Origin of the sequence: Pseudomonas sp. EL_65y_Pfl2_R96, from assembly GCF_963970905.1 — a bacterium.
Taxonomy (GTDB): domain Bacteria; phylum Pseudomonadota; class Gammaproteobacteria; order Pseudomonadales; family Pseudomonadaceae; genus Aquipseudomonas.
This window is the reverse complement of sequence record NZ_CAXAQH010000016.1, coordinates 1-114,569: the sequence shown is the minus strand read 5'-3', so window position 1 is coordinate 114,569 and position 114,569 is coordinate 1. Positions and strand designations below refer to the sequence as shown.

Sequence of the window (114,569 nt, the reverse complement as noted above, 5' to 3'; positions counted from 1 at the left end):
GGGTGCGAGGCGCTGATCACCGACTTTCACCAGCAGGACAACGGCCTGCTGGGCATTCGGGTGAAGGGCGGGCGGCGCTTTCACGTTGTGCGCGCCGAGGTGCAGCGCGACCAGTTGATCGTCGCCGAAGTCGAGTGGCTCAAGGATGAGCCTGAGCAACCGCTACTGGACGAAGACGCCGATCTGGTTGCGCTGCTCAAGGCCTTGGCGGAACACCCGATGGTCGAAGCGCTGAGCATGGGCACCGAAGCGACGGGGCAACAGTCGCTGGCCAATCAGTTGGCGTACCTGTTGCCGTTTTCCGAGATGGACAAGATCAACCTGCTGCAACTCGATGATCCGCAGCAACGGCTGGATGCGATTCAGGCGTTGCTCGATGAGTTGCAGGGTGAGTTGTTCGCCTGACATCCGTCAAAAGATCGCAGCTGCTACAGGTGCGATCTTTTGATCTTTCAGTACGCATACCGCAACAAAGCATGCGGCAAATGCCTCAACACAAAGAATCCGAACAGCGCCACCAACGACGGCAACACCAGCCACCAGACCTTGGGTGGCATGGCGTTGAGTGGCGCCTGGCGCTGACTCAGCCACAGGCTGGCCGCACAGATACACGCCGCCAGCATTGCACCGGCCAACACATCGGTCGGCCAGTGCGCGCCCAGATATACCCGCGACAAGGCAATCGCCAGTGCCGGCAAGCAGCCCACCAATAACCAGGTCAGGCGCATTCGCGGCGGTTGTCCGCGGCCAGCCAGCACCGCGAGCGTCAGAAACAGCGCGAAGGAGCCCGAGGCATGGCCGCTGGGCATGCTGTAGCTGGTCAGTGGATCACTCAGCACTTCCGGGCGCATGCGGGCGAAAAAGTGCTTGGTCGCGGTGTTGCCCAGCGCGGTGAACAGCAGGGTGCCACCCGCGAAGATCGCGTGCCGCCATTGCCGCGTCAGCAACAGCAAGGCTGTCAGCAGGGCGCTGATCATAAACATGTTGCGGAATTCGCCGATCAGCGTGAACACCACAGCCACTTCATCGAGCATCGGGCTGCGGTGTTCCTGCACCAGAGTCATCAACCCTTGGTCGAGGGCGGTCAGGTGCGGATAGCCGATGAACAGCCCGGCCAGAATCACCAGGCTCAGGCTGGCAATCAGCACCGTGGCCTTGCGATGGCGGCGCAGGCTGCTGTTGATGCTCAGCCCCACCATCACCGCAATACTGCCCGCGACGACCCCGGCCTCGGGCCAGAAACCTTCCGGCAACGGCAAACGAATGGCCGCGCCCGTGGCCCAGCCGGGCAGCAGATAGGCAACGCTCCAGCCTGCGGCGGCCAGCAGGCTGACGACGGCGAATCGTGGGAACGGCATGTCGAACATCCCGGCGACCATGGGCAGCATGGGCCGCAACGGGCCGATAAAGCGGCCGACCAACAGGCTGGCGATGCCATAGCGCTGAAAATACGCCTCGGCCCCGGCGATCCATTCCGGATGATGGCGCAACCCCGGCAGGCGCCGGATGTTCTGGTGGAAATGTCGTCCCAAAAAGTAGGAAACGATGTCGCCCAGCACACCACCGAGGAAACCCAGCAGCAGTGTTTCACCCAATGACAATGCGCCGCTGCCGGCCAGCACCGTCACGGCAAACAGCAACACCGTGCCGGGTACGATCAGCCCGGCAATCGCCAGGCATTCCATACAAGCCACTATGAACACTGCCGCGGCCAGCCACTGCGGATTGACCGTTAACCAACCGGTCACGCTATCGAGCCATGGGCCCATAAAAACAACTCCATCTGATTCAATTGGCCCTTGGTGGGCGAACATAATTTAAACAATGTCAAAAGTCCTGTGGGAGCGGGCTTGCCCGCGATGGTGCCTGGACAGTCAACATTGATGTCGACCGGTATGGCCCTATCGCGGGCAAGCCCGCTCCCACAAGGGATCTCCTTTGCATCAAGATTCAGCCGGTATCAGGACAACAAAAAATAATCGCGACCTTCGATTTGCCCCCGGCGCAACGGGTTGCGTGTGCAATACGGCGCATAAGCCGCGTCGACGAAACGGTACATCAGGTGTTCGTCGCGCCCATGGGGAATGCCCAGTCGTGTGGTCTGGATGATGTGGCCGGGCGCCGGCCCCCGGTCTTCCACCAGCAACACTTCATGATCGAAGCGCTTGGCGTCCCAGACCGGCACCTTCAGTCCCAGCGCCTTGCACAGTAGGGTCTGCCCGGCACACAGCTTTTGCGAGGGGCGAGGGCGGCCCTGAGCGTCGGGGTTGTTCAGCAGCATCTGCGCCAGGCTTGCCGGCCCGCTCAGTTCATCGACCCACGGATAGGCGGACTTGATCAGCACCGCATTGCCAGGGCCTTTGGCGCTGAAGTTCAGGGAATCGCCGCCACGGGCGTAATACATATAGATGTGGCCACCATCCAGAAACAAAGCCTTACGCTTTTCTGTGTAGCCGAGGGAGGCGTGACTGCCTTTTTCTTCGCAGTAATAGGCTTCGGTCTCGATGATCCGGGCACCGAGCCACAGGTCGCCGACCCGGTGACGGATGATCTTGCCCAGTAAATCCCGGGCCAGCGTTTGGGCGTCGCGGTCGAAAAACGCATCCGGTAGCGCTTTGGGTGGGCGCGTATCGGACGCACGAACAGTCAGGTTGGTCATGATGAACAGCGTTTGTCAGGGCTGATTGAGTCGTGATGATAACAATATGCAGCTTAATCAAGCTTAATCACGGCTGAACGTCGGCAAATTGCCTTCCATTTCGACCATCCGCCCGTCACCGCTGTTAGTCCCGAGACGCGACAGCTATAATCTGCCGCTTTCCTCTTTACCAAGACCACAGTAGACCATGACTGAGTCCGTTCTTGACTACATGACCCGTTTGGGTCGCGCCGCCCGCGAAGCTTCCCGTGTGATCGGCCGTGCCAGCACCGCGCAGAAAAACCGCGCATTGCAGGCGGCTGCCAGTGCGCTGGACGCTGCGCGCGCCGAGCTGAGCGCAGCCAATGAGCTGGATTTGACCGCCGGTCGCGCCAATGGTCTTGAGCCGGCTCTGCTGGAACGGCTGGCGCTGACCCCGGCGCGCATCGACGGCATGATCGTCGGTTTGCGTCAGGTCGCGGCACTGCCGGACCCGGTCGGCGCGATCCGTGACATGAGTTATCGGCCGTCGGGCATTCAGGTCGGCAAGATGCGCGTGCCGTTGGGCGTGATCGGAATCATCTACGAGTCGCGGCCGAACGTGACCATCGATGCCGCCAGCCTGTGCCTGAAGTCCGGCAATGCGACCATCCTGCGTGGCGGTTCCGAGGCGATTCATTCCAACCGTGCCATCGCCGCCTGCATTCAGCGTGGCCTGGCCGAGGCAGGTCTGCCGGCCGCCGTGGTGCAAGTGGTTGAAACCACCGACCGTGCCGCCGTCGGCGCGCTGATCACCATGCCGGAATACGTCGACGTCATCGTGCCTCGTGGCGGCCGTGGCCTGATCGAGCGGGTCAGCCGCGACGCCCGCGTGCCCGTCATCAAGCACCTGGACGGCATTTGCCACGTCTACGTCAGTGCCCACGCTGATCTGCCGAAAGCCCGGCGCATCGCGTTCAACGCCAAGACTTATCGTTATGGCATCTGCGGCGCGATGGAAACGCTGCTGGTGGATCAAGCCGTTGCCAAAGATTTCCTGCCCTCGATGGCGGCACAGTTCCGCGAGAAAGGCGTCGAACTGCGCGGTTGCGAGCGCACCCGGGCAATCATCGAGGCCGTTGCGGCCACCGAGGAAGACTGGACCACCGAATACCTGGCGCCGATTCTCTCGATCCGCGTGGTCGACGGGCTGGATCAGGCCATCGAGCACATTAACAAGTACGGCTCCCATCACACCGACTCGATCGTCAGCGAAAACCTGGCCGACAGCCGGCGTTTCGTGGCTGAAGTCGATTCGTCTTCGGTGATGATCAACACCCCGACGTGCTTCGCCGATGGTTTTGAATACGGATTGGGTGCCGAGATTGGCATTTCTACTGATAAGCTGCATGCCCGCGGCCCGGTGGGCCTCGAAGGGCTGACCTGCGAGAAGTACATCGTGGTCGGTGACGGTCAGTTGCGCGGCCAGGAGTCGGTCTGACTTGGGCGACCTCGACCCGTCAGCCCACGTGACCGCCAGCGAGCCCCGGCCTCGACGCATTGGCGTACTGGGCGGGACCTTCGACCCGGTGCACATCGGCCATCTGCGCGGTGCGCTGGAAGTCGCCGAATCGCTGGCGCTCGATGAGTTGCGTCTGACACCCAGTGCCAGGCCGCCTCATCGCGGCACGCCGCAGGTGTCGGCGAAGGACCGTCTGGCGATGGTCAAGTGCGCGGTGGCCGGTGTGCCACCGTTGGTGGTGGACGCCCGCGAATTGCAGCGGGACAAACCGTCCTACACCATCGATACCCTGGAACTGATGCGCGCCGAACTTGCCGCTTCAGACCAGGTTTTTCTACTTTTGGGCTGGGACGCATTTTGCGGCCTGCCCACTTGGCACCGCTGGGAAGAGTTGCTCCAGCATTGCCACATCCTGGTGCTGCAACGCCCGGATGCCGACAGCGAACCGCCGGATGCCTTGCGCAACCTGCTGGCGGCGCGCTCGGTGAGCGACCCGCTGGCCCTCAAAGGGTCGAGCGGACAGATTGCATTCGTCTGGCAGACACCGCTCGCGGTATCCGCCACCCAGATCCGTCAACTGCTGGCCAGCGGTAAGTCGGTACGTTTCCTGGTGCCCGACGCGGTCCTGGCCTACATCGATGCGCACGGACTTTACCGTGCGTCGAACTGAAAAAGGGCGCGCTTCAAGGCACGTGAATGCGTGTATCGAAGCGCCCGAACATACGAGCAAAACGAGTTTTATATGACTGACAAAGACGTAAACAAAGTAAAGCGCAAGGGCACGTTCAAGAGCGCTCCGCTGCCGGTCGCGGCTGACACCGGCCCGGAGCTGCGTGGCGAAGAGCTGGTCAAGGTTGCCGTAGCAGCCCTGGAAGACGTCAAGGCCCAGGACATTCTGGTGATCGACGTTCGTGAAAAGCAGAGCATCACTGACTTCATGATCATCGCTACCGGTACTTCCAACCGCCAGATCGGCGCGATGCTGGATAAGGTCCGCGAGGCGGTCAAGGCTCTGGGCGTCAAGCCGTTGGGTGAAGAAGGCAAGGGTGACAGCGACTGGGTGTTGCTGGATATGGACGATGTCATCGTACACATGATGACGGCCAGCGCTCGTCAGTTCTATGACCTGGAGCGGTTGTGGCAGGGTGCCGAGCAGAGCCGTGCCGGCAGCGCCGCGCACCACAGCCCGGAAAACACCCATGAGCATTTCATCAAGCTCAACAAAGACCAGCAATAAGGGGCCGCTGTGCGACTGCGACTGATCGCCGTCGGTTCACGCATGCCCAAGTGGGTGGAAGAAGGCTGGCATGAATATGCCAAGCGTCTTCCGTCCGAGCTGGCGCTGGAACTGGTGGAAATTCCGCTCAATACCCGCGGCAAGAACGCCGACGTGGCGCGCTTTATCCGTCAGGAAGGCGAAGCCATGCTGGCCAAGGTCGGGCCTAACGAGCGTATTGTCACCCTCGAAGTCCACGGCAAGCCCTGGAGCACCGAGCAACTGGCGGTCGAACTCGATCGCTGGCGGCTGGACTCGCGCACGGTGAACTTCATGGTCGGCGGCCCCGAAGGGCTGGCACCGGAAGTCTGTGCGCGGGCGGATCAACGCTGGTCGTTGTCGCCATTGACGTTGCCGCACCCGTTGGTGCGGATTCTGATCGGCGAACAGCTGTACCGTGCCTGGACAGTGCTGTCCGGCCACCCTTACCACAAGTAGTTCTGCCCTCATGCCCCAGCCGATCCGCATCAAGGACCACGAAAAAGACGCCCGTCTGGTGCGTGGCCGCGTCGTGTTCGGGGCCATTACGGTGGTGGTACTGATTGGCGTGCTGATCGCGCGGCTGTATTTCCTTCAGGTGATCCAGTACGAGTACCACTCGACCCTGTCGGAAAACAACCGCGTTCACGTGCAGCCGATTCCCCCGACTCGCGGGCTGATCTTCGACCGCAATGGCGTGGTGGTGGCCGACAACCGGCCCAGCTTCAGCCTGAGCATGACCCGCGAGCGCTCCGGCGACTGGCAGCAAGTGCTCGACGCGATCGTCGAAGTGCTGGAGCTGACACCCGAGGACCGGGTGATCTTCGAGAAGCGCATGCGTCAGGGGCGCCGACCGTTCGAACCGGTGCCGATCCTGTTCGAGCTGACCGAAGAGCAGATCGCCCGCATCGCGGTGAACCAGTTCCGTCTGCCCGGTGTGGAAGTGGTTGCGCAACTGGTGCGTCATTACCCGCAGGGTGCGCACTTTGCGCACTCGGTGGGTTACATGGGGCGGATCAACGAGAAAGAGCTCAAGTCGCTCGATCCGGTGAGTTACAGCGGCACCCATCAAATTGGTAAAACCGGCATCGAGCGGTTCTACGAGCCCGAGCTGCACGGTCAGGTGGGTTACGAAGAAGTCGAGACCAACGCCCGTGGCCGCGTGCTGCGGGTACTCAAACGTACCGAACCGATTTCCGGCAAGGACATCGTCCTGAGCCTGGACATCAAATTGCAGGAAGCCGCCGAAGCTGCGCTCGGTGGTCGCCGTGGCGCGGTGGTAGCGCTGGACCCGAAAACCGGCGAAGTGCTGGCGATGGTCAGTCAGCCGAGTTTCGACCCAAACCTGTTCGTCACCGGCATCAGTTTCAAGGCGTACTCCGAGCTTCGCGATTCCATCGACCGGCCACTGTTCAACCGGGTGCTGCGCGGTCTGTATCCGCCGGGTTCGACCATTAAACCGGCGGTGGCGATTGCCGGTCTTGATTCGGGTGTGGTCACCGCATCGACCCGGGTCTTCGATCCCGGCTACTACATGCTGCCCAATTACGATCACAAATATCGCAACTGGAACCGCACCGGCGACGGCTATGTGGATCTGGACACGGCGATCATGCGATCCAACGACACCTACTTCTATGACCTGGCCCATAAGCTGGGGATCGATCGACTGTCGAGCTACCTGGGCAAGTTCGGCATCGGTCAGAAAGTCTCCCTGGACATGTTCGAAGAATCGCCGGGGCTGATGCCGTCCCGTGAATGGAAGCGCGCGACCCGTCGTCAGGCCTGGTTCCCGGGCGAGACGCTGATTCTGGGGATTGGCCAGGGCTACATGCAGTCGACCCCGTTGCAACTGGCCCAGGCCACGGCGCTGGTGGCCAACAAAGGTGTCTGGAACCGTCCGCACCTGGCCAAGACTGTCGAAGGCGAGCGGCCGAAGGATGAAAATCCGATGCCGGACATCATCCTGCGCGACCCGTCCGACTGGACCAAGGTCAACCACGGCATGCAGCAGGTCATGCACGGCGCTCGCGGTACGGCGCGCAAGGCATCGATAGGCGCGCAATACCGGATTGCCGGCAAAAGTGGTACGGCTCAGGTGGTCGCGATCAAGCAGGGCGAGAAGTACGACCGCTCCAAGGTTCAGGAGCGTCACCGCGACCACGCCTTGTTCGTCGGCTTCGCGCCGGCCGACAACCCGCAAATCGTGGTGTCGGTGATGGTCGAGAACGGCGAGTCCGGTTCCGGCGTCGCCGCGCCTGTGGTGCGTCAAGTCATGGACGCCTGGCTCCTGGACCAGGACGGCCGGCTGAAAGCCGAATACGCCAGCCCTATCAGTGCGGAGGCTACGGCCCGTGAAGAGTAATTTCGATCGCATCCTCTCCAGCGAGGATGTGATGCGTCGCCGTGCGACGCTGTTGCAACGCCTGCACATCGACGGGCCGTTGCTGATCCTGCTGCTGACCCTCGCCGCCGGCAGCCTGTTCGTGCTGTATTCGGCCAGCGGCAAGAGTTGGGACCTGTTGGCCAAGCAAGCCACTTCGTTCGGCATCGGCCTGGTATCGATGATCGTCATCGCCCAGTTCGAGCCGCGCTTCATGGCCCGCTGGGTGCCGGTCGGTTATGTGGTCGGTGTGCTCTTGCTGGTAGTGGTGGACGTGATGGGCCACAACGCCATGGGGGCCACGCGCTGGATCAACATTCCCGGGGTGATCCGCTTTCAGCCCTCGGAATTCATGAAAATCCTGATGCCGGCGACCATCGCCTGGTACTTGTCCAAACGCACCTTGCCGCCGCAGCTCAAGCATGTGGGCGTCAGTCTGTTTCTGATCGGCTTGCCGTTCATATTGATCGTGCGTCAGCCCGACCTCGGCACTTCACTGCTGATCCTCGCCGGTGGCGCGTTCGTTCTGTTCATGGGCGGCCTGCGCTGGCGCTGGATCCTCAGCGTAATTGCCGCCGCGGTGCCGGTGGCCGTGGCGATGTGGTTCTTCATCATGCACGATTACCAGAAGCAGCGAATCCTGACCTTCCTCGACCCCGAAAGCGATCCGCTGGGCACGGGCTGGAACATCATTCAGTCGAAGGCCGCCATCGGTTCCGGCGGCGTGTTCGGCAAAGGCTGGTTGCTCGGTACCCAGTCGCACCTGGACTTCCTGCCGGAAAGCCACACCGACTTCATCATTGCGGTGATGGGCGAAGAATTCGGCCTGGTGGGCATCTGCGCACTGTTGCTGATTTACCTGCTGTTGATCGGTCGCGGCCTGGTGATCACCGCCCAGGCTCAGACATTGTTCGGCAAGTTGCTTGCGGGCAGTCTGACCATGACGTTTTTTGTTTACGTTTTCGTCAACATCGGTATGGTCAGTGGCCTGTTGCCGGTCGTGGGGGTGCCGTTGCCGTTCATTAGCTACGGAGGAACTTCGCTGGTGACGCTGCTGTCAGCGTTTGGGGTTTTGATGTCGATCCATACCCATCGTAAGTGGATCGCACAGGTTTGAATAAGGTGATGATTTCAATGCAAGTAATGCGTGGCTGGGCGACTCGATACGCACCGTGGGTCGGCCTGGTAGGCATCCTTGGTTCCGCGCAGGAAGCGTTGGCCGGCGATTACGAAGGCTCACCCCAGGTGGCCGAGTTCGTCGGTGAAATGACCCGCGACTACGGCTTTGCCGGTGAACAGCTGATGGGCGTGTTCCGCGAAGCCGAGCGCAAGCAGTCGATTCTGGACGCGATTTCCAAACCCGCCGAACGCGTCAAACAGTGGAAAGAATACCGTCCAATGTTCATCACCGACGCGCGCATCGCCCGTGGTGTGGACTTCTGGCGTCAGCACGAAGCGGTGCTGGCCCGTGCCGAGCAGGAGTACGGTGTGCCGGCGCAGGTGATTGTCTCGATTATCGGCGTCGAGACCTTTTTCGGCCGCAATACCGGTAATTATCGGGTGATCGACGCCTTGTCGACCTTGGGTTTCGACTATCCTCCCCGTGCCGAATTCTTCCGCAAGGAATTGCGTGAATTCCTGCTGCTGGCCCGTGAAGAGCAGGTCGATCCGTTGACCCTCAAAGGCTCCTACGCCGGAGCCATGGGCTTGCCGCAGTTCATGCCGAGCAGTTTTCGCGCCTATGCGGTGGATTTCGACGGTGACGGCCACATCAATATCTGGAACAACCCGGATGATGCGATCGGCAGCGTCGCCAGTTATTTCAAGCGTCACGGCTGGGTCGCCGGCGAACCTGTGGTCAGTCGCGCCGATGTGCGCGGCGATCAGGTGGACGACGGGCTGACTGCAGGCATCGAGCCGACGAAAACCGTCGGGGAGTTGCGGGCGCTGGGCTGGTCGAGTCATGATGCGCTGCGCGATGATATGCCGGTCACGGCTTTCCGCCTGGAAGGCGACAATGGCCCCGAATACTGGATGGGCCTGACGAATTTTTACGCGATCACGCGTTATAACCGCAGCGTGATGTACGCCATGGCCGTACATCAACTGTCTGAACAGCTGGTCCAAGCACGGGGCGTCAAGTAATGCGGGCATTGCCTATGAATAAACCCCTGAAGCTCATGGCATTCGCCGCGTTGGCGGTGCTGGTCGCCAGTTGTTCGACCAGCCGCTCGCCGACCCAGAAGTCTTCCAGCGCCGTTCGTTCGGCGCCAGGCCTGGATATCAACCGGGCCCACAAGGATGGTGCACCCTGGTGGGACGTCGACGTATCGCGCATCCCGGATGCCACGCCGACCCTGCACTCCGGTCCTTATAAAGCCAATCCGTACACCGTGCTGGGCAAGACCTACTTCCCGCTGCAAGACTCCAAAACCTACGTCGCCTCGGGCACGGCGTCCTGGTATGGCACCAAGTTCCATGGTCAGAACACCGCCAATGGCGAGGTTTATGACCTGTACGGCATGAGTGCCGCTCACAAGACATTGCCACTGCCAAGTTATGTTCGGGTGACTAACCTGGACAACAACAAAAGCGTGATCCTGCGGGTCAACGACCGTGGTCCGTTCTACTCGGACCGAATCATCGACTTGTCCTATGCCGCCGCCAAAAAGCTCGGTTACGCCGAAACCGGTACGGCGCGGGTCAAGGTCGAAGGTATCGACCCGCAGCAGTGGTGGGCACAAAAGGGCCGTCCGGCGCCTTTGATGCTCAACGAGCCGCAAGTCGCACAGAATAGCGCTCCGGTGATTACGGCTTCGGCCGGCACCGTCGAGCAATGGACACCACCGCCGCAGCAACACGCCGCGGCCGTTGTGCCCGCGCAGATCGATGCAAAAAAAAACGCTTCTGTACCAGCCTCTGGCCAGTATCTGCAGGTGGGCGCGTTCGCCAACCCGGACGCTGCAGAACTCCTGAGATCGAAGCTCAGCGGGATGGTGAGCGCTCCGGTGTTCATCAGTTCGATCGTGCGCAATCAACAGACACTGCATCGGGTGCGCCTGGGGCCGATCGGTTCGCCGGGTGAAATCCAGCAAGTGCAGAACAGCGTGCGGCTGGCCAATCTCGGTTCGCCGAGCCTGGTCAGCGCCGAGTAACACGTAGTACCTGATTGACGGTTCGCTTGCGATTTTGGGGGGGGACCGGGTTGTTGGCTCGTGAAGAACAAAAGCCCGGCTAGGGTTACAGAGTGAGCAACTGAACACGTGACGGCTTTTAAAAAGTTGTCTGATTAGTTTTGCCCTAGGGCAGTTTCCATTAGCGATTTCGAGAGACGGATGAACATCACCACCTTTGCCAAACGCCTGTGCCTGCTAGTCCCGCTGCTCCTCTCGCCTGCCGCTTTTGCGGCCGAGATGATGCCGTCGCCACCGCAACTGGCCGCCAAAGCCTACGTACTCATGGACGCCAGCAGCGGCAACGTGCTGGTAGAGAACAACGGTGACCAGCGTCTGCCGCCGGCCAGCCTGACCAAGCTGATGACCGCGTACATCGCGACCCTGGAAATCCGTCGTGGCCAGATCGGTGAAAACGATCCGGTGACCGTCAGCGAAAACGCCTGGCGTACCGGCGGTTCGCGGATGTTCATCAAAGTCGGCTCGCAAGTCACCGTCAGCGACCTGCTGCACGGCATCATCATTCAGTCTGGCAACGACGCCAGTGTTGCGCTCTCCGAGCACATCGCCGGCAGCGAAGACGCGTTCGCCGACCTGATGAACAAGACCGTCGCCGATCTGGGCATGAGCAACACCCACTTCATGAACCCGACCGGTCTGCCGAACCCGGAGCACTACTCGTCGGCTCACGACATGGCCGTGCTGGCTCGCGCGATCATCCACGAAGACCCGGCTCACTACGCGATCTACTCGCAGAAAGAGTTCTTCTGGAACGGCATCAAGCAGCCTAACCGTAACCTGCTGCTGTGGCGCGACAAGACTGTCGACGGCCTGAAAACCGGCCACACCGATGAAGCCGGCTACTGCATGGTGTCTTCGGCTGTACGTGATGGCATGCGCCTGATCGCCGTGGTATTCGGCACCAACAGCGAAGTGGCCCGTGCTGCTGAAACCCAGAAGCTGCTGACCTACGGTTTCCGCTTCTTCGAAACCCAGACCTTCTATCAGAAAGGCGCCGAGCTGGCTCAGGCACCTGTCTGGAAAGGCACCACCAATCAAGTCAAGGCCGGCCTGGCTGAAGACCTGACCATGACCCTGCCAAAAGGCCAGCTGAAAAAGCTCGCTGCCAGCATGTCCATGAACCCGCAACTGGTTGCACCCATCGCCAAGGGCGACGTGATCGGTAAAGTCGAAGTGAAACTGGACGACAAAGTGGTGCACAGCGCCGACCTGATCGCTCTGGACGCGGTCGACGAGGGTGGTATCTTCCGCCGCATGTGGGATAGCATCCGTCTATTCTTCTACGGCTTGTTCAACTGATATTGTCGACCTGCGTGCCTCCCTCCCTGATACAGGGGCGGGGGGGTATGCCCGTCGCCACGGCTTACGAGGCCGTTACGCCATGACAGACTCCGAAGTAAAGGCGCCAAAGATCGAATTCCCCTGCGCGGATTACCCGATCAAGGTAATCGGCGACACCGGCGTGGGTTTCAAGGACAAGATCATCGCGATCCTTGAGAAACACGCGACCGTTGACCACAACACTTTTGCCGAACGGCAGAGTACCAACGGCAAGTACACCACCATCCAGTTGCACATCATCGCCACCGGCCAGGAACAGCTGTACGACATCAACAGCGAGTTGCGGGCTACCGGTTTCGTGCACATGGTGCTGTGATGTCTGGCACGCTGGGCTTTCGCGAGCTCGGCCAGATGGCTTACGAGCCGGTCTGGCATGCCATGCAACGCTTCACCAACGAACGCGGCAGCGATGCCGCGGACGAGATCTGGCTGGTGGAACACCCGCCGGTGTTCACCCAGGGCCAGGCCGGCAAGGCTGAGCATCTGTTGCTTCCGGGGGATATTCCGGTGGTGAAGGTCGACCGCGGTGGTCAGGTGACTTACCACGGTCCGGGTCAGTTGGTGGCCTACCTGTTGCTGGATGTCCGCAAACTGGGGTTCGGCGTGCGTGATCTGGTCAGCCGCATGGAGCAATGCCTGATCGAGCTGCTGGCCAGCTACGGCGTGACCGCGGTGGCCAAGCCGGATGCACCGGGTGTTTATGTCGATGGCGCGAAAATCGCGTCCTTGGGTCTGCGGATCCGCCACGGTTGCTCCTTTCATGGCCTGGCCCTGAACGTGGATATGAATCTGGAACCGTTTCGACGGATTAATCCCTGCGGCTACGCCGGGCTGGCGATGACCCAGCTGCGCGATCACGCAGGATCGATTGAATTTGCCGAGGTAAGTGCCCGGCTGCGCGCGCAGCTCGTCAAACACCTCGACTATGCTGAGCAGACGACCCTAACGGGCGGAATCGACTGATATGACTACTGATGCAGTGCAAACCATGATCCCGACGCTCGATGTTACCGAGCGTCCGGCCCCGCGTGCCAAGGTTGAAGCCGGCGTCAAGCTGCGCGGCGCCGAGAAGGTTGCACGTATTCCGGTAAAGATCATTCCGACCACCGAACTGCCGAAGAAACCCGACTGGATTCGCGTGCGCATCCCGGTTTCCCCGGAGGTCGACCGCATCAAGGCACTGCTGCGCAAACACAAGCTGCACAGCGTGTGCGAAGAAGCGTCCTGCCCGAACCTCGGCGAGTGCTTCTCCGGCGGCACCGCGACCTTCATGATCATGGGGGACATCTGCACCCGCCGCTGCCCGTTCTGCGACGTCGGCCACGGACGTCCGAAGCCACTGGACGTCAACGAGCCGGAAAGCCTGGCCATCGCCATCGCCGACCTCAAACTGAAATACGTGGTAATCACCTCGGTAGACCGTGACGACCTGCGTGACGGTGGTGCCCAGCACTTTGCCGACTGCATCCGCGAAATCCGCAAACTGTCGCCGAACGTTCAGCTCGAGACCTTGGTCCCGGACTACCGTGGCCGCATGGACGTCGCGCTGGAAATCACCGCCGCCGAGCCGCCGGATGTGTTCAACCACAACCTGGAAACCGTGCCACGCCTGTACAAGGCTGCGCGTCCGGGGTCGGATTACCAGTGGTCGCTGACGTTGCTGCAACGCTTCAAGCAGATGATGCCGCACATTCCGACCAAGTCCGGTTTGATGCTGGGCCTGGGCGAAACCGATGAAGAAGTCATCGAAGTCATGAAGCGCATGCGCGAACACGACATCGACATGCTGACCCTGGGCCAGTACCTGCAACCGTCCCGCAGCCACTTGCCGGTCCAGCGTTTCGTGCACCCGGACACCTTCGCCTGGTTTGCCGAGGAAGGTTACAAGATGGGCTTCAAGAACGTCGCTTCCGGCCCGTTGGTACGTTCCTCGTACCACGCCGACGAGCAGGCGAAGCTGGTCAAGGCCGAGTTGATGTCGTCCTGATCCTGCTGTGAGAGCAAAAAAAGGCCCGCAAGGCTTCTAGGCCTTGCGGGCCTTTTTTTAGCAGTGCCTACGGCTATTACAGTCTTTTCCTGCAAACCGTGGTGCGATTGCCCCTCTTCTGTTTATCCCCGTTCCTGACTACTGTGTGCTGAAGCGTTCACACAGGGAGAATCATGGATGACTGCTCGACCGACCCACACCCTTTGTCCTCACATCCCGGTTCCGGCCTTGCCGCCTGCAGGGCTGATCGGCGTGATCGCGCCCGCCGGCCCCGCAGCACTGGACACCAATAAAGCCATTGCCTGGATGCGTGCTCGCGGCTATTCGCTGCGGGTGTTTCCCGGGGTTTACGAGCAAGAAGGCTATCTGGCCGGCAGCGACGATGTGCGGCTCAATGACTTACACGCAGCCTTCGCCGATAGCGAGGTCGACGCGATCATCTGTCTGCGCGGCGGTTACGGTACGCCGCGTTTGCTCGATCGCATCGATTTCGAATTATTGCGCAACAACGCCAAGCCGTTCATCGGCTACAGCGACATCACAGCGCTGCACTTGGCCATCAGCCGTTATGCAGGCTTCGTGACCTTCCACGGTCCGATGCTCAATGCCGATCTGCTGGGTGACAAGCAGACCCCCACCGAGTCCTCGTTTTTCAACATGCTGCGCGGTCAGGTAAAGGCAGACAGCGTACTGGCGCATCCAGTGGCCTACCCGTTGACCACCCTCGAACCAGGCATCGCTCATGGACGTTTGCTGGGGGGCAATCTGTCAATGATCGCCGCGACCATGGGCACGCCTTACGAGATCGATGCCGAGGGCGCCATCCTGTTTATCGAGGACATCAACGAGCCGCTGTATCGCATTGACCGGCTGCTGACTCATCTGCGTCTGGCTGGCACGTTGCACAAGCTGCGTGGGGTTCTGGTGGGGGATGTGGCAGGGGTTGATGCGATTGCGCTGGAGAGGTTGCTCAAGCAGACCTTTGCTCCGTTGCGCATACCCGTGCTGGCCGGATGGCGCAGCGGGCATTGTGATCCGAATTTGACACTGCCGATGGGCGCGCTGGTCAGGCTGGATGCGGGGGACAAGGCGTTGGTGTTGGAGCAGGATGTGGTGATCAAGGTTTAGGAATTCATCACCTGACACTCAGTCTTCGCGAGCAAGCCCGCTCCCACAGGATCAAGGTGTACGCAAATGTCGCATTCACCTTTGAACTTGTGGGAGCGGGCTTGCCCGCGATGCTTTTAGCGGTTACGCAAACCTTCCAGCAACTTGTGCGTCGGATACCCATCCGCCGGCCATCCAAACGACTGCTGCGCGCTGCGGATCGCCTTGCGGGTATTGGCACCGATAATCCCGTCGGCGGTGCCGGCATCGTAGTTCCGGGCGCTCAGCAGGTTTTGCAGCTCGATTCGCTCGGTACGGCTCAGCGGCAAGTCATCTTTTGGCCATAGACCGTTAATCAGGCCACCGCCATTGAAGCGCTCGGACAACAGGCTCACGCCCAAGGCGTAGGACGAAGAGTTGTTGTACTTCAGGATTGCGCGGAAGTTATCGAGGATCAGGAACGCCGGGCCGCGATAGCCTGCCGGCAGCAGCAGGGCGGCCGACAGGTGTTCGGAACCTGCCGGAACCTGGCCGCCATCGGGCAGGGTGACCCCCAACTGCTGCCACTCGGCAACGCTCTTGCGAATCGTGCCATCGGCCAGGGCGTAATTGAAGCCACTCGCCAGTTGCACTTCAAAGCCCCATGGCTGGCCTTTCTGCCAGCCGGAGCTTTGCAGGTAGTGCGCGGTCGAGGCCAGTGCATCGGCGGGGCTGTTCCAGATATCGCGACGGCCATCGCCATCGAAGTCCACGGCGTGGGTGTTGTAGGTGGTCGGGATGAACTGGGTCTGGCCCATGGCACCGGCCCAGGAACCGAGCATTTTCTCAGGTTCGATATCGCCCTGTTGCAGGATTTGCAGGGCAGCAATCAGCTGCGCATGAGCAAAGCCCGGCCGTCGACCTTCATAAGCCAGGGTCGCCAGGGAGTTGATCACCGACTTGTTACCCTGGAACTGACCGAAGTTACTCTCCATGCCCCACACTGCGACCAATGCCTGGCGGTCGACGCCATAACGCTGTTCGATGCTTTGCAGGATGTCGGCATATTGGCTGACCAGTGCCTGACCTTTGCGCACCCGCAGCGGTGACAGGGCGCCATCGAGGTATTCCCACACCGGGCGAGTAAATTCCGGTTGGCTGCGGTCGGCACGGATCACGCTGGCGTCCACGCTGACATTGGCAAAGGCGCGGTCGAACAGGTCGGCGCGAATGCCGGCGGCGAGGGCGTCTTTGCGAAAGCCCGCCTGCCATTCGGCAAAGGTCTGGGTGGGCTGGATGTCGAGATTCTCACCGGTCGGAACCACCGGAGGAATGACCGCAGGGGCCGTGGCAACGGTGCGGGTCTGAAGCGGCTGGGCGTCGGCGGCGGTAGGTTTTTCCGCACAGGCGACAAGCAGAACGAGGCTGGAGGCAGCTATCAGTTGGCGAAGGTGCCAACGACGGGAAAGACGAAGGGGCATGCACAGGTCCAGAGGATACGAATCAGGTGCAGACCTTAACATGTTGAGCGATGGCTTGCCTTTCAGGCCGCCAGAAAGTAAGAAGCCTCCCAGCTATTAGACTGGAAGGCTTCGCGGCGGTAGCTGCCTTTGCCCTTGCCGGCTCGTTCCTGACGGCTGCGGAACAGTGGCTGGGCGATGATGGATTTGGCCTTGTTGGGGCCATGCTTGGATGGCTTTTTGCTCATGATGATTTCTCGCAAGTGAGTGGGTTTTGCGGGGGGAATAATCTGCCGAAGTTGGGGGGCTGTCTATAGGGCAGTTGGATGTGTGTTGTGTAGGAAAAAAGATCGCAGCCTTCGGCAGCTCCTACAGGAGAACGCGATTCTCTGTAGGAGCTGCCGAAGGCTGCGATCTTTTGATTTTTCTTTTGATCTTATTCGGCAGGCAATGTCAGCCGCTGCCCGGCCATCAACAACGTCAACCGGCTCAAACTCATCCACGGCGAACCCGCCGCCTGGCCTTTGATCTGTGCGTCGATGCGCTGCGCTTCGAGCAGCAACTGCGCCCAGCGTTGCGCCGAGTAGCGTTGCAGCGCCTTGCTCATCAGCGGTTTGCGCTTGTCCCAGACGGGCGGTCGGGCCTGGCTGAAGGCTTTATCCAGCGGCACCCCCTGGCTGTATTGCAGCGACAGATTGGCCAGCAGTCGCAGCTCCCGGGCCAGGGCCCAGAGAATCACCGGCGGTTCGACGCCTTCACCGCGCAACCCTTCGAGCATGCGCAGGGCGTGGGCAGCCTCGCCATTGAGAATCGCATCGGTCAGGCCAAAGACATCGAAACGCGCACTGTCGGCCACCGCCGCTTGCACGGTTTCGACTGTAATCTGGCCACCTTCGGCCATCAGCTTGAGCTTTTCGATTTCCTGGGCGGCGGCCAGCAGGTTGCCCTCAACCCGTGCGGCGATCAGTTCGACAGCGTCCTGGCTGGCGGAAAGCCCGGCCTGGGACAGTCGTTGACGGATCCAGCTGGGCAACTGGTTGGTGTCCACTGGCCAGATCTGTACGAACTGGGTCTGCGGACCCTCGACCAGCGCCTTGCCCCACTTGGTCTTCTGCGCGCTACCGTCAAGCTTGGGCAGGCTGATCAGCAGTACCGTGTCTTCGGCCGGGCGCGAGCAGTATTCGATGAGTGCGGCGGCACCTTTGTCACCGGGTTTGCCGGAGGGCAGACGCAGTTCCAGAAGACGTTTTTCAGCGAACAGCGACATGCTGGCGCCAGCCTGCAGCAGCGTACCCCAGTCGAAACTGGCGTCGGCGGCGAAGACCTGGCGTTCATCGAAACCTTGTTGGCGGGCAGCGGCGCGAATGGCGTCGGCGGCTTCCTGGCACAGCAGTGGGTCATCGCCACTGATGATGTAGACCGGCGCGAGGGCGCCTTGCAGGTGTTTGCCGAGTTGGGCGGGGGCGAGTTTCATAAGAAGAGGCGAACGGGGCGCCTGAGCGCCCCGTAAGGCTTACTGCCGTGGCAGTTCGACAGGCGACTGACGCGGAGTCTCCGCTTCAGCCTTCTGCGCCGCTTCCAGCGCGGCGGCTTCAGCCTTGGCCCTGGCGTCGGCGGTCTGTTGCAGCTGTTCCAACTGAGTCGGGGTCAGCTGTTGCAGACGCAGCATCATTTGTTGGACCAGTTCACGACGAATCTCGCGGCGGGCATCGTTGGCTTCCTGGTCGGAACCTACCAGGTTGTTGCCGTCGTGGATGAACACCTTCTGCACTTCAAGCTTGTCGCTCAGCAGTGGCAGGTTACCCTGACCACGGATGTCGTAATTGAGCACGGTGGTCACCTGGTACTCGCCAGTACGGCCGGCACCGGCATAGCTGAGGATGCGCTGGCTTTCCTGCTCATCAGTCAGCACCAGTTTGTAAGATGCGCCGGTGTAGACCCTGACGCCGCTGCTTTCCAGCACCTGACGCAATTGCGTCACGGTTTCGCCGTAGGCATTACGGGCGCTCAGGTCGAGTTCCTTGATCGCCAGTTCGGTGGTGCCGGTGCCACGCAGCTGGAAACCGCAGGCGCTCAGCAGGACCGCAAGGCCCATCACCAGCAAATTGCGTTTGATCATCTTGTTGCTCCCCTTGAAACCATGTGGGCCGGTCAAGCGGCCCGAAAGGTTTTACTCGGCGCCAGGCTCGCCTGGCGCCCGATCCAATTTAGCTGGCGACGATATTGACCAGTTTCCCGGGCACTACGATCACTTTGCGAATAGTCAGGCCGTCGACGAAGCGCAGCACGTTCTCGTTGGCCCGAGCGGCGGCTTCGACTTCTTCGCGGCTGGCGCTGGCCGGCATTTCGATGTGGCCGCGCAGCTTGCCATTCACTTGAATGACCAGTTGCAGGCTGTCCTGTACCAGGGCGCTTTCGTCCAGTACAGGCCAACCGGCATCGATCACCGGGTCGGCGTGACCCAGGCGATGCCACAGCTCATGGCTGATGTGCGGGGTGATCGGGGCCAGCAGCAGAGTCACGGTTTCCAGGCCTTCGTGAATCAGCGCGCGATCCTGCTCGGTGCCTTGTGGGGCTTTTTCCAGCACGTTCATCAGCGTCATCACTTGAGCGATGGCGGTGTTGAATTTGTGGTTCTGGCCGACGTCGTGGCTGGCCTGCTTGATGGCCTGGTGGATCGAACGGCGAATGGCTTTCTGCTCGTCGTTCAGGCTGGCGACGTCCAGTTTGCCCGGCAGGCCCTGAGTGACGTGCGCTTGAGCCTGGCGCCAGACGCGCTTGAGGAAGCGGTGCGAACCTTCTACTCCTGAGTCGGACCATTCCGCGCTCATGTCAGGTGGCGAGGCGAACATCATGAACAGGCGGCAGGTGTCTGCGCCGAACTGGTCAATCATCGACTGTGGGTCAACGCCGTTGTTCTTTGACTTGGCCATCTTCTCGGTGCCACCGATTTCCACCGGCAGGCCATCTGCGATCAGCTTGGCGCTAATGACCTTGGCCTTGCTGTCGCGTTCGAGTTCGACGTCCGCCGGGTTGAACCAGGTGTAGGCGCCGTTGGCTTCGCGACGATAGTAAGTCTCGGCGATCACCATGCCTTGGGTCAGCAGGTTCTTGAACGGCTCGTTGGAACTGACCAGGCCTTCGTCGCGCATCAACTTGTGGAAGAAGCGCGCGTAGAGCAGGTGAAGAATGGCGTGTTCGATACCACCGATGTATTGATCCACCGGCAGCCAATGGTCGGCAGCCGCTTTTTCCACCAGGCCACCTTCATAGTGCGGCGAGGCGTAGCGGGCGTAGTACCACGAGGACTCGACGAAGGTGTCCATGGTGTCGGTTTCACGCTTGGCCGGTGCGCCGCATTTCGGGCACGAGCACTCGTAGAACTCGGGCATGCGCGCCAATGGCGAACCAGCGCCATCGGGTACGACGTCTTCCGGCAATACGACAGGCAACTGATCTTCCGGGACCGGCACATCACCGCAAGTACTGCAGTGGATGATCGGGATCGGGCAGCCCCAGTAGCGTTGACGGCTGATGCCCCAGTCGCGCAGACGGAACTGGGTGCGCGAGGCGCCGAGGCTTTTCTTGATCAGCGCCACTTCGATGGCGTCGAAGGCGCCTGCGAAGTCGAGGCCGTCGAATTCGCCGGAGTTGATCAGCGTGCCGTGCTCGCCGTATGCATCCTGCCAAGGGGCCGGGTTGGTGTCACCTGCACTTGTGCGCACCACGGATTTGATCGGCAGGTTGTACTTGGTGGAGAACTCGAAATCACGTTCATCGTGTGCCGGAACAGCCATGACCGCGCCATCGCCGTAATGCATCAGCACGTAGTTGGCGACCCACACCGGGAGCTTCTCACCCGTCAGCGGGTGCTCGACGAACAGCGAGGTCGGCAGACCTTTTTTCTCTTGAGTGGCGACGTCGGCTTCGGCGACGCTGCCGCCCTTGCATTCAGCGATGAACGCTTGCAGCTCGGGGTTGTTTTGCGCGGCCAGGGTCGCCAAGTGGTGTTCGGCGGCCACTGCAACATAGGTTGCGCCCATCAGGGTGTCCGGACGGGTGGTGAAGACTTTCAGCGCACCGGTTTCGCCGATGGAGGCGACGTCGTACGGGAACTGTACTTCCATGCCACGGGATTTGCCGATCCAGTTGCGCTGCATGGTCTTGACCTGTTCAGGCCAGCCCGTCAGTTCGTCGAGGCTTTCCAGCAGTTCATCCGCATAAGCGGTGATCTTGAAGTAGTACATCGGGATTTCGCGCTTCTCGATCAGCGCGCCGGAACGCCAGCCGCGACCGTCGATCACTTGCTCGTTGGCCAGAACGGTCTGGTCGACCGGGTCCCAGTTCACGGTGCCGCTTTTTTTGTAAATCACGCCTTTTTCGAACAGGCGAGTGAACAGCCATTGTTCCCAGCGGTAGTAATCGGGCTTGCAGGTGGTCACTTCGCGGGACCAGTCCACCGCCAGGCCCAGGCTGCGCAGCTGGCTTTTCATGTAGGCGATGTTTTCGTAGGTCCACTTGGCGGGCGCTACGTTGTTCTTCATCGCGGCGTTTTCCGCCGGCATGCCGAAGGCGTCCCAACCCATGGGTTGCAGGACGTTCTTGCCTTGCATGCGCTGGTAGCGGGAGATCACGTCGCCGATGGTGTAGTTGCGCACGTGCCCCATGTGTAGCTTGCCGCTGGGGTAAGGGAACATCGACAGGCAGTAGAAAGTCTCCTTGCCTGGCTGTTCACTGACTTCAAAGGACTTTTGCTCGTCCCAGAATGACTGGGCGGCGGCTTCGATTTCACGGGGCTGATATTGTTCGTGCATGGCTACTTTTGAACTGAATAGGGGTGGCCTAATCCTCTTCAATGCGACGCTGGACGGTGACAACGCCAAATCGGCGTTTCGGTGCCCAGGCGAGCTGGAAGTGGAGTTACAGGAAGCGCCGTAGCATACATGACCGCACTCTATCGAGGGAAACCCTGATTACACGCAAGGGCGAGGCCAATACCCGCCCCGAGGGCCGTTGGTCGCGGCGCTCAGCCGGTTTTTTCAGCGAAGCTAAGCTCTAAAAGGGGAGTGAGTCTTATCTTCAATGAGGTGATGGATGGTTGAGTCACAGCAAAAAGCTACAAAACCGGAGTTGTACGAAAGGCTGATAGACCGTCTCGCAATGGCCTTGGATGCGGCCAAAACCGCCGGACGGCTTCGTGATGAGCGTCCCCTGGAGCTGGAATTGCGTGGTTTGACCCCCGAAGAGTTTGACCTGGTCAAGGCCTATCTGGACCGCAGTGAACGTGAAACGCACGGATGCTTGTCAGTAGCAGTGAAGCAACTCGAGGCACCACGTTCGGCCAAGATCATCTGGCTCAAGGATAAGGCATCCGGCGGAGGCGCGGTAAAGGTCCGGTCTCTGCAATTCAAGTAAGGGCACTTGAAGCCATGGAATATGGTTTTTTGAAGCAAAGTCCTTCTGCATTTGTTGTCGCATTGCGTCAACCCACCTAGGCTTCGGGCATCTATGGAGATGCCCGATGCCTTTTCGCTATTTCGTTAAACAACTTCTATTGCCGCCCGGCATTCTTTTGCTGTTACTGGTGCTCGCCTGGTGGTGGCGCCGCTCAAGGCCGAGGCTGGCGGGAGTGTGCTTTGTCCTGGGCGTGGGCGGCTTCTGGTTGATGAGCCTGCCAGTGATAGTGGAGTGGAGCGCCAGGGCCCTGGAACGCGAGCCGGCGCTGGCGCGCGAGGAGTGGGCAAGCCTGGGCCAGCGCGTTGACGCGATTGTGGTGCTGGGTTCGGGCCGCGAACGTGGCGATCTGGCCTGGGGCGTCGACCAGCCGACCGGCGTAGGCCTGGGGCGTGAACGCTATGCCGCGCGCCTGGCCAAGGCGTCCGGCTTGCCGATTCTGACCAGCGGCGGTCTGCATTACGGTACCCCGCCGACTGAAGCGCAGCTGATGGCGGACTCGTTGCTCGATGATTTTGGCGTGACGGTGCGCTGGCAGGAAGGGCGCAGCCGCACGACCTGGGAAAATGCACAGTTCAGCGCCCAGGTATTGTTGCCGCAGGGGATCAAGCGGGTGGTGGTCGTGACTCAGGCGTGGCACATGCCGCGGGCGGTCTGGAGCTTTGAGCAGGCCGGATTTGAGGTGGTGCCGGCGCCGGTGGGGTTCTTGGGCGTGGACAATGCCCGGCCACTGGGGGGGTGGATGCCGGAATTCAAATCGATCTGGCAATCGGGGCAGTTGATGAATGAGGCGGTGGGGCAGATCGGGTATTCGATGTTTTATCGAGGCGATGTTGAGGCTGATTGATGTTGTGCCTGTGATGCCGTCTTCGCGAGCAAGCCCGCTCCCGCACTGGATTTTCTGTATACACAGATCAAATGCGGGCTTGCTCGCGAAGCTTTTAAACGGTCTTCGCCATCCGGCTAGCGATCAGCGCCCAGCCAAATAACAACACGCAAATAATGATCAACGGCCACGAACGCCATTCCAGGTACGGTGTCAGGTTGTGCATCGGTACTACTTCGCCGTACAGGATGCCTTGTTCGAACTGAGGGATCTGCGCAGTGATCTGGCCAAACGGGTTGATCAGGCCAGTCACGCCGTTGTTGGTCGCGCGGATCATCCAGCGACCGGCCTCAAGTGCGCGCATCTGTGCCATCTGCAAATGTTGCAGCGGGCCGATCGAGGTGCCGAACCAGGTGTCGTTGCTGATGGTCAGCAGCAAATCGCTGCGGGCGGCGAGGCCGGCGGCGAATTCCGGGTAGACCACTTCGTAGCAGATGAACGGCGCAATCTGATAACCCTTGGCTTGCAGCAGTGCCTGATCGGTCGGCCCACGGGCAAAGTCGGACATTGGCAGGTCGAAGAAGGCGATCAGGCCGCGCAAGATGTCCTGCAGCGGAACGTACTCGCCGAACGGCACCAGTTTCTGTTTCAGATAAGTGCCATCGCCTTCACCGACAACGGTAATGCCGTTGAATAAGCGCTTCTCGTGACGGACTTCCTGGCGAATCGGCACGCCGGTAATCAGCGCGGACTTACGCTCGGCCGCGAAGCTTCCCATCATGTTCAGGTAGCCCTCGACGGACTCCTTGAGCACCGGGACCGCCGTTTCCGGCCAGATCAGCAGGTCGACGGGTTTGGAGCTGAAACTCAAGTCGCGGTACAGCGCCAACTGCGCGTTAAGTTGCGACGGCTCCCATTTCATGCCTTGTTCGATGTTGCCCTGAATCGCCGCGACGCTCAGCGGTGCGCCCGCCGGGTTGGTCCAGGCATGCTCCTTGAGCGCCATGCCGGCCACCCATGGACCCGCCAGCAGCAACACACCGACAGCGATGAAGCCTTTACGGCCAGTGCGGACCAGTCGCGCAGCGTTGTAGATCAGCGCGGCCGTCAGGGCCAGAGTGAAGGAGATCAGCCACATCCCGCCGACCGGCGCGAGCCCGGCCAGTGGGCCGTCGAGCTGACTGTAGCCGGAATAGAGCCACGGGAAACCGGTGAGGAACCAGCCGCGAAAGGCTTCCTGGCCCACCCACAACGCCGCAAACGCCAAGGCATCGGCCAGGGGGGCTTCGTTACGACGTAGCCAGCGCGCCCAAAGCCAGGCGGGCAGGGCGAAGAACCAGGCAATCGCCGCCGTGAAGATCAGCATCAGGAAACCGGCCAGCAGCACTGAAGCGCCACCGAAGTGGTGAATGCTGTAGTAGATCCAGCTAGTGCCTGCGGCAAACAGGCCAAAACCGAAACACCAGCCTCGACCCAGGGCCTGGCGGGGGCTCAGTTCACGCAAGCCGGCGTAAAAGAAGCCGACCGCCAGCAATGCCAGCGGCCAGATATCGAAGGGCGCCAGGGCCAGGGTGGTGAGTGCACCGGCCGCCACGGCCAGCAGGTTACCGGGCCAGCCGGGGCGGGTCATACGACGCATTTCAATCCTTAGAAAAATTACCGGGCAATAGGTGTCAGGCGCAGCAAGTGAATCCGACGGCTGTCGGCGTTCAGGATGCGGAAGCGATAGGCGCCGATTTCAGTGATTTCGTTGCGTTTTGGCAAGTGCCCGAACGCGCTCATCACCAGACCGCCGACGGTGTCGAATTCGTCGTCGGAGAATTCGCTGTCGAAGAACTCGTTGAAGTTCTCGATCGGCGTCAGGGCCTTGATCAGGAAGTCCCCGCTGGGCAGCGGCTTGATGTAGCTGTCTTCTTCGACGTCATGCTCGTCTTCGATGTCGCCGACGATTTGTTCCAGAACGTCTTCGATGGTCACAAGGCCAGCCACACCGCCGTATTCGTCAATGACGATGGCCATGTGGTTGTGGTTGGCGCGAAACTCGCGCAGCAGCACATTCAGGCGCTTGGACTCGGGCACGAAGGTGGCCGGGCGCAGCAGGTCCTTGATGTTGAAGCTGTCGCCGTTCTCCTTGAGGATCAACGGCAGCAAGTCCTTGGCCAGCAGCACGCCCATCACGTCATCGTGGCTTTCGCCGATCACCGGGTAGCGGGAGTGGGCCGAGTCGACCACGGCCGGCAGAAACTCGCGAGGTGTCTGGGTCGCCTTGATGCTGATCATCTGCGAGCGCGGGACCATGATGTCCCGTACTTGCAGGTCTGCAACCTGGATGGCGCCTTCGACGATGGCCAGCGCTTCGCTGTCCAGCAACTTGTTTTGGTGTGCATCGCGCAGCAGCTCCAGCAGCTCCTGCCGGTTCTTCGGCTCGTGGGCAAAAGCCTGGGTGAGCTTACCCAGCCATGACTTCTGCCCGTTGCTCGATCGATCTTCGCTCATAGCGATTACTCTGAATCCTTTGTTGTAACGATAGGGGATGTGTCTGTTTCGTCGTCCGCATAAGGATCCGGATGACCCAGTTCTGCAAGCAACGTTCGTTCCAGTGCTTCCATTTCTTCGGCTTCGTCGTCATCTATATGGTCGTAACCAAGCAGATGCAAGCAGCCGTGAATGACCAGATGCGCCCAGTGGGCCTTTAATTCCTTGCCTTGTTCCGCCGCTTCGCGCTCGACTACTGCTACGCAGATCACCAGATCGCCCAGCAGTGGAATGTCGAGAAACTCGTCGGGCACATCGGCCGGGAACGACAAAACATTGGTGGCGTAGTCTTTTTGCCGCCAGGTGAAGTTCAGTTCGCGGGCTTCCTCTGCGTCGACCAGACGGATGGTCATTTCGGAGTCGGCAGTACGCTGGCGCAGGGCCAGTTCGCACCATTGACGGAATTCGGCTTCGCTTGGGGCAGACGCTTCGGTAGCCAGTTGCAGATCAAGCTCAAGCATCGGGGCGAGTGTCCTTGGGAGAGAGCTTCGCCGGTTCGTCGGCTGTGCGATTTTCGAAGCGCTCGTAGGCTTCGACGATTCGCTGCACCAACGGATGGCGCACCACGTCCTTGGGCATGAAATGGGTGAAGCTGATACCCGGCACGTCTTTCAGTACTTCGATCACATGGTGCAGCCCGGACTTGGTGCCTTTCGGCAGGTCCACCTGGGTGATGTCACCGGTAATGACCGCGGTGGAGCCGAAGCCGATCCGGGTCAGGAACATCTTCATCTGTTCGACGGTGGTGTTCTGGCTTTCGTCGAGGATGATGAAGCTGTTGTTCAGCGTACGGCCGCGCATATAGGCCAGCGGCGCGACTTCGATCACCTGACGCTCGATCAGCTTGGCGACGTATTCGAAGCCGAGCATTTCGTAGAGTGCGTCGTAGAGCGGGCGCAGGTACGGGTCGATTTTTTGCGACAGGTCGCCGGGCAGGAAGCCGAGCTTTTCGCCCGCTTCAACCGCCGGACGGACCAGCAGGATGCGACGAATCTGCTCGCGCTCCAGCGCGTCTACCGCGCAGGCAACGGCCAGATAGGTCTTGCCGGTACCGGCCGGGCCGATGCCGAAATTGATGTCGTTACCGAGGATTTCCTTCACGTAGCGCAGCTGATTCAAGCCGCGAGGGCGAATCATGCCTTTCTTGGTGCGCAAGGCGACGGACGGTTCGGCGGGGGAGTGGTCGTCCAGTTGCTCGACGGCCGATTCCTGCAGGAACAGGTGAACCATGTCCGGCGACAGCTCGGTACCCTTGGTTTCCCGGTACAGGCGGCGCAGGAGGTTTTCCGCGGAGGTGGTGTGTTTGGGTTCGCCGATCAGTTCGAACTGGTTTCCGCGGTTGCGGATCTCGATGGTCAGGCGCTGTTCGATCAAGCGCAGATGCTCGTCGAATTGCCCGCACAGATTGGCGAAGCGACGAGCTTCAAAGGGCTCGAGGATGAAGCGATGTGGTTCTATGGGTGCGTTCAAGGTCGTATTTAGCCGCCCTGGGGCAATTATGATGAAATCAAGGATAACGCCAGTCGCCTGGGTGCGAAAGCTCTTAAACAGACCAATCACTAACGGTCACTTCATGTCTGTGGCGAGGGAGCTTGCTCCCGTTGGAGTGCGAAGCACTCCCTTCCCGGTCTCTGCAGTTTACAGGGTGCATCGAGTCGCTTGGTTTACGACTGCTTCGCAGCCGAGCGGGAGCAAGCTCCCTCGCCACACAAACCCGCTCCCTGAGGGGGGAATGCGCTGTTATTGGATCAGCGAGCCCCGCAGCGAGTGCGGTTGTGCGGCGTCGATGTGTACGTCAGCGAACTGGCCGATCAGGGTCGGATTGTCGCAGCGGAAGTTGACGATACGGTTATTCTCGGTCCGGCCTTGCAGTTCGCCGGGGTCTTTTTTCGAATAATCGGTGACCAGGATCCGCTGAGTGGAGCCGACCATTTGTCGGCTGATCTCGAACCCTTGCTGGTTCAGGCGATGTTGCAGGGCGTTCAGGCGTTCTTTTTTCAGCTCTTCCGGCGTTTCGTCGGCCAGGTCGGCGGCCGGAGTGCCCGGGCGTTGGCTATAAACGAACGAGTAGGAGAAGTCGAAGCCGACGTCTTCGATCAGCTTCATCGTCTGTTCGAAGTCTTTCTCGGTCTCGCCCGGGAAGCCGACGATGAAGTCCGAGCTGATGCAGATCCCCGGCACGGCGGCCCGCAGCTTGCGCAGTTTGGATTTGTACTCCAGCGCAGTGTGGTTACGCTTCATTGCCGCGAGGATCCGGTCCGAACCCGATTGCACCGGCAAGTGCAGGTGTTTCACCAGTTCCGGCACGTCGGCGTGAGCCTGGATCAGGCTGTCGGAGAACTCCAGTGGGTGCGAGGTGGTGTAGCGAATCCGGTCGATACCATCGACAGCGGCCACCACCCGGATCAATTCCGCCAGGTCGGCCAGGCGTCCATCGTGAGTGGTGCCGCGATAACCGTTGACGTTCTGCCCCAGCAAGGTCACTTCGCGCACGCCGTTTTCGGCCAGGTGAATGATCTCGGCAATCACGTCATCGAACGGGCGGCTGACTTCTTCACCGCGGGTATAAGGCACCACGCAGAAGGTGCAGTACTTGCTGCAGCCTTCCATGACCGACACATAAGCGCTCGGCCCGTCGATACGTGGCTCGGGCAGGTGGTCGAATTTTTCGATTTCCGGGAACGAGACGTCGACTTGCGGCAGTTTGGTGGCGCGCGCAGCGTCGATCATTTCCGGCAGGCGGTGCAGGGTTTGCGGGCCGAACACCACGTCTACGTACGGAGCGCGATCACGGATGGCCGCGCCTTCCTGGCTGGCCACGCAACCGCCGACAGCGATCACCATGTCCGGGTTGGCCAGTTTCAGCTCACGCCAGCGACCGAGTTGGGAATACACCCGGTCCTGGGCGCGTTCGCGGATCGAGCAAGTGTTGAGCAGAATCACGTCGGCGTCTTCAGCGCGGGCAGTGACTTCCAGGGCCTGATGTTCGCCCAGCAGATCGACCATGCGCGAGCTGTCGTACTCGTTCATCTGGCAACCGTGGGTTTCGATGTAAAGCTTCTTGGCCATGGACCCCAGTCTCACGTGATTCAAAGAACCGCGCATTATAGGGAACATGCACCAAGGTTCCTACCGTTGCGCGTCCGGTGGCTATGCTATAGTTCGCGCCCTCATTTTTATCCCCGATGTGTTACCCGCCCACCATGACCAAACGTGAAGCTCCAATCTACAAGGTGATTTTCCTCAATCAGGGCCAGGTGTACGAAATGTACGCCAAGCAGATCTACCAAAGTGATCTGTGGGGCTTCCTGGAAGTGGAAGAGTTCGTCTTTGGCGAGCGCACACAAGTGGTCGTCGATCCGAGCGAAGAGAAGCTCAAGGCTCAGTTCGAAGGCGTTGTGCGCAGTTTCGTGCCGATGCATTCGATCGTGCGTATCGACGAGGTCGAACGCCTCGGCACACCGAAAATCAGCGAAGCCCGCGGCGCGGTCGGCAATGTCATGCCGTTTCCGATGCCGATGCCTGAGAAGTAAGCCACGGATTGAGTGGCTAGTGGGGCTTGTTGTGGCGAGGGAGCTTGCTCCCGTTGGGCTGCGAAGCGGCCCTGAAATCAGCCTCCGCTACCTTCTGGACAGACCGCGTGTGCCGACTTTACGACTGCTACGCAGCCGAGCGGGAGCAGGCTCCCTCGCCACAGGGGGCCGTGTCAATTCAGGGAAGTGGCGAAAACGGCGTACGCCCATCGGCGCTCTGCAATTCCATCAGGTATTTACGGAAAATTTGCCCCAGCACCTGGGTAGCGACTTCCAGATCTTCGCGGGACATTTTTTCGGCGACTTCGTCGGCGGTGTCCAGCGCGTCTTCGGCACCATTGACCGCGGCCATTTTCAGCACGATATAGGCCTGAACGTTATTGGCCGGTACGCCTTCGCCGTGGAAGAACATGGTGCCGAGTTTGAATTGCGCCTGGGCATGGCCTTGCAGCGAGGCTTTTTCGAAGTAGCTCAGGGCTTGATTGAGGTCGCGCGGCGCGTGTTTGCCGTTGTAGTAGAACTCACCCAACTCGTATTGCGCTTGCGCATCCCCTTCATCCGACGCTTTCTGGCAGGCGGCGAGCGCTTGCGCCAGGTCTTGCGGCTGAGTATTGAGGGTGCAGCGACCCATCGCCGGGATCAACAACGAGTTGCCGCCTGCTTGTGCGAGCGCGAGCAGGGGCTGAAGGAGCAACAGGCAGCCCAGTGCAAGGGTGCGGCCGGTGCGGTTCATGGGAATCGACTTACCTCTGAGGGGCGCGCGGACCCGTCGAGGGATCCAATAAGCGCGCATTATGAAATAAGCGAGGCCAACCTTACAAAGTCTTTACTCGTTTTTCTGCTGCGCGGGGACTATATCGCCTACTTTGCGGGGGATTATGGGTAGACGAGTAGGAAAAAGGGCGGGAATGTAGGTGAAAGCTGACGCTGGCAATGGCCAACGTCAGCGTCGCAGCTTTATTTCAGGGCGGCGAATGCACGCTCGGCAGCGTCCAGCGTCAGTTTCAACTCGGTTTCGCCGTGGGCGATCGAGGTGAAGCCGGCTTCGAAGGCACTCGGCGCCAGGTACACACCACCTTCAAGCATCAGGTGGAAGAAGCGCCCGAACAGGTTCGCATTGCTGGCCATGACGTCATCGAAGGTCACGATATCGTCGGCGCCGGTGAAGTACAGTCCGAACATGCCGCCGGCCTGAGTGGTCACGAACGGAATGCCGGCGGCGTCGGCGCGCTGTTGCAGGCCATCGAGCAGACGGCTGGTGTAGTCGCTCAACTCAGCGTGGAAACCAGGGCGACTGATCAGGCGCAGAGTGGTCAGGCCAGCCGCCATCGCCAGCGGGTTGCCCGACAACGTGCCAGCCTGGTAGACCGGCCCCAGTGGCGCGATCTGCTCCATGATTTTGCGTTTGCCGCCGAAGCAGCCAACCGGCATGCCGCCACCGATGATCTTGCCGAAGGTGCTCAGGTCCGGCGTTACGCCGTAAAGAGCTTGGGCACCACCGAGGGCGACACGGAAACCGGTCATCACTTCGTCGAAAATCAGCACCACGCCGTGCTTGTCGCACAGGGTCCGCAGACCTTCGAGGAAACCCGGTGCCGGCGGTACGCAGTTCATGTTGCCGGCCACTGGCTCGACGATGATGCAGGCCACGTCCTGGCCAACTTCGGCGAGCAGGGTTTCTACCGCGTCGATGTCGTTGAACGGCAGGGTCAGGGTGTGTTTGGCGAACGCTGCCGGTACGCCGGCCGAGCTCGGTACGCCCTGGGTCAGGGCGCCGGAGCCGGCCTTGACCAGCAGGCTGTCGGAGTGACCGTGGTAGCAGCCTTCGAACTTGATGATGCTGTCGCGACCGGTGAAACCACGGGCCAGGCGGATGGCGCTCATGGTCGCTTCAGTGCCGGAGCTGACCATGCGCACCATTTCCATCGACGGCACGATCGAGCAGACCAGATCGGCCATTTCGGTTTCCATCGCGGTCGGGGCGCCGTAGGACAGGCCGTGTTCCAGCTGTTTGCGCACTGCATCCAGTACGTCCGGGTGGCTGTGGCCGAGAATCATCGGGCCCCAGGAACCGACGTAATCCACATAACGCTTGTCGTCTTCGTCGGTGACGTAGGCGCCTTCGGCGTGCTTGAAGAACAACGGTGTGCCGCCAACGCTCTTGAACGCGCGAACCGGCGAGTTCACGCCCCCGGGGATGTGTTTCTGGGCATTGGCAAACAGGGTTTCGGAACGAGACATGATTTGGCTCTCAAAATCAGACTTTAAGTAATTCATTGAATGCGCGGGCACGGCGTGTCACTTCAGCCGTGCTCTCTGCGCCAAACAGGCCATGCACCACCGCCAGCAGATCGACTCCGTGGGCCACCAGCGGGGCGGCGTTGTCCAGGGTGATGCCGCCGATCGCGCAGATCGGCAGGTGCAGTTGGCTGCGGGCCTGGTCGAGCAGTTCGAGGCTGCACGCCGGTGCGCCGGGCTTGGTGTTGGAATTGAAGAAGCGGCCGAAGGCGACGTAACTGGCGCCTTCTTTGGCGGCAAGTTCGGCGAGTTCGAGTTGCGCGTGGCAGGTCGAGCCGATGATTGCGTGACGCCCCAGCAGTGCCCGAACCGGCATCAGTGGGCCATCGGTCTGGCCCAGGTGCACGCCTACGCCCAATCGTGCGGCCAGTTCGGCGTCGTCGTTGATGATCAGCTGGGTCTTGTAGCGTTCGCACAGATCGCGCAGCGCTTCGGCCTCACGCAGGCGGCGGGCTTCATCGCTGCTTTTGTCGCGGTATTGCAGCAGGGTGACGCCGCCTTCCAGCGCCGCCTCCACGTATTCGAGCAATTTACCGGCCAGTAACTGGCTGTCGGTAATGGCGTACAGGCCACGTAGTTTCATCGGACAGCCCTCATGGCGTTACGAACAGAAATCCAGCGGCAGGCGGCGCGGCACGAACTGTCCTTTGCCCAGCTGTTCCGCATCCCGCAGAGTGCGCCAAGTGTAGTCAAGCGCGGTCTGTACGGCACTGGCGAGCTGTTCACCCTGGGCCAGGCGACCGGCGAGGGCGCTGGCCAGCGTGCAACCGGAGCCGTGATAGCTGCCGGGCAGACGCTGGCAGGTAAAGGTGTCGCGGCGACCGTCGCGGCTGTACAGGCGATTGTGGATTTCGTGTTCATCGCCATGGCCGCCGGTGATCAGCAGGTGTTTGACGAATGGCAGGAGTTTTTCTGCGCACTCGTCCGCGGTGCCTTCGGGCAGTTCGGCGAGGATGCGGGCTTCGGGAAGGTTGGGGGTGGCAATGATCGACAGCGGCAGCAGGCGTTCGCGCATGGCGTAGCCGACTTCGTCCTTGCCCAGTCGTCCGCCACCACCGGCGCGCAGCACCGGGTCGCAGACCACCGGCAGATGCGGGTGCGCCGAGAGCAGTTCGACCACGGTGTCGACCATTTCCAGGGAACCGAGCATGCCCAGTTTGACGGCAGCGACTTCGGAGTCGTTGAGCACGGCGTTGGCCTGGGCCAGCACCCACTCGCGATCGAGGACGCGGAAGTCGGTGACGTTGACGGTGTCTTGCACCGTCAGGGCGGTGACGGCCGGAGCCGCATGGCAACCCTGAGCGAGCAGGGCTTCGATATCTGCCTGCAAGCCGGCGCCACCACTTGGGTCGTGGCCGGAGAGACAGAGGACAACGGGGCGAGAGCTGTAGATATTCATGGTGCGCGAGCTTACCACCAAACATGTTTTTCGGGTGTTGTGACAGCCATCGCGGCCGATACAGTGTGGCGAGGGGGCTTGCTCCCGTTCGGCTGCGAAGCAGTCGTCAGGTGTAGCCGACAGCATATTTTGGGGCCGCTACGCAGCCCAACGGGAGCAAGCTCCCTCGCCACAGGTGTTCACCACCCGCCGGGGCATTCTCACAACCTGACAAAGCCAACAGCTCTAACTCAATATGCAGAGCTGGAACGCTTGTTCTAGAGCCTTTTCAGGAAAAATTTCAATGGTGTTCAATGGCCATCAACGGCTATGCTAGAGTGGATCCAAACCAATAACAGGTAATACCGGTTTTATGTCTACTCAAAAGGAATGGGGGGCTTCCTGACAGAACCGGACAGGCCACGCTGGGGCTTAAATGCGCTATTTGCTGATGTTGCTGTTGTGCTTGCCCCTCCTGGCGAGCGCCGTCGAATTCGACGAGTTCACCCAGAGCCTTCCCCTGGGCCGAACGATGCAGGTTTATGAAGACGCGGGCGGTCACGCGACCATCGCCGATGTCCGTGCACAAGCCGCGGCCGGGCTCTTCAAACCCCACGATAAAGCCACCCTCAACGCCGGTTATTCGCGTTCGGCGTTCTGGCTGAAAATCGACCTGCAGTACCGCCCGACCAACCCGTCGGTACAACGGACCTGGTTACTGGAACTGGCCTATCCGCCCCTCGATCACCTTGATCTCTATTTGCCCGATGCTGGTGGTGACTATCAATTGGTCCGGCAGACCGGCGATGCGTTGCCGTTCGCCACTCGCCAGATCCGTCAGAACAACTACCTGTTCGATTTGAACTTTGCGCCTGAGCAGGCGCAAACCGTGTACCTGCGCCTGCAAAGTGAAGGCTCGATTCAGGCGCCCGTCACCTTGTGGTCGAGCACCGCTTACCTTGAAGAGCAGCCTGTCCGGCTCTATGTGCTGGGGCTGATTTACGGCGTGTTGCTGGGGATGCTGGTCTACAACCTGTTCATCTTCCTCAGCGTGCGTGACACCAGCTACCTCTACTACATCGTCTATATCGCCTCGTTCGGCTTGTATCAACTGTCGGTGAACGGCGCGGCCGTGGAGTATTTCTGGCCGAATAATCCGTGGTGGGCCAACGCCGCGACGCCGTTCTTCATCGGCTGTTCAGGCTTGTTCGGCAGCCAGTTCGCCCGCAGCTTCTTGCAGACGGCCACTCATAGTCGCTGGCTCGACCGTTTGTTGTTGGCGTTGATTGCGTTCAGTGCGGTAGTGGTCGGGTTGTCATTGATGACCAGTTACGCCCTGGCCCTGCGTCTGGCGACGATATTGGCGCTGGTTTTTACCGTGATCATTTTCGCCGCCGGGATCTTCGCCTGGTGGCGAGGCTTGAGGGTGGCGCGGTACTTCATCATTGCCTGGTCGACGTTCCTGCTCGGTGGCGTCGTCAACACGATGATGGTGTTGGGGTATTTGCCCAACGTGTTCCTGACCATGTACGCCAGCCAGATCGGCTCGGCGGTCGAAGTGGCGCTGCTGTCCCTGGCCCTGGCCGATCGCATCAACGCCATGCGCGAGCAACAGGCACAGACGTTGTTCGATGCCGGCCAAAAACTCGAAGTGCTGAACCAGCAACTGGCTCACAGTAACAAGCTCAAGGACGAATTCCTCGCCACCCTGACCCACGAATTGCGCACCCCCATGAACGGTGTGATCGGTTCGCTGGAGCTCATGCAGACGGTCGAGATGAACCCTGAACTGGAGCAGTATCAACAAACGGCCGCAGGTTCGGCGCGGGACATGATGCGCATGGTCAACGGCATCCTCACCCTGACCGAATTGCAGGCCGGCAAGCTCAAGGTCTATCCGGACACATTCAGTTTGCGCAGTGTGGTCGAGGTCTTGCGCCTGCAGTTCGATGGCAATGCGTCCAGCAAGTCGCTGGACTTCAAGGTCGAGGTAACGCCCGGACTGCCGGATCGCTTGCACGGCGACAGCGGCAAGTTGGTGCAATGCCTGGAGTGCCTGCTGGATAACGCGATCAAATTCACCCGGGTCGGCGGACTGGCGTTGCGCGTGACGGGTAAACCGGTGGAGCCCGGTCGACTGGCGTTGTCCTTTGCGGTGATCGACACCGGCATTGGCTTTACCGATTTGGGGGAGGCAACCCTGTACCAGCGCTTCTTCCAGCTCGACGGTTCGATGACCCGTGAATACGGTGGTCTGGGCGTTGGCCTGGCGATTTGTCGGCAACTGGTCGAATTGCTCGACGGGCGCTTGAGCCATCGCTCGGAACCGGGCCGCGGCAGTCGCTTCCAACTGGATGTCGAGTTTGAGCTGCCCGTGGTGGAACCTGCGCCCTCGATCATGCGGCAAGCTGCCCGCCTGCGTCAGCCTCAGGACTGCACGGTGTTGCTGGTCGATGACAACAGCATCAATCAATTGGTGATGCGCGGCATGTTGCTGAAACTTGGGTTCCAGGTGCGCACCGCCGACAGCAGCGTCGCCGCGCTCGATCACTTGCAGCGTGAAGCCGTTGACGCGGTACTGCTCGATTGTCAGTTGCCGCCACTGGACGGCGTCTCCATCTGTAGTCGGATCCGCGCCTTGCCGGGTTGCGCCGAATTACCCGTGTTCAAGATTGCCCTGAGTGCGGACCGAGCGCACTGCCCGAGTGACACCTTGGTCGACTACCTGAACAAACCGGTGAAATTCGAAGACTTGCAGGCGGCGCTTTATCGACGGGTGCTCTGTCCGGGACAAGGCGAAAGCGCCGACAGTTAGGCAGATATACCACTTTGTTCAGCCTCGGGGCGGTGCTTAACTGAAAGTCCCTTGGCTGGCCAAAGGAGCCCCGTCATGAACCTGCATCAGTTCGCCGAAACCCACGAAGTCACCAACCAGCCACCGTCGCTGGACGGCACCAACCTTTATCGCATCGACCTGCCTTTGCAGGAGTGGTCGCGGCGGTTCGATGCCGGTTGGGCCGAGTCGCGGATCGACGCTTACGGCGCATTGGCCGGCGGGCCGCTGATGGAAGCGGGGTTTGCGGCCAATCAGAACAAACCGGTGCTCGTCAGCCATGACCGTTATGGCCATCGCATCGACCTGGTGGAGTTTCACCCGGCTTATCACGAGTTGATGCGCACGGCCGTGGAGCATGGCCTCACAGGCTTGCCCTGGACCGACCCGCAACCGGGCGCCCACGTTGCCCGTGCGTCCATGACGTATTTGCACAGTCAGGCTGAAGCCGGTAGCGGTTGCCCGTTGACCATGACTTTCGCCAGCGTCCCGGCGATGCGTCTGCAACCGGATCTGGCCAAACAATGGCTGCCGAAAATCCTCGCCACCGAATACGACCCACGCAATGTCGGCATGGCCCACAAGGCTGGTGTGACCATTGGCATGGCCATGACCGAGAAACAGGGCGGCACCGATGTGCGGGCCAACACCACCAAGGCTTATCCGGTGGGCGCCAGTGGTCCCGGTCAGGCGTATGAACTGGTGGGCCACAAGTGGTTCTGTTCGGCGCCGATGTGCGACGCCTTCCTGACCCTGGCCCAGACGGACAAAGGGCTGACCTGTTTCCTGCTGCCGCGTCATCGCCCGGACGACACGCGCAATCAGTTCTACATACAGCGGCTGAAGAACAAACTCGGCAACTGGTCCAACGCCTCCAGCGAGGTGGAGTTCCGTGGCGCCCTGGCCTGGATGGTCGGTGAAGAGGGGCGGGGTGTTCCGACCATCATCGAAATGGTTGCCATGACCCGCTTCGATTGCATGGTCGGCTCCAGTGCGCTGATGCGCCAGGCCCTGACCCAGGCCAGCCATCACTGCGCCCACCGCAAGGTCGGTGGCAAGTTGCTCAGCGAACAACCCTTGATGCAAAACGTGCTGGCCGACCTGGCCCTGGAAAGCGAAGCTGCCTTGGCGCTGAGCCTGCGCATGGGCCGGGCGCTGGATCATCTGGATGACGACCACGAAGCGAAATTCGCCCGACTGGTGACGGCGGTGGGCAAGTACTGGATCTGCAAGCGCGCGCCCGCGATGATCAACGAAGCGGCCGAATGCATGGGCGGCGCCGGTTATGTCGAAGAAAGCATCCTGCCGCGACTGTACCGTGAGGCACCGGTCAACTCGACGTGGGAAGGTTCCGGCAACGTGCAATGCCTCGACGTGTTGCGCGCGCTGTCGAAAGAGCCGGGTGTGCTCGATGTGCTGTTCCACGAGTTGGGCGATGGCCATGGTGACAAGCGCCTGGCGGCGCACATCAGCCACTTGCAGGCGGCGTTCAAGGACACCGACGACATTCAATACCGTGCCCGCCAGCTCACCGAAGACATCGCCTTGGGACTTCAGGCCAGGCTATTGCTGGAGGCCGGTAACGCGGCGGTCAGTGATGCCTTCATCGCCAGCCGCCTCGGTTCGGCCGGTCGGGTATATGGAACGTTGCCACGCGGGCTGGATGTGGACGCGATTGTGGCTCGCTCGACCCCGCAAGGTTTCTGACAACAATTTGATCAACAGCACTGAAACCTGTGGGAGTGGCGGTGCGGCGATCCGACTTGCCCGCGATGGCGGTTTAACATTCAACATGGATGCTGTCTGACACACCGCTATCGCGGGCAAGCCCGCTTCCACAGGGTCTGTCTGCGCATCACATCTTGATGTACAACCAACACGCCACTGTTCCCGTGAAGCGACGATGCAGGCAAGATGAGGGTCTGCAAGTCAGAACACAGGAAGCTGATCGTGACCGAAGCGTTTATTGTCGTTCAAACCGCCGAGCAAGCCGTGGATCGGCTTGCTGTCTTGCACGAGCGTGCAACCACCGCGCTGAATCAGGCGCTCAAGCGTTATCTCAAGGATCGCGTCGAGCCGGACGCTGAACAGCGTGCCCTGTTTCGTTATCCCGAGTTGCGTCTGACCTACCTTTGCCAGGGCGAAGTCCCACAGACCACCCGCGCCTATGCCAAGGTTCAATTGCCGGGGACCTACAGTGTCACCGTCACTCATCCGGCAGCCTTCCGCAAATACCTGCTGGAACAACTTGTCCCGTTGATGCACGACTTCACCGTGACCGTGGAAGTCGGCGTCAGCCAGCAGAACATTCCTTATCCGTACGTGGTCGAGCAGGGCGATGAGCTGGCCGGCTCCGGCGTCACCGCTGCGGTGTTGGCGCGAGTGTTCCCGAGTACCGATTTGTCGGCCGCCACCGATGGCATTGCCGATGGCTTGTACGATTGGGAAAGCACCGATCCGCTGCCATTGGCCCTGTTCGACGCCGCGCGGGTGGACTTCTCCCTGCGCCGACTGGTGCATTACACCGGCAGCGACTGGCGCCATGTGCAGCCGTGGATTCTGCTGACCAACTACCACCGCTACGTCGACCAGTTCATCGTTCATGGCCTGGAGCAACTGCGCAACGACCCGCGCTTTGTGCGCATGGTGTTACCGGGCAACGTGATCATCGAAAAGAGCATGGACCACGGCGAAGCCTCGGCGATTGCCGCGGGCGTGGTCTGGCATCGTTACCAGATGCCGGCCTATCACCTGATCGCCAGCGATGGTCATGGCGTGACCCTGGTGAACATCGGTGTCGGCCCGTCCAACGCCAAGAACATCACCGACCACTTGGCGGTGCTGCGTCCGCATTGCTGGTTGATGATCGGCCACTGCGGCGGCTTGCGTCAGTCGCAGACCATTGGCGATTACGTGCTGGCCCACGCTTACATGCGCCGCGACGGGATTCTTGACCGGGTCGTGCCGCCGAACATTCCGATTCCAGCCCTGGCCGAAGTGCAGATGGCGTTGCAACAAGCGGCGGCCAATATCACCGGTGAGAAGGGGGACGAGCTGAAGAAGCGCCTGCGCACCGGCACCGTGTTGACCTACGATGACCGTAACTGGGAACTGCGCTGGGCGCAGGAGCGTCCGCTGATCAACCTGTCCCGCGCCGTGGCGGTGGACATGGAAAGCGGCACCATCGCCGCGCAAGGATATCGTTTGCGGGTGCCTTACGGCACGTTGCTGTGTGTGTCGGACAAACCGTTGCACAGCGAAATCAAACTGCCGGGTTCGGCCAACGCTTTCTATGAACGCGCGGTCAGCCAGCACTTGAAGATCGGCATCGAAGCGGTGGACCTGTTGCGCACTGAGCTCAACTCGCTGCACTCGCGCAAACTGCGCAGCTTCGACGAACCGCCGTTCCGCTAACGGTTTGTCGTGGTCATTTGGCGGTCAGGGCACTAGCATTAGCAGCCCTGACCGTTAGATGTTCTTCTCGCCATGTCTCGTCCTCCACGTCCCGTTTCTCGCCGCCCCGGCGTGAAGCCTGCGCTATCCTCTTCAGCCCCGCGCCGTGTCGCCAAAGCGCCACCGGCCGAGTCGAAACTGATCCTGTTCAACAAGCCTTTCGATGTGCTGACGCAATTCAGCGACGGCGAGGGGCGGGCGACGCTCAAGGATTTCATCGAGATTCCGGGGATTTACCCGGCAGGACGGCTGGACCGTGACAGCGAAGGCTTGCTGCTGCTGACCAACGACGGCCAGCTTCAGGCGCGGATTGCCGACCCGAAACACAAACTGGCCAAGACTTACTGGGTGCAAGTGGAAGGCGAACCGAGCGCCGAGCAGTTGCAGCGCTTGCGCGATGGCGTCGAGCTGAACGATGGCATGACATTGCCGGCCGAAGCGCGACAACTGGATGAGCCTGAACTGTGGCCGCGCAACCCGCCGGTGCGCTTTCGCAAAAGTGTGCCGACGAGTTGGCTGGAACTGGTGATTCGCGAAGGCCGCAACCGTCAGGTGCGGCGCATGACCGCGGCGGTCGGCTTGCCGACGTTGCGCCTGGTGCGGGTCAGAATCGGTGACTGGTCGATCGAAGGGCTCGATCAGGGCCAGTGGAAGGAAGTGCCGGCGCGTTTATAGAGTGCCGGATTCGATCAGGCCGATGACCACGCTTTTGATCACGAATGCGGCCACGCCCAGCCCCAGTACAAAGAACAGAATGAACGAGCCGAAGCGCCCGGCCTTGGATTTTTTTGCCAGATCCCAGACGATGAAACCCATGAAAATGATCAGGATGCTGACCAGGCCAGTCATCATCCACTCTTCGAAAACTGCAGGATCCATCGAACATCTCCAGCGCGGGCGGAGCTAAAAAGGGCGGAGCGAGTATACGCCAAGGGAGATTGGCGGGGCATTGACGTGCGTCGGTGTGCCGCAGTCATTCGTCGCCTGTGCCGACGCCATCGCGGGCAAGCCCGCTCCCACAAGGTTTTGTGTCGAACGCAATACTGTGACTGACGCAAAACCTGTGGGAGCGGGCTTGCCCGCGAAGGCGTCTTCAGCTGCGCAAATGAGTCAGCGGCAACTCGGTGCTGTTGAGCACCTGATTCAACACGAAACTCGAGCGCACACTGGTCACCCCTTCAATCCGGGTCAGATGCCCCAGTAGCAGTTTCTGATAGTGATCCATGTCCGGCACCACCACCTTGAGCTGATAATCGGCATCCATCCCCGTCACCAGGCTGCATTCCAGCACTTGCGGCAAGGTGCGAATGGCGGCTTCGAAGTTCTCGAAGCGTTCGGGTGTATGGCGGTCCATGCCGATCAGTACATAGGCGGTCAGGCTCAGGCCGAGCATCTTGCGATCCAGCAAGGCGACCTGGCGGGAGATGTAGCCGTCGTCTTCCAGTTGCTTGACCCGCCGCGAGCAAGGCGAAGGCGACAGGCCGATGCGTTCGGCCAGCTCCTGATTGGAGATACGCGCGTCGCGCTGTAATTCCGCCAGAATGCTCAGGTCGTATCGGTCGAGTTTGCTCATCAATCAGGCCTTTGTCATAACTATTGCGGAGGATTATCTATCCTGAGTTAAAAATTGCGCAAGTGATGTTTATTTGAGCAATCTTCGCAATCCTCTGCCACTGCGCCGGGCCTATTCTTATCACCAGAATCACTGCTCGGACAAACAGTCCAGTGCGGCTCGCCCAATCAGGCCAGCTGCGGTCGCCACCCCCACCGGGGTTGTGTCGGCCCCCGAGCTACACACTGTCCACAAGACGGCGTGAGGTGAGCCGACGTCATAAGCGTCGAGCACGGACGAAGTTTTCAAAGGGAGGCCGACGGGTCTCCCTTTTTTCTTGCCCGCAATTTCCTTCAGCCCTCAATAAATAAGTTGCGCGACTGATAACCTGTAGCAGAACCGGCCTGCGCTTTCCCAGTCTTACGTACAGGCCCTAACCCGCAGTGAGGAAAAGCATGAAATCGCGCATCTGGCGTTTGGCCGGTGTTGGTTTGCTGTGTGTGAGTGTCACTGCGCAATCGCTGGCCGATGAGCCGCAAAACCGTGGCCCCGATGGCGGGCAGCGTGGGCCGGATCATCAAGGGAATGACCAGGGCCATCGCGGTAACAATCAGCCCCGACCGCAGAACACCGAAATCATTCGTGGCGACAACAGCCGCCAGTTCGAACTCCATGACCAGAATCAAGGCGGTCAGCGGCAGAACCCTACACTGCACGACTCCAGCGTTCAGGAGCGAGCGCCACAACACCCGAGTAACAATCTGCCGATCCAGGGGCGGCCCGATACCGTGCGCCAGACCCAGGAACCCCGGCGTGGCTACTATCAGGACGAACCGCGGCGTAACAATTACAACCAGCAATGGCAGACCGGGGGGCGGGACGCGCGTCACGATGACCGTCGCTGGCCCGGTCGCCCGGATGGGCACGGCAATGGCTGGGGCCCCGGCCCGCAGTATCGTCCGGGGTACGTGATCGACCGCTTCCCGGAGGACCGTCACTTCCGTGTGCCGTATCGTGGCCAGGATTATTTCTATTCCGGTGGTTACTGGTATCGCCCGCAAGGCCCGCGTTATGTGGTGGTTCAGCCGCCTCGCGGGATTCGTGTCAGCTATTTGCCCGATTACGCCCGTGAAGTGTGGATCGGCGGGGCGCTATTGTTCCTGGCGGCCGGCGCGTATTACGCCTACCAGGAGAGCACTCAGGATTACGTCGTGGTCGAACCGCCCGTACAGCCGCAACCGGTGAGCAGTGGCTATGACGTGGTGGCGTATCCGGCCAACGGCCAGTCGCCGGAGGAGGTCAGTCGGGACGGTTATGAGTGCTATCGCTGGGCCGTGGAGCAGAGCGGTTTCGATCCGCGCGCTATCACCTATCAACCGGCCCCGTCGGTGGTGCAAGCCTACCGACAGGCCCAAGGCAATTGCCTGAGCAGTCGCGGTTATCAGGTGAGTTACTGAGCCCTGGCGGCGTTCACCACTTCCTGCGGGTCGGCGTGCACCAGCACTTCGGCTCGCGGGTAGGCGGCGTGAATCGCATCGGCGGCTTGATCGCTGATGCCGTGGGCGACTGACAGGGTCAAATCCCCCGGTAATTCCAGATGCAACTGCACGAACCACTGGTTGCCGGAGATCCGTGTGCGCAAGTCATGGGCGCCCAGAACGCCTGGTACGCTGCAGGCCAGTTCGAGCATGTGCTGGCTGACATCCATCGGCAGCTCTTCATCCATCAGCACCGCAAAACTTTCCTGGGCGATATGAATCGCGCTCCAGAGGATGTAGGCGGCGATTCCCAGGCCGAACCAAGGGTCGACTTGATACCAGCCAAACCCGGCCAGCACCAGCGCCACCAAAATGCTGCCGTTGAGCAGCAGGTCCGAGCGGTAATGCAAGGAGTCGGCACTCACGGCGTTGGAACCGGTTGCCTTGATCACCCGATGCTGCAACTTCAGCAGGGCCAGGGTCAGGGCGAGTGAGAACATAATCACCCCGATGCTGAGCCACGCCGCGCCTATCGGTTCCGGATGTTTCAACCGTTCGATCGCCTGCAAGGCAATCAGCACCGCACTGCCGCCAATGAACAGCGCTTGAGCCATGCCAGCCAATGATTCGGCCTTGCCGTGCCCATAACGATGATCGTTGTCGGCCGGGCGCAAGGCGTAATGCACGGCCAGCAGATTGAGCAACGAGCTGACGCCGTCGAGTGCCGAGTCGGTCAGCCCGGCGAGCATGCTCACCGAGCCGCTCAACCACCAGGCGATAGCTTTGGCGACGATCAACGTGCACGCCACCGCCACCGAGGCGCGCGTCGCCAGCCGCAGCAGGCGGGCGTGTTCGGTACTGGTGGTCATAGGTGCGGCTTTTCCTTTAAATGTTCCTTCACAGGCACGAATTATGCGGCCGGTTGCAGGCCGAACATGGCCAGTTGCTGGGCGCTGCCCTTGTGCTGGATCAGGCGCGGATCGTCCAGCGGGAAGCTGCGGCCCAGTTCACTTTCCAGAATAGTCTGCAACTTGTGGTTATCGACCTTGCCGTCGGTGCCGATGGCTTCCTTGAGTTTTTCCGGAGCCACCTGAGCGGTCCGGCCGGGCTCGAAGTAAATGGCCCCCGTGGCGAAGTCCACCGCAAAGGCGATCAGGCCGGGGATGATATAGAACAGCAGGCCCACGGCATCCAGCGCAGCGATCGCCGGGTCGATCTTGCCGTCGATCTGGCCGCGACGATCCGGGTAGAAAATCGAGCCGCAGGCGGAGATTTGGGTCAGTAAGGTCGCGACCAGTACACCGCCGATCAAGCGAAAGGGAGCACGCATTTGAAATCTCCTGAGTTATCTGGAAACGAAGCATCGTCGATATGAATTAGGACCGCGACGAAGCTCGTTATACTCGCGCCTCTGTTTGGGAGCCAGCATGATTTCTTTGCCAATTGATGAAGTTTTACCCGCCCTGCGTGAAGCCCTCGCTACACGCCACGAAGCCGTGCTCGAAGCACCGCCCGGCGCCGGTAAAACCACCCGTGTGCCCTTGGCCTTGCTCGACGAGCCGTGGCTGGCCGGGCAGACCATTCTGATGCTCGAACCGCGCCGCTTGGCCGCGCGGGCGGCGGCGGAGCGGTTGGCCAGTGAATTGGGCGAGAAGGTCGGCGAAACCGTTGGCTACCGCATTCGTCTGGACAGCAAAGTCGGCCCCAATACCCGCATCGAAGTGGTCACCGAAGGCATTCTCACCCGGCGCTTGCAGGATGACCCGGCGCTGGAAGGGGTGGGCTTGCTGATCTTTGACGAGTTCCACGAACGCAGCCTCGACGCCGATTTGGCATTGGCCCTGAGCCTGAATGGCCGAGAGCTGTTTCGTGATGATCAACCGCTGAAAATCCTCTTGATGTCGGCGACCCTGGAAGGCGAACGCCTGGCCGGGTTGCTGGACGATGCACCGATCCTGCGCAGCGAAGGTCGGATGTACCCGGTGGCGATGCGCTGGGGGCGGCCGTTTCAGCCCGGTGAATTCATCGAGCCGAGGGTTGTGCAGACCATCCTCGACGCGCTGAACGATGAAACCGGCAGCCTGTTGGTGTTCCTGCCGGGGCAGGCGGAGATCCGTCGGGTACATCAACAATTGGTCGATGCTTTGGGTGAGGGCACGCCGGTGTTGCTGTGCCCGTTGCACGGCGAACTGGACCTGGCGGCGCAGCGTGCGGCGATTGATCCGGCGCCTGCGGGCAAGCGCAAAGTGGTGCTGGCCACCAACATCGCCGAAACCAGCCTGACCATCGATGGTGTGCGGGTGGTGATCGATGCCGGGCTGGCACGAGTACCGCGTTTCGACCCCGGCAGCGGCATGACCCGCCTGGACACCCAACGCATTTCCAAAGCCAGCGCCACCCAGCGCGCGGGCCGGGCCGGGCGTTTGGAGCCTGGCGTGTGTTATCGCCTGTGGTCACAGGACCAGCACGAGCAACTGGCGGCTTACGCCAGTGCGGAAATTCTCTCGGCGGACCTCGCCGGGCTGGCCTTGCAACTGGGTCGTTGGGGCGTGACGCCGGGGCAGTTGGTTTGGCTGGATATCCCTCCGGCTGCGGCTTATGCACAGGCCCAGGATCTGCTTGAACGTTTGGGCGCGCTGGAGGGCGAGGCGCTGACCCGTCACGGTCAGGCGATGGCCGAACTGCCGGCTCATCCACGGATCGCCCATTTGCTGTTGCGTGGCCAGGCGCTCGGCTTGGCCGACATGGCCTGCGATGTCGCGGCACTGCTCGGCGAGCGCGATATCTTGCGGGGCGCTGGCGCGGACCTGCACAGTCGGCTGGTGTTGTTGTCCGGTGAAGAACGGGCCACTCGTGGTGCGCAGGGCGGTGTTCAACGGGCCCGGCAACTGGCGCGGCAGTATCGCGGTTATTTGCGCGGCAAAGCGTCGGAGGCGGTCAGCGATCCTGAGCATCCGCGCTGGCTCGGCGCGTTGCTGGCATTGGCTTATCCCGATCGGGTCGCCCAACAGCGGCGGGCCGGTGGCGCTGAATATCGCTTGGCCAACGGCCGTGCAGCGCTGTTCGCCGAGGCGGACAGCCTGATGAAGCAACCGTGGCTGGTGATCGCCGACTTGGGCAGTCGTCAGGGCCAGCGTGAGGAACGGATTTATCTGGCGACGGATTTTGATCCGGCGCTGTTCGATTCAGTGCTGGCCGAGCAGGTGCGTTGCGTCGATCAACTGGATTGGGATGAGCGCGAAGGCGTGCTGCGGGCCGAGCGTCAGCGCAAGGTCGGCGAATTGATCCTCAGCCGCGAACCGCTGACCGGGCTCGATGAAACCGCCCGCAGTCAGGCGCTGGTGAACCTGGTGCGGCGCAAAGGTCTGGAGCTGTTGCCGTGGACCCCGGAGCTGCGTCAGTGGCAGGCGCGGGTGGCGTTGTTGCGTCAGTTGGACCTCAGCAGTCAGGGCCAGAGCGAATGGCCGGATGTCAGCGACGCTGCACTGCTCAAAAGCCTTGAGCACTGGCTGATGCCGTATCTGGGCAAAGTCTCGCGGCTCAGTCACTTCGCCAACCTGGACCTGTCGAGCATCGTTCACAACCTGCTGCCCTGGCCGTTGCCGCAACGGCTCGAAGAGCAGGCTCCGCATCACTTGAGCGTGCCGTCGGGTTCGTCGATTCGTCTGGACTACAGTGAGCAGCCACCGATTCTGGCGGTGCGTTTGCAGGAGTTGTTCGGTCTGGCCGAGACGCCGCGCATTGCCGGTGGTCGGCAAGTGGTCAAGCTGCATCTATTGTCCCCAGCTCGGCGGCCGGTGCAGGTGACGCAGGACCTGGCGAACTTCTGGCGCAGTACGTATGCCGAGGTGAAGAAGGATTTGAAGGGACGTTATCCGAAACACTATTGGCCGGATGATCCGCTGGTGGCCGAGGCGACGGCGCGGATCAAGCCCCGTAAGTAGCGCCCGGACTTTTGTGGCGAGGGAGCTTGCTCCCGTTGGGCTGCAAAGCAGCCCCAAGTTCTGTCACATCATTTTTCAGGTGCGTGGCGTCAGTCAGTTTACGACTGCTTCTCAGCCGAACGGGGGCAAGCCCTCTCGCCACACTTGACCTAAGGCGCTGCCGGCAACAAAAACCGTGCAATCACCGGCAAATGATCGGAAATCCGTAACGTATCGTCCTGCCGCACCCGCGCCTCGACCCGTTTGATGTGTGGGCTGTAAAACAGATAGTCGACAGTCCGGTCCGGGCCATTCAAGCCAGGATCATTCGGGTAATGGGTCAGCCATTGCGCCCGGTCGATACCACTGGCTTCGTTGTTGGTGGGGATCATCGGGTACTTGTCCCACAGCACATGCAGCGCGCTGTCGGCGGAGTAGGGCGTGCGTTGCTCCGCGGGCAGGCGTCGATACTGGCCCAGCGGCAACAGGTTGAAATCACCACCGATCAACCATGGCGTGCCGCGGCTTTCGTACTTGTCGAGCACCCAGGCCACGGCTGTCACTTGGGTTCGCAAGGTTTCGTCGGGCTGGGTGGCGCGATCCAGATGGGTATTGAGCACGGCCATCTGGCCGCCGTCGCTCAGTGGCAGGTACGTGACCAGCAAGGCGTTTTTCGGCTTGAACTGACGGCTGATGACATTGGCCGGTGCGACTGGCAGTTGCAGGCGTTCGGCGTGGTCGATCCGGTAGCGGCTCAGGGTTGCCAATTGCCGGCCGACGCTGCCGTAGATGTGCGGATCAGGCACGAAGTCGGCTTTCCAGTCGAAGGCCTGAGCGGTGCACGGATACAGGTCGGTGACCCGATCCTGAAGCAATTTGAACTGGTTCTGGTAGTCGCTGGCCTTGGCGCCGTCATCGAGTTCCTGCAACAGCACGATGTCCGGTTGCTCGTCGCGAATCACCCGTGCCACTTCGTCGAGGCTGAAGGCCATGTCTTCAGGCGTAGGGCTCTCGTCGTCTCCTGCGGCCAGGTCATTCCAGAACACGTAGCGCTTGCCGGCCAGGTACTGGACGTTCCAGGTCATCACCTTCAGCGCCTGGCCGGGCGCCAGCGTCGGCGCCTGGGCGTTGCAACTGACCGGTAGCGCTTCCTTGGCTTCTGGGCGCCAGGTCAGGCTGTAGATCAGCAATGCAATCAGGCTGATGGCGATCAGCAGGCCCAGCAGGGTGTAGCGCAGTAGACGGGTCATGGCTCGGCTTATAGCGTTACGGAATTGACTCCGAGCATAACCGAGAGCAGCGCCCAAGCCCAAGGGTAGAGCGGTCAGAGCCGCTCATCAGATTTTTCGGGCACATCGCCGATCAGCATGAACAAGCGGAACAGCACCACGCTGGTGAACAGTTGCAGAAAGCTGTGAGCGCTATCGATCAGCAGCGAAATCACCGGGTTCTGCGGTTCAGGGTAAGCCGCCAGCGTCGCTCCCTTGAGCACCCACAGCGGGCCCATCACGCACAGAATGCACACCAGAATGCGCAGGAAGTTTCCGCGGGTCAGGCGCAGGCTTTCCTTCATCGCCGCCAACGGCGCCAGGCCGCGCAGCACCAGCAGGTACTCACCGAATGCCAGCGTCACCATCAGCCAGATACCCGGCAGGAAATACAACGACAGGCCGATCAGGATCAGCAGCGTGTTGAGGGCGGTCAGCACGGCGAAGCGCGGCCACAAGGTCGCGGCGGTCGCCAGCAGGTCGCGGGTGCGCGGCGATTCGCCACGGCTACGGGCATCGAGAAACAGGATCAGCGCGGCGGTGTACAGCGGATACACCAGCAAGCCGACCATCACACTGATGCCGGCGAAACTGTCTGGCCCGGTCGAGTGGTCGACCACTTGTTGCAGCAGCGCCTCGAGAATCACCAGTGGCAGGCACAGCTGCACGATCTGGCTCAGATTGCGCTTGAAAAAATACAGAGAGTCACGCAGTACATCGAACGAATTCATCAGTCGGTATCGCAGGTTGAAAGCAGTGCCTCACTTTAACCGATCAAGCCCTTCGGGGCGCAAACGTAAACGTTCGGTAAAGGTCATTGAAACATCCTGTATCAGCCCCATTACTGGTGAGCACCTTATCCACTGTGGGTGAGGGCAACGATATTCCCGGCAATCTACGAGGTCGCCATGAACAGCGAAGAACAAACCCTGATCGATGGACTGTTTTCCCGGCTGCAACAGGCCGAAACGGACTCAGCCCCGCGCGACGCCCAGGCCGAGGCGCGGATCAAGGAGCACCTGACTCGCCAACCGGCGGCGGGCTATTTCATGACCCAGGCGATTCTGGTGCAAGAGGCCGCCATCAAGAGCCTCGACGAACAGAACAAGCAACTCGCCCAACAGGTCCAGCAATTGCAGGCTGAACTGCAATCGGCCAAGGCTCAGACGGCGGCTCCGGCGCCGAGCAGCGGTGGCTTTTTGTCGAGCATCTTCGGTGGCACTTCTCGTGATCCGCAGCCTGCGTCGACTCAAAGCGCAGCCCCGTCCAATGGTGGCTGGCGTGAACCGGGGCGGCCGTCGTTCAATGCCCAGCCGCCACAGCAAAACTTCGGCGCCGCACCGCAGCAGAACTATGCACCGCAACAACAAGCCCCAGCGGCCGGCAGCGGTTTCCTCGGTGGTGCATTGAAAACGGCAGCGGGCGTGGCCGGTGGCGTGATGCTGGCGCAAGGCATAATCAGCCTGTTCCATCACAATCAGCAGCCGGAAGTGGTTGAGGTCATCAAGGAAGAACCGGCCCGGGTCAACGATCAGAGCGACAACGGCAATGGCTGGGGCGACGATCAGCGCGTGGCTGACAACTCCAGCGGTCAGGGCGGTTTCGCCGATGCTGATTACAACGATGACAGCTCGTCGTTCTTCGGCGGCGATGACGACTCCTTCGTCTGACTACATCTGTGGCGAGGGAGCAAGCTCCCTCGCCACATGGCCGATTATTCGCGGAACAATCCTTCGTGCTGGCATACTGGGCAACTTTTCGGGCCTGGCGCCTGATCCTGCCCGCGCTTCGGCACGCCAAAGAGGATGTACGGTGAAAAAAATCGCAGTGTTCGCCGATGTCCAGAACCTCTATTACACCGTGCGTCAGGCCTATGGTTGCCACTTCAACTATGCCGCTTTGTGGGCTGACATCAGCAAACAGGGGCAGATCGTCGAGGCCTATGCCTATGCGATCGATCGTGGCGACAGCAAGCAGCAGCAGTTTCAGCAGATCCTGCGCAATCTCGGCTTCATCGTGAAGCTCAAACCCTACATCCAGCGCAGCGACGGTTCGGCCAAAGGCGACTGGGACGTGGGCATCACCCTCGACATCATGGACGCCGCCGACCATGTCGACGAAGTGGTGCTGGCCTCCGGCGACGGTGATTTCGACATGCTGCTGGAGCGCATCATCGCCAAGCACGGCGTGCAAGCGGTGGCTTACGGCGTGCCAGGCCTGACGGCCAATTCGCTGATCCGCGCCGCCAGCCGTTACGTGCCGATCGAAGGCGCGTTACTGCTCAAGAATTGATTTTTACGGAGTTGAAACAGGTTTGGAACGCATAGCAGTCATCGACTTTGAAACCACCGGGATCTCCCCGAGCAGCAGCTGCCGGGCCACGGAAATTGCCGTGGTGATTCTTGAACAGGGGCGCATCGTCGAGCGTTATCAAAGCCTGATGAACGCCGGCGTGCGGGTGCCGGCCTTTATCGAACAGCTCACCGGCATCAGCAACGCCATGCTGCGCACCGCGCCTTCGGCCGAGCAGGTGATGAACGAGGTCAATGAGTTCGTCGGCATCACCCCGCTGTTGGCGCACAACGCTGCGTTCGACCAGAAGTTCTGGGACTTTGAGCTTGGGCGAATCAAACGTACACGCTTGCAGAACTTTGCCTGCTCGCTGTTACTCGCCCGCCGCCTGATGCCCGCCGCCCCGAACCACAAACTCGGCACCCTCACCACTTACGCCAGCCTGCCCGATACCGGCAAGGCTCACCGGGCCATGGCCGATGCCGAAATGGCCGCCAACCTGACGGCGCATTTGGCTGAAGAGTTGCGGCAAAAGCATGGGTTGCGGGAGTTGTCCCATGATCTGCTGTGCAGCTTGCAGAAAGTGCCGGCGGCGAAGATCAATGAGCATCTGAAGCGGTATCGCGGGTTTTAAGACCCACCACAAATCCTGTGGGAGCGGCGGTGCGGCGATCCGACTTGCCCGCGATGAGGCCATCACATTCAACATCTTTGTTGACTGACAGTCCGCTATCGTGGGCAAGCCCGCTCCCACAGGGGCGGTGCAACATCACGATTTGCCATTCCCTTCCAACTGCCCCAACGGCACCCGCTTCTCGATGGCGCTGGACAGCACGATCGAGGTCTTGCTGAAGCCAAACGTGGCGATGCGGTTAATCAACTCTTCCAGCTCCGGCATCGAGCCCACCGCCGCTTGCATGATCACGCACGGGTCGCCGGTGACGCGATGGCACTCGGTGAGTTGTGGGATTTTGATCAGTTCGTCGTAGGTTTTCTGGTTGCCGTGCTGGTTCAGGCGCAGTTCGATGACGCACTGGATCGGCAGGCCGATTTTGGACATGTCGACCTTTGCCTGGTAGCCGGTGATCACCCCACAGGCCTCAAGTTTGGCCACTCGCTCGGCCACCGCCGGAGCAGACAGGTTCACCTTGCGCGCCAGTTCAGCGTAGGACGCACGACCGTTTTCCAACAGGGCACTGAGGAGCATGCGGTCGTATTTGTCCATCGCAGTATTCCTGGAAAGTAACTGGCTTTCGAAAGCACGGTTTATAGCGTTGAACTCCGTGTTTTGAAAAGTGTACTGGCGCTATAAACAGGTTTTGTAGCTTATTTTCCGCCGTTGGCCTTTCTAGAATAGCGGCTCTCTTTGTTTTGTTCTCGAGCTGCCCATGTCTGGCATACGCCGTTTTTCCTTACCGCTGATCGCTGCTTTTTTTGCGCTGTACGTGATTTGGGGGTCGACCTATCTGGTGATTCGAATCGGCGTGCAGTACTGGCCGCCGTTGCTGCTCGGCGGCATTCGCTTCGTGATCGCCGGTACGTTGATGTACGCGTTCCTGCGCTGGCGCGGGGCACCGGCACCGACCTGGGCGCAGTGGAAGGCCGCGGGGATTATCGGGATTTTGCTGCTGACTTGCGGTAACGGCGCGGTCAGCGTGGCTGAACACACCGGTGTCGCCTCCGGCGTTGCCGCATTGGCGGTGGCGACGGTGCCGCTGTTTACCTTGCTCTGTGGATATTTCTGGGGGGCGCGTAATACCCGTCTCGAATGGGCCGGGATTGTGCTCGGGTTGATCGGCATCGCCATGCTCAACCTCGGTTCAAACCTGCAGTCGAGCCCGTTGGGTGCGGCGTTGTTGGTATTCGCGGCAGCGTCCTGGGCGTTCGGTTCGGTGTGGAGCAAGCACTTGCCGTTGCCTCAGGGACCGATGGCCAGTGCCGTGGAAATGCTGGTGGGCGGCGTGGCGTTGCTGATCGGCAGCGCGGTGAGTGGCGAACGTCTGGACAGTCTGCCGCCGATCGAAGGCTGGGCGGCGCTGGCGTACCTGACCGTCTTCGGTTCGATCATCGCCTTCAACGCCTACATGTACCTGTTGAAACACGTGCGTCCGGCAGCGGCCACCAGTTATGCCTACGTCAACCCGGCGGTGGCGGTGTTGCTGGGTATCGTGTTTGTCGGCGAGACCATCGGTATCGAGGAAGCGCTGGCCATGGCGGTGATCATCAGTGCCGTGGTGTTGATCGGGTTGCCGCAGTGGCGCCGAGGTGCAGATCGGCCTGCCGTAGCGGTGCCGACAGAATCCCGCGCGAATTAGGGTAAACTGCGCGCCATTGCACACTCGTTTTGCACACTCTTTGCACACTCTTTGCACAATCGCGCTGAATTTTCCTACGGTACTCCCATGACTTTCGCCACCCTTGGCCTGATCGAACCCTTGCTGCGCGCTCTCGAGACGCTCGGCTACCAGACCCCGACGCCGGTTCAGACGCAAGCGATTCCGGCGGTTCTGGCCGGTCGCGACCTGATGGCCGCGGCCCAGACCGGCACCGGCAAGACTGCCGGTTTCGCCTTGCCGCTGCTGCAATTGCTGGCCATGGAAGGGCCGAAAGTCAGCGCCAACTCCGTGCGCGCGCTGATCCTGGTGCCGACCCGCGAACTGGCCGAGCAGGTTCACGAAAGCGTGCGTCAGTACGCCGCGAACCTGCCGTTGAGCACATACGCGGTGTACGGCGGCGTCAGCATCAACCCGCAAATGATGAAGCTGCGCAAAGGCGTTGATCTGTTGGTGGCGACCCCGGGCCGCTTGCTCGACCTGTTCCGCCAGAACGCGCTCAAGTTCAACCAGTTGCAAACCCTGGTGCTGGACGAAGCCGATCGCATGCTCGATCTGGGCTTCTCCGAAGAACTGGGGAACATTTACAAGGCGCTGCCGAAGAAGCGCCAGACGCTGTTGTTCTCCGCGACCTTCTCCGACGCCATCCGCACCCTGGCCGGGCAAATGCTCAACGACCCGCTGAGCATCGAAGTCAGCCCGCGCAACGTCGCAGCCAACACTGTTAAACAGTGGGTGGTGACGGTGGACAAGAAGCGCAAGCCGGAGCTGTTCGTTCACTTGATGCGCAAGGGCAAGTGGAAGCAGGTGCTGGTATTCGCCAAGACCCGTAACGGCGTAGACGCGCTGGTGGAAAAACTCCAGGGCCTGGGCATCAACGCTGACGGCATCCACGGCGACAAACCTCAGGCAACCCGTCAGCGAGCGCTGGATCGTTTCAAGGCCAGCGAAGTGCAGATCCTTGTAGCCACCGACGTGGCCGCCCGTGGTCTGGATATCGAAGATTTGCCGTTGGTGGTCAACTTCGACCTGCCGATCGTGGCGGAGGACTACATCCACCGCATCGGCCGTACCGGCCGTGCGGGTTCAACCGGCGAGGCAATTTCGCTGGTCTGCGCCGATGAAGTGAATCAGCTGTCAGCCATCGAGATGTTGACCCGTCAGACGTTGACTCGCCAGATGGAGCAGGATTTCGAGCCTGAGCACCGCGTGCCGGATACCGATGCCAGCGGTCAGGTGATCAAGAAGCCGAAAAAACCGAAGAAGCCCAAGACCTCCAGTGGCGGCAAGCGCAACCTGGGTAAATGGGTCGAGAGCGGTGATGCGTCGGCGCCGGAGCCTTCGATCAAGCCTGTGCGTAAAGTGCCGGTGTTCAATACCGGGCCGCGTAAGCGTAAGCCTTGATTAAACGCTGCGCCTGTCAGGCCACCATCGCGAGCAGGCTCGCTCCCACATTGACCGTATTCTTATGAAAGAACTCGGTCACCTGTGGGAGCGAGCCTGCTCGCGATGGACGCGCCTCGGTCTTCAATCCTTGCGCCGCAACCACTCCACCATCCCCAACCCCGCCGCTCGACCACTGGCGAAACACGCGGTCAGCAGATAGCCGCCGGTCGGCGCTTCCCAATCGAGCATTTCCCCCGCGCAGAACACGCCGGGCAGTTGCTTGAGCATCAAACGTTCATCCATCGTCTCGAACATCACGCCCCCCGCGCTGCTGATGGCTTCGTCCAATGGCCGGGTTTTCATCAGCGTCAGTGGCAATGCCTTGATCGCTTTGGCCAGCAGCGCCGGATCGGCAAAACATTCAACCGGTGTCAGTTCCCGCAACAACGCCGCTTTCACGCCATCAAGCCCAAGCTGACTGTGCAGGTGTTTGGCCATGGAACGGGAGCCGCGAGGTTTGTTCAGCGCCGCCTGAACTTTATCCACAGGCTTGCCCGGCAACAGATCGAGATGAATGGTTGCCGAGCCGTGCTGATTGATCGCTTCGCGGATCGGTGCCGACAGGGCGTAGATCAAACTGCCTTCAATCCCCGTGGCAGTGATCACACACTCCCCGAGTCGCGGCACGTCGTCATTGAGGCCAATGGCGATGTTTTTCAGCGGGCTGCCTGCGAATTTGCTGACCATCAATTCGCTCCAGGCCTGCACCTCGAAGCCGCAATTGCTCGGTTGCAACGGCGTCAGTCCTACACCGCGCTGTTCCAGCGGCAGCATCCAGGCACCGTCCGAACCGAGGCGCGACCAACTGCCGCCGCCGAGGGCCAGTAAGGTCGCATTCGCTTGAACGGTTTTTTCGCCTTCGGGGCTGTCGATACGCAAGTCACCGTTGTCATCCCAACCGAGCCAGCGATGGCGGGTGTGGATAACTACGCCGGCATCGCGCAGGCGTTTGAGCCAGGCACGCAACAGGGGCGCGGCTTTCATGTCGGTAGGAAACACCCGGCCGGAGCTGCCGACAAAGGTTTCGATGCCCAGGTCATGAATCCATTGGCACAAGGCTTCGGCCCCGAAGGCTCGTAGCAGCGGTGCAATCTGCGGAGCCCGTTCGGCGTAGCGTGAGAGAAATGCGGGGTAGGCCTCGGAATGGGTGATGTTCATGCCGCCGACACCGGCGAGGAGGAATTTTCGCCCCACTGAAGGCATGCCGTCGTACAGGTCGACCTTGATTCCTGCCTGGCTCAACACTTCAGCCGCCATCAAACCGGCGGGACCGCCACCGATGATGGCGACGTTTGAGGGGAGGGAAGTGGAGGGCTGGGTCATGGCGAGAGCTGCGGCGTGGCGGAATAAGCCGCGCATTCTAGCAGTGCGCGATAACGGTGGGAGCAGGCTTGCCCGCGATAGCGGACTGTCAGGCAACAATGATGTTGAATGTACCGGCCTCATCGCGGGCAAGCCCGCTCCCACAGGGATCATGGGTGTGTTCAAGAGCTGATCAAAAAACAACCACTCCGTTGCACGCTATAGGTAGCATGGCCTGCAGGCCCTTTCACTCAGGTTATCCACAGGCGGTTCCACAGGCATTGTGGGTAAAGACCCACACCTCAATGACAACCTGATGACTGCCAGACCCGTTGGGCGCTGTGATGGAGGATGCCATGACGGCGCGCCAGGGCTTTGCGGTCCTTGCTGTAACCGCCGCCGATCACGCCGACCAGCGGAATATCCCGGCCCAGGCAATGACGCATCACGCTTTCGTCGCGAGCGGCGACGCCTTCGTCTGTCAGTTTCAGATAGCCCAAAGCGTCGTCCTTATGCACATCGACACCGGCGTCGTACAGCACCAGATCCGGTTGGTAGAGCGGCAGCAAATAGTTGAGCGCATCGTCCACTACCTTCAGGTAGTCGGCATCGCCCATGCCCATGGGCAACGGGATGTCCCAGTCGCTTTCGGCTTTGCGTGCAGGAAAGTTCTTTTCGCAGTGCAGGGAAACGGTCACTGCCTCCGGGGTGTTGTGCAGGATTCGTGCAGTCCCATCGCCCTGATGCACATCGCAGTCGAAGATCAGCACCCGATTCACCCGGCCACTTTCCAGCAGGCAATGGCTGATCACTGCCAGGTCATTGAAAATGCAGAACCCGGCGGGGTGATCGTAATGCGCGTGATGAGTGCCGCCGGCCAGGTGACAGGCCAAGCCATGTTCCAGTGCCTGTTCGGCCGCCAGCAGCGAACCGCCGACCGCTCGCACCGTGCGCCGGGCCAGTGCTTCGCTCCAGGGCAGGCCGAGGCGCCGCTGGTCTTCCCGGGACAACTCGCCGCCCATGTAGCGTTCGATATACGCAGGGTCATGAGCGAGGGCGAGAATATCCGCCGGGCACAGGTCCGGGCGCAGCAGGTCAGCGTCGCGGGTCAGGCCACTGTCCACCAGGTGATCGCGCAGCAAGCGAAACTTGTCCATGGGGAAGCGGTGATCCGCCGGGAACTCGGGACTGTAGTCTTCGTGGTAGATCAGAGGCAGGGGCATGGCTGATTTATCTAGGAAGGCCTGTAGGAATGAGTGAAGGATCCTACCAGCGATGTAGACTTGCGGCATGGAAACAGAGGGGAGGGGCACGATGGAGCCGATACTGGAACTCGAAAGCGCGCGACTGTTGTTGCGGCAGTGGCGTGACGAGGATTTGCCGGCGTTTGCGGCAATGTGTGCCGATCCACAGGTGATGCGTTATTTTCCGGCACCCTTGAGTCGACTGGAAAGCGCCTCGCTGATCGGACGGGTTCGCGGGCATTTTGCCGAGTATGGTTTTGGCCTCTGGGCACTCGAGCGCAAGGACACCGGGGCGTTCATCGGGTTTACCGGGCTGGGTGTGGTCGGCTTCGACGCGCCCTTCACCCCGGCCATCGAAATCGGCTGGCGCCTGGCGCGCGAGCACTGGGGCCTGGGGTATGCCAGTGAAGCGGCGTGGACCGCATTGCGCTGCGGGTTTGACCGGTTGGCACTGCAAGAGGTCGTGGCGTTCACCACCGAAACCAACATGCCTTCGCAAAAAGTCATGCAGGCGATTGGCATGCACCATGCCCCCGCCGATGACTTCGAGCACCCGAGTCTGGCAGCCGATCATCCGCTGCGCCCCCACGTGTTGTATCGCATCACCCGTGAACAATGGCTGGAAACCTTGCATGGATAAGCAGGCACGGACGTTTACAATGGCCCTCATGTTGAACCGGGCCATAAACTGAATCGACCGCCGCAGCCAAGGCTGCGCGGCATTGCTTTGTGTGAGGAGAGTCTGAATGAGCCAAGTGTTGGAAGATCTGGTAGACCTGCTGACCCTGGAACCGATTGAAGAAAACCTGTTCCGTGGCCGCAGCCAGGATCTGGGTTTTCGTCAGTTGTTCGGCGGCCAGGTGCTCGGCCAGTCCCTGTCGGCGGCCAGTCAGACAGTCGAAGCCGCGCGTCATGTGCATTCGATGCACGGTTACTTCCTGCGCCCGGGCGATGCCAAGTTGCCGGTGGTGTATCAGGTCGATCGGGTGCGCGATGGCGGCAGTTTCAGCACGCGCCGGGTGACGGCGATCCAGAAGGGCAACCCGATTTTCACCTGCAGCGCCTCGTTTCAGTACGATGAAGAAGGCTGCCAGCACCAGAGCGAAATGCCGCAAGTGGTCGGCCCGGAAAACCTGCCGTCGGAGCTGGAGCTCACCCAGCAGCGCGCGCACCTGATCCCTGAACACATGCGCGAAAAACTGCTGTGCCCGAAACCGATCGAAGTCCGTCCGGTGACCGAGAAAGATCCCTACAACCCGCAACCTGCCGATCCGGTCAAGTACGTCTGGTTCCGCGCCGACGGTGCGTTGGCCGACACCCCGGCGCTGCACAAATACCTGTTGGCCTACGCGTCGGACTTCGGCCTGCTGACCACCTCGATGTTGCCCCACGGCAAATCGGTCTGGCAGAAAGACATGCAGGTCGCCAGCCTCGACCACGCATTGTGGTTCCACGCCGACCTGCGTGCCGATGACTGGTTGCTGTACGCCATGGACAGCCCGTGGGCCGGCAACTCGCGCGGATTCTCCCGTGGCAGCGTGTTCAACCGTGCTGGGCAATTGGTGGCTTCGGTCACTCAGGAAGGCCTGATTCGTCATCGCAAGGATTGGGCATGAGCCTGGCCGAGGTGCGGCACTGGGTGTTCGACATGGACGGCACCCTGACAGTGGCGGTGCATGACTTCGCGGCAATCCGCGTGGCGTTGGCGATTCCCGCCGAAGACGACATTCTCACCCACCTCGCTGCGCTGCCGGCCGATGAAGCGGCGGCCAAGCACGCGTGGTTGCTGGAGCATGAGCGGGATCTGGCAATGGGTTCGAAACCGGCGCCGGGCGCGGTGGAGCTGGTGCGTGAGTTGGCCGGGCGCGGTTATCGTCTGGGCATTCTCACGCGCAATGCTCGCGAGCTGGCGCATGTCACGCTGGAGGCGATTGGTCTGGCCGACTGCTTTGCGGTGGAGGATGTACTGGGTCGCGATGAAGCGCCGCCCAAGCCGCATCCCGGTGGTCTGCTGAAACTGGCCGAGGCCTGGAAGGTGCCGGCGAGCGACATGGTGATGGTCGGTGATTACCGCTTTGATCTGGATTGCGGTCGGGCGGCGGGGACGCGGACGGTGCTGGTGAATCTGCCGGATAATCCGTGGCCGGAATTGACTGATTGGCATGCTGCCGATTGCGTGGTGTTGCGGCAGATGCTTTCGGCTTGAGAGATTGGTCATCTGATTAACCGCTATCGCGGGCAAGCCCGCTCCCACAAGGATGGTGCATAACCCTGTGGGAGCGGGCTTGCCCGCGATAGCGTCAGTTCAGGCACCACAAAAACTCACTGACCGAACAACGCCTTCTGCCCCTCAGGCGACGTAAACATCCCGTCCCCATTGTGCTCGACCCCAGGCACTTCGATCAGTTGCTGACTTAACCCCTGAGAATGGCGTTGCTTCAGATATTTGAAATAGTTGCGCCCACGAATCAATCGAGACGCACCCTGAGCTTTAGCCTCACAACTTTTATCCAGCGCCGGATGATTCGGATCAGTGTCCTGCTGGCCGAGTAAATAAACGATGTCACGTTTGACATAGTTCTCTTCGAGTTGCGCAGGCGTTTGCCCATTGGCATAAGCGGGCAGATCCGCCAGCCCATACTTCCAGCGATTGAAATTCGGGCACCCCGCATGACTGAACGCCACTGGCCGTTGCTCATTGAAGTAGGCGTACGACGAAGGATTGGCAATCACATAGCGCACCTTCACGCCTTCTGTATCGAGAGCGGGCTGAGGGTGACCCAGCAAGGCATAACGCTGAACCACCTGAGCACCGCCGGAGTGACCGGCGATGACGATTTGCTTCACGTCCGGAAACTGGCGCCGATCCCCCAGGCGAGCGATGATTTCGTCGAGTGCCGCATAGGAACTCAGGGTGAACGGCGCGGTGGATAAGCCGCCGGCCATCCAGTCATTGCCTTGCCAGCGTAAAACACTGTCAGGCACCGGATGGCTCGCGATGTCGGTTTCATTGAGAAACTGCGGGGCGAGCACCAAGGTGTTCGCGCTTTGCCCGGCCTGCTCGGTCGCGTGCTCGGCGCTCTGGCGGTAGGTTTCAGCATTGCGCAAACGACCATGGATGATGATCAGCACGCGTTCGATTTTCGCAGGCGTCGGGCCGATGCCCACCGCGATTTCGCCGGCGCTCAACAGCAGGCGCCCGGAACTGATCGCCTTGCCTCCCTGCTCGGCAGCCTGGGTGCTTGCGCAGGTGATCAACAGAACCAGCAGCCACTGACGCATCACAGAGTCTTCGCGGCAAAGGTATCGCACTGGCTGATCTGGCCTTGTGCGAATCCAGCCTTGAACCAGCGCACCCGCTGGGCCGAAGTGCCGTGAGTGAAGGAGTCCGGCACCACGCGGCCCTGACCTTGCTGTTGCAAGCGGTCGTCGCCGATGGCGTTGGCGGCGTTCAAGGCTTCTTCGATGTCACCGGGTTCCAGCCAGTTCAGGCGTTTTTGCGCATTGTTGGCCCAGACTCCGGCCAGGCAATCGGCCTGCAGTTCCTGACGCACCAGCAAACCGCCGTCGCCTTCCATTTGTCGGCCCTGCTGCCGAGCGGCCTGAATCTTCGCCGAAACGCCAAGCAGGGTCTGCACGTGGTGTCCGACTTCATGAGCGATCACGTAGGCCTGAGCGAAATCACCCGCAGCGGAAAAGCGTTGCGACATTTCCTGGAAGAAACTCGTGTCCAGGTAGACCTTCTGGTCTGCCGGGCAATAGAACGGACCGGTTGCCGACGTCGCCAGGCCGCACGCCGAGTTCACCCGATTGCTGAACAGCACCAGGGTCGGGTCTTTATATTGCCGACCGGCCTGCTGAAAAATCTGGCCCCAGGTGTCTTCGGTGTCGCCGAGGATCGAGCGTACGAATTCGGCCCCTTCATCATTGGCCGGTGGCGCCTGGCGGGTTTTTGGGGGGGCCGGGGCCGATTGTTCGCTCATCTGCCCGGTCAGTTGCCCGAGGATCTGCAACGGGTCCTGGCCGGTGATCCAGCCGATCCCGACGATCAACAGGATCGCCGTCAGGCTCAGGCCCTTGCCCCCGCCGAAGCGCATCCCGCCGCCGCCACCACCGACATCATCGCCACGGGCGTCGACCACGTTGTCGCTGCGTCGGCCTTTTTTCCAAAGCATGGGCGGATCCTCGTTTGAACATGGTGATGAGTGTTGCTGGTGAGTAAGCGTGGCGCCAGTCCGGTCGTCCGTCTTTTGCCGTGCGCGCACCATTTCAGACTTGTATTGAACACGGATAGCCCAGCGAATTCCTTCAGGCGATGGGTTTTTATCGAGTGGGGGACTGCTTGTCTCGACGGCGGCTAACGGACTCGCGGTTCCAGATTTCGCATTCGGTGGGTTGTCTTCTAGAATCGGGCAAATTTCGTGTGGAACCTCCCATGGCCGGCAGTCAGATCGAACGTGTTTTCAGCGTGCTGGAAAGCCTCACCAGTGAACCTCGTGGCCTGCCGATGCAGACGCTGGCAGAGCAACTGGATATCCCCAAAAGCGCGACTCATCGCCTGCTCGCCGAGCTGATCCGCCTGGGTTATGTGCGGCAGAATCCGGAGAACCTGCGTTATCACTTGTCGACCAGACTGGTGGCGATGGGTTTCCGTTACCTGTCCAGCAGCGGCGCCGATATCGTGCAGCCGGTGCTGGATCGTCTGGCCGAGGAAACCGGTGAACTGGTGCGCCTTGGCGTTATTGAAGGCGAGCGGCAGGTCTGGATCGCCAAGTCTCAAGGCGCCCGCTCGGGGCTTCGTTATGACCCGGACATGGGCCGTGATGCGCCGTTGTTCTACACCGCGTCGGGCCACGCATGGCTGGCGTGCATGAGCGATGCCGAAGCGTTGTCGTTGGTGGAACGTCAGGGCGACGTGCAACCGAAAGATCTGGGGCCGAACGCACCGCGCTCCAACATTGAATTGCTGGAGCGCCTGCGTCTGGCGCGGGAGCAGGGCTACGCCTGGGTCGAGGAGAGTTCGGCAGTGGGCACCTCGGCGATTGCGGCGGTGGTGCGCCATCCCGGCGATGGTCGAGTGATCGGTGTGCTGAGCATTGCCGGGCCAAGCGCACGGATGCCGGGGGCACGGCTGCATGAGTTGGCGCCGCTACTGTTGAAGTTTACTGAAGAGCTGTCTGCCGCAAGCCTGGCTTCTGAGTTGTTCAGCTGACGTTTAAAGATCGCAGCCTTCGGCAGCTACAGGGTTTGTGTAGGCGCTGCCGAAGGCTGCGATCTTTTAATCGTGTGCGCTGTTCGCACACTTTTGCGGTTCGCTTGTGTAAGAATCTGGAACCAGGTTCTAAATTATTGAAATTCACCCTTCCGACAATAATCACAAGAGGACTGCACCGTGTCTTTGCCCCTTCGCATCGCCCTGATCGGTGCTGGCAACATGGGCCGGCAGCATTACCAGCATCTGAAATCCCTGACGGAAGCGACCTTGTGCGCAGTGGCCGATCCCGGCCCACAAGCCGCAGGTCTTGCAGCCGAGTGGGGCGTGAGGTATTTCGCCGATCACCGTCAGATGCTGGAGCAGGTGCAGCCAGACGCGGTGATCGTCGCCAACCCGAACACGTTGCACGTCAGCACTGCGCTCGATTGCCTCGCCGTCGGCGTGCCGGTGCTGCTGGAAAAGCCGGTGGGCGTGTACATGGATGAAGTGCGCGAACTGGTGGCCGCGTCGAAAGCCACCGGCGTCCCCGTGCTGGTCGGCCATCACCGTCGGCACAATCCGTTGATCGTTCGCGCCCAAGAACTGGTTCAGGGCGGTGCTTTGGGGCAGCTGACGACGGTGACGGCGCTCTGGCAATTGCGCAAACCCGACAGCTATTTCGAAACACCATGGCGCCGCGAACCCGGTGCGGGGATGTTGCTGACCAACCTGATTCATGACCTCGATCTGCTGCGGCATCTGTGCGGCGAAGTTCGGCAGGTGCAGGCAATCACCAGCAATGCGGTTCGCGGGTTTGCCAACGAAGATTGTGCGGCGGTGTTGCTGCAATTCGACAATGGCGCACTGGGCAGCCTGACCGGTTCCGACGCAGTGGCGGCACCCTGGAGTTGGGAACTGGATTCCGGCGAGAACCCGGTGTATCCGCGCCAGGCCGATCAGCCGTGTTATCTGTTGGCCGGGACGGGCGGTGCGCTGAGCATTCCACAGCTCAAGCGCTGGCACTATGCCGACGTCGATGGGGGCTGGCATCAACCGCTGCTGCCGGTGCAGGAGAGCTTCAGCGCCGATGAAGCGTTGCGTTTGCAGTTGCAGCATTTCGTGCGCGTGGCGCGCCGGGAAGTCGAACCATTGGTGAGCGCTGCCGATGCTGCGCGCACCCTGGCGCTGATTGACGCAATCCGCGAGGCCGCCGAAACCGGTCGCGCCTGCACCCCGATGTTGATCGAGGAGTGAACATGAGTGAACGGATCTTTTCCCTGGCCAGTCTGACGGTACTGGAGTTGTCACCACCGGAGAGGGTCGAGGTCGCAGCACGGGCCGGTTACAGCCATGTCGGATTACGCCTGGAACCTGCGACACCCGAAGAACATCACTTTGCGCTGGTAGCCGATGTCGGGTTACGGCGCAGGACGCTGGAGCGTTTGCGCGACACCGGCATTCGTGTGCTGGATGTTGAAATCCTGCGTCTTGAACCGCAAACCATCGTTGCCGACTTCGAGAAGATTCTGGCGGTCGGAGCGGAGTTTGGTGCCAGTGAATTGCTGGTGGCCGGTAACGATTCTGACGAACAGCGACTCACCGAGAATTTCGCCCGGCTCTGTGATCTGGCGGCACCTTACGGGCTGCATCCGCATTTGGAGTTCATGCCGTGGACCGATGCGCGCAACCTCCAACAAGCGGTGCGCGTCGTCGAAAAAGCTGACCGTGAAAACGGCGCGGTGTTGGTGGACGCGTTCCATTTCGACCGATCGGGTTCGCGGCTGGAAGATCTGGCCAAGGTAGCACCGTCACGGTTACGGTATGCACAGCTGTGCGATGTTGCGGGGCCACGGTCAGCGGACATGGCGGAGATTTTGCGTCAGGCCCGTAACGAACGACGTTTTCCGGGCGATGGCGATTGTGATCTGGTGGGGTTGTTGCAGTGTTTGCCGGCTGATATTCCGTTGAGCCTGGAGGTTCCCACTGTGAAGTTGCTGGAGCAGGGCGTAAGCGGGTTACAGCGGGCGCGGATGGCGTTGGATAAAACCCGGGAATTGTTGGCGCGCCTTTGAACCTGTGGCGAGGGAGCTTGCTCCCGTTCGGCCGCGAAGCGGTCGTCAACGATCTGTCATATGAAGTGACGGAACACCTTTGCTGATTTGGGGACTGCTGCGCAGTCCAGCGGGAGCAAGCTCCCTCGCCACATTCTGATTTGATTCCAGAGGCCTTGCATGACCGTCAGCACCCCGCTCTCCGGCGTAAACCAACCCTTCAAAGGGATTCTGCTGATCGTCGTCGCGACCTTCCTGTTTTCCAGTCACGACGCTTTGTCGAAGTATCTATCGGGCTTCTACCCCATCGTCATGGTGGTCTGGGCTCGCTATGTGATTCACACCCTACTGATGGCCGGGATATTTCTGCCGCAATCCGGGCTGCGAGTCCTGCGCACCAAACGGCCGTTGCTGCAGTTGCTCAGAGCGTTGTGCCTGTTGGGCACCAGTTTGTTTTTCACCACCGGTTTGCAGTACATCCCGCTGGCCGAAGCCACGGCGGTCAACTTCCTTGCCCCGGTGTTGGTGACCGCGCTATCGGTGCCACTGCTGGGTGAGCGGGTCACCCGTGGGCAATGGATCGCGGTGATTTGCGGATTTATCGGCGTATTGATCATCGTCCACCCCGGCGGTGATCTGTTCACGCCAGCGGTATTACTGCCGCTCTGCTCGGCGCTGTTTTTCTGCTTCTATCAATTGCTCACCCGCAAGCTCAGTGAAATCGACAGCCCGACCACCAGTAACTTCTTCGCCGGCCTGTGCAACACCCTGGTGATGAGCGCACTGGTGCCGTTCTTCTGGAAAGTGCCAAGCCTTGGGCATGGATTGATGATGGTTGCACTGGGCGCCTGCGGGATGACGGCGCACCTGTTTCTGACCCAGGCTTTCCGTCACGCCGCCCCCGCGCTGCTGGCACCGTTCGGCTATTGCCAGATTGTCTTTGCCGGGTTGCTGGGTTGGTTGCTGTTTTCTCACACGCCGACCCTGACCACGGTGGTCGGGATCGCGGTGATTTGCTGCAGCGGGTTGGCGGCGGCGTGGCAACAAAGCCGCCGCTGAGGCCAGTCAAAACCTGAAGCGCACCACCAGGTTTTGCAGGCCGGCCGCCAGTCGCGACAGCTCCTGGCTGGTGGCGCTGGTCCGGGTCGCGGCGTCGGCGCTTTCCAGCGACAGGTCGCGAATGTTCAGCAGATTGCGATCCACCTCACGGGCCACCTGGGCCTGTTCCTCCGAGGCACTGGCGATCACCAGATTACGTTCATGGATCTGCTCCATCGCCCGGGTGATTTCTGCCAGCGCCAGCCCGGCCTGTTCAGCAATCGACAGGGTTTCGGCGACACGCTGACTGTTGTCGTGCATCGACACCACTACACTGTCGGTGTCGCCCTGAACCCGCCCGATCATCTGTTCGATCTCCCGGGTCGATTGCTGAGTGCGATGCGCCAGCGCCCGAACTTCGTCGGCCACCACCGCGAAACCACGTCCGGCTTCCCCGGCCCGCGCGGCTTCGATCGCGGCGTTGAGCGCGAGCAGATTGGTCTGTTCGGCGATGGCGCGGATCACATCCAGCACCTTGCCGATTTCCCGGGACTGCTCGGCCAGGGTCTGAACCTGTTGCAGTGCGAGGCCCGCATTGCTGCTCATCGCCTGAATCGAATCCAGTGTTTCAATCACCCGTGCCTGGCCCTGACTGGCTTGCTGCGTGGATTGGCGAGTGCTGTCGGAAGTCGACACCGCGTTGCGCGCGACTTCTTCCACCGCGACGGTCATTTCGTTGACGGCCGTGGCGGCCTGCTCGATTTCATTGTGTTGCTGTTGCAGCCGACTGGAGTCCTGGTGAGTGCTCTGATTCATTTGCAGGGCGGCGGCCGCCAGTTGAGTCGAAGTGCCGCTGATCAATTGCAGGGTTTCCCGCAGGCTGGTCTGCATGGCCGACAGGGCCTTGAGCAAGCGTGCGGTTTCATCGGCGCCGTGGCTGCGGATCGGTTGACTCAGGTCACCGGCGGCCACTTGCTCGGCCACCTCGACTGCCTGGCGGATTGGCATGACGATGCTGCGAATCAACAGCCAGGCCAGGCACAGGGTCAGGAGTGCGACTGCTATCAGCGCACCGATAACCGTGATTTTTACCTGGTTGTAGAGCGAGTCGGCCTGGTTGGCCGACAGGCTGACTTCGTTAGCGGCAAGGGCCATCAATTCGGCGAACTGGTCACCGGTCTGAGTCGAGTAGTCCTGGATTTTGCTGTTGAGCAACGCGGTCATTTCTTCGCTGCGGTTCTCCCGCGACAGCGCTTCGTATTGCGCCAGCGCCTGCCGGTAGTTCGTGACGGTGGCGACGAATTTTTCGTACGGCCCCCGGTTGTAATCACCGACCAGCGGGGTGAATTTTTCCAGTGTCTGCGCAAGCCAACCCTGCACTTGATGCAGGCGTGTGACGGTGGCATCGAGCACTTTTGGATCGCGGTTGAGCGCCATGCGCAGGCTGAGTACGCGAATGCTCAGGATGTAGTCGCGGATTTCACCCAGGTAGCGAATGCTGGGCAGAGAGATGTTTTCAGTGTGCTGGCCGGTGGCGCGGACTTGCGCGACCTGTTTGAGGGCGAACAGCCCCTGCAACAGGACCAGCAAGGCGATGACGCCGAAGCTGATCACGGCACGCTTGGCGATGCTCAAGTTACCTGGCGACATGGTTTGTCTCTGTGGCTTTGAGAAAAAAGGGGTGAATTCATAAACCGCGCACATAAAAAAACGCAGGCCCGGGATCAGGCCTGCGTTTGAGATGAATCAATCTTTTATGGTCGGAATCTTGCGCGGTGCCATGAAGTACAGCCAGGTCAGCGCGATGAAGTACATCGCCGGAATGATGGTGAACAGCACGGTGTAGTTGTTGTTGGTGATCGTCAGAATGTGGCCGACCAACTGGGTCATGAACATCCCGCCGATCGCCGCGCACATCCCGCCGAAGCCGAACACCGTACTCATCATGTGCTTGGGTGTGTAGTCCATCACCAGGCTCCAGATGTTCGCGGTCCAGGCCTGGTGAGCGCCGATGGCCAGGGAGATGGCGAACACCGCGAGCCACAGGCTGCTCGAGCCGGCGGCCATGACCACGCCGATGATGCAGCAGGCGAACAGGAACATGGACATCAGTCGTGCCTTGATCGGGTTGATCCCGCGACCGATCAGGAACGAGGACAGGATCCCGCCGCCGACACTGCCGAAGTCAGCCGTGAGGTAGATGATGATCAGCGGGATACCCATCTGGGTCACGTTGATCCCCAGGTTGTATTGCTGATTGAGGAACGGCGGCAGCCAATACAGGTAGAACCAGAACACTGGCGCGGTGATCGAGTAGGCCAGGGCGAAGGCCCAGGTGCCTCGCATGCGCAGGATTCGTGAGAACGGTACGCGGGATTGTTCCGGTTCGACTTCATTCTGGATGTAGTCCAGTTCCGATTGTTTGACGCTCGGGTGGTCTTCCGGATTGAAGTACTTCAGCCCCCAGAACAGCAACCAGATGGCGCCCAGTGCCGCGATGCACAGGAACGCGGCTTGCCAGCCCCAGGCATGGAGGATCAGCGGCAACAGCATCGGTGTGAACATCGCACCGACGTTGGTCCCGGCGTTGAAGATGCCGGTGGCCACGGCGCGTTCGCCGGCGGGGAACCACAACCGGGTGGTTTTCACGCAGGCCGGGTAGTTGGCGGCTTCGGTCAAACCGAGAATGAACCGGCAAACCATGAAGCCCACCGCCGAAGTGGCCAGGCCATGAGCGCCGGTGGCCAGGCTCCAGAGCAGTACCGCGCAGAAGAACACGCGTTTCACGCCGACCCGGTCGATCAACCGGCCTTGCAGCACGAAACCGACGGCGTAGCCGACCTGGAACCAGAAGTTGATGTTGGCGTAATCCATCGCCGTCCAGCTCATTTCCTTGGCCAGGATCGGCTGCATGACGCCCAGGGCGGCGCGGTCGATGTAGTTCAGGGTGGTGGCGAAAAACACCAGCGCCAGCATCCCCCAACGGGTTTTGCCGACCGCCATGGCGCCGCGGATTTTGTCGCCGATGCCGCCAGTGGCGACGCTTTGGGCCGGAGCCACGTGAGAGCTTTGAGAAGGAAACATGTGTGCCATCCGTTCAATGACTGACAAGCGAGGCTTGTCGGGACTTCAAGGGCGCGTGATCAATCGACGGCGACAGGCGCGGGTGTGATTGATCGGCTGAGGGGTTCTCGTCAGGTGACGACAACGTTTTATTCAGCGAGCGGCACGGTTCGGCCGAGGGAACGCGAGGTTCGGATGGACGCCAGGCTAGGCGTGAGGGCGGTGGAGCAAGCAAACAAGGCGTTGAATGAGTGCATGAGCGTGTACCCGTTTTTTGAAATTTTTATGTGGTGTTCAGGGTCTTTGGTAACCGAGTCCATGGGGTCGTGACCGGACTCAATGTGCTGTCGATGGTGCGCAGTGGACGAAAAATCGTCAATTCGCCAACCGCCATTGTGTTCGATAATCGCCCGCAAAACTAACCGGGTAGTACACTTTGAATTGCTGTGTGGATTCGTCAAGCCAATAATTTACCCAAGACAAACGCTACCCCTGTAGGAGCTGCCGAAGGCTGCGATCTTTTGATCTTGATTCTGACGCCTGACCTATTGCTGAAGGCAAAGTCAAAAGATCGCAGCCTTCGGCAGCTCCTACGCCCTGACAAGAAATTTCCCTACCACCGGGAGTCCATACATGCAGCGTTCCATTGCCACCGTTTCCTTGAGCGGCACCCTGCCGGAAAAACTCGAAGCCATTGCCGCCGCCGGTTTTGACGGGGTGGAGATTTTCGAGAACGACCTTCTCTATTACGACGGAAGCCCGCGAGAAATCAAACAGATGTGCGCCGATCTCGGGATCGCCATCACACTGTTTCAACCCTTTCGGGATTTCGAAGGTTGCCGCCGCGATCGCCTGCCGCGCAATCTGGAGCGGGCCGAGCGCAAGTTCGATTTGATGCAGGAACTGGGCACCGACCTGGTGCTGGTGTGCAGCAACGCTTCGGCCGACTCCATCGGTGATGAACAGATCCTGATTGATGATTTGCGCCAGCTCGCAGAACGGGCCGGTATTCGTGGCCTGCGGATCGGCTATGAAGCGCTGGCCTGGGGCAGGCATGTGAACACGTATCAACAGGTGTGGAACATCGTTCGCCAGGCCGACCACCCGAGCCTCGGCGTGTTGCTGGACAGTTTTCATACGCTGTCGCTCAAGGGCGACCCGAGCGCCATCGCCGAGATTCCCGGCGACAAGATCTTCTTCGTGCAAATGGCCGACGCGCCGATCCTGGCCATGGATGTGCTGGAGTGGAGCCGACACTTCCGCTGTTTCCCGGGCCAGGGTGAATTCGATCTGCCGGGCTTCCTCGCGCCGATCATCAAGAGTGGCTACACCGGGCCGCTGTCGCTGGAGATCTTCAACGACGGCTTCCGTGCCGCACCGCCACGGGCCAACGCCGCCGACGGTTTGCGTTCGTTACTGTATCTGGAAGAGAAAACCCGCCAGCGTCTGGAGCAGCAAGCCACGCCTGTGGCCAATCGCGACATTCTGTTCGATACCCCAGGCGCCAGCGAATACAACGGCATCGAGTTTCTTGAATTCGCGGTGGACGAAAGCCTTGGCGCCAAGCTGGCCCATTGGCTGGAGCGGCTGGGTTTCGTCAAGGCCGGGCAACACCGCTCCAAGAGTGTCAGCCTGTTGCGTCAGGGCGATATCAACCTGATCCTCAACTCCGAGCCTTACTCGTTCGCCCACAGTTTTTTCGAGGCCCACGGTCCATCGCTGTGCGCCACCGCCGTGCGGGTCAAGGACAGCACCAGTGCACTGGCCCGCGCCGTTGCGTACAAGGGGCAACCCTATCGCGGGCTGGTAGGCCCCAATGAGCTTGAACTGGCAGCGGTTCGTGCGCCGGATGGCAGCCTGATTTACTTGGTGGACCAGGACGCCGACGTCTACGGCACCGACTTCAACCTGCAACCGACGGCCGTCGCCAGCGGTGGCCTCAAGCGCATCGATCACATGGCGATGGCACTGCCCGCCGACAGCCTCGACAGCTGGGTGCTGTTTTACAAAAGCCTGCTGGATTTCGAGGCCGACGATGAAGTGGTGTTGCCTGACCCGTATGGTTTGGTGAAGAGCCGCGCATTACGCAGCCGCTGCAGTTCGATCCGCTTGCCGCTGAACATTTCCGAGAACCGCAACACTGCTATCTCACATGCGTTGTCGAGTTATCGCGGTTCCGGCGTGCATCACATCGCTTTCGATTGTGACGACATTTTTGCCGAAGTCAGCCGCGCGAAGGAGGCCGGCGTGCCGCTGCTGGATATCCCGCTCAACTACTACGATGACCTCGCCGCGCGGTTCGATTTCGACGACGAATTCCTCAGCGAGCTGGCCTACTTCAACGTGCTCTACGACCGCGATGCTCAGGGTGGCGAGCTGTTTCATGTTTACACCGAGCCGTTCGAAGGACGGTTCTTTTTTGAAATCATCCAGCGCAAAAACGGCTACGCGGGTTACGGCGCGGCCAACGTGGCAGTGCGACTGGCGGCCATGGCAAAATCACGAACTGGTGGCGTACGTCAGGCAAAGTTGTAGGAAAATCGTAAACATGGGTACAAAACCGCTGCCGCGCGACTTCCTTCACCGGGCGCAGCGGCCCATAATCGCCCACTTGTGTAGTGATGGCCGTGAGCCCGCAATGACAATAATTTCAGAACTCTCCGTAGCGCCCGAAAAGCCAATTGCCGAGCCTCGCAAGAGTCGCAAGAACAACCCGGAAAAAACCCGCGAGAACATCCTTCAAGAGGCCATTGTCGAGTTCGTCCAGCAGGGGCTTTCCGGTGCCCGGGTCGATGCAATCGCCGAGCGCATCCACACCTCCAAACGCATGATCTATTACTACTTCGGCAGTAAGGAACAGCTCTACGTCGAGGTGCTGGAGAAACTCTACGGGGATATCCGCAGCACCGAGAGCCGTTTGCACCTGGCCGAACTGGCGCCGGTGGAGGCGATTCGGCGGTTGGTGGAATTCACCTTCGATCACCATGATCGCAACGTCGATTTCGTGCGTATCGTCAGCATCGAGAACATTCACAACGCCGAGTATGTGAAGCGCTCCGATGCGATCAAGGCGATGAACAACACCATCCTCGATTCACTGGGTGAGATTTTGCGTCGCGGGGCCGAAGCGGGTGTATTCCGCGGCGGCCTCGATCCGCTGGATGTGCACCTGCTGATCAGTTCGTTTTGCTTCTATCGCGTGTCGAACCGTCATACCTTCGGTGAGATCTTTCAGATCGACTTGCCGGACGAAAGCATCAAGCAGCGTCATCGGGAGATGATCTGCGAGTCGGTGTTGCGCTACCTGCAGGCCTGATTTCCAGGGCCCTTAAAAGATCGCAGCCTGCGGCAGCTCCAGAGACCGGTGTGTACCCGGACATTTGCAGGAGCTGCCGCAGGCTGCGATCTTTTGATCTTCAACCATTCATGCTCTGAAAATGCGCCAGCATCCGCTGGGCATCCGGCACCACCCCGCTGAATAATTCAAACGCCTTCACTGCCTGAAACACCGCCATGTTGCCGCCATCCAGGGTTCGGCAACCCAGCGCGCGAGCGTTGCGCAGCAGTTCGGTTTCCAGTGGGAAGTAAACGATCTCTGCTACCCATAGATCGGCCCGAAGCAGCTCTGCCGGCACGGGCATGCCCGGCAGTTTTTTCATGCCCATCGGCGTGGTATTGACCAGTCCGTCCGCCTGACCCAGCGTGCCTGACAAGTCATGACCGGCCACGGCGCGGCCAAAACCAAAATGCTGATTGAGGTTGTTCGCCAGCGACTGAGCCCGGCTGTGATCCACATCGAAAATACTCAGCAGTTGTACGCCTTCGCTCAATAGTGCGTGGGCCACCGCCGCGCCTGCACCCCCTGCACCCATTTGCACCACACGCTCACGGGCAACGTCCTTCAGGCCACGGCGAAACCCTTCGGCAAAACCCAGGCAATCGGTGTTATGGCCGATACGTTTCCCGTCCTTCAGCACCACCGTGTTCACCGCGCCAATGCCGCGGGCTTCCGGCGACAATTCGTCGAGCAACGGGATGATCGTCTGCTTGCACGGGAAGGTAATGTTCAACCCGGTGAAGTTCATGCGTTCGGCGGCCATCAGCAGGTCGGGCAGGGCGCCGCTGTCGAGTTTCAACTGATCCAGATCGATCAACCGATACAGGTAGCGCAAACCCTGCGCATCACCTTCATGCTCGTGTAGCGCCGGGGTGCGGGAAGCCTGAATGCCGGCGCCGATCAACCCGGCGAGTACCACGGTGTTCTGTGTCATGACGCTTAATCCTTCAAACGTTGGCTGAAATGCTCCAGCGCCAAACGATAGCCGTGGCTGCCGAAACCGCACATGACCGCCGTGGCGATGGACGAGACAAAGGAGTGATGCCGGAAAGGTTCGCGGGCATGGACATTGGACAGGTGCACTTCGATCACCGGCAGTTCGCTGGCGACCAGGGCATCGCGAATGGCGACCGAGGTGTGAGTCCAGGCGGCCGGGTTGATGACGATCCCGGCGCAGCGGCCACGGGCGGCATGAATCCAGTCGAGCAGTTCGCCTTCATGGTTGGTCTGGCGAAACTCCACCTTCAGGCCGAACTCTTCGGCTGCGCGACCGCACAGTGATGAAATATCCGCCAGGGTTTCGTGGCCATAAGTCGCCGGTTCACGGGTGCCAAGCAGGTTCAGGTTCGGGCCGTTGAGCACCAGAACGATAGGGGACATCGGTTCTCTCCACTTATTATTTTTGGCGTTGGCCGAGGGTTTCAGCCTGTGGAGATAAATTGTACTAACTGGTTAATCCGGTCAATTGAAGAGGTGCTGCAACGGTTTTTTGTGTGCGGTGATCGGACATATGCCAAAAGATCGCAGCCTTCGGCAGCTCCTGCAGGTGCACGCGTTTCAAAGGTAGGTGCTGCCGAAGGCTGCGATCTTTTCAGCGAGGCAGATGCTCAACCAGAAAATCGATAAACGCCCTGAGCCGCAACGGCACATGGCGGCTCTGCGGATACAGCAAAGTGAAGGGACGCGAACGCCCGCCATAGGGCTTGAGCACTTCAACCAGCGAGCCATCCGCCAGTTCGTTTTCGACGATGAAACGATAGGTTTGAAACAGTCCTGCGCCGTGTTTCGCCAGCGTCACGCCACCCAATACATCATCGGAACAGCAGTAATTACCCTCGGCCAAAATCTCCAGCGGCACGCCGTTATCGTTGAACAGCCAGGCAATCCGCCGCCCGTTGCTGGGTAGCTCGAACTGGATGCATTCGTGGTGCGCCAGGTCGTCGAGGGTTTGTGGAGTGCCGGCACGCTTCAGATAGTCAGGGCTGGCAATCATCACCAGCGCGGCGTCCTCCAGCGGCCGGGCAATCAGCCCGGAATCGGGAATGGCGCGCACACGGATTGCCATGTCGTAGCCTTCGCCGACGAAATCGATGTTGCGATTGCTGATGTGCGCCTCGACCTTCACGGCGGGAAAGCGCGCCCGAAACGCGGGCAGCAAGGGCAGGATGCGATGGTGGGCATAGGTGGTGGGAATGCTGATGCGCAAGGTGCCGGAGGGTGCCTGCTGTTGGCCCATGACTTCGCGCTGAGCCTCGACCAGTTGCGCAAGGGCTAGGCGACACTCCTCGAAATAACGCCGGCCACTGTCGGTCAGCTTGACGCTGCGTGTGGTACGCGCGAACAGCCGCACACCCAGACGTTCTTCCATCCGCGACACCGAGCGGCTGACGGCGGCCGGCGTCACACCCGCCACCAGGGCCGCGGCGGTAAAGCTGCCGGCTTCGGCGGCCAGGCAAAACAGTTCGATGCTGCCCAGCTGAAGATCGTCGAAATGTCGCTGCATGATTGATTACACCGGGAATCAAATGAAATGCCTGAGGCTGTATTTATCAAATAAGGGCGCACAAATACAGAGCGTTTCAATCGCCCACAAAAAAGCCGTCCCGGGGACGGCTGGTTTGTGTGTAGGGATGTAATCAACGACGGGTCAACAACACTCCGGATTCCATGTGATGGGTCCATGGAAACTGGTCGAACATCGCACATTGAGTGATGCGGTGAGTGTCGTGCAGTTGGGCGATGTTGGCCGCGAGAGTTTCCGGGTTGCAGGAAATGTAGAGGATGTTGTCGAAGCGCCGGGTCAGCTCGCAAGTGTCCGGGTCCATGCCGGCGCGGGGCGGGTCGACGAACACGCTACCGAACTCGTAGCTCTTGAGGTCGATGCCGTGCAGGCGACGGAACGGGCGAACTTCGTTCAGGGCTTCGGTCAGCTCTTCGGCGGATAAACGCACCAGCGTGACGTTATCCACCGCATTTTCGCTCAGGTTGCTGAGCGCAGCGTTGACCGAGGTCTTGCTGATTTCGGTGGCCAGCACTTTGCGCACGCGGGTAGCGAGTGGCAGGGTGAAGTTGCCATTGCCGCAATACAGCTCCAGCAAATCGTCGGAACGATCGCCGAGGGCGTCATACGCCCAGTTGAGCATCTTCTGGTTCACCGTGCCGTTGGGTTGGGTGAACGCGCCTTCCGGCTGGCGATAGCTGAAGGTGCGACCGCTGACTTCAAGTTTCTCGACCACGTAATCGTGACCGATCACTTCGCGTTTGCCCTTCGAACGGCCAATGACACTGACGTTCAGCTCGGCCGCCAGCTTCGACGCCGCCGCGTGCCAGTGCTCGTCCAGCGGGCGGTGGTAGCACAGGGTGATCATCGCATCGCCAGCCAGCGTGGTCAGAAACTCTACCTGGAACAGCTTGTGGCTCAGGGCAGCACTCGCTTGCCACGCCGCCTTGAGTTGCGGCATCAATTGGTTGATGCGCAGGCTTGCGATCGGGAATTCCTCGATCAGGATCGGCGTGCGTTTGTCTTCCTGAGAAAACATCGCGTAATGGCGCTCGCCGGCCTCACGCCACAGGCGGAACTCGGCACGCAGGCGGAAGTTTTTCAGCGGCGAGTCGAACACTGCGGGTTCGGGGGCACCGAATGGGGCCAGCAGGTCACGCAGGCGCGTGACCTTTTCTTCGAGCTGTGCGGCGTAAGCCTGGGAATCAAAAGTCATGCGTTGAACCAACCCAACTTGATCACGAACAGAATCGACAGAATCACCAGCGCCGAATTCAGTTCACGGCCGCGACCGGACAACAATTTGGCGGCGGTCCAGGCGATGAAACCGAAGGCGATGCCGTTGGCGATGGAATAAGTGAACGGCATGGCCAGGGCGGTGACCACGACCGGTGCGGCGACGGTGATGTCGTCCCAGTCTATTTCCGCCAGGCCAGATGTCATCAGTACGGCGACGAACAGCAATGCAGGCGCGGTGGCGAAGGCTGGAACGCTGGCCGCCAATGGCGAGAAAAACAGCGCCAGCAGGAACAGAATTGCCACCACGACAGCGGTCAGGCCGGTGCGGCCACCGGCACTCACGCCGGCTGCGGATTCGATGTAACTGGTGGTGGTCGAGGTGCCCAGCAAGGAACCGGCCATGGCCGCGGTGCTGTCGGCGATCAGGGCGCGGCCCATTTTCGGCATGTGACCGTCCTTGCCCATCAGGCCAGCGCGTTTGGCAACGCCAATCAGGGTGCCGGAGTTGTCGAACAGATCGACGAACAGGAAGGCGAAGATCACGCTGACCAGACCGATGTTCAGTGCGCCTTTGATATCCAGTTGCAGAAAGGTCGGGGCCAGCGATGGCGGCATCGACATCACGCCGCCGAACGGGCTGAAGCCCAACAGGATGGAGACGATGGTCACCGACAGAATGCCGATCAGTACCGCACCTCGCACTTTCAGGGCTTCAAGCGCCACGATCAGGGCAAAACCGAGGCTTGCGAGAATCGGCGCCGGTTGCGTCAGATCACCGAGGCCGACCATGGTTACCGGGTTGCTGACCACGATACCAGCGTTGTGCAGGGCGATCAGCGCCAGGAACAGGCCGATACCGGCGGCAATCGCCGAGCGTAGCGCCAGCGGGATGCTGTTGATGATCCATTCGCGGATGCGGAAGATCGACAACAGGAAAAACATCACCGCCGAGAGGAACACCGCGCCCAGTGCCACTTGCCAGGTGTGGCCCATGTGCAGAACCACGGTGTAAGTGAAGAAGGCGTTCAGCCCCATGCCCGGCGCGAGGGCGATCGGGTAGTTGGCGATCAGGCCCATGGTCGTCGAGCCGATGGCGGCTGCCAGGCAGGTGGCGACAAACACCGCGCCCTTGTCCATGCCGGTCTCGCCGAGGATGCTCGGGTTGACGAACAGAATGTAGGCCATGGCCAAAAAGGTCGTGACGCCCGCCAGAATCTCGGTCCGCACGTTGGTGTTGTGTGCCTTGAGTTGAAACAGCCTTTCCAGCATGTCTGCTCCCCGTGGCGCGCCCGGCGCCGTGAATGTATCGACCTCAACAGCAAAGCACAGACCGCCGTAGGCGCCTGGGAAATTTCTGTGGGTCGGAAAAAGCCGCGCATCATACCAGCAGCGTAGGGTTATGGCTGCTTATGGCTACGATCGTCGTCGATGTTTTGCCCAAAAGGGAACTGCGCCATACTGCGCTCTGTTTTTTTGGGGGGAGAGGGAAGGGTGAATATGAAGTGCATGAACAGGCGTGCGGTTACCGCATTCGCAATATTGATCGCATTGTTCCTGGGGGCGCAAATCGCCTCGGCAGCGACGGCGCCCCCGTTGAGCCAGGTAAAGGTACTCAAGGTCGAATCGCCAGGCTGTGGCTTTGAAAGTATCGCGGACGGCCAGGCGCAAACCCGTTGCGACCACAAGGGGCCGAACATCAAGGTTTACGTGCTGGAAGTCGGCTACGGTCGCCAGGCCCATGTCGCGCTGGACGGTTTCGAGGTGGATGGCACCCGGACCAAAGTCTGCGCGTTCGATAACGGCAATCTGACGGATTGCTCTGAACGGACCAAGGTGGTCGGCTTTTTGTACATCTTCGACCTGAAGGGCAAGCAGGACGGCAACTTCACTTTCAGCAACACCTCGATCAACGCACCGGGCAACACGATGTCGACCCAGCTTTACATCAAGTAACAGCCAGGCTCGAACAAGGGACAGGAAAGCTGACTACGCTTTAAAGATCATCCTGTGGACCGCGCCCATGACCTTTAGAGCCCTGATTACCCTCGCCGAGGGCATCGACGATCTGCAAACCGTGACCCTGATCGATGTGCTGCGCCGCGCCAAGGTCGAAGTGGTGGTGGCCAGCATCGAGTCGCGACGCATGCTCACCTGCGCTCGCGGCACCCGCTTGACCGCCGATGCGATGTTGGTGGATTTGCTGGCCCAGCCTTTCGACCTGATCGTTCTGCCCGGCGGTGTCGTGGGGGCGCAGCATTTGGCGGCTCACCAACCCCTGCAACAATTGATCAAGGACCAGGTGGCAGCCGGACGCCTGTTCGCCGGTATTGCCGACTCTCCGGCGCTGGCACTGCAAACCTTTGGCGTACTGCGTCAGCGGCGCATGACCTGCCTGCGCACTGTCAGTCATCAACTGTCAGGCTGCAACTTCATCGATCAACCGGTCGTGGTCGACGGCAACTGCATCACCGCCCAGGGGTCGGGCGCCGCGCTGGAGTTTGCGCTGACGCTGGTGGAGCAACTCTGTGGCAAAGCCACGCGGTCGACGGTGGCGGGGGAGTTGGTGGTTTAGAGAGCGCCCTGGACAGACTGCGTCATGCCCTGACTGCTTCCACCGGCACATGCATGCGGTCGCGGTTGGCCAGGGTCGGGAACAGTTTGATCCACGCCCCGGTCACCACCAGCGTGCCGACGCCGCCCATGACCACCGCTGGCACGGTGCCGAACCAGTGGGCCGTCAGGCCGGACTCGAACTCGCCTAGCTGATTCGAAGCGCCGATGAACAAACCATTCACGGCACTGACCCGGCCGCGCATTTCGTCCGGGGTTTCCAGTTGCACGAACGAGGCGCGGATCACCATGCTGATCATGTCCGCCGCACCCAATACCACCAGCACGGCGAGGGAAAACCAGAACGAGGTCGACAAGCCGAAAGCGATCGTCGCCACGCCGAATACGCCCACGGCGGTGAACATGACCCGTCCGACGTTGCGCTCCACGGCAAATCGCGCCAGCAACAGCGACATCAGCAGCGCACCCACCGCCGGGGCCGAACGCAACAGGCCCAGCCCCCAGGGGCCGGTCAGCAGAATATCTTTGGCGAACACCGGCAGCAGCGCGGTCGCGCCACCCAGCAGGACGGCAAACAGGTCCAGGGAAATTGCTCCGAGAATGTCCGGGCGGCTGCGAATGAAGCGGATGCCTGCCAGCAGCGAATCCAGGGTCGCCTTGCCCTTGTTCAGCGGCGTCTGCCGGGCCGGGAGGTTGAGCATCAGCGTACAGGCGATGAGGTAGAGGATCACCGTCGGGCCATACACCCAGACGCTGCCGAAGGCGTAGAGCAAACCGCCCAGCGCCGGGGCGACGATGGTCGCCGATTGTTGCGCAGATTGCGCGGCGGCAACCGCGCGGGGGAACAGGGCGCTGGGCACGATGCTCGGCAGCAAGGCCTGGGTCGTTGGCATCTCAAAGGAGCGGGCGGCACCCAGCAGGAACGCGAGGATGAAGATCATCTCCCGGGTGACATGGTCGGTCGCGCTGCCGATGGCCAGCGACAGGGCGATCAACGCTTGCAGGGACTGACAGATCGCCGCGACCTTACGCCGGTCGTAGCGGTCCGCGACATGCCCGGTGTGCAGCATGAACAACACCCGCGGGGCAAACTCCACCAGCCCCACCAGACCCAGATCGAGCACGTTGCCGGTCAGTTGATAAAGATTCCAGCCAATGGCCACGGTCAGCATCTGAAAACCGCTGGCGGTAAATACCCGAGCCAGCCAAAACGCGATAAACGGGCGGTGATGACGTAACAGCAAGGGCGCTTGGCTGGGCATCTGAGGCAGGTCTTGAGCGAGGGAAGGGCGAGATTATCACCTACCTGTAACCAGAGGTTGCGAGGGCGGGAAATTTAGTTAGCTAGACACCGATCTGCGGAGCAGACGAAATCCCGTGTGGCGAGGGAGCTTGCTCCCGCTGGGCTGCGAAGCAGTCCTGAACCTGCCATCTCATTCCCACAGGCATATCGCATTACCCGGTTTTACGACTGCTGCGCAGCCGAGCGGGAGCAAGCTCCCTCGCCACAGGGAATGTATTGCAGTTCATGACCAAACCCGTGAGGCAACCTGTCACGCGGCAATAGACCACACCGTCCATCGGCAAAAATGCGACTACTCTTTCAACATTGCTTGATCCAGATCAAGACCCTTCGTGGAATTGATCGGGTGGCCTGATGGCCAGATTCCCTACGTTGTGATGATGGTAGAAAAAGAACGAATTCAAATTCGCCACACTCCATATCCGTGGGGGCAGTGGGTGCAGGCCGCAAGCCTTCAGCCGGTATTACCTGACAGAGGAAGACTTATGTTCGGTTTGGAGGCACTTGATCTCGCCCGGATTCAGTTTGCGTTCACCATTTCGTTCCACATCCTGTTCCCGGCCATCACCATTGGCCTGGCGAGTTACCTGGCGGTGCTCGAAGGCCTGTGGCTGAAGACGCACAATGACACTTACCGCGATCTGTACCATTTCTGGTCGAAGATCTTTGCCGTCAACTTCGGTATGGGCGTGGTGTCCGGTTTGGTCATGGCCTATCAGTTCGGTACCAACTGGAGCCGATTCTCGGATTTCGCCGGTTCCGTGACCGGGCCGTTATTGACCTACGAAGTACTCACCGCCTTTTTCCTCGAAGCCGGTTTCCTTGGCGTCATGCTGTTCGGCTGGAACAAGGTCGGGCGCAAGCTGCACTTCTTCGCCACGGTCATGGTGGCCATCGGCACCCTTATTTCGACCTTCTGGATTCTGGCCTCCAACAGTTGGATGCAGACTCCGCAAGGCTACGAAATCATCAATGGCCAGGTCATCCCGGTGGACTGGCTGGCGATTATCTTCACCCCGTCGTTCCCTTACCGCCTGATGCACATGGCCACGGCGGCGTTCGTGGCTACCGCTTTCTTCGTCGGTTCGTCGGCGGCCTGGCACTTGTTGCGTGGCAAGGACAACCCGGCGATCCGCACCATGCTCTCGATGGCCATGTGGATGGCCTTGATCGTGGCGCCGATTCAGGCCGTCATCGGTGACTTCCACGGCCTCAATACCCTTAAGCACCAGCCGGCGAAAATCGCTGCGATCGAAGGCCACTGGGAAAATGTTGGCGATGAACCGACCCCGTTGATCCTGTTCGGCTGGCCGGACATGAAAGCCGAAAAGACCAAATTCGCGGTCGAGATTCCGTATCTGGGCAGCCTGATCCTGACCCACACCATGGACAAGCAAGTACCGGCGCTCAAGGAGTTCCCGCCTGAAGACCGGCCGAATTCGACCATCGTCTTCTGGTCGTTCCGGATCATGGTCGGCCTGGGTTTCCTGATGATCTTCACCGGTCTGTGGAGCCTGTGGCTGCGCAAGCGTGACAAGCTGTATACCTCGCGTCCGTTCCTGTACCTGGCGTTGTGGATGGGGCCGTCCGGTCTGATCGCGATCCTCGCCGGCTGGTTCACCACTGAAATCGGTCGTCAGCCATGGGTGGTTTATGGGCTGATGCGCACGGCGGATGCGTCCTCCGGGCACAGCTTCGTGCAGATGAGCATCACCTTGATCATGTTCGTTGTGGTGTATTTCGCGCTGTTCGGTGCCGGCCTTGGCTACATGATGCGCCTGGTGCGCAAAGGGCCGAAGGTCGACGAAGGCAAGGAAACCAACGAAGGCGGTCCTGGCCAGAAACGTACGCCGGCCCGTCCGCTGTCCGCAGCCGATGACAACGGTGACGGTGATCACAACCACAGCCTGAACAAGGAGATTTGAATCATGGGTATTGATCTTCCGCTGATCTGGGCCGTGATCATCATCTTCGGCATCATGATGTACGTGGTCATGGACGGCTTCGACCTGGGGATAGGGATTCTTTTCCCGTTCATCAAGGGCAAGACCGACCGTGACGTGATGATGAACACCGTCGCCCCGGTCTGGGACGGCAACGAAACCTGGCTGGTATTGGGCGGCGCGGCCTTGTTCGGCGCCTTCCCGCTAGCCTATTCGGTGGTGCTCTCGGCGTTGTACCTGCCGCTGATTTTCATGCTGATCGGGTTGATTTTCCGCGGCGTGGCTTTCGAGTTCCGCTTCAAGGCCAAGGACGCCAAGCGCCACCTCTGGGACAAGGCGTTCATTGGCGGTTCGATCGCCGCAACCTTCTTTCAGGGCGTGGCGTTGGGGGCGTTCATCGATGGGCTGCCAGTGGTCAACCGTCAGTTCGCCGGTGGCTCACTGGACTGGCTGACGCCGTTCACGATGTTCTGCGGTGCGGCGTTGGTGGTGGCTTACGCGCTGCTCGGCTGCACCTGGCTGATCATGAAGACCGAAGGCAAGCTGCAGGAACAGATGCATGACCTGGCGCGGCCATTGTCCTTCGTGTTGCTGGCGGTGATTGGCATCGTCAGCATCTGGACGCCGTTGGCCCATGCCGAGATCGCCGCACGCTGGTTCACCCTGCCGAATTTGTTCTGGTTCCTGCCGGTGCCGATTCTGGTGCTGGTGACCCTGTACGGTTTGATTCGCGCGGTGGCCCGCAACGCGCATTACACGCCATTCCTGCTGACCCTGGTGCTGATCTTCCTCGGCTACAGCGGCCTGGGTATCAGCCTGTGGCCGAACATCGTGCCGCCGTCGATCTCGATCTGGGACGCTGCCGCGCCGCCGCAAAGCCAGGGCTTCATGCTGGTGGGTACGCTGTTCATCATCCCGTTCATCCTGGGTTACACCTTCTGGAGCTACTACGTGTTCCGCGGCAAGGTCACCCATGAAGATGGTTACCACTAGCGACTACGGCGCAGGATTGATACCTGCGCCGTTGCAGAGGAGAAAGCGATGATGGCTGGCAAACCTGATTTGCAGGAAATCGAAGCCGCCGAGAAAAAGCCGCTATGGCAGCGACTCGGCTGGCTGGCGATGATCTGGACCGGCAGCGTCGTGGCACTGTTCATCGTGGCCAGCCTGATGCGCATGTTCATGAACGCCGCGGGCCTGAGCACCCACTGAAATTCCCATCCCGTTGCCTTGCGGCACGGATTTACAACCCTCCCGCGATGGAGGGTTTTTTGTGCGCGGTTATTTGCGGGCTTTGAGAATCACGAACTTGGGGGTGGCTGCTACTTGCTCGACGCCGCGGAACAACCGCGCAAGCTTGCTGTGATAGCCCAGATGACGGTTGCCGACGATGTACAGCGCGCCGCCTACCACCAGCGCTTCGCGCGCCTGCTGGAACATCCGCCAGGCCAGGAAATCACCGACTACTTGCTGTTGGTGAAACGGTGGATTGCACAGCACCACGTCCAGGGATTGGGGTTCCTGGCCAGCCAACCCATCGCCGGCCCGCACAATCACGTCACGATCACCCAGTGCCGCGCGCCAGTTTTCAGCGGCCGATTGCACGGCCATGAATGACTCGTCCACCAGGGTGTATTGGGCCTCGGGGTTTTGCAGGGCACTGGCGATCGCCAGCACGCCGTTGCCACACCCCAGATCGGCGACACGCGCTGCGCCGAGGTTCTTCGGCAAGTGCGGCAAAAAGGCCCGTGTGCCGATATCCAGTCCTTCGCGGCAGAACACATTCGCGTGATTGAGCAGTTCGATTGCAGGCTCGTCGAGTCGATAGCGGGTCGGGTATGCAGAGATCGCGCAGGCTTTGACTTCGGGCGTGGCGATCAGCAGTCGAGCCTTCTTCACGGCCAGCGAGGCTTGCACCGGGCCGATGTAGCGCTCCAGCAGATCGCCAGCGGCGCGTGGCAGATGCTTCACCATCGCGGCCGCAACCACTTGAGCGCCGGGAGCCAATTGACCCTGTAGCCGAATCAGTTGCTCTTCCAGCAAGGCCAGGGTTTTCGGTACCCGGATCAAGACCCGGTCAAACGGCCCGACGAACGCTTCGCTGGCAGGCACCTTCGACACCGCATCAAACGCCTGGCCGTTGCGTATCAGGTTTTTTTCCAGTCCCTGAAAGGCTAGAAACGAATCGCCGCTGCTGGTCACCCGGACCTTGCCCACCAGGCTGGCGGCCAATGCGCCGAAGCTGTCGTTGAGCACCAGCACTCGGATATCGGCTGTCGGTTGTTGTCCGGCCAGATGATTGAGCAGGTATTCGTCTGCGGCATCAAACGCTTGCAGCGGTTCGTTCTGCTGTTCTGGCTGGCGGATCAGGTCGAGTCGAGCGAAGGGGGTTTCGAGCAGAGGCATGAGGCAGGGGGCTCTGGGTAGTCAACGAAGGATAATCAAGCGGGGGCCCGTCGCTCAGGGGCGTTGTAGCGGGCGGATCCATCCGAGTGGGCTGCGTCGTGGGATTTCCCACGTCATCACTCAGGATGGATCGCAGATGGTACGTTTTTTTGTTCTGGATTACTTGCAGGGATTACCGGATTCGAACAGTTTTAGATAACGCCTTCCCTTGCTGCTCTGATCACCGCCGCAATCTTGTTGTTGACGCCGAATTTGCGGATGGTGTTTTGTAAATGGAACCGTACCGTGCTTTCACTCAGGTTGAGGATGGTCGCGATCTCCCATGCCGTCTTGCCGTTGGCTGAATATTTCAGCACTTCAATTTCTCGGGATGATAAATGCACGGTGTCCGGATTCAGCGAGGAGGCAGGCAGGTCTTTCACGGCAAGCCCGTGCAGGTGCCGGCTGATGAACATCGCGTAGCCCAGATTTTCATACATATCATGCGTAGTAATCGGGCAGTGGCTTCTGGCCAGGCTTAGCATGCTGCAAAGTCCGTTCTTATCATGAACGGATTGGGACCAGCCATAGTGCAAACCTTGCTTTTTTTGTGTTTGCCACAGCGCTGGTGTCTTTGAGAAGACTTCCTCCTGCCAAAGAATCGGCATTTCGGAGCGATTGCAGTGGGCTAGTATTGGATCGATCTCACTGAAATGTTCTTGTTCATATTGGGTGTTCCATTCGCTAGAGTAGTTATTCAAATTGATCTTATGATGGGGGATCCCTCGTGTTCGGGGTATTACTGAAAATGCGCAGAAATTAAAGCCCAGGTTTTTAACGAGATTGAGAGAAATCTCGTACGCGGTCTCTAAATTCTGGGCGTAAGAAAGCTGCATTAGCTGTGATTCCTTCCACGCTTTCATCTGGTAACTCCGTGCGGCTTCCTTGGGGGTGCGGATTGGATCCTGGATCCAGCACGTTACAGATTGTAAGAGAATTCCTATATGTATGCTGAATTTTTTTCGTTCTTGAAGACGCTTGCAACTGCATAACCGGTTCTTGGCTTTATTACTACGGACTAACAGACTCAATGCCAGATGTAATCATTTTTATTGTTGTGCTGTTTGGTTTGTGGCCTAAAAGACATTACAAATCACCGGTGTTTATGCTGCTTGCTTTGCGGGACACTGGGGTTATCTGTTGAATGGAGCGCCCCATGACTGCCAGTGCGGAAAAATTCACTCGCCAGACCTTGCTTGAGGTCCAGCCATTGACCCCAAACCTGTTCACCCTGCGCACCACCAGGGACCCGGGCTTTCGTTTTCGCGGCGGGCAATTCGCCCGGCTGGGCGTGACCAAGGCAGACGGCAGTACGGTATGGCGGGCTTATTCCATGGTGTCTTCGCCCTATGACGAGTTCCTTGAGTTCTTCTCCATTGTTGTGCCGGGAGGGGAATTCACCAGTGAGCTGAGCCGCCTGGAAGTCGGCGATACACTGCTGGTCGACCGACAGGCCTTTGGTTATCTGACGCTGGATCGCTTCGTTGATGGCCGTGACCTCTGGTTGTTATCCACAGGTACGGGCCTGGCGCCGTTCCTGTCGATCCTGCAGGACTTCGAGGTTTGGGAAAGATTCGAACGCATCATCCTGGTCTACAGCGTGCGCGAAGCGCGGGAGTTGGCGTACCAGGAACTGATAACGGGGCTGGCACAGCGTGACTATCTGGCCGAGTACGCGCACAAGCTGCAGCTCATAACGACCGTCACCCGTGAACAGCATCCGGGGGCCTTGAATGGGCGGATCACGAGGCTCATGGAAAGTGGTGAGCTGGAACGGACGGCCGGTGTAGCGCTGACGGCCGAGCAGTCGCGGGTGATGCTCTGCGGTAATCCACAGATGATCGATGACATGCGCCAGCTATTGAAACAACGGGACATGCACTTGAGCCTCAGTCGACGACCTGGCCAAGTGGCAGTGGAAAACTACTGGTAAACAAACGGCGCCGAGGCGCCGTTTCTGGGGCAATCGGTCATCAGGGCCGATTGTTCTGAGCCTTGAGCAGATCGCGGATCTCGCTCAGCAGCTCTTCTTCCTTGGTCGGAACCGGCGGCAGGGTTGGCGCAACGGCTTCTTCGCGTTTCAGTCGGTTGATGGCCTTGACGCCCATGAAGATCGCGAAGGCGACAATGATGAAGTCGATCATGCTCTGGATGAACTTACCGTAGGCCAGCATCACTGCCGGGACATCGCCGTTGGCGGCCTTGAGCGTAATGGCCAGGTCACTGAAGTCTACCCCACCGATCAGCAAGCCAATGGGCGGCATCACCACGTCGCCGACAAACGACGTAACGATTTTGCCGAAGGCGGCACCGATGATGATACCGACGGCCATGTCGACCACATTACCTTTGACCGCGAAGGCCTTGAACTCACTTATCACGCCCATAGGTTATTCCCTTGTTACAGATGAGGTTGGTGAACGCAGTGTAAATCAGCAAGGCGGCTCCTGCTCGAAACACCTTCTTACAATGCTTGCCCTTATCGACCCGCCTTCTGGCAATAAGTTTACAAAGTGCCACCAATCGCGCGCGTTTACCCGCTCTAGGCCGGGCTTTCCAGAACCTTTTCGCTATCGGCCCGGTACGGGATTTCTATTTATGTTTTGGCCTTCGGGTCACTAGCCTCTGTGGTGCGCACCTGGATGCGCCTTATAAAATCAGAGGAAACATCCATGACAACTCCCCTTGGCCTCGGGGCTTTTCCCCTCCGTCGTACCCTTGGCGTTCTGACCGCCAGCCTGCTGTCCTTCTCCGTCAACGCCGCGACGTTGACCCGCGATAACGGTGCCGCCGTCGGCGACAACCAGAACTCGCAAACCGCCGGCGCGACCGGGCCGGTGCTGTTGCAAGACGTACAATTGATCCAGAAACTCCAGCGTTTCGACCGTGAACGCATTCCCGAACGCGTGGTGCATGCCCGCGGTACTGGCGCCCATGGCACGTTCACCGTGACCGACGACCTCAGTGACCTGACCAAGGCCAAGGTATTCGCCGGCGGCCAGAGCACGCCGGTATTCGTGCGTTTCTCTGCGGTGGTGCACGGCAATCATTCGCCGGAAACCTTGCGTGACCCGCGTGGTTTCGCCACCAAGTTCTACACCGCAGACGGCAACTGGGACCTGGTCGGCAACAATTTCCCGACTTTCTTCATTCGCGACGCCATCAAGTTTCCAGATATGGTCCACGCCTTCAAGCCGGACCCGCGCACCAACCTTGACGACGACTCCCGCCGTTTCGACTTCTTCTCCCATGTTCCTGAAGCCACTCGCACCTTGACCGAGTTGTATTCCAACTCCGGCACGCCGGCCAGTTATCGGGAGATGGACGGCAATGGTGTACATGCCTACAAGTTGGTTAACGCCAAAGGTGAAGTTAACTATGTAAAGTTTCACTGGAAAAGTTTGCAGGGGATAAAAAATCTCGACCCCAAAGAAGTTGCCGGTGTTCAAGGTAAAGATTACAGTCATATGACTAATGACTTGGTCGCTCACATTAACAAGGGTGACTTTCCGAAGTGGGACTTGTACGTCCAGGTTCTAAAACCTCAAGATTTGTCCAAGTTTGATTTCGATCCATTGGACGCCACCAAAATCTGGCCCGGTGTTCCTGAACGAAAAGTTGGACAAATGGTGTTGAACCGTAATCCGGCGAATGTTTTTCAGGAAACCGAACAAGTGGCCATGGCGCCAGCCAATTTAGTTCCGGGTATCGAACCTTCTGAAGATCGCTTGTTGCAGGGACGAGTGTTCTCGTATGCCGATACCCAACTGTATCGTCTGGGGGCCAATGCTCTGCAACTGCCAATCAACGCCCCCAAAATTACCGTGAACAACGGTAATCAGGATGGCGCAATGAACACTGGCGCCAGCAGCACGGGCGTGAATTACCAGCCAAGTCGTTTGCTGCCCCGTGAAGAGCCGCAAACCGCGCGTTACAGCCAGTCGACCCTGTCGGGCAGCACGCAGCAGGCGAAGATTCAGCGTGAGCAGAACTTCAAGCAGGCCGGCGATCTGTATCGTTCGTTCAACCAGAAGGAACGTCTGGATCTGATCGACAGCTTCGGCGGCTCCCTGGCCACCACCGATGACGAGAGCAAGCACATCATCCTGTCCTTTCTCTATAAGGCCGACCCGGAATACGGGACAGGGGTGACCAAGGTGGCCAAGGGTGATCTGGCCCGAGTCAAGGCACTGGCAGCCAAACTGGTCGATTGATCTATCTGTCTGAAGCGGGGCCTCACGCGAGGTCCCGTCTGATCAAGGAGCGTTGCCATGCGTATTTATCTGTCTGTGTTTCTGGCGTGCTGGTTAGTCAGTGTGCTCGCCGGACCCGGCACGCAAGTCTCGCAGGACCCCGAGGCGCTGAAAACCCAATTACAGGATTACTACTTCGATGCTGCTCGACGCGGTGATGTGCCGATGCTCGAGACCTTCATCGAGGCCGGCTATTCCCTCGATACCCGCGACAGCAAGGGTTACACCGCACTGATTCTGGCGGCCTATCATGGCCAGAGTGCCGCCGTGGAGCGTTTGCTCGCCGCCGGCGCGGACGCCTGCGCTCAGGATCAACGCGGCAACACGGCGCTGATGGGCGCGATTTTCAAAGGCGAAGTGCAGATCGCCAGAACCTTGCTGTCCACCCATTGCAGCCCCGACCAACGTAATGGTGCAGGACAAACTGCCGCGATGTACGCCGGCTTGTTCAAGCGCGTCGAGTTGCTCGACGCGCTCAAGGCCAAAGGCGCGGACATGAACGCTCAAGATCCACTGGGTAACAGTGCCGCGCGTCTGGCCAGCGGTGAAATCCACACGGCGGCGCCGCGCTGATCCGTGCCAGCTGAGCTATCATCGCGGTTTTTGCCGGGAGTTCAGATGGCCAAGGCCAAGCGCATGTACGGCTGCACCGAGTGCGGTTCAACCTTCCCCAAGTGGGCCGGCCAGTGCGGCGAATGCGGGGCCTGGAACACGCTGACCGAAACCATGGTGGAGAGTGGCGGCGCCTCAGCCCCCAGTGGTCGCACCGGTTGGACCGGCCAGCAGGCACAGATCAAGACCCTGGCCGAAGTCAGCGTCGAAGAGATTCCGCGTTTCTCCACAGCGTCCAGTGAGCTCGATCGCGTACTGGGCGGCGGCCTGGTGGATGGCTCGGTGGTGTTGATCGGTGGTGATCCCGGCATCGGCAAGTCGACCATTCTGTTGCAAACCTTGTGCAACCTCGCCAAGAGCATGCCGGCGCTGTATGTCACCGGCGAAGAGTCTCAGCAGCAAGTGGCCATGCGCGCCCGGCGGCTCGGCTTGCCTCAGGATCAACTGCGGGTGATGACCGAAACCTGCATCGAAACCATCATCGCCACCGCCCGGCAGGAAAAGCCCAAGGTGATGGTGATCGACTCGATTCAGACGATCTTCACCGAACAACTGCAATCGGCACCCGGGGGCGTTTCCCAGGTGCGCGAAAGTGCGGCGTTGCTGGTGCGTTACGCCAAACAAAGCGGCACGGCGATTTTCCTCGTGGGCCATGTCACCAAAGAAGGCGCGTTGGCCGGCCCCCGAGTGCTGGAGCACATGGTCGATACCGTTCTGTATTTCGAAGGCGAATCCGATGGGCGCCTGCGTCTGCTGCGGGCGGTGAAAAACCGTTTCGGCGCGGTGAATGAATTGGGCGTGTTCGGCATGACCGACAAGGGCCTGAAAGAAGTCTCCAACCCTTCGGCAATTTTTCTCACCCGTGCTCAGGAAGAAGTCCCGGGCAGTGTGGTCATGGCCACGTGGGAAGGCACCCGGCCGATGTTGGTGGAAGTTCAGGCATTGGTGGATGACAGCCATTTGGCCAACCCGCGCCGGGTAACGCTGGGGCTGGATCAAAATCGATTGGCGATGTTGCTGGCGGTGCTGCACCGCCATGGCGGCATTCCGACTCACGATCAGGACGTGTTCCTCAACGTGGTCGGCGGCGTGAAGGTTCTGGAAACAGCGTCCGACCTGGCCTTGATGGCGGCGGTCATGTCCAGTTTGCGCAACCGGCCACTGCCCCATGATCTGCTGGTGTTTGGTGAAGTCGGGTTGTCGGGTGAAGTGCGCCCGGTACCGAGTGGCCAGGAGCGCTTGAAAGAGGCGGCCAAGCACGGCTTCAAGCGCGCCATCGTGCCCAAGGGCAACGCGCCGAAGGAGGCGCCGCCGGGGTTGCAGATTATCGCCGTGACGCGCCTGGAACAGGCGCTCGATGCGTTGTTCGAATAGCTGCAAGCAACACACAATCCTGTGGGAGCCGGGCTTGCCCGCGATAGCGGTTTGTCCGTCGACATTTGTGGTGGGACTAAAATAGCCATCGCGGGCAAGCCCGGCTCCCACTGGGTATTGCGGCGTTTTCAGATTTCGATGAGTGCGCCCAGTTCGCGCTCCAGCTCTTGCGGATCGCCCAGGTTGAACTCGATCAAACGCCGCAGGCGCTCAATCGATTCCAGACTTATGTGTTTGCAGACAAACCCGAGCTGCCCCTGATCTTCATGGGTCAGCTCCATATCCATTTTGATCTCGATGTCATTGCTCAGATGAATGTCGACCGAGAACGCCTGCTGCCGATTTCCCAGCCATGGCTCGGGCCGCTCGATCAACAACCCTTTGAGCGACAGGTCGATCAGCTTCACCGGCCAGATGAATTCTCCTTGGCTCAGCTCGGATCGAGCATCGAACGCAATACGTTTGAAGCGGCGGCGATCAGCAAGGTGTTCACTCATGGTGCAATCCTCTGAATGTCCGCTGACTATAGACCCGCATTGTTAAAGCCTGCCAGCAAGACAGGGTCTAGACCAACGTTGGGGGTGGTCTTTGAGGCCAGTAGCGCTAAACTCGAGACGGCTGTCTTTCTTGTCCACTCTGGCTGGAATCATAAAATGAAAAATAACAATAGCCTGCTACGCCACTTACCTTGGCTGCTGCTGGCAATCCTGGGAGCGTGCGCCCTGGGCGTAGTGGCATTGCGCCGAGGCGAGGCGATCAACGCCTTGTGGATCGTGGTCGCCGCCGTGGCCATTTATCTGGTCGCTTACCGCTACTACAGCCTGTTCATCGCTAACAATGTGATGCAACTCGATCCGCGTCGGGCTACACCCGCCGTGCTCAACAATGACGGTCTGGACTATGTGCCGACCAACAAACACATTCTTTTCGGTCACCACTTCGCGGCCATCGCTGGCGCGGGGCCGCTGGTCGGTCCGGTATTGGCGGCGCAGATGGGCTACCTGCCCGGCACGCTGTGGCTGATTGCCGGCGTGGTGCTGGCCGGTGCGGTTCAGGACTTCATGGTGCTGTTCATGTCCACCCGCCGCAATGGTCGTTCCCTGGGCGACATGGTCCGTGAAGAAATGGGCCGCATCCCCGGAACCATCGCGCTGTTTGGCTGCTTCCTGATCATGATCATCATCCTCGCGGTGCTGGCGCTGATCGTGGTCAAAGCCCTGGCCGAAAGCCCGTGGGGTATTTTCACGGTGATGGCGACCATCCCGATCGCGATGTTCATGGGCATCTACATGCGCTACATCCGTCCGGGCCGCATCGGTGAAATTTCGGTGATCGGCGTGGCGTTGCTGCTGGGTTCGATCTGGCTGGGCGGGCAGATTGCTGCTGACCCGGTGTGGGCCAAAGCATTCAGCTTCACCGGGGTCCAGATCACCTGGATGCTGATCGGCTACGGTTTTGTGGCAGCAGTGTTGCCGGTGTGGCTGATTCTGGCACCGCGTGACTACCTGTCCACTTTCCTGAAAATCGGCACCATCGTCGCGCTGGCGATCGGCATTCTGATCACCATGCCCGAGCTGAAAATGCCGGCATTGACCCAGTTCATCGACGGCACCGGGCCGGTGTGGAAGGGCGGCCTGTTCCCGTTCCTGTTCATCACCATTGCCTGTGGCGCAGTGTCCGGTTTCCACGCGCTGATCTCCTCCGGCACCACACCGAAACTGCTGGATAACGAGGTTAACGCCCGTTACATCGGTTATGGCGGCATGTTGATGGAATCCTTCGTCGCGATCATGGCCATGGTGGCCGCTTCGGTGATCGAGCCGGGCGTGTACTTCGCCATGAACAGCCCGCCAGCGGTCGTCGGCGGAGATGTGGTGGCGGTGGCACAAGCTGTCAGCGGCTGGGGTTTCGCGATTACCCCGGAAGCACTGCAAGCGGTGGCCAAAGACATCGGAGAAACCACCATCCTGGCCCGTGCCGGCGGTGCGCCGACCTTGGCGGTCGGTATCGCGCAGATCCTGCACAGTGTTCTGCCGGGTGAAAACACCATGGCGTTCTGGTACCACTTCGCAATCCTGTTCGAAGCGCTGTTTATCCTGACCGCGGTCGACGCTGGCACCCGTGCCGGACGCTTCATGCTGCAGGATTTGCTCGGCTCCTTCGTTCCGGCGCTCAAACGCACCGAGTCCTGGACCGCCAACCTGATCGCCACCGCCGGTTGCGTGGCGATGTGGGGCTGGTTGCTGTATCAGGGCGTGATCGATCCGCTGGGCGGGATCAACACCTTGTGGCCGCTGTTCGGTATCTCCAACCAGATGCTGGCCGGTATCGCGCTGATGCTCGGCACTGTCGTGCTGATCAAAATGAAACGCCAACGCTACGTCTGGGTGACCATGCTGCCGGCGCTTTGGCTGCTGATCTGTACCACCACCGCCGGCTTCATCAAGCTGTTCGATGCCAACCCGGCAATCGGCTTCCTGGCGCTGGCCAAGAAGTACAGCGATGCGTTGGCCAACGGGCAGGTCCTGGCCCCGGCCAAGAGCATCGAGCAGATGCAGCATGTGATCTTCAACGCCTACACCAACGCAACGCTGACCGCGCTGTTCCTGTTCGTGGTGTTCAGCATCCTGTTCTATGCGCTCAAGGTCGGTATCGCCGCCTGGGGCAAAAAAGAACGTACGGATAAAGAAGCGCCATTCCAGGCTCAGCCGGATGCGTAATCGAGGAGTGCAGCATGTTCAATGACCTGAGTCGCCTGGGTAAATACCTCGGTCAGGCCGCGCGCCTGATGGTCGGTATGCCCGACTACGACAACTACGTCGAGCATATGCAAACCAAACACCCGGACAAGCCGGTGATGAGCTACGAGATGTTCTTTCGCGAACGTCAGGAGGCTCGTTACGGTGGCAAGGGTGGACCGAAGTGCTGTTGACCCGACAGCCTGGCTGATGCAATCCCTGTGGGAGCGGGCTTGCCCGCGATGACGGACTATCAGTCAGCATTATTGTTGAATGGTAAGTCGCTATCGCGGGCAAGCCCGCTCCCACATGTGTTTTGTGTAGTTTCTTAACTTTGTGAAACAGGAGAACCCGTTTGTCCTCTCCCATTCCAGTAACAATCCTCAGTGGCTTTCTCGGCGCGGGAAAAACCACGCTGCTGCGCCACCTGCTCAAAGCCGAGCACGGCCTGAAAATCGCCGTGATCGAAAACGAATTCAGTGATGCCGGCATCGACACCCAACTGTTGGGCGATGAGCCGGTACAAGTGATGACGCTGTCCAACGGCTGCGTTTGCTGCACCATCCATACCGATTTGACCAAAGCGCTGTACCTGCTGCTGGAGCGCCTGGACAGCGGCGAAATCGCCTTCGATCGTCTGGTGATCGAATGCACCGGTCTGGCCGACCCGGCGCCAGTGGCGCAGACCTTCTTCATTGACGAAGAATTGCGCGAGCGATACATCCTCGACGGCATCATTACCCTGGTGGACGCAGCCCACGCCGACGCTCACCTGACCCAGACCATCGCCCAGGCGCAGATCGGTTTCGCTGACCGCTTGCTGGTGAGCAAACGCGATCTGGTGGACGAGCCGACCTTCACCGCCCTCAGCGAGCGCCTGACCCGCATCAATCGCCGCGCGCCTATTCGTGTGGTCGATCACGGCAAGATCGACCTGGCCGAACTGCTCGATGTACGCGGCTTCAACCTCAATGCTGACCTCGGTGGTGGCGTGAGCTTGCGCCCGGTGAGCAAGGCACCGTCCATCGACCGCATTTCCAGCCTGGTGCTGCGCACCGATAAACCGCTGGATATCGACAAGCTCAGTGAGTTCATGAACGAACTGCTGGAAGACCATGGCAAGCAACTGCTGCGTTACAAAGGTGTTTTGAACATTCTTGGTGAGCCGCGACGCATGGTGTTTCAGGGCGTGCTGAAGTTGTACGGTTTCGACTGGGATACCGAATGGGCGGACGACGACACGCGCGAAAGTGTGATCGTGTTCATTGCCGATGAGTTGCCGGAAGAGAAGATTCGTGAGGGGTTTGCCCGGGTCGCGGCAGAGTAAGCCCCGACATTTTCAGCGAGCCTGATGCCGCCATCGCGAGCAGGCTCGCTCCCACAGGGGGATGCATTTCAAATGTGGGAGCGAGCCTGCTCGCGATGGCGATCTAACCGGCAACACGATTTTGGCTGACTACCGATCCAGAGTTCAGCAATACCTCCTCAAGATGATCCAGGTGCTGGTTCATCAATGTTTCGGCCATCACAACATCCCCACGCTCCACTGCATCGACAATCTCCGTGTGCTCGTGCCACGTGCAATAACCGCCTACCTGAGCAATCGCCAACGAAGTCAGCGGCACCAGGCTGCCGAGAAAATGCGCCAACGGTGCGTTCCCCGCCATTTCGGCCAGTTGCAGATGAAACTCCCCTGACAATCGAATGGCCGGGCCACGCGCTGTGCATTGGCGTTCACTGTCGATCAAGGCGCGCAGGCGTTTCAGGTCCTGTGGGCGAGGTTGCTGGCAGGCCAGTCGAACCAGCGTGATTTCGGTCAGTCGTCGGGCATGCAGCGTCTGCCGAGTCTGCTCGACATCGGGCGCGGCGACTCGGGGACGATGATTGGTCCGAAGGATAATGATCTGCTGATGGGACAACTGCGTCAGTACGCCACGAATGTCACTGCGTCGAGCGCTGAACATCTGCGTCAGGCTGTCTTCGGTAAAACGACTGGCTGCATGGATGCGCTGTTCGAGAATGGCGTCGAAGATCCGTGAATAGAGATCATCCGCTGGCGGTTTCCCGGTGTCCGTTCGGGAGAAGGGCAGGGCAGTGAATATCTGTGGTGAGGCGAAGCTGTTCATGGCCTGTCTCCAGTTCGAAGAGGGGGTCAACTGCCGAGGTGGTCGTCCGGGATGTTCAATTCGATGCCCATCCGTTGGCCTTCCCGAAGGATGTGCCGACGCATCTCGGCGCTGGCCTGGGCGCTGTTCTTGCTGCGAATGGCACGCACCACGGCTTCGTTTTCTTCAAGGCGTTCCGCCAGGTGCTCAGGCGAATTGCGCAGCACATCGGCGCTTTGCTTGAGGGCATTACTGGTTTGCTGCACCACGCTCTGGAAAATCGGGTTCGAGGTCAGCGTGAACAACTCTTCGTGGAACGCGATGTAGGCGTTCACACCGGCCTCGCTGTCGCTGGCCTCCAGCGCTTCGCGCATGTCCATCAGGGTCAGGCGCAGTTGCCCGACTTCCTTGCTGCTGATCGACTGCGCTACCAGGCCGACAATGAATGGCTCGAGGGTGTAGCGCAGTTGCAGCACGTCTTCCAGGCTCGCGCCGGCGACCGCGCTGTCGTGGCTTTGGCTGTCGTTGAGATTGGCTTCCAGCACCACCACGCCTTTGCCCGGCATGGAGCGCACCAGCCCGAGGGTTTCCAGCACGATCACCGCTTCACGCAGGCTCGGGCGGCTGATGCCAAGTTGTTCGGCCAGCTCACGTTGCCCTGGCAGCATCTCGCCGGAACGCCACTGACCACGGGCCAGAGCGGCCCGAAGTTTTTCTACGACTGAATTGACGACGGTTGACGTGGTGATCACTGTTCGCTCCATGAGCATCCAAAACGATTGATGACCGTGCCTGCTCGTGGGCAGGCACGGCGATTATTCAGAATTCCTGCTGATGCGCAGGGCCGACAGGTTTTCTCGGCTGGAAGGTATAACCCACCTGGCCAGAAAGTACTTTGTTCGCCCGTTGAATATCGATGTCCTTTTCCCAGCGCGCGATGGCCACGGTGGCGACGCAGTTGCCGATCAGGTTGGTCAGCGCCCGGCCGATGCCCATGAACCAGTCCACTGCCAACACCAGCACCAGGCCGACCACCGGAATTGCCGGGATCGCCGTCAGTGTCGCCGCCAGAATCACCAGCGCCGAGCCGGGAATCCCGTGGGCACCTTTGGAGGTGATCAACGACACCAGCAGAATCGTCAGCAGATCGGTCATGGCCAGCGGCGTGCCGGTGGCATTGGCGATGAACACGATGGCGAGGGTGAGGTAGATCGAGAAACCGTCCAGGTTGAACGAGTAACCGGTCGGAATCACCAGCCCGACTGTCGAACTGCCGATGCCCAGATGCTCAAGCTTGCGCATGATTTGTGGCAGCACGGCGTCGGAGGAGGCGGTGCCCATGACAATCAGCAGTTCTTCGCGCAGGTACTTGAGCAACGGCCACATCTTCAGGCCCGAAAGGCGCATCACCAAGCCGAGAATCAATGACACAAACGCGAAACAGGTCAGGTAAAACAGGCCAACCAGGCTACCCAGGTGCTGCAGCGAATCCAGGCCATATTTGCTGGTGGTGAAAGCGATGGCGCCGAACACGCCGATCGGCGCCAGACGCACGATCATGCCCATGATGCGGAAGATCACGTGGCTCAGCTCATTGATCAGCCGGGAAATACCCGACGCTGCTTCGCCCACCAGGTTCAACGCACTGCCGAACAACACCGAAAACAGCAGGACTTGCAGAATGTTGTTTTCCGCGAAGGCGCCGATTACCGAGGTCGGGATCAGGTTCATCAGGAACTGGGAGGTGGTTTGCATGTGCTGACCGCGCTGGGCGATGTCGCCCATGTCGGCGGCGGAGAGCTGCTCCAGATGAATGTTCGCGCCGCTGCCGATGCCGGTAGTGAAGGCGAACACCAGACCGATCACCAGCGCGATGGTGGTCAGTATTTCGAAGTAGATCACCGATTTCAGGCCGATACGACCGACCTTCTTCAGGTCACCGGCACCGCTGATGCCGCTGACCACCACGCAGAACACGATCAGACCAATGAGCATCTTGATCAGTTTGATGAAACCGTCGCCCAGCGGTTTGAGTTGGGCGGAGTATTCGGGAAGGGCCAGCCCGCAGACGATGCCGAGCACCAGTCCGAGAACCACTTGAAGGAAGATTGAACGCGAGCACCATCTGAGCATGGGAGGAATCCTGGTCGGTGTCCTGGCTGCCGTGCGCGAGGCGCATCAGATTCAGGACTTAATTATTGTGGTCTTACCGGTATGTCCAGTGCAGGCGCAGTCTAGGCGCTGTTTTTGGGTGATCGCAAGCATATTTTGAATAATTGGCATGACCGGTCTTACCAGTTGGGCGCAATGCCCCGACCTTGAGCCTTTTCATTATTTGAAAAAAACGCGGACGAAAAAAAACCGGCCATCACTGGCCGGTTTTTTCATTGCTACGGTTTAGCGGTGCAATCAAGCGCCGTATACCGGCAGCTTTTTGCAGATGGCCTTGACCTTCTCACGAACGGCGTCGATCACCGCTTCGTTGTTCAGGTCAGCCAGGATGTCGCAGATCCAGCCGGCCAGCTCTTTGCACTCGGCTTCCTTGAAGCCGCGAGTGGTCACTGCCGGCGTACCGAAACGCAGACCGGAGGTGACGAACGGGGAGCGTGGATCGTTCGGTACCGAGTTCTTGTTCACGGTGATGAACGCTTTGCCCAGCGCGGCGTCGGCGTCTTTACCGGAGATTTCCTGCTTGATCAGCGACAGCAGAAACAGGTGGTTCTGAGTACCGCCCGACACCACGTCGAAACCGCGCTCGATGAATACGCCGGCCATGGCCTGGGCGTTTTTCACCACTTGTTGCTGGTAAGTCTTGAACTCAGGCTGCAGCGCTTCCTTGAAGCAGATCGCCTTGGCAGCGATTACGTGCTCCAGCGGGCCACCCTGGGCGCCCGGGAATACTGCGGAGTTCAGCTTCTTCTCGATGTCGGCGTTGGCGCGAGCCAGGATCAGACCGCCACGTGGACCACGCAGGGTCTTGTGGGTGGTGGTGGTCACGACGTCAGCGAAAGGAACCGGGTTCGGGTAGACGCCAGCGGCGACCAGACCGGCCACGTGGGCCATGTCGACGAACAGGTAGGCGCCAACCTTGTCGGCGATTTCACGGAAACGCGGGAAATCCAGAATCTGCGAGTAGGCAGAGAAACCGGCCACGATCATTTTCGGCTTGTGCTCGACCGCCAGACGCTCGACTTCGTCGTAGTCGATCAGGCCGTTGGCGTCGATACCGTACTGAACGGCGTTGTACAGCTTGCCGGAGGACGAAACGCTGGCACCGTGGGTCAGGTGACCGCCGTGGGCCAGGCTCATACCCAGAATGGTGTCGCCTGCTTGCAGCAGGGCCAGGTAAACGGCGCTGTTGGCTTGCGAACCGGCGTGGGGCTGAACGTTGGCGTAATCGGCGCCGAACAGTTCTTTGGCACGGTCGATGGCCAGTTGCTCAACCACGTCGACGAACTCGCAACCACCGTAGTAGCGCTTGCCCGGGTAGCCTTCGGCGTACTTGTTGGTCAATACCGAGCCTTGAGCTTCCATTACCGCAGGGCTGGTGTAGTTTTCCGAAGCGATCAGCTCAATGTGTTCTTCCTGGCGCTGAGCTTCTTGCTCCATGGCGGCAAAAAGGTCGGCGTCGAACTTGGCAATAGTCAAATCACGGCTGAACATGGCGGTCCTCAAGGATCGGGGCAGAAAAGGGGGGCATTCTAACCCAATGGGTTTTAGATGGCATATGAAAGGACATCATGTCGCAGACAAGTGGGCTTCATGACGGGATCAGCGGTGATCGTGCGGGCCTCATCGCGGGCAAGCCCGCTCCCACAGTGATCTTCAGTGGTCACAAATCTTGGATTCACCCAAAAAACTGTGGGAGCGGGCTTGCCCGCGATGAGGCCAGCAGCCTCACCACATAGCTTCAGTCAAACATGAACAACGCATCATTGCTGAACTGCGCCTCAAACCGACTCGCCGGCATCGGACGTCCAAACAGATACCCCTGAACCTCATCGCAACCATGCTCACGCAGGAAGTCGAGCTGCTCGTGGGTTTCCACACCCTCGGCGATCACCGCCAGATTGAGGCTGTGAGCCATGGCGATGATCGCCCGGGCAATCTGCGCATCCTGTTCGCCCGAGGGCAGGCCGTCGACGAAAGTACGGTCGATTTTAAGCACGTCGATCGGGAATTGCTTGAGGTAGTTGAGCGATGAATAACCGGTGCCGAAGTCGTCGACCGCGATACTCAAGCCGAGGTTTTTCAACCCGGCGAGGATCTGCATCGCCTCGCTGACTTCACGCATCAGAATACTTTCGGTCAGTTCCAGCTCCAGGCACGCCGGCGGCAGGCCGGTTTCCTTGAGAATCGTGGCGATCCGCGTGCCGAGCTGCCCGTCGGAGAACTGCCGGGCCGAAATATTCACCGAAACCTTCGGTACCCGCACCTTGGCCTGGTGCCAGGTCTTGAGCTGACGGCAGGCTTCGCTGATCACCCAGTCGCCGACATCCACTACCAGGCCGAGTTCTTCGAGCACCGGAATGAAATCCCCCGGCGGCACCAGACCGCGTCGCGGGTGGCGCCAGCGCAGCAGGGCTTCGGCGCCGGTCAGGCGTTTGCCGTCGCCGCTGAATTGCGGTTGGTAATACAGCACGAATTCGTTTTGCTCCAGGGCATGGCGCAAGTCGCTTTCCAGCTCCAGGCGCTCCAGGGCACTGGCGTTCATGTCCGCCTGATAGAACTGGAAGTTGTTTTTGCCACGCTCCTTGGCGTGGTACATCGCAGTGTCGGCGTTTTTCATCAGCTGACTGAGTTCGCTGCCGTCCTGAGGGCTCAGGGCAATACCGATACTGGCAGTGACAAAAAACTCGCGGCCTTCCAGCACGAACGGTTTCACCAGGCTGGCGAGGATCTGTTCGGCCACATGAATCGCCCGGTTCAGGGCGATCTCGCGGTTGACCCGCGGTTGCAGAAGCAACGTGAACTCATCGCCGCCCATGCGCGCCACGGTGTCGTCATCGTCGACGCAACCCAGCAGGCGCGTGGCCATTTCCTTGAGCATACGGTCGCCGGCGGCGTGGCCCAGGGAGTCGTTGATCGGCTTGAAGCGGTCCAGGTCGAGGAACATCAGCACCACCCAGGACTTCTGTCGTTCGGCCGATTGCAGCGCGGTGTGCAGGCGATCCTGGAACAGCGTGCGGTTGGGCAGGTGGGTCAGGGCATCGTAATAGGCGAGGCGGTGAATTCGTTGTTCACTGGCCTTGCGTTCGCTGATGTCGCTGAAGAAACACACGTAACTGGCCAGGTCGCCTTCGTCGTCGAGCACCGCCGTAATCCCGACCCAGGCCGGGTAATGCTCACCATTGCGGCGCTTGAGCCAGACTTCGCCTTCCCAGGTGCTGTGCTGATGCAATTGCTTGAGCACATAGCGCAGATGAGCTTCCTGCTGCTCGTCGACGGTGAGCATGTTCGGCAACTGATCGAGGACCTGGGACACCGCATAGCCGCTGACGCGACTGAAGGCCTCGTTGGCCTGGACGATGTAGCCGGCCGGGTCAGTGATCAGAATCGCCGAGGTCGAGTGCTCGAATACCGTGGCTGCCATGCGCAGGTCTTTCTCGGCCCGGCGTTGCTGGCTGATGTCGCGACCGACCCCGAGCACGCCTTCGAAGGCACCGTGTTCGTCCCAGACCAGCACCAGACGCAACTCGATGGGAATCTTGCGTCCGTCGGCCCGCAGGCAGTCGAACAAAAACAGTTGGGTCTGCACCTGACTGCGCAGCAGTGCCAGTTGATCGGGTTTATCCAGCGCTTTGCTGACCCGGTCCATCAGGCTGTAGATGCCGCTCAGTTGTTGCGGGTTTGCGATGGTCGATTGCCAGCCGTTCTGGAATATCCAGTCGGCGTCGAAGCCCAGCACGGCTTGCACCGAAGGGCTAACGTAATTGAGCGCCATCTTGCTGTCGGTGGAGAAAATCACGTCGCTGATGCTTTCGGCGAGCATCCGGTAACGCTGCTCGCTATCGCGCAGAGACTCGCTGGCTTCGATCTGTTCGGTGATGTCCTTGGCCACGCCGATGATGCGTGTGACCTGGTCGTGCTTGTCTCGCGCCAAGGCCTGTTCGCGTATATCGAAACGCCGCCATTTGCCGTTGCGATGACGGAAACGCAGCTGGCACTGCAGCAATTGGGTGTAACCGGCTTGACGCTGGGATTGGCGTGAACGGTGGTAATAGTCGGCATCTTCGGGGTGCAAGAGGATTTCCCAGAAGTACTCGCCCATCTGGTGCAGCTCGGTGCGGTTGTAACCCAGCGTCTGCCCCAGATGGTGGTTGCTGAAGATCATCCGCGGGCTGATCACATCCTGCACATACAGGTGATCCGGCACGGTGCGCACCACGTCGGACCAGAACCCTTCACGCTCCAGCAGCGACAGTTCGATGAGCTTACGGCTAGTGATGTCGCTGATGCTCAGGATCACCGCTCTATAGTCGGCCTGATCTTCTGGCAGGCGCAACACCAGCCATAGGTGCTGGTCGCGGCGATCGGCGTCCTGGAATTTGATTTCCAGCTCAAGCTGTTTCTGCTGGTGGAGCACTGCGTCGAGCACTTGATTGCCGATGGCCGTGCAGTCCAGCGGACAGCCGTCGATCAGCAGTTTCCAGGCCTGATCGCAAGAATTGACGTTGAGCAGTTGCAGGGCAACCTGATTGACCTCGGTGATGCGCAGTTCCTGCAGCAGTTGCTGGCGTTGCTCCGGTGTGTCGAGCCAGGCCTTCAACTGCTCGCTGCTGTTGAGTTGAGCCTTGTCGAAAATACTTTTAAGCCCGGACAGGTCGAGCACGCATAACGCAACGCCGGTGCCTTCGAAAATGTCCTGATAGCGTCGGCGGCCTTCGTGCAGCTGGCGTTGACGGCGACGAATGTTCAGCAGCGCGATGAACGGTAGCAGAGAGAAGGCCAGGCCCAGCAGGCATTTGCCGATAAACGCCGGCAGCAGTTGCTCGAGCACCTGTTGCCGGTCGAACAGCCCGCGCAGTTGCCAGTCGCTGCTGCTCAGAGGAACGGTCAGCACGCTGTTGGCCAGTTCATCGGGTGTCAACACCGTCGGCTTGGCCGAGGGCAGGGCATCCTCACGGCTGATGATTTGATGATTGATGCGGTTCTCCACCAGCCACAGGGGGCGAATGCCGGTGTCGCCCTGTTTGGTCAGTGAAGCGAAAAACGTTGGCGTCAGGCGCAGGGCCCAATAGCCGCGGGAACTGCCGCTGGCCTGATGCAGGAGCAGGTGCACCACCGAGCCGTCGTCAGCATTGCTGAAATAGTGGGCCTGGGCGCGGCTGCGCTGGACCAGTTCGCTCAGGTAGCTGGCGTCCGGGCTGTCGACGGCGCTGTCGCTGAGAATCTTTCCGGAGGGGCTGAGCAGCGCCAGGCTGCGCAGGTCGGGCAGCGATTGTTGCAGTTTGAGCAGCAACGCCTGCTGTTCGTCGGCGCTTTGCGGTTGTTCGATGAACGGTAGCAAATTAAGGGCGATCTGGGCATTGAGCGCCATGTTCAGGCTGACTTGCGAAGCCAGATCGGCGGTGTAGTCGATGGTGTACTGGCGCTGGTTTTTCTGGGTTTCGCGAAGCTGATCCAGGAGCTGCCAGAACAGGAGGGTGAGCAGCAACAGCACGAGGGTCGCCAGCGCGCCCTTCAATGTTCCGCGCAGGGGGGAGCCGCTCGCAGAATCAAGTGCGCTAACGAACGGTGTCGGAGTGACATTGGACAAACTGTAATCCTGCGGTTTGGCTGGACTGGCGCGACGTGCACTATAAGCCGGGCGCCCGAAGGGCGGCTAGCATGCCTTGAGTTGTGGCGAAGTGCCAGTCCCGCTCGGCTGGACTGCCTTCCGTCAATCAGGTAGCTTTGCCGGTTACGCGGGAGCGTTCCAGCTCCTAGACTCAGGTTTTTTCAGCGCGCACGCCTTGATACCCATCAATCGAACGACGCGCATGGCCTGGCCGGGCATCGCCTGCGCTCTAATCATTCATCAGTCACTGACCCTAGGTTCTCCATGGCTCAATACGTCTTCACCATGCATCGGCTGGGCAAAGTTGTTCCGCCGAAGCGGGAAATCCTGAAAAACATTTCGCTGTCGTTCTTCCCTGGCGCCAAGATCGGCGTACTCGGCCTCAACGGTTCGGGTAAATCCACCCTGTTGAAAATCATGGCGGGCGTCGACACCGAGTTCGACGGTGAAGCCCGTCCGATGCCAGACCTGAACATCGGCTACCTGCCGCAAGAACCCATTCTGGACCCGACCAAGACCGTGCGAGAAGTGGTCGAGGAAGCGGTCAGCGTGATCAAGGATGCCCAGGCGCGCCTGGACGAGGTCTACGCCGCTTACGCTGATCCGGATGCCGACTTCGACAAGCTCGCTGCCGAACAGGCCAAACTCGAAGCCATCCTGCAGGCCAGCGACGGTCACAACCTGGATCGCCAACTGGAAGTCGCCGCCGATGCACTGCGTCTGCCGGCCTGGGACGCCAGGGTCGAACACCTCTCCGGTGGTGAAAAGCGCCGTGTGGCCCTGTGCCGTCTGCTGCTGTCCGCCCCGGACATGCTGCTGCTCGACGAACCGACCAACCACCTGGACGCCGATTCCGTCGCCTGGCTGGAGCATTTCCTGCACGACTTCCCGGGCACCGTGGTTGCGATCACGCACGACCGCTACTTCCTGGACAACGTCGCCGGCTGGATCCTCGAGCTCGACCGTGGTGCCGGTATCCCGTACGAGGGCAACTATTCGGGTTGGCTCGAAGCCAAGTCCGATCGTCTGGCGGCCGAATCCAAGCAGCAGTCGGCCCACGAAAAGGCCATGAAGGAAGAACTGGAGTGGGTGCGCAAAGGCGCCAAGGCCCGCCAGTCCAAATCCAAGGCCCGTCTGCAACGCTTCGAAGAAATGCAATCGCAGGAATTCCAGAAGCGCAGCGAAACCAACGAGATCTACATCCCGGCCGGTCCGCGCCTGGGCGACAAGGTCATCGAATTCAAGAACGTCAGCAAGGGCTACGGCGATCGCGTGTTGATCGACAACCTGTCGTTCTCCATGCCTAAAGGCGCCATCGTTGGTGTGATCGGCGGTAACGGTGCCGGTAAATCGACGCTGTTCCGCATGCTGATGGGCAAGGAAACGCCGGATTCGGGCAGCATCGAAGTCGGCGAAACCGTGCAACTGGCATGCGTGGATCAAAGCCGTGAAGACCTGGAAGGCAGCAAAACGGTGTTCCAGCAGATCTCCGACGGTTCCGACCAGATTCGCATCGGCAGCTACGAGATCCCGTCGCGCACCTACGTTGGCCGTTTCAACTTCAAGGGCGGCGATCAGCAGAAGTTCGTCAAGGACCTGTCCGGCGGTGAGCGTGGTCGCTTGCACCTGGCCCTGACCCTGAAAGAGGGCGGCAACGTCCTGCTGCTCGACGAACCGTCCAACGACCTCGACGTTGAAACCCTGCGTTCCCTGGAAGAAGCCTTGCTGGACTTCCCGGGCGCCGCCATTGTGATCTCTCACGATCGGTGGTTCCTTGACCGCGTCGCGACTCACATCCTGGCGTACGAAGACGACTCGCAAGCCGTGTTCTTCGAAGGCAACTACACCGAGTACGAAGCCGATCGCAAGAAACGCCTCGGCGAAGCGGCTTCCCAGCCGCACCGCGTACGGCACAAGAAACTGGCCTGATTTCAGGTTGGTTGCATAAAAAACGGAGCCTTCGGGGCTCCGTTTTTTATGGGTTTCAGGAAGACCGAGTCGCGGCTATCGCGAGCAGGCTCGCTCCCACATTTGATCTTCAGTGAACTGAAAATTGGTGGCCAATACAAATCCCCTGTGGGAGCGAGCCTGCTCGCGATGGCGGCCTCGATATCACCCGATCTCTATCGTAAGAACCTCAATCACCAAATCCCCCGCCGGCCGCTTCCACAACACGTCATCGCCCACTTGCGCCCCAAGCAATGCTCGCCCCAGCGGCGAGCTCCAATTGATCAGCCCATGGGCGGCATCCGCTTGGTCTTCTCCGACCAATTGCACGCGCTGTTCATGATTGTGTTCGTCGGCAAATGTCACCCAGTTGCCGATCTGCACTTTATCGGTCGAGGAAGCCAGTGCGACCACCTGGGCGCTTTGCAGGCGCTGCTTGAAGTAGCGCCAGTCGCGATCGAGGTCGGCCTGGCGCTGCTTATCGGCCAGGTCACCTTTGGCGCTTTCCTGATCGAGCAGGTTTTGCAGCTCGTCGACTTTCGCCTGAAGCTGTGCGAAACCGGCTGGCGTGACGTAATTGGGCTGCGCGCTGACCTGCCGTTCGACTGGCTGATCGGCTTGCGCGGCGGCGTTATCTTCATTGACGAAGGCACGACTCATGCTTTTCTCCCGTTATAGGGTTTGGGCCATGGTCGCAGGCTTTAAGTTTCGACGAATGTCTGTAAACGACTTATTGCGAGCGATAGGCTCGCGCGGCGTCCCGGTCTTTCTGCTGTTGCCAGGCCCGTTCGCGCTCGTCCCAATGGCGTTCCCTGTACTCGTTTCGATCCTCGTTTTCGCGCATGGCCTGGCACTGACGGAAGCCATCGGTCCAGCCTTCGGCGTATTGCTTGTCCTTGAGGTAACGTGGGACGTTTTTGCGAAACTCGCCAGTGATTGCCCCGGCGGCCTGCCGGCCACTGCTGCAACCGTCATCGAAGCCGTCGGCGAATGCCGGTGGATAACCCTTGCTGATCAGATCTTCATGGGTCGACTGGCACCCCGTGATCAATACCAACAACCCCCACACACCCACGCAACGCCACATCTTGGACTCCTGGACCGTTCAACGGCCTATAAGGGAAGTCTAGAAGCGGATTTGTCAGCTGGGAGTGAAAGAAAGATTAAAAGATCGCAGCCTTCGGCAGCTCCTACAAAAGCACGGTTATATGCGGTCCTGTAGGAGCTGCCGAAGGCTGCGATCTTTTGCGGTTAAGCAACGATCAATAGTGATACCACTTCACCTCAAGCATCACTTCGTTTTCGGGTGAAGCCAGGTGGCTGAACTCGCGTTGGGCACTTAGGCGCACACCCAGATTACGCGACAATTCCCACTGCTGATTCAGGCTCACACTACGGCGCACTTCGCCGTTAGTGAAGTAATCACCCTTGGCTTCCAGGCTGAAATTGCCCAGCGGGTTTTTCCACAGCAGGCCGCTGTTAAAGCCCGCCGCCGGGGCGATGAAGCCCGCGAAGTCATTGTTGTGCTCCACGCGAACGGTGCCCAAGGCGAACCCGAGCATGTCGTCACCCAGTTGCCAGGTTCCGCCGCCGCCACCGTTGACATGGCTGACCAGGGTTTCGTCATCGTGCTTGCCCGGCACGCGCTCCAGGCCGCCGGTGACTTGCCACGACAACGGCTGCAAGAGCGCGTTGCGCGGGGTCAGGGAGCGGATGGTCGCCAGGTCCAGTTGCTGCAACTGCCAGTGATTACCTTCGTATTGGCGCAGCTTCATCTGCAGGATTTCGATCTGCGCGCCAAGCGGGAAGCCTTCGGCGTTGTCGTTGAGGTCGTGATAGGCCATGCGCAGGCCATATTCGCCGAAGGCCTTGTCGCCCCGGGTGCCGATGCCGGCCTGCCAGGTACGGGATTCGTGGCCGTCTTCGGGCAAGTCAGGTTGCGCAATGTCCAGTTCCGGAGGCGGGTTTTGATTGATTGCGCGCAGCAATTCGAAACTGCGCTGCGCCCGTTGCGGGTCACGTTCCTGGCCGTTGGCGCGATAACGTTCCAGGCGGTAAGCCGCATCGATGATCAACGCCTGACGGTCTCGAGGCTGAGCCTTGAACGCCGGGGCCTGCAATTGCTTCTGATCGGCACTGAGCTTTAGCACCCAGTCCTGTTCTTCAGCGGTCAACGGTTCTGCGCGGCTCAGCAGCTCACGCTCGCGGGACGGGCGATATTCAATCGATTCCACCAGCCCGGCCTGTTTCACCGCTTTGACCGTGTCGGTGGGAATGGCGGTCAACGGGAATTGCTCGGTCAACTTCAGGCCCGGCCGCGCCACTTGCAGCAGCTCAAGCAGGCGATAAGAGCAGTTTTCGTCGAAGAAAAAGTAGTCGAACTGGATCTGTTTGAGTTCCCAGACGTGCTCGACCATGCGCTCGGTTTCCTGCTGGGTCAGATTCAGGCGGTATTCCCACAGATCGCGGTTCTCGAGGCTACGGTATTCCGAGAGCTTTTCCTGGTAGGGCACCAGGGCAAACAGCCCCGGATAACCGCCCATCAAGCCTTTCCAGGCGTACAGAATGCTGTTGTCCGAACCTTCGATGTAGGCGCCGAAGTTGATCGCGTAACTGAGTAGTGACGTCTTGTCGCTCTGCACATCGGCCTGATCGATGCGTAGCAACGTGTGACCGAACATCGACGACGGGCTGTTCAGGTAGGCCGCCGGGAAAATCATCACCGCACTGTGGGGCGAAACGTCCTTGAACCACTGTTTGAACTCAGCGCAGTCCGGCGTCGGCAGACCGCTCAGCTCAAGCTGCGCCCTCAACCAGCGGGTGCGGGCCGGATAGACGCATTGCGCATGCTGCTCGCCGGCACTGGCCGGGGCATACAGTGCCTGCACGGTCGCCGCCAGTTCACGGTCGGGGTGTTCGTTACCATCGGGGGCGAGGAAGAACTTCTTGTCGCTGACGTAACTGCGCCAGCCACCGAGCTTGGCGGTTTCGTAATGGCCCAGGGAAATCCAGAAGGGGTCGTTGGCCAAGTGCTGCAAACGTTGATTGTCGATGTGTGGCGCGCCGGACAGCGGGGCGCAGACACAGAGCGCCAGCCAGGCAAGGCGTTTGAGCATAGGAGGCTACTTGAACTCGAAGAAAACAAAGACCAAGGGGTCAGGTCCAAAAAACAAAACCCGCTCCCAGAAAGGAGCGGGGTGGGTCGAGCTTATGCTTGAGTGGCGTACTTGGCCAGACGAGGATCGTTCTTCAATACGGCCAGGGTGTTGGTATGCACGTCTTCAGCGGTCACATCAGCTTTGCTGAAAATCTGCTGGAAGTGCTGATGAGCCACCGCGGCGAAATGCGCACGGTCTTCCGGCGCCACGCCCAGGACCACGGCGTAAGTGGTCAGCGCTTCGCCCTGACCTTTGGCCATGTCTTCGGACAGCTCGTTCATCATGCCATTCATGGCGATCCAGGATTTGCCGCCATAGGTCAGCGCCGCATTGGTCGAGCAACCGTTGGTACCGGAGGTCATACCGAAGGTTGCGTTACCGGAAGTGCCGTTGGTGGTGGATGCCAGGAAGTGTGCCGGGGTGCCACGCTGACCTTCGAACAGCATGTTGCCCCAACCGCAGTCCGGACCGCCTGGCGCCTGAGCCATGGCGTTGATGGATACAGCGGTGAAGAGAGTACCGAGAAGAATCCGTTTCATAGCTATGTTCTCTTTTGTGTGCATGCCAATGGACAGGGTGCTGGCCCCTAATGGTGCCAGTGGGCCGGTTATTAGTTCCAGCCGCGCGGTTTGGAGTTTAAGGGGTTGCGTAACCTTTTGCGAAACATTCCTTGAAAACATTGATTTTGACCCGCTCGGCCTGGAGCTGGCGCTTTGTCTAAGCTTTGGCTTGAGGCGCGCCTTGCCAGTGAGGTACGGGCAGCGCCAGAATGCCGCTATCTGCCCCGCCTGATGTAAGGAAGCCCGATGCCTGATCCTGTTGCTGCCAGCTTGCGTCTAGCGCCCGAAGCGCTGACCCGTCCGTTTTCCGCTGAACAGTTCAGCTTCTCTACCACCAATGATCTGGAGCCCTTCCGCGGTGTGCTTGGCCAGGAACGTGCGGTCGAAGCCTTGCAGTTCGGTGTGGCCATGCCACGCCCCGGTTACAACGTATTCGTCATGGGCGAGCCCGGCACTGGCCGCTTCTCGTTCGTCAAACGCTACCTCAAGGCCGAAGGCAAACGCCTGCAGACCCCGGCGGACTGGGTCTACGTCAATAATTTCGATGAGCCGCGCGAGCCTCGCGCCCTGGAGTTGCCGTCGGGCACCGCAGGCGCCTTCATCGGCGACATCAACGGTTTGATCGACAACCTGTTGGCGACCTTTCCGGCGGTGTTCGAGCACCCGTCCTACCAGCAGAAGAAAAGCGCCATCGACCGCGCTTTCAACCAGCGTTATGACCGGGCACTGGACGTGATCGAGCGTCTGGCGCTGGAGAAAGAGGTCGCGCTGTACCGCGACAGCAGCAACATCGCCTTCACGCCGATGAGCGAAGGCAAGGCCCTGGATGAGGCTGAGTTCGCCCAGTTGCCGGAAGCCGAGCGCGAGCGCTTTCATGACGACATTTCCGGGCTCGAAGAGCGGTTGAACGAAGAACTTGCCAGCCTGCCGCAATGGAAGCGCGAGTCGAGCAATCAGCTGCGTCAGCTCAACGAAGAAACCATCACCCTGGCCTTGCAGCCATTGCTGTCGCCGCTGTCGGAAAAGTACGCGGAAAACGCAGGCGTTTGCGGTTACCTGCAAGCGATGCAGGTGTACCTGCTCAAGACAGTGGTCGAGCAACTGGTGGACGACAGCAAGACCGACGCTGTCGCCCGCAAATTGCTTGAAGAGCAATACGCCCCGAGCCTGGTGGTGGGTCATCCGTTCAGCGGCGGTGCGCCGGTGGTCTTCGAGCCGCACCCGACCTACGACAACCTGTTCGGTCGCATCGAATACAGCACCGACCAAGGCGCGCTCTACACCACCTATCGGCAGCTGCGACCGGGTGCGCTGCACCGGGCCAATGGCGGTTTCCTGATCCTCGAAGCGGAAAAAATGCTCAGCGAGCCATTTGTGTGGGATGCGCTCAAGCGCGCCCTGCAATCGCGCAAGCTGAAAATGGAATCGCCTCTGGGTGAGCTGGGCCGTCTGGCCACCGTGACCCTGACACCGCAAAACATTCCGTTGCAGGTCAAGGTCGTCATCATCGGCGCCCGGCAGCTCTACTACACGCTGCAAGACCTCGATCCGGACTTCCAGGAGATGTTCCGCGTCCTGGTGGATTTCGACGAAGACATCCCGATGGTCGACGAGAGCCTGGAGCAGTTCGCCCAGTTACTCAAAACCCGTACGTCCGAGGAAGGCATGGCGCCGCTGACCGCCGATGCGGTGGCGCGTCTGGCGACTTACAGCGCGCGTCTGGCCGAACATCAAGGGCGTTTGTCGGCGCGGATCGGCGATCTGTTCCAGCTGGTCAGCGAAGCGGATTTCATTCGCGACCTGGCGGGTGACGAGATGACCGACGCCGGGCACATCGAACGTGCACTCAAGGCCAAGGCCACCCGTACCGGGCGCGTTTCGGCGCGGATTCTCGATGACATGCTGGCCGGGATCATTCTGATCGACACCGATGGCGCGGCGGTCGGCAAGTGCAACGGGCTGACGGTGCTGGAAGTCGGCGATTCGGCTTTCGGGGTGCCGGCGCGGATCTCCGCCACGGTTTATCCGGGCGGCAGCGGTATCGTCGACATCGAGCGCGAGGTCAACCTCGGCCAGCCGATCCACTCCAAAGGCGTGATGATCCTCACCGGGTACCTGGGCAGCCGTTATGCCCAGGAATTCCCGTTGGCGATTTCCGCGAGTATCGCCCTGGAGCAGTCCTACGGTTATGTCGACGGCGATAGCGCGTCTTTGGGCGAGGCCTGCACACTGATCTCGGCCTTGTCGAAAACCCCGCTCAAGCAGTGCTTCGCGATTACCGGTTCGATCAACCAGTTCGGTGAAGTGCAGGCGGTGGGTGGGGTCAACGAGAAGATCGAAGGTTTCTTCCGGCTCTGCGAAGCTCGCGGCCTGACCGGTGAGCAAGGGGCGATCATTCCTCAGGCCAACGTTGCTACGCTGATGCTCGACGAGAAGGTGTTGGCGGCGGTGCGGGCGGGGCAGTTCCATGTCTACGCGGTGCGCCAGGCTGACGAAGCCCTGAGCCTGTTGGTCGGCGAGCCGGCCGGTGAGCCGGATGAGAATGGCGAATTTCCTGAAGGCAGCGTCAACGCCCGGGTGGTGGAACGCTTGCGGGTGATCGCGGAAATGATCAGCGACGAAGACCTCAAGGAGGCCGAAAAGGAGTTGGCGCAGGAAGCGTTGGTGGAAACCAAGCCGGCCTGACGCGCCCCCCCATGTAGGAGCGGGCTTACTCGCGAAGACGGACTGACATTCAGCATTAATGTCGACTGTTATGCCGCCTTCGCGAGCAAGCCCGCTCCCACAGGGTTTTGTGTTCAATGCAAATTAAAAGCGTCGCCAAAATGGCGTCAATATTCACGCCGTGACCGCTCGGCGCCTTCTGGTCTCGGTCCGCGTGCGAGCCGAACTTTTCTTCTATTCTCAGCTCAAGGACATCGACAGTAATCACTGGATCGAGACAGCCTTCCCGTGGGGGCTGAATACCGGATCTACCGAGGGTCGCCGCCATGTCGCGCAACCTCTGCCTCACCCGTCAATGCCTGGGCCTTGTGACCCGTATCGAATGTGCTATCCGCCCGCTGGCGGGAGATACGGGCATGTGGACCTTGCTCTTCGCCGCCGGAATGGCCGGCGAACAACCTTCAGCCATCAAGGCTCAGGGCCCGTTTCATGGGCCGGTCGTGGCTGAGTCGATCCTCGACACCATTGTTGAAAGTCTGACTCTGCATGGCTACGAATTGGCCGATGACCCGCAAATCTGGTGCCTGCACCTGCAAGCCCAGTTGCGAGAGATCAATGGTGGCCGTTGCCGCAACCTTGGCGGTTTCGAGTTTCGGCCCGAGCACTGAACAGGCTATTGATCAAGGTTGCCTGGCTCGGCCTTATCGAGTTTGACCTCGAAACCGTACTGCACGGTGGTGAGGTTGGTTCGCTGATAAGTTTCCAGACGTGTGGGCTGGCCATAGAAGTAATGCACTGCGAATAACGCCGGGCCTTGCGTGCTCGCGTCATGAATGACCGAAAGAATCTCTTTCAGATAGTTGCCACTGTTGTCCTTGGCGAAAAAGCGCCAGTCCTGGGCGGGAAACAGCTTCAGGTCAACCACCAGTGCATTCCCTTTGAACGCCAGGCCTTTGGGCAATGGTTGGGTGTCGTACGTTTGCTGGCCGATAGTCGCCAGGAGCAGGGGCATGGAGCCCACCGCGTAGGCCGGTGTTTCTGCAAACAGATTCAGATCGTAGGTGATGGTGCCGCGTAGTGGGTCGACCTGATACGCCTCCGGTGGCAGTTCGATCGGCCCATCGCGCTGCCCCTTGTCATCTTGGGTAAAGAACGTCACCGGGCTTTCGCTGGGATTGAAAGAGGTGCCGAGCAGTTCGTCATTGAAGCTTCTGGGGTGATCGAACTCGATGCGCGCGGCGCTCGGGTCATCGACCGACTGACTGATGCTGATGCTCTTTTTCAATTGCTCCTCGCCCAGCGTTGCACCTTTGAGCCAGGTCGCGGCCTGGTCGTCATACACCACCACGGGCAAGGTCAGTGGCTGGATGGTTTTTTCCGTGGTGTGCTGGTCGAAGCGGCGTACCGGCAGGTCCAGGTTTTTTCGAGTGACCGTGACCCCCGAGAAGTCCAGCAGGCTGACTTCGAGGGTTTCGATCGGTCCGTTGAAGTACACCTTGGTGTAATGCCGGGTCTGTTGCTTTTCAAACGCACGCTGATCGTCGTCGAGCTGTTTTTCGAATGCTTCGCTCCAGCCCTTCTGCTGCTGCATTTGCGCCAGTTGTTTTTGATAGAACGCAATTTGTGCGGCAGTTTCATTGATCGCGCCCGAGCGAGCGAGGAATTGCCCGGTGGCGTCCCTGGCCTGAACGATCAGTGGGTTGAGCGGCGTATCGCGGACCTCGGGGTCTGGCGGCGCGCTGTTACTGAATTCGATTTCGGCATGGTTTTTTTCAAGCTTCAGCAGCGTGACACTGAGGTTGTCGTTGGTGCGCGTCTGGCCGACGTCCTTTTTCGTCAGGTCGAAGCTGTAGAGCCGGCGTGGAGCGATGATTTCCACCTTGCCTTGCAGGCTCACCGGTTGTGGCTGGTTCTTCCTATCCACATCCAGCCCCTCGATGAAGGGGTAGGTCACCGTCAAATCATCGGGATTGGTCAGGTTGGAACTGGACGGGCTCAGCTGAATACCGGGATCGGTTTCCGACCATTCCGGCTGAAACGCGATGACGCGCTTGTTGCTCAGGGTCACCGATTGCCATTCCAGGCCATGAGGAAAAAGGAACGTGCCCGGAATGTTGAAGTTGAAGGGGAATACCGGTTGCAGGTCGGTCAGGTAATCCGAACTGGAATCCTTGTGCAGCACGAACAGACCGTTGATGTAGGTGTCGACCAGTGCCTGGGGCGTGGGGTAGTGCTTGAGCACGACGAGGGCGTCTTCGCCGTATTCGGTGACCACCGGTTTGCTGTCGAGCTTGAGTTGTGCGCGCTCGAGCAATAACAGTGAGCCGCCTAGCTCGGCCACAGCGTCCTTGAGTTTCGGATCCTCGATCGTCTCCAGGGATTTTTCGAACTGCGCGGTCTTTTCTTCGAGGCTGACCTGGCGTTTCTCATCGCTGGGCGAACAACCACCGAGCAACAGAGCGAGGCAAAGTCCGGCACTCGTTAAAGGCAATCGCACATCCATTTCCAGTCTTCCTGTCTGACGCCGCTGACCTGTCAATGATCTGGACACTAGCAGAAAAACTTTGTCACACACACGCAGGTTGCGGATTTTTCGGCGGTTTCTGGGTGTAACAGGTGGCTGTTATACTCGCCGCCATTTCCAGCCCTGATGTGAGATTTAATGGAACGCTTTATCGAAAATGCAATGTACGCCTCCCGTTGGCTACTGGCACCGATCCCGAGCATCTGCAGTGGTACATGATCATCCACATTACCTTTGTGGTGTCTGCGTTTGCCATGGGCTATCTGGACAAGCTGACCAAGCACTGATCGACTGATTCTTGTGGGAGTGGGCTTGCTCGCGAAGAGGCCATGACATTCAGCATCATCGTTGGCAGTTGCACCGTCTTCGCGAGCAAGCCCGCTCCCACAGAGTTGTGAAACAGACAGGCGGTGTCGTTTGTGGCTTGTGCTTTGGCACGTCGAGGCATATCCCTGTAAGGATCCTGACTCGCCACTGCATGAGGTGCGTTCATGAACCTGCAAGAGTTGAATGTGTTTGCCATCGCCGGAAAGATCGATGAGCTGAACCTGGTTTCGATGGAAGGCGTGTTCTACGTGCTGGAGGCACGGATGCATGGCTCGGCGCATCCATTGCTCGATGCCCACGGCAAGATATTGCAGCTGCGCTCGGTCGAGCATGCGCGTGAAGTGCTTCACGCCTGTCCCAAGTCATTCAACGTTGTACATACCCCGGCTCATGACGAAATGTGCGGTGCCAGCACTGAGGAAAGCCCAAAAGTGCCGAGCACCTTCCGTTCTGCGTAACAGGGCTGACACCGCTCATCAACGTGACGGCATCTGTGCTAGTCTGCTGGCCCTTTTTTATGAAGGGCTCTTCTGGAAGTGCTGTACGAATATTTACCTTTCAGGGATGCCCCACAGCGGAGCAGTGTGATGTCCGAAGTAAATCTGTCCACCGACGAAACCCGCGTCAGCTACGGCATTGGCCGTCAGTTGGGCGACCAGCTGCGTGACAACCCGCCACCGGGCGTTAGCCTGGACGCGATCCTGGCTGGCCTGACCGACGCGTTCGCCGGCAAGCCAAGCCGTGTGGGTCAGGAAGAAATGTCCGCCAGCTTCAAAGTGATCCGCGAGATCATGCAAGCCGAAGCGGCTGCCAAGGCTGAAGCGGCTGCTGGCGAAGGTCTGGCTTTCCTGGCTGAAAACGCCAAGCGCGAAGGCATCACCACCCTGGCTTCCGGCCTGCAATTCGAAGTGCTGACTCAAGGTGAAGGCGCCAAGCCAACCCGTGAGGATCAAGTGCGCACTCACTACCACGGCACCCTGATCGACGGCACTGTGTTCGACAGCTCCTACGAGCGTGGTCAGCCTGCAGAATTCCCGGTTGGCGGCGTCATCGCTGGCTGGACCGAAGCCCTGCAACTGATGAACGCCGGCAGCAAATGGCGTCTGTACGTGCCGAGCGAACTGGCTTACGGCGCTCAAGGCGTTGGCAGCATTCCGCCGCACAGCGTACTGGTATTCGACGTCGAACTGCTCGACGTTCTGTAATGCCCGGCCTGTCGTTATGACGGGCTAATGTGGGAGCGAGCCTGCTCGCGATGCAGTCAACTCGGTTTTTCTGTGAAACCGAGGTGATGCCATCGCGAGCAGGCTCGCTCCCACAGTTTTTTTGCGTTGTCTCATAGTTCGATCTTATGGTTCAGTTCACTGGTCGGGCGCAACGCCCGGGCATAGCAGAACAGAAACAGATTGCGCACCAGTTCCTTGAGCACCACCGGCTCACTGGAACTCAGGCCGTTGACGTCCAGATCACCCTGATCCTGCAGCTCGTTCAAGGCTTCTTCTTCAAGCACCGCACAGACTTCCCCGGTTTCCCGATGCAGGATTCTGAGGTAGGGATGTGGGCGGTCCAGCCAGGCATCGATCAAATAAGTCATGGGTCTCATCTCCATTGATGGGTTTCAATGAGAATAATTCTTATTCGTCAAATAGCAAGGACCTATTGGCGGTCTGTGTTTTTTTATGGGTAAAGATTGCGTAAGGTCAAAACGGCTGGCGTTTGGCTATTGCGAGGAATGTTGGGCGAAGCGGGGGGGGGGGGGGGGGGGCGACCACCAACCCCCCCCCGGGGGGGGGTGGTAATACGGCGGGAACGAATTTTTGGGGGAAAGGGGTTTTTTGGGAAACGGGGGC

104 protein-coding genes and 1 pseudogene (1 of these 105 running past the window's edge) are annotated in these 114,569 nt (G+C 60.1%); 55 read left to right on the top strand and 50 right to left on the bottom strand.

Going from position 1 to position 114,569, the window contains the following annotated elements; all coding sequences use genetic code 11:
• Positions 1-405, top strand: partial view of an LON peptidase substrate-binding domain-containing protein gene (locus AACY49_RS17505; RefSeq protein ID WP_339525352.1) — the 3' portion only. It extends 186 nt beyond the left edge of the window; the window shows 405 of its 591 coding nt (coding positions 187-591); its start codon lies beyond the left edge, outside the window; it ends in the stop codon at positions 403-405.
• Positions 406-452: 47 nt separating this feature from the next.
• Here AACY49_RS17505 and AACY49_RS17500 read toward each other — a convergent pair whose 3' ends face one another.
• Both AACY49_RS17500 and AACY49_RS17495 read right to left on the bottom strand, forming a co-directional pair.
• A complete protein-coding gene (locus AACY49_RS17500; protein WP_258698916.1) occupies positions 453-1,769 on the bottom strand; it encodes a bifunctional DedA family/phosphatase PAP2 family protein in 1,317 nt (438 codons plus the stop codon).
• Between the two features lie 191 nt (positions 1,770-1,960).
• Complete coding sequence (locus AACY49_RS17495; RefSeq protein ID WP_339525350.1) at positions 1,961-2,659, bottom strand: DNA-3-methyladenine glycosylase; 699 nt, start codon at positions 2,657-2,659, stop codon at positions 1,961-1,963.
• 187 nt (positions 2,660-2,846) lie between these two features.
• Here AACY49_RS17495 and AACY49_RS17490 point away from each other — a divergent pair, with 187 nt between their 5' ends.
• The 13 genes from AACY49_RS17490 to AACY49_RS17430 all read left to right on the top strand — a co-directional run bounded on the left by AACY49_RS17490 (position 2,847) and on the right by AACY49_RS17430 (position 15,427).
• Positions 2,847-4,118, top strand: a complete 1,272-nt coding sequence (locus tag AACY49_RS17490) for a glutamate-5-semialdehyde dehydrogenase (RefSeq protein WP_320393198.1) — start codon at positions 2,847-2,849, stop codon at positions 4,116-4,118.
• Position 4,119: 1 nt separating this feature from the next.
• Positions 4,120-4,809 carry a nicotinate-nucleotide adenylyltransferase gene (nadD, locus tag AACY49_RS17485; RefSeq protein WP_339525348.1) on the top strand — a complete coding sequence of 230 codons (690 nt, stop codon included), beginning with the start codon at positions 4,120-4,122 and terminating at the stop codon, positions 4,807-4,809.
• A 72-nt stretch (positions 4,810-4,881) separates the two neighbouring features.
• Positions 4,882-5,376 (top strand): ribosome silencing factor, encoded by a 495-nt coding sequence (gene rsfS, locus AACY49_RS17480; RefSeq protein ID WP_320393199.1) that lies wholly within the window; start codon positions 4,882-4,884, stop codon positions 5,374-5,376.
• A 9-nt stretch (positions 5,377-5,385) separates the two neighbouring features.
• Complete coding sequence (gene rlmH / locus AACY49_RS17475; protein WP_003185785.1) at positions 5,386-5,853, top strand: 23S rRNA (pseudouridine(1915)-N(3))-methyltransferase RlmH; 468 nt, start codon at positions 5,386-5,388, stop codon at positions 5,851-5,853.
• Positions 5,854-5,863: 10 nt separating this feature from the next.
• Complete coding sequence (gene mrdA / locus AACY49_RS17470; RefSeq protein ID WP_258698921.1) at positions 5,864-7,759, top strand: penicillin-binding protein 2; 1,896 nt, start codon at positions 5,864-5,866, stop codon at positions 7,757-7,759.
• 31 nt (positions 7,760-7,790) lie between these two features.
• Positions 7,791-8,894, top strand: coding sequence for a rod shape-determining protein RodA (gene rodA / locus AACY49_RS17465; protein WP_258700648.1), 1,104 nt, complete (start codon positions 7,791-7,793; stop codon positions 8,892-8,894).
• A gap of 17 nt (positions 8,895-8,911) precedes the next feature.
• Positions 8,912-9,922, top strand: a complete 1,011-nt coding sequence (gene mltB / locus AACY49_RS17460) for a lytic murein transglycosylase B (RefSeq protein WP_320393200.1) — start codon at positions 8,912-8,914, stop codon at positions 9,920-9,922.
• On the top strand, positions 9,922-10,932 hold the full coding sequence (locus AACY49_RS17455; protein WP_258698923.1) for a septal ring lytic transglycosylase RlpA family protein: 1,011 nt from the start codon (positions 9,922-9,924) through the stop codon (positions 10,930-10,932). Before mltB ends, AACY49_RS17455 begins: the two co-directional genes overlap by 1 nt.
• A gap of 180 nt (positions 10,933-11,112) precedes the next feature.
• A complete protein-coding gene (locus AACY49_RS17450; protein ID WP_320393201.1) occupies positions 11,113-12,270 on the top strand; it encodes a D-alanyl-D-alanine carboxypeptidase family protein in 1,158 nt (385 codons plus the stop codon).
• A gap of 82 nt (positions 12,271-12,352) precedes the next feature.
• Entirely contained in the window at positions 12,353-12,628 is a 276-nt protein-coding gene (locus tag AACY49_RS17445; RefSeq protein WP_258698925.1) for a DUF493 domain-containing protein, read from the top strand.
• Entirely contained in the window at positions 12,628-13,275 is a 648-nt protein-coding gene (lipB, locus tag AACY49_RS17440; protein ID WP_183682885.1) for a lipoyl(octanoyl) transferase LipB, read from the top strand. The genes AACY49_RS17445 and lipB overlap by 1 nt, the downstream gene beginning before the upstream one ends.
• Position 13,276: 1 nt before the next feature.
• Positions 13,277-14,299: a lipoyl synthase gene (gene lipA, locus AACY49_RS17435; RefSeq protein ID WP_007946663.1), complete on the top strand. Its 1,023-nt coding sequence runs from the start codon at positions 13,277-13,279 to the stop codon at positions 14,297-14,299.
• A gap of 177 nt (positions 14,300-14,476) precedes the next feature.
• On the top strand, positions 14,477-15,427 hold the full coding sequence (locus AACY49_RS17430; protein ID WP_320393202.1) for a S66 peptidase family protein: 951 nt from the start codon (positions 14,477-14,479) through the stop codon (positions 15,425-15,427).
• Between the two features lie 116 nt (positions 15,428-15,543).
• Here the strand turns inward: AACY49_RS17430 and AACY49_RS17425 are convergent, their stop codons facing one another.
• From AACY49_RS17425 to leuS, 5 genes are all read right to left on the bottom strand, one after another.
• Positions 15,544-16,866, bottom strand: a complete 1,323-nt coding sequence (locus tag AACY49_RS17425; protein WP_258698927.1) for a lytic murein transglycosylase — start codon at positions 16,864-16,866, stop codon at positions 15,544-15,546.
• A 62-nt stretch (positions 16,867-16,928) separates the two neighbouring features.
• Complete coding sequence (arfA, locus tag AACY49_RS17420; RefSeq protein WP_003176285.1) at positions 16,929-17,093, bottom strand: alternative ribosome rescue factor ArfA; 165 nt, start codon at positions 17,091-17,093, stop codon at positions 16,929-16,931.
• A gap of 188 nt (positions 17,094-17,281) precedes the next feature.
• Entirely contained in the window at positions 17,282-18,319 is a 1,038-nt protein-coding gene (gene holA, locus AACY49_RS17415; protein ID WP_258698928.1) for a DNA polymerase III subunit delta, read from the bottom strand.
• Between the two features lie 39 nt (positions 18,320-18,358).
• The gene (locus tag AACY49_RS17410; protein ID WP_339525340.1) at positions 18,359-18,964 is read right to left on the bottom strand and encodes an LPS-assembly lipoprotein LptE; all 606 of its coding nucleotides are present in this window, start codon (positions 18,962-18,964) and stop codon (positions 18,359-18,361) included.
• 88 nt (positions 18,965-19,052) lie between these two features.
• A complete protein-coding gene (gene leuS / locus AACY49_RS17405; protein ID WP_339525338.1) occupies positions 19,053-21,659 on the bottom strand; it encodes a leucine--tRNA ligase in 2,607 nt (868 codons plus the stop codon).
• A 280-nt stretch (positions 21,660-21,939) separates the two neighbouring features.
• Here leuS and AACY49_RS17400 point away from each other — a divergent pair, with 280 nt between their 5' ends.
• Positions 21,940-22,260, top strand: a complete 321-nt coding sequence (locus AACY49_RS17400) for a hypothetical protein (protein WP_258698931.1) — start codon at positions 21,940-21,942, stop codon at positions 22,258-22,260.
• Between the two features lie 106 nt (positions 22,261-22,366).
• Positions 22,367-23,146 carry a YdcF family protein gene (locus AACY49_RS17395; protein WP_339525336.1) on the top strand — a complete coding sequence of 260 codons (780 nt, stop codon included), beginning with the start codon at positions 22,367-22,369 and terminating at the stop codon, positions 23,144-23,146.
• A gap of 94 nt (positions 23,147-23,240) precedes the next feature.
• Here AACY49_RS17395 and lnt read toward each other — a convergent pair whose 3' ends face one another.
• The 5 genes from lnt to miaB form a co-directional block, all read right to left on the bottom strand.
• Positions 23,241-24,764, bottom strand: a complete 1,524-nt coding sequence (gene lnt, locus AACY49_RS17390) for an apolipoprotein N-acyltransferase (protein ID WP_339525334.1) — start codon at positions 24,762-24,764, stop codon at positions 23,241-23,243.
• 17 nt (positions 24,765-24,781) lie between these two features.
• Positions 24,782-25,621 carry an HlyC/CorC family transporter gene (locus AACY49_RS17385; RefSeq protein ID WP_007909641.1) on the bottom strand — a complete coding sequence of 280 codons (840 nt, stop codon included), beginning with the start codon at positions 25,619-25,621 and terminating at the stop codon, positions 24,782-24,784.
• A gap of 5 nt (positions 25,622-25,626) precedes the next feature.
• Positions 25,627-26,121 (bottom strand): rRNA maturation RNase YbeY, encoded by a 495-nt coding sequence (gene ybeY / locus AACY49_RS17380; RefSeq protein ID WP_258617288.1) that lies wholly within the window; start codon positions 26,119-26,121, stop codon positions 25,627-25,629.
• On the bottom strand, positions 26,114-27,130 hold the full coding sequence (locus tag AACY49_RS17375; protein ID WP_258698935.1) for a PhoH family protein: 1,017 nt from the start codon (positions 27,128-27,130) through the stop codon (positions 26,114-26,116). The genes ybeY and AACY49_RS17375 overlap by 8 nt, the downstream gene beginning before the upstream one ends.
• A gap of 270 nt (positions 27,131-27,400) precedes the next feature.
• The gene (gene miaB, locus AACY49_RS17370) at positions 27,401-28,729 is read right to left on the bottom strand and encodes a tRNA (N6-isopentenyl adenosine(37)-C2)-methylthiotransferase MiaB (protein WP_320393207.1); all 1,329 of its coding nucleotides are present in this window, start codon (positions 28,727-28,729) and stop codon (positions 27,401-27,403) included.
• A 134-nt stretch (positions 28,730-28,863) separates the two neighbouring features.
• On the opposite strand from miaB, the gene AACY49_RS17365 reads away from it, so the two are divergent.
• A complete protein-coding gene (locus AACY49_RS17365; RefSeq protein WP_007894425.1) occupies positions 28,864-29,193 on the top strand; it encodes a DUF1820 family protein in 330 nt (109 codons plus the stop codon).
• Between the two features lie 178 nt (positions 29,194-29,371).
• Here AACY49_RS17365 and AACY49_RS17360 read toward each other — a convergent pair whose 3' ends face one another.
• The 4 genes from AACY49_RS17360 to AACY49_RS17345 all read right to left on the bottom strand — a co-directional run bounded on the left by AACY49_RS17360 (position 29,372) and on the right by AACY49_RS17345 (position 32,890).
• On the bottom strand, positions 29,372-29,926 hold the full coding sequence (locus AACY49_RS17360) for a tetratricopeptide repeat protein (RefSeq protein WP_258698937.1): 555 nt from the start codon (positions 29,924-29,926) through the stop codon (positions 29,372-29,374).
• A 224-nt stretch (positions 29,927-30,150) separates the two neighbouring features.
• Positions 30,151-31,434, bottom strand: a complete 1,284-nt coding sequence (gene hemL, locus AACY49_RS17355) for a glutamate-1-semialdehyde 2,1-aminomutase (RefSeq protein WP_258698938.1) — start codon at positions 31,432-31,434, stop codon at positions 30,151-30,153.
• Between the two features lie 16 nt (positions 31,435-31,450).
• Positions 31,451-32,074 carry a thiamine phosphate synthase gene (gene thiE, locus AACY49_RS17350; protein WP_258698939.1) on the bottom strand — a complete coding sequence of 208 codons (624 nt, stop codon included), beginning with the start codon at positions 32,072-32,074 and terminating at the stop codon, positions 31,451-31,453.
• 18 nt (positions 32,075-32,092) lie between these two features.
• Complete coding sequence (locus tag AACY49_RS17345; RefSeq protein WP_258698940.1) at positions 32,093-32,890, bottom strand: hydroxymethylpyrimidine/phosphomethylpyrimidine kinase; 798 nt, start codon at positions 32,888-32,890, stop codon at positions 32,093-32,095.
• A gap of 415 nt (positions 32,891-33,305) precedes the next feature.
• Between AACY49_RS17345 and AACY49_RS17340 the strand changes: the two genes are divergently transcribed.
• The 4 genes from AACY49_RS17340 to AACY49_RS17325 all read left to right on the top strand — a co-directional run bounded on the left by AACY49_RS17340 (position 33,306) and on the right by AACY49_RS17325 (position 39,830).
• The gene (locus AACY49_RS17340) at positions 33,306-35,684 is read left to right on the top strand and encodes a 7TM diverse intracellular signaling domain-containing protein (protein WP_339525324.1); all 2,379 of its coding nucleotides are present in this window, start codon (positions 33,306-33,308) and stop codon (positions 35,682-35,684) included.
• A gap of 75 nt (positions 35,685-35,759) precedes the next feature.
• On the top strand, positions 35,760-37,409 hold the full coding sequence (locus AACY49_RS17335; protein WP_339525323.1) for an acyl-CoA dehydrogenase family protein: 1,650 nt from the start codon (positions 35,760-35,762) through the stop codon (positions 37,407-37,409).
• Between the two features lie 207 nt (positions 37,410-37,616).
• Positions 37,617-39,116 carry an AMP nucleosidase gene (amn, locus tag AACY49_RS17330; RefSeq protein WP_339525321.1) on the top strand — a complete coding sequence of 500 codons (1,500 nt, stop codon included), beginning with the start codon at positions 37,617-37,619 and terminating at the stop codon, positions 39,114-39,116.
• Between the two features lie 72 nt (positions 39,117-39,188).
• The gene (locus AACY49_RS17325) at positions 39,189-39,830 is read left to right on the top strand and encodes a pseudouridine synthase (RefSeq protein ID WP_339525319.1); all 642 of its coding nucleotides are present in this window, start codon (positions 39,189-39,191) and stop codon (positions 39,828-39,830) included.
• On the opposite strand, the gene AACY49_RS17320 is transcribed toward AACY49_RS17325, so the two are convergent.
• A complete protein-coding gene (locus tag AACY49_RS17320; protein WP_007937369.1) occupies positions 39,825-40,034 on the bottom strand; it encodes a DUF2788 domain-containing protein in 210 nt (69 codons plus the stop codon). The two genes, AACY49_RS17325 and AACY49_RS17320, sit on opposite strands and share 6 nt — an antisense overlap.
• 214 nt (positions 40,035-40,248) lie before the next feature.
• Positions 40,249-40,728: an Lrp/AsnC family transcriptional regulator gene (locus tag AACY49_RS17315; protein WP_007937367.1), complete on the bottom strand. Its 480-nt coding sequence runs from the start codon at positions 40,726-40,728 to the stop codon at positions 40,249-40,251.
• A gap of 434 nt (positions 40,729-41,162) precedes the next feature.
• Here AACY49_RS17315 and AACY49_RS17310 point away from each other — a divergent pair, with 434 nt between their 5' ends.
• Positions 41,163-42,164 (top strand): DUF6515 family protein, encoded by a 1,002-nt coding sequence (locus AACY49_RS17310; RefSeq protein ID WP_339525316.1) that lies wholly within the window; start codon positions 41,163-41,165, stop codon positions 42,162-42,164.
• Here the strand turns inward: AACY49_RS17310 and AACY49_RS17305 are convergent.
• Together AACY49_RS17305 and AACY49_RS17300 are read right to left on the bottom strand one after the other, a co-directional pair.
• Positions 42,158-43,054 (bottom strand): cation diffusion facilitator family transporter, encoded by an 897-nt coding sequence (locus tag AACY49_RS17305; RefSeq protein WP_258698945.1) that lies wholly within the window; start codon positions 43,052-43,054, stop codon positions 42,158-42,160. The genes AACY49_RS17310 and AACY49_RS17305 overlap by 7 nt on opposite strands.
• Positions 43,055-43,095: 41 nt before the next feature.
• Entirely contained in the window at positions 43,096-43,515 is a 420-nt protein-coding gene (locus AACY49_RS17300; protein ID WP_258698946.1) for a polyribonucleotide nucleotidyltransferase, read from the bottom strand.
• A gap of 97 nt (positions 43,516-43,612) precedes the next feature.
• Between AACY49_RS17300 and hrpB the strand changes: the two genes are divergently transcribed.
• The gene (gene hrpB, locus AACY49_RS17295) at positions 43,613-46,129 is read left to right on the top strand and encodes an ATP-dependent helicase HrpB (protein ID WP_339525314.1); all 2,517 of its coding nucleotides are present in this window, start codon (positions 43,613-43,615) and stop codon (positions 46,127-46,129) included.
• 149 nt (positions 46,130-46,278) lie between these two features.
• Here the strand turns inward: hrpB and AACY49_RS17290 are convergent, their stop codons facing one another.
• Positions 46,279-47,358: an endonuclease/exonuclease/phosphatase family protein gene (locus tag AACY49_RS17290; protein ID WP_339525312.1), complete on the bottom strand. Its 1,080-nt coding sequence runs from the start codon at positions 47,356-47,358 to the stop codon at positions 46,279-46,281.
• Between the two features lie 74 nt (positions 47,359-47,432).
• Positions 47,433-48,107 carry a YciC family protein gene (locus AACY49_RS17285; protein ID WP_339525310.1) on the bottom strand — a complete coding sequence of 225 codons (675 nt, stop codon included), beginning with the start codon at positions 48,105-48,107 and terminating at the stop codon, positions 47,433-47,435.
• A gap of 177 nt (positions 48,108-48,284) precedes the next feature.
• Here AACY49_RS17285 and AACY49_RS17280 point away from each other — a divergent pair, with 177 nt between their 5' ends.
• The 3 genes from AACY49_RS17280 (at position 48,285) to AACY49_RS17270 (ending at position 50,302) form a co-directional block, all read left to right on the top strand.
• Positions 48,285-49,046, top strand: a complete 762-nt coding sequence (locus tag AACY49_RS17280) for a DUF2076 domain-containing protein (RefSeq protein WP_339525308.1) — start codon at positions 48,285-48,287, stop codon at positions 49,044-49,046.
• Positions 49,047-49,188: 142 nt separating this feature from the next.
• Entirely contained in the window at positions 49,189-49,668 is a 480-nt protein-coding gene (locus AACY49_RS17275) for a LabA-like NYN domain-containing protein (protein WP_258698951.1), read from the top strand.
• 22 nt (positions 49,669-49,690) lie between these two features.
• Positions 49,691-50,302 carry a 3'-5' exonuclease gene (locus tag AACY49_RS17270; RefSeq protein WP_339525305.1) on the top strand — a complete coding sequence of 204 codons (612 nt, stop codon included), beginning with the start codon at positions 49,691-49,693 and terminating at the stop codon, positions 50,300-50,302.
• 135 nt (positions 50,303-50,437) lie between these two features.
• On the opposite strand, the gene AACY49_RS17265 is transcribed toward AACY49_RS17270, so the two are convergent.
• On the bottom strand, positions 50,438-50,893 hold the full coding sequence (locus AACY49_RS17265; protein WP_123720508.1) for an Lrp/AsnC family transcriptional regulator: 456 nt from the start codon (positions 50,891-50,893) through the stop codon (positions 50,438-50,440).
• Positions 50,894-51,056: 163 nt separating this feature from the next.
• On the opposite strand from AACY49_RS17265, the gene yedA reads away from it, so the two are divergent.
• Positions 51,057-51,983: a drug/metabolite exporter YedA gene (yedA, locus tag AACY49_RS17260; RefSeq protein WP_339525299.1), complete on the top strand. Its 927-nt coding sequence runs from the start codon at positions 51,057-51,059 to the stop codon at positions 51,981-51,983.
• A gap of 87 nt (positions 51,984-52,070) precedes the next feature.
• Positions 52,071-53,405, top strand: coding sequence for a DEAD/DEAH box helicase (locus AACY49_RS17255; protein ID WP_339525297.1), 1,335 nt, complete (start codon positions 52,071-52,073; stop codon positions 53,403-53,405).
• Positions 53,406-53,528: 123 nt separating this feature from the next.
• Here AACY49_RS17255 and AACY49_RS17250 read toward each other — a convergent pair whose 3' ends face one another.
• Both AACY49_RS17250 and AACY49_RS17245 read right to left on the bottom strand, forming a co-directional pair.
• The gene (locus AACY49_RS17250; RefSeq protein ID WP_258698956.1) at positions 53,529-54,770 is read right to left on the bottom strand and encodes a TIGR03862 family flavoprotein; all 1,242 of its coding nucleotides are present in this window, start codon (positions 54,768-54,770) and stop codon (positions 53,529-53,531) included.
• Between the two features lie 281 nt (positions 54,771-55,051).
• Complete coding sequence (locus AACY49_RS17245; RefSeq protein WP_339525295.1) at positions 55,052-55,972, bottom strand: histone deacetylase family protein; 921 nt, start codon at positions 55,970-55,972, stop codon at positions 55,052-55,054.
• Between the two features lie 91 nt (positions 55,973-56,063).
• Here AACY49_RS17245 and AACY49_RS17240 point away from each other — a divergent pair, with 91 nt between their 5' ends.
• From AACY49_RS17240 to AACY49_RS17230, 3 genes are all read left to right on the top strand, one after another.
• Complete coding sequence (locus tag AACY49_RS17240; RefSeq protein WP_258698958.1) at positions 56,064-56,633, top strand: GNAT family N-acetyltransferase; 570 nt, start codon at positions 56,064-56,066, stop codon at positions 56,631-56,633.
• Positions 56,634-56,739: 106 nt separating this feature from the next.
• Entirely contained in the window at positions 56,740-57,609 is an 870-nt protein-coding gene (gene tesB, locus AACY49_RS17235; RefSeq protein WP_339525292.1) for an acyl-CoA thioesterase II, read from the top strand.
• Positions 57,606-58,199 carry an HAD family hydrolase gene (locus tag AACY49_RS17230; protein WP_339525290.1) on the top strand — a complete coding sequence of 198 codons (594 nt, stop codon included), beginning with the start codon at positions 57,606-57,608 and terminating at the stop codon, positions 58,197-58,199. Before tesB ends, AACY49_RS17230 begins: the two co-directional genes overlap by 4 nt.
• Positions 58,200-58,315: 116 nt before the next feature.
• Here the strand turns inward: AACY49_RS17230 and AACY49_RS17225 are convergent, their stop codons facing one another.
• A complete protein-coding gene (locus AACY49_RS17225; protein WP_339525288.1) occupies positions 58,316-59,275 on the bottom strand; it encodes an alpha/beta hydrolase in 960 nt (319 codons plus the stop codon).
• A complete protein-coding gene (ypfJ, locus tag AACY49_RS17220; protein ID WP_320393229.1) occupies positions 59,275-60,168 on the bottom strand; it encodes a KPN_02809 family neutral zinc metallopeptidase in 894 nt (297 codons plus the stop codon). Before ypfJ ends, AACY49_RS17225 begins: the two co-directional genes overlap by 1 nt.
• Before the next feature lie 260 nt (positions 60,169-60,428).
• On the opposite strand from ypfJ, the gene AACY49_RS17215 reads away from it, so the two are divergent.
• The 4 genes from AACY49_RS17215 to AACY49_RS17200 all read left to right on the top strand — a co-directional run bounded on the left by AACY49_RS17215 (position 60,429) and on the right by AACY49_RS17200 (position 64,297).
• Positions 60,429-61,205: an IclR family transcriptional regulator gene (locus AACY49_RS17215; RefSeq protein ID WP_339525285.1), complete on the top strand. Its 777-nt coding sequence runs from the start codon at positions 60,429-60,431 to the stop codon at positions 61,203-61,205.
• Positions 61,206-61,385: 180 nt separating this feature from the next.
• Positions 61,386-62,441, top strand: coding sequence for a Gfo/Idh/MocA family protein (locus tag AACY49_RS17210; protein WP_339525283.1), 1,056 nt, complete (start codon positions 61,386-61,388; stop codon positions 62,439-62,441).
• Positions 62,442-62,443: 2 nt separating this feature from the next.
• The gene (locus AACY49_RS17205) at positions 62,444-63,259 is read left to right on the top strand and encodes a sugar phosphate isomerase/epimerase family protein (RefSeq protein ID WP_339525281.1); all 816 of its coding nucleotides are present in this window, start codon (positions 62,444-62,446) and stop codon (positions 63,257-63,259) included.
• 159 nt (positions 63,260-63,418) lie between these two features.
• On the top strand, positions 63,419-64,297 hold the full coding sequence (locus AACY49_RS17200) for a DMT family transporter (RefSeq protein WP_258698965.1): 879 nt from the start codon (positions 63,419-63,421) through the stop codon (positions 64,295-64,297).
• 6 nt (positions 64,298-64,303) lie between these two features.
• Here AACY49_RS17200 and AACY49_RS17195 read toward each other — a convergent pair whose 3' ends face one another.
• Both AACY49_RS17195 and AACY49_RS17190 read right to left on the bottom strand, forming a co-directional pair.
• Positions 64,304-65,926 carry a methyl-accepting chemotaxis protein gene (locus tag AACY49_RS17195; protein ID WP_258698966.1) on the bottom strand — a complete coding sequence of 541 codons (1,623 nt, stop codon included), beginning with the start codon at positions 65,924-65,926 and terminating at the stop codon, positions 64,304-64,306.
• Positions 65,927-66,022: 96 nt separating this feature from the next.
• Positions 66,023-67,360 carry an MFS transporter gene (locus AACY49_RS17190; RefSeq protein ID WP_258698967.1) on the bottom strand — a complete coding sequence of 446 codons (1,338 nt, stop codon included), beginning with the start codon at positions 67,358-67,360 and terminating at the stop codon, positions 66,023-66,025.
• A gap of 612 nt (positions 67,361-67,972) precedes the next feature.
• On the opposite strand from AACY49_RS17190, the gene quiC reads away from it, so the two are divergent.
• Positions 67,973-69,874: a 3-dehydroshikimate dehydratase QuiC gene (quiC, locus tag AACY49_RS17185; RefSeq protein WP_258698968.1), complete on the top strand. Its 1,902-nt coding sequence runs from the start codon at positions 67,973-67,975 to the stop codon at positions 69,872-69,874.
• Positions 69,875-69,977: 103 nt separating this feature from the next.
• Positions 69,978-70,655: a TetR family transcriptional regulator gene (locus AACY49_RS17180; RefSeq protein ID WP_258698969.1), complete on the top strand. Its 678-nt coding sequence runs from the start codon at positions 69,978-69,980 to the stop codon at positions 70,653-70,655.
• Between the two features lie 100 nt (positions 70,656-70,755).
• Here the strand turns inward: AACY49_RS17180 and AACY49_RS17175 are convergent, their stop codons facing one another.
• From AACY49_RS17175 to AACY49_RS17155, 5 genes are all read right to left on the bottom strand, one after another.
• Positions 70,756-71,610, bottom strand: a complete 855-nt coding sequence (locus AACY49_RS17175) for a shikimate dehydrogenase (RefSeq protein WP_339525277.1) — start codon at positions 71,608-71,610, stop codon at positions 70,756-70,758.
• Positions 71,611-71,615: 5 nt separating this feature from the next.
• Positions 71,616-72,056: a type II 3-dehydroquinate dehydratase gene (gene aroQ, locus AACY49_RS17170; protein ID WP_258698971.1), complete on the bottom strand. Its 441-nt coding sequence runs from the start codon at positions 72,054-72,056 to the stop codon at positions 71,616-71,618.
• A gap of 211 nt (positions 72,057-72,267) precedes the next feature.
• Complete coding sequence (locus tag AACY49_RS17165) at positions 72,268-73,179, bottom strand: LysR family transcriptional regulator (RefSeq protein ID WP_258698972.1); 912 nt, start codon at positions 73,177-73,179, stop codon at positions 72,268-72,270.
• Between the two features lie 133 nt (positions 73,180-73,312).
• Positions 73,313-74,392: a tRNA (uridine(54)-C5)-methyltransferase TrmA gene (trmA, locus tag AACY49_RS17160; RefSeq protein ID WP_258698973.1), complete on the bottom strand. Its 1,080-nt coding sequence runs from the start codon at positions 74,390-74,392 to the stop codon at positions 73,313-73,315.
• Positions 74,389-75,684: an NCS2 family permease gene (locus AACY49_RS17155; RefSeq protein ID WP_339525274.1), complete on the bottom strand. Its 1,296-nt coding sequence runs from the start codon at positions 75,682-75,684 to the stop codon at positions 74,389-74,391. The genes trmA and AACY49_RS17155 overlap by 4 nt, the downstream gene beginning before the upstream one ends.
• A 228-nt stretch (positions 75,685-75,912) precedes the next feature.
• On the opposite strand from AACY49_RS17155, the gene AACY49_RS17150 reads away from it, so the two are divergent.
• Positions 75,913-76,368 (top strand): YolA family protein, encoded by a 456-nt coding sequence (locus AACY49_RS17150; RefSeq protein ID WP_258698975.1) that lies wholly within the window; start codon positions 75,913-75,915, stop codon positions 76,366-76,368.
• 67 nt (positions 76,369-76,435) lie between these two features.
• A complete protein-coding gene (locus AACY49_RS17145) occupies positions 76,436-76,987 on the top strand; it encodes a DJ-1 family glyoxalase III (RefSeq protein WP_339525271.1) in 552 nt (183 codons plus the stop codon).
• 22 nt (positions 76,988-77,009) lie between these two features.
• Here AACY49_RS17145 and AACY49_RS17140 read toward each other — a convergent pair whose 3' ends face one another.
• Positions 77,010-78,248 (bottom strand): MFS transporter, encoded by a 1,239-nt coding sequence (locus tag AACY49_RS17140; protein ID WP_339525269.1) that lies wholly within the window; start codon positions 78,246-78,248, stop codon positions 77,010-77,012.
• 526 nt (positions 78,249-78,774) lie between these two features.
• On the opposite strand from AACY49_RS17140, the gene AACY49_RS17135 reads away from it, so the two are divergent.
• From AACY49_RS17135 to AACY49_RS17125, 3 genes are read left to right on the top strand one after another with little or no spacing between them, the layout of a single operon-like run.
• Positions 78,775-80,214, top strand: coding sequence for a cytochrome ubiquinol oxidase subunit I (locus tag AACY49_RS17135; RefSeq protein ID WP_339525267.1), 1,440 nt, complete (start codon positions 78,775-78,777; stop codon positions 80,212-80,214).
• 3 nt (positions 80,215-80,217) lie between these two features.
• Positions 80,218-81,225: a cytochrome d ubiquinol oxidase subunit II gene (cydB, locus tag AACY49_RS17130; protein ID WP_258698979.1), complete on the top strand. Its 1,008-nt coding sequence runs from the start codon at positions 80,218-80,220 to the stop codon at positions 81,223-81,225.
• Between the two features lie 51 nt (positions 81,226-81,276).
• Positions 81,277-81,444 (top strand): DUF2474 domain-containing protein, encoded by a 168-nt coding sequence (locus AACY49_RS17125; RefSeq protein ID WP_052967973.1) that lies wholly within the window; start codon positions 81,277-81,279, stop codon positions 81,442-81,444.
• A 69-nt stretch (positions 81,445-81,513) separates the two neighbouring features.
• On the opposite strand, the gene AACY49_RS17120 is transcribed toward AACY49_RS17125, so the two are convergent.
• Both AACY49_RS17120 and AACY49_RS17115 read right to left on the bottom strand, forming a co-directional pair.
• Entirely contained in the window at positions 81,514-82,638 is a 1,125-nt protein-coding gene (locus AACY49_RS17120) for a methyltransferase (protein WP_258698980.1), read from the bottom strand.
• 191 nt (positions 82,639-82,829) lie between these two features.
• A complete protein-coding gene (locus tag AACY49_RS17115; protein WP_258698981.1) occupies positions 82,830-83,540 on the bottom strand; it encodes an autoinducer binding domain-containing protein in 711 nt (236 codons plus the stop codon).
• A gap of 293 nt (positions 83,541-83,833) precedes the next feature.
• Here AACY49_RS17115 and AACY49_RS17110 point away from each other — a divergent pair, with 293 nt between their 5' ends.
• Positions 83,834-84,610, top strand: coding sequence for a ferredoxin--NADP reductase (locus tag AACY49_RS17110; RefSeq protein ID WP_258698982.1), 777 nt, complete (start codon positions 83,834-83,836; stop codon positions 84,608-84,610).
• Between the two features lie 40 nt (positions 84,611-84,650).
• On the opposite strand, the gene mscL is transcribed toward AACY49_RS17110, so the two are convergent.
• On the bottom strand, positions 84,651-85,064 hold the full coding sequence (gene mscL / locus AACY49_RS17105; protein WP_111454232.1) for a large-conductance mechanosensitive channel protein MscL: 414 nt from the start codon (positions 85,062-85,064) through the stop codon (positions 84,651-84,653).
• A gap of 285 nt (positions 85,065-85,349) precedes the next feature.
• Between mscL and katB the strand changes: the two genes are divergently transcribed.
• From katB to radA, 3 genes are read left to right on the top strand one after another with little or no spacing between them, the layout of a single operon-like run.
• Positions 85,350-86,891 carry a catalase KatB gene (katB, locus tag AACY49_RS17100; RefSeq protein WP_258698983.1) on the top strand — a complete coding sequence of 514 codons (1,542 nt, stop codon included), beginning with the start codon at positions 85,350-85,352 and terminating at the stop codon, positions 86,889-86,891.
• Positions 86,892-86,948: 57 nt separating this feature from the next.
• Positions 86,949-87,503, top strand: coding sequence for an ankyrin repeat domain-containing protein (locus tag AACY49_RS17095; RefSeq protein ID WP_258698984.1), 555 nt, complete (start codon positions 86,949-86,951; stop codon positions 87,501-87,503).
• A gap of 45 nt (positions 87,504-87,548) precedes the next feature.
• A complete protein-coding gene (radA, locus tag AACY49_RS17090) occupies positions 87,549-88,916 on the top strand; it encodes a DNA repair protein RadA (RefSeq protein ID WP_258698985.1) in 1,368 nt (455 codons plus the stop codon).
• Positions 88,917-89,044: 128 nt separating this feature from the next.
• On the opposite strand, the gene AACY49_RS17085 is transcribed toward radA, so the two are convergent.
• Positions 89,045-89,413 carry a PilZ domain-containing protein gene (locus tag AACY49_RS17085; protein WP_258698986.1) on the bottom strand — a complete coding sequence of 123 codons (369 nt, stop codon included), beginning with the start codon at positions 89,411-89,413 and terminating at the stop codon, positions 89,045-89,047.
• A 156-nt stretch (positions 89,414-89,569) separates the two neighbouring features.
• On the opposite strand from AACY49_RS17085, the gene AACY49_RS17080 reads away from it, so the two are divergent.
• From AACY49_RS17080 to yjiA, 3 genes are all read left to right on the top strand, one after another.
• Complete coding sequence (locus AACY49_RS17080; protein WP_339525252.1) at positions 89,570-91,636, top strand: carbon starvation CstA family protein; 2,067 nt, start codon at positions 89,570-89,572, stop codon at positions 91,634-91,636.
• 14 nt (positions 91,637-91,650) lie between these two features.
• Positions 91,651-91,848 (top strand): YbdD/YjiX family protein, encoded by a 198-nt coding sequence (locus AACY49_RS17075; protein WP_007895266.1) that lies wholly within the window; start codon positions 91,651-91,653, stop codon positions 91,846-91,848.
• A 161-nt stretch (positions 91,849-92,009) separates the two neighbouring features.
• On the top strand, positions 92,010-92,981 hold the full coding sequence (gene yjiA, locus AACY49_RS17070; protein WP_258698988.1) for a GTPase: 972 nt from the start codon (positions 92,010-92,012) through the stop codon (positions 92,979-92,981).
• Between the two features lie 103 nt (positions 92,982-93,084).
• On the opposite strand, the gene AACY49_RS17065 is transcribed toward yjiA, so the two are convergent.
• The 5 genes from AACY49_RS17065 to AACY49_RS17045 all read right to left on the bottom strand — a co-directional run bounded on the left by AACY49_RS17065 (position 93,085) and on the right by AACY49_RS17045 (position 101,518).
• Positions 93,085-93,780, bottom strand: coding sequence for a GntR family transcriptional regulator (locus tag AACY49_RS17065; RefSeq protein ID WP_339525250.1), 696 nt, complete (start codon positions 93,778-93,780; stop codon positions 93,085-93,087).
• 26 nt (positions 93,781-93,806) lie between these two features.
• Complete coding sequence (locus tag AACY49_RS17060; RefSeq protein WP_339525248.1) at positions 93,807-94,511, bottom strand: FadR/GntR family transcriptional regulator; 705 nt, start codon at positions 94,509-94,511, stop codon at positions 93,807-93,809.
• Between the two features lie 67 nt (positions 94,512-94,578).
• Positions 94,579-95,892 carry a C4-dicarboxylate transporter DctA gene (locus tag AACY49_RS17055; RefSeq protein ID WP_339525246.1) on the bottom strand — a complete coding sequence of 438 codons (1,314 nt, stop codon included), beginning with the start codon at positions 95,890-95,892 and terminating at the stop codon, positions 94,579-94,581.
• 276 nt (positions 95,893-96,168) lie between these two features.
• On the bottom strand, positions 96,169-97,422 hold the full coding sequence (glyA, locus tag AACY49_RS17050) for a serine hydroxymethyltransferase (RefSeq protein WP_223485880.1): 1,254 nt from the start codon (positions 97,420-97,422) through the stop codon (positions 96,169-96,171).
• A gap of 247 nt (positions 97,423-97,669) precedes the next feature.
• Positions 97,670-101,518 carry a sensor domain-containing protein gene (locus AACY49_RS17045; RefSeq protein WP_258698992.1) on the bottom strand — a complete coding sequence of 1,283 codons (3,849 nt, stop codon included), beginning with the start codon at positions 101,516-101,518 and terminating at the stop codon, positions 97,670-97,672.
• Positions 101,519-101,803: 285 nt separating this feature from the next.
• Between AACY49_RS17045 and ettA the strand changes: the two genes are divergently transcribed.
• Positions 101,804-103,468 (top strand): energy-dependent translational throttle protein EttA, encoded by a 1,665-nt coding sequence (gene ettA / locus AACY49_RS17040; protein WP_258698993.1) that lies wholly within the window; start codon positions 101,804-101,806, stop codon positions 103,466-103,468.
• A 183-nt stretch (positions 103,469-103,651) separates the two neighbouring features.
• On the opposite strand, the gene AACY49_RS17035 is transcribed toward ettA, so the two are convergent.
• From AACY49_RS17035 to AACY49_RS17020, 4 genes are all read right to left on the bottom strand, one after another.
• Entirely contained in the window at positions 103,652-104,146 is a 495-nt protein-coding gene (locus AACY49_RS17035) for a GreA/GreB family elongation factor (protein ID WP_339525241.1), read from the bottom strand.
• 70 nt (positions 104,147-104,216) lie between these two features.
• The gene (locus tag AACY49_RS17030) at positions 104,217-104,573 is read right to left on the bottom strand and encodes a hypothetical protein (RefSeq protein ID WP_339525239.1); all 357 of its coding nucleotides are present in this window, start codon (positions 104,571-104,573) and stop codon (positions 104,217-104,219) included.
• 175 nt (positions 104,574-104,748) lie between these two features.
• Positions 104,749-106,602 (bottom strand): Lnb N-terminal periplasmic domain-containing protein, encoded by a 1,854-nt coding sequence (locus tag AACY49_RS17025; protein ID WP_258698996.1) that lies wholly within the window; start codon positions 106,600-106,602, stop codon positions 104,749-104,751.
• Between the two features lie 92 nt (positions 106,603-106,694).
• Entirely contained in the window at positions 106,695-107,183 is a 489-nt protein-coding gene (locus AACY49_RS17020) for a DUF3015 domain-containing protein (RefSeq protein ID WP_258698997.1), read from the bottom strand.
• A 267-nt stretch (positions 107,184-107,450) separates the two neighbouring features.
• Between AACY49_RS17020 and AACY49_RS17015 the strand changes: the two genes are divergently transcribed.
• Both AACY49_RS17015 and AACY49_RS17010 read left to right on the top strand, forming a co-directional pair.
• Positions 107,451-109,889: a Lon protease family protein gene (locus AACY49_RS17015; protein ID WP_339525237.1), complete on the top strand. Its 2,439-nt coding sequence runs from the start codon at positions 107,451-107,453 to the stop codon at positions 109,887-109,889.
• A gap of 305 nt (positions 109,890-110,194) precedes the next feature.
• Complete coding sequence (locus tag AACY49_RS17010; RefSeq protein WP_258698999.1) at positions 110,195-110,536, top strand: PA4575 family protein; 342 nt, start codon at positions 110,195-110,197, stop codon at positions 110,534-110,536.
• Between the two features lie 5 nt (positions 110,537-110,541).
• On the opposite strand, the gene AACY49_RS17005 is transcribed toward AACY49_RS17010, so the two are convergent.
• Complete coding sequence (locus AACY49_RS17005; RefSeq protein ID WP_339525236.1) at positions 110,542-112,371, bottom strand: hypothetical protein; 1,830 nt, start codon at positions 112,369-112,371, stop codon at positions 110,542-110,544.
• Positions 112,372-112,571: 200 nt separating this feature from the next.
• Here AACY49_RS17005 and AACY49_RS17000 point away from each other — a divergent pair.
• The 3 genes and pseudogenes from AACY49_RS17000 to AACY49_RS16990 form a co-directional block, all read left to right on the top strand.
• Positions 112,572-112,679, top strand: a pseudogene (locus AACY49_RS17000) (TIGR00645 family protein); the annotation flags it as partial.
• A 204-nt stretch (positions 112,680-112,883) separates the two neighbouring features.
• The gene (locus AACY49_RS16995) at positions 112,884-113,177 is read left to right on the top strand and encodes a DUF6482 family protein (protein WP_258699002.1); all 294 of its coding nucleotides are present in this window, start codon (positions 112,884-112,886) and stop codon (positions 113,175-113,177) included.
• 129 nt (positions 113,178-113,306) lie between these two features.
• Positions 113,307-113,924 (top strand): FKBP-type peptidyl-prolyl cis-trans isomerase, encoded by a 618-nt coding sequence (locus AACY49_RS16990; protein ID WP_007938433.1) that lies wholly within the window; start codon positions 113,307-113,309, stop codon positions 113,922-113,924.
• A 131-nt stretch (positions 113,925-114,055) separates the two neighbouring features.
• Here the strand turns inward: AACY49_RS16990 and AACY49_RS16985 are convergent, their stop codons facing one another.
• Positions 114,056-114,313 (bottom strand): PA4570 family protein, encoded by a 258-nt coding sequence (locus AACY49_RS16985; protein ID WP_258699003.1) that lies wholly within the window; start codon positions 114,311-114,313, stop codon positions 114,056-114,058.
• Between the last annotated feature and the right edge of the window lie 256 nt (positions 114,314-114,569).

Coding starts and splice junctions, on each gene's coding strand:
- AACY49_RS17500 (WP_258698916.1), bottom strand. CDS start 1,769: ATGGGCCCATGGCTCGATAGCGTGACCGGTTGGTTAACGGTCAATCCG.
- AACY49_RS17495 (WP_339525350.1), bottom strand. CDS start 2,659: ATGACCAACCTGACTGTTCGTGCGTCCGATACGCGCCCACCCAAAGCG.
- AACY49_RS17490 (WP_320393198.1), top strand. CDS start 2,847: ATGACTGAGTCCGTTCTTGACTACATGACCCGTTTGGGTCGCGCCGCC.
- rsfS (WP_320393199.1), top strand. CDS start 4,882: ATGACTGACAAAGACGTAAACAAAGTAAAGCGCAAGGGCACGTTCAAG.
- mrdA (WP_258698921.1), top strand. CDS start 5,864: ATGCCCCAGCCGATCCGCATCAAGGACCACGAAAAAGACGCCCGTCTG.
- rodA (WP_258700648.1), top strand. CDS start 7,791: ATGCGTCGCCGTGCGACGCTGTTGCAACGCCTGCACATCGACGGGCCG.
- mltB (WP_320393200.1), top strand. CDS start 8,912: ATGCAAGTAATGCGTGGCTGGGCGACTCGATACGCACCGTGGGTCGGC.
- AACY49_RS17455 (WP_258698923.1), top strand. CDS start 9,922: ATGCGGGCATTGCCTATGAATAAACCCCTGAAGCTCATGGCATTCGCC.
- AACY49_RS17450 (WP_320393201.1), top strand. CDS start 11,113: ATGAACATCACCACCTTTGCCAAACGCCTGTGCCTGCTAGTCCCGCTG.
- AACY49_RS17445 (WP_258698925.1), top strand. CDS start 12,353: ATGACAGACTCCGAAGTAAAGGCGCCAAAGATCGAATTCCCCTGCGCG.
- lipB (WP_183682885.1), top strand. CDS start 12,628: ATGTCTGGCACGCTGGGCTTTCGCGAGCTCGGCCAGATGGCTTACGAG.
- lipA (WP_007946663.1), top strand. CDS start 13,277: ATGACTACTGATGCAGTGCAAACCATGATCCCGACGCTCGATGTTACC.
- AACY49_RS17430 (WP_320393202.1), top strand. CDS start 14,477: ATGACTGCTCGACCGACCCACACCCTTTGTCCTCACATCCCGGTTCCG.
- AACY49_RS17425 (WP_258698927.1), bottom strand. CDS start 16,866: ATGCCCCTTCGTCTTTCCCGTCGTTGGCACCTTCGCCAACTGATAGCT.
- arfA (WP_003176285.1), bottom strand. CDS start 17,093: ATGAGCAAAAAGCCATCCAAGCATGGCCCCAACAAGGCCAAATCCATC.
- holA (WP_258698928.1), bottom strand. CDS start 18,319: ATGAAACTCGCCCCCGCCCAACTCGGCAAACACCTGCAAGGCGCCCTC.
- AACY49_RS17410 (WP_339525340.1), bottom strand. CDS start 18,964: ATGATCAAACGCAATTTGCTGGTGATGGGCCTTGCGGTCCTGCTGAGC.
- leuS (WP_339525338.1), bottom strand. CDS start 21,659: ATGCACGAACAATATCAGCCCCGTGAAATCGAAGCCGCCGCCCAGTCA.
- AACY49_RS17400 (WP_258698931.1), top strand. CDS start 21,940: ATGGTTGAGTCACAGCAAAAAGCTACAAAACCGGAGTTGTACGAAAGG.
- AACY49_RS17395 (WP_339525336.1), top strand. CDS start 22,367: ATGCCTTTTCGCTATTTCGTTAAACAACTTCTATTGCCGCCCGGCATT.
- lnt (WP_339525334.1), bottom strand. CDS start 24,764: ATGCGTCGTATGACCCGCCCCGGCTGGCCCGGTAACCTGCTGGCCGTG.
- AACY49_RS17385 (WP_007909641.1), bottom strand. CDS start 25,621: ATGAGCGAAGATCGATCGAGCAACGGGCAGAAGTCATGGCTGGGTAAG.
- ybeY (WP_258617288.1), bottom strand. CDS start 26,121: ATGCTTGAGCTTGATCTGCAACTGGCTACCGAAGCGTCTGCCCCAAGC.
- miaB (WP_320393207.1), bottom strand. CDS start 28,729: ATGGCCAAGAAGCTTTACATCGAAACCCACGGTTGCCAGATGAACGAG.
- AACY49_RS17365 (WP_007894425.1), top strand. CDS start 28,864: ATGACCAAACGTGAAGCTCCAATCTACAAGGTGATTTTCCTCAATCAG.
- AACY49_RS17360 (WP_258698937.1), bottom strand. CDS start 29,926: ATGAACCGCACCGGCCGCACCCTTGCACTGGGCTGCCTGTTGCTCCTT.
- hemL (WP_258698938.1), bottom strand. CDS start 31,434: ATGTCTCGTTCCGAAACCCTGTTTGCCAATGCCCAGAAACACATCCCC.
- thiE (WP_258698939.1), bottom strand. CDS start 32,074: ATGAAACTACGTGGCCTGTACGCCATTACCGACAGCCAGTTACTGGCC.
- AACY49_RS17345 (WP_258698940.1), bottom strand. CDS start 32,890: ATGAATATCTACAGCTCTCGCCCCGTTGTCCTCTGTCTCTCCGGCCAC.
- AACY49_RS17340 (WP_339525324.1), top strand. CDS start 33,306: ATGCGCTATTTGCTGATGTTGCTGTTGTGCTTGCCCCTCCTGGCGAGC.
- AACY49_RS17335 (WP_339525323.1), top strand. CDS start 35,760: ATGAACCTGCATCAGTTCGCCGAAACCCACGAAGTCACCAACCAGCCA.
- amn (WP_339525321.1), top strand. CDS start 37,617: ATGAGGGTCTGCAAGTCAGAACACAGGAAGCTGATCGTGACCGAAGCG.
- AACY49_RS17325 (WP_339525319.1), top strand. CDS start 39,189: ATGTCTCGTCCTCCACGTCCCGTTTCTCGCCGCCCCGGCGTGAAGCCT.
- AACY49_RS17320 (WP_007937369.1), bottom strand. CDS start 40,034: ATGGATCCTGCAGTTTTCGAAGAGTGGATGATGACTGGCCTGGTCAGC.
- AACY49_RS17315 (WP_007937367.1), bottom strand. CDS start 40,728: ATGAGCAAACTCGACCGATACGACCTGAGCATTCTGGCGGAATTACAG.
- AACY49_RS17310 (WP_339525316.1), top strand. CDS start 41,163: ATGAAATCGCGCATCTGGCGTTTGGCCGGTGTTGGTTTGCTGTGTGTG.
- AACY49_RS17305 (WP_258698945.1), bottom strand. CDS start 43,054: ATGACCACCAGTACCGAACACGCCCGCCTGCTGCGGCTGGCGACGCGC.
- AACY49_RS17300 (WP_258698946.1), bottom strand. CDS start 43,515: ATGCGTGCTCCCTTTCGCTTGATCGGCGGTGTACTGGTCGCGACCTTA.
- hrpB (WP_339525314.1), top strand. CDS start 43,613: ATGATTTCTTTGCCAATTGATGAAGTTTTACCCGCCCTGCGTGAAGCC.
- AACY49_RS17290 (WP_339525312.1), bottom strand. CDS start 47,358: ATGACCCGTCTACTGCGCTACACCCTGCTGGGCCTGCTGATCGCCATC.
- AACY49_RS17285 (WP_339525310.1), bottom strand. CDS start 48,107: ATGAATTCGTTCGATGTACTGCGTGACTCTCTGTATTTTTTCAAGCGC.
- AACY49_RS17280 (WP_339525308.1), top strand. CDS start 48,285: ATGAACAGCGAAGAACAAACCCTGATCGATGGACTGTTTTCCCGGCTG.
- AACY49_RS17265 (WP_123720508.1), bottom strand. CDS start 50,893: ATGGACAAATACGACCGCATGCTCCTCAGTGCCCTGTTGGAAAACGGT.
- yedA (WP_339525299.1), top strand. CDS start 51,057: ATGTCTGGCATACGCCGTTTTTCCTTACCGCTGATCGCTGCTTTTTTT.
- AACY49_RS17255 (WP_339525297.1), top strand. CDS start 52,071: ATGACTTTCGCCACCCTTGGCCTGATCGAACCCTTGCTGCGCGCTCTC.
- AACY49_RS17250 (WP_258698956.1), bottom strand. CDS start 54,770: ATGACCCAGCCCTCCACTTCCCTCCCCTCAAACGTCGCCATCATCGGT.
- AACY49_RS17245 (WP_339525295.1), bottom strand. CDS start 55,972: ATGCCCCTGCCTCTGATCTACCACGAAGACTACAGTCCCGAGTTCCCG.
- AACY49_RS17240 (WP_258698958.1), top strand. CDS start 56,064: ATGGAGCCGATACTGGAACTCGAAAGCGCGCGACTGTTGTTGCGGCAG.
- tesB (WP_339525292.1), top strand. CDS start 56,740: ATGAGCCAAGTGTTGGAAGATCTGGTAGACCTGCTGACCCTGGAACCG.
- AACY49_RS17230 (WP_339525290.1), top strand. CDS start 57,606: ATGAGCCTGGCCGAGGTGCGGCACTGGGTGTTCGACATGGACGGCACC.
- AACY49_RS17225 (WP_339525288.1), bottom strand. CDS start 59,275: ATGCGTCAGTGGCTGCTGGTTCTGTTGATCACCTGCGCAAGCACCCAG.
- ypfJ (WP_320393229.1), bottom strand. CDS start 60,168: ATGCTTTGGAAAAAAGGCCGACGCAGCGACAACGTGGTCGACGCCCGT.
- AACY49_RS17215 (WP_339525285.1), top strand. CDS start 60,429: ATGGCCGGCAGTCAGATCGAACGTGTTTTCAGCGTGCTGGAAAGCCTC.
- AACY49_RS17205 (WP_339525281.1), top strand. CDS start 62,444: ATGAGTGAACGGATCTTTTCCCTGGCCAGTCTGACGGTACTGGAGTTG.
- AACY49_RS17200 (WP_258698965.1), top strand. CDS start 63,419: ATGACCGTCAGCACCCCGCTCTCCGGCGTAAACCAACCCTTCAAAGGG.
- AACY49_RS17195 (WP_258698966.1), bottom strand. CDS start 65,926: ATGTCGCCAGGTAACTTGAGCATCGCCAAGCGTGCCGTGATCAGCTTC.
- AACY49_RS17190 (WP_258698967.1), bottom strand. CDS start 67,360: ATGTTTCCTTCTCAAAGCTCTCACGTGGCTCCGGCCCAAAGCGTCGCC.
- quiC (WP_258698968.1), top strand. CDS start 67,973: ATGCAGCGTTCCATTGCCACCGTTTCCTTGAGCGGCACCCTGCCGGAA.
- AACY49_RS17180 (WP_258698969.1), top strand. CDS start 69,978: ATGACAATAATTTCAGAACTCTCCGTAGCGCCCGAAAAGCCAATTGCC.
- AACY49_RS17175 (WP_339525277.1), bottom strand. CDS start 71,610: ATGACACAGAACACCGTGGTACTCGCCGGGTTGATCGGCGCCGGCATT.
- aroQ (WP_258698971.1), bottom strand. CDS start 72,056: ATGTCCCCTATCGTTCTGGTGCTCAACGGCCCGAACCTGAACCTGCTT.
- AACY49_RS17165 (WP_258698972.1), bottom strand. CDS start 73,179: ATGCAGCGACATTTCGACGATCTTCAGCTGGGCAGCATCGAACTGTTT.
- trmA (WP_258698973.1), bottom strand. CDS start 74,392: ATGACTTTTGATTCCCAGGCTTACGCCGCACAGCTCGAAGAAAAGGTC.
- AACY49_RS17155 (WP_339525274.1), bottom strand. CDS start 75,684: ATGCTGGAAAGGCTGTTTCAACTCAAGGCACACAACACCAACGTGCGG.
- AACY49_RS17150 (WP_258698975.1), top strand. CDS start 75,913: ATGAAGTGCATGAACAGGCGTGCGGTTACCGCATTCGCAATATTGATC.
- AACY49_RS17145 (WP_339525271.1), top strand. CDS start 76,436: ATGACCTTTAGAGCCCTGATTACCCTCGCCGAGGGCATCGACGATCTG.
- AACY49_RS17140 (WP_339525269.1), bottom strand. CDS start 78,248: ATGCCCAGCCAAGCGCCCTTGCTGTTACGTCATCACCGCCCGTTTATC.
- AACY49_RS17135 (WP_339525267.1), top strand. CDS start 78,775: ATGTTCGGTTTGGAGGCACTTGATCTCGCCCGGATTCAGTTTGCGTTC.
- cydB (WP_258698979.1), top strand. CDS start 80,218: ATGGGTATTGATCTTCCGCTGATCTGGGCCGTGATCATCATCTTCGGC.
- AACY49_RS17125 (WP_052967973.1), top strand. CDS start 81,277: ATGGCTGGCAAACCTGATTTGCAGGAAATCGAAGCCGCCGAGAAAAAG.
- AACY49_RS17120 (WP_258698980.1), bottom strand. CDS start 82,638: ATGCCTCTGCTCGAAACCCCCTTCGCTCGACTCGACCTGATCCGCCAG.
- AACY49_RS17115 (WP_258698981.1), bottom strand. CDS start 83,540: ATGAAAGCGTGGAAGGAATCACAGCTAATGCAGCTTTCTTACGCCCAG.
- AACY49_RS17110 (WP_258698982.1), top strand. CDS start 83,834: ATGACTGCCAGTGCGGAAAAATTCACTCGCCAGACCTTGCTTGAGGTC.
- mscL (WP_111454232.1), bottom strand. CDS start 85,064: ATGGGCGTGATAAGTGAGTTCAAGGCCTTCGCGGTCAAAGGTAATGTG.
- katB (WP_258698983.1), top strand. CDS start 85,350: ATGACAACTCCCCTTGGCCTCGGGGCTTTTCCCCTCCGTCGTACCCTT.
- AACY49_RS17095 (WP_258698984.1), top strand. CDS start 86,949: ATGCGTATTTATCTGTCTGTGTTTCTGGCGTGCTGGTTAGTCAGTGTG.
- radA (WP_258698985.1), top strand. CDS start 87,549: ATGGCCAAGGCCAAGCGCATGTACGGCTGCACCGAGTGCGGTTCAACC.
- AACY49_RS17085 (WP_258698986.1), bottom strand. CDS start 89,413: ATGAGTGAACACCTTGCTGATCGCCGCCGCTTCAAACGTATTGCGTTC.
- AACY49_RS17080 (WP_339525252.1), top strand. CDS start 89,570: ATGAAAAATAACAATAGCCTGCTACGCCACTTACCTTGGCTGCTGCTG.
- AACY49_RS17075 (WP_007895266.1), top strand. CDS start 91,651: ATGTTCAATGACCTGAGTCGCCTGGGTAAATACCTCGGTCAGGCCGCG.
- AACY49_RS17065 (WP_339525250.1), bottom strand. CDS start 93,780: ATGAACAGCTTCGCCTCACCACAGATATTCACTGCCCTGCCCTTCTCC.
- AACY49_RS17055 (WP_339525246.1), bottom strand. CDS start 95,892: ATGCTCAGATGGTGCTCGCGTTCAATCTTCCTTCAAGTGGTTCTCGGA.
- glyA (WP_223485880.1), bottom strand. CDS start 97,422: ATGTTCAGCCGTGATTTGACTATTGCCAAGTTCGACGCCGACCTTTTT.
- ettA (WP_258698993.1), top strand. CDS start 101,804: ATGGCTCAATACGTCTTCACCATGCATCGGCTGGGCAAAGTTGTTCCG.
- AACY49_RS17035 (WP_339525241.1), bottom strand. CDS start 104,146: ATGAGTCGTGCCTTCGTCAATGAAGATAACGCCGCCGCGCAAGCCGAT.
- AACY49_RS17030 (WP_339525239.1), bottom strand. CDS start 104,573: ATGTGGCGTTGCGTGGGTGTGTGGGGGTTGTTGGTATTGATCACGGGG.
- AACY49_RS17025 (WP_258698996.1), bottom strand. CDS start 106,602: ATGCTCAAACGCCTTGCCTGGCTGGCGCTCTGTGTCTGCGCCCCGCTG.
- AACY49_RS17020 (WP_258698997.1), bottom strand. CDS start 107,183: ATGAAACGGATTCTTCTCGGTACTCTCTTCACCGCTGTATCCATCAAC.
- AACY49_RS17015 (WP_339525237.1), top strand. CDS start 107,451: ATGCCTGATCCTGTTGCTGCCAGCTTGCGTCTAGCGCCCGAAGCGCTG.
- AACY49_RS17010 (WP_258698999.1), top strand. CDS start 110,195: ATGTCGCGCAACCTCTGCCTCACCCGTCAATGCCTGGGCCTTGTGACC.
- AACY49_RS17005 (WP_339525236.1), bottom strand. CDS start 112,371: ATGGATGTGCGATTGCCTTTAACGAGTGCCGGACTTTGCCTCGCTCTG.
- AACY49_RS16995 (WP_258699002.1), top strand. CDS start 112,884: ATGAACCTGCAAGAGTTGAATGTGTTTGCCATCGCCGGAAAGATCGAT.
- AACY49_RS16990 (WP_007938433.1), top strand. CDS start 113,307: ATGTCCGAAGTAAATCTGTCCACCGACGAAACCCGCGTCAGCTACGGC.
- AACY49_RS16985 (WP_258699003.1), bottom strand. CDS start 114,313: ATGACTTATTTGATCGATGCCTGGCTGGACCGCCCACATCCCTACCTC.